Below are 100438 nucleotides of genomic sequence, written 5' to 3' on the forward strand. Positions count from 1 at the left end.
AAAACAACCTCGTTTTTTCTTAATTTAAAAGGCTGTTTTTCTCCTAAAATGAAAAATTTTTAATGAGTTACATCAGGTTGCTCTTTTGTAACTAATTCTAGTAATTCATTCAGATCAATACCCGTTTGTACTTCAATTGCTGTCTGATATAAAGCAGATATTGCTGTATTAAAATCATTGTCATTTACATCTAAAACAGCCATGATTAATACAATCAATTTTGCTAAATCCTCTGAATCATATTGAGTACCAACGAATTGTTTTAAAGCTTCTATAAATTTTGTTCCTGCTTTCGTTAATTCACCATTATTCGTAATTGCTTCAAAATCTTTATTAAATTTATTAGACATTTGTTATTCCCCTTTCAATCGCTCTTTAGCTCTATTGACTACCCACTCTAACTCCTGTTCATTCAGGTCCTTACAAAAGCTGTTTTCTCTGTAGTTATCAGTTATCTTTCCATTCTCTATATCAAGACTCAACCAAATAGAAGCTGTTTCTAATCCCATTTCATAATGGTTCATTTTTTCATTCTCCCTTTCTATACAAAATTCAAATTGTATTAATACCCTGAGCCGAAGCCTAGGACAGATATTTATTCAGCAATCGTTTCTTCATCAACAATTTTCAATTGACCAGGAGCAACTTCCGTTGTCCCATCAGGTTTAACGTTGTATTCTACACCTTCATGTGGTTCTTCATAAAACTCATCAATAGACATTTGCGAAGGCTCAAGAATGATAGAAACATTTTCACCAGCGAATGGATAAAGCTTATTAATTTTATCTTTCGTATCACCTTTTACATTGAATTTAAGAACTGTTTTCTTGCTATCACGTTGAATAGAAACAAATTCAGCACCAATTGGTTCCACATCACTTTTCTCCACAGTTAGATGAACGATTGTACCTGGCATTTTTAATAATTCATCAGCATGTGGAAGTTCATCACTTAATACATGGAACATTAAAACTTCCTTTTTATCGTCCTTTTGCATTTTCTTGAATAATACGTTCAAATTTACCTTTGTCATGGTTCAGGCTCCTTTTGTATTAGATTGATATTGGAACTAAAGTTTTCCTGTTATTTCTGTACGTTTCTGAGCTTAGAAAGTCTTTCAGCCGCTTTCTGTCTTTGTTCTTCTGTCATCACTCGTAAATTCTTCATTGTTACTTGTTTTTCTTGAAGAACACCTTTAACAGCCGTTGGCCTTCCATCCTCTTCTTCTAAGGTTTGTAATTCACATAAATTAGATAGTTTTCGAATGTGTTTCGGTACAGTAGAGTAAACGTTCCACTCTCCTGTGCTATAGTCAAAAACCAATGTAGTTTCTTGTTCTTCACGAGAATAAATCATTATTCATTCGACACCTTTCGACAAAACAACCTTATGACTTTACCTCTTTATAAATCTCTTTAAGTTGTGCTAAAGATAATTCATAAAGCTGTAATCCTTCAGGCGTTTTAAAATATCCCATTTTTATTACTTCTGATTTATAAAAGTCCTTTTGGACTTCAATTTCCATAGACAATATTAGATAAATCCTTTCTTCAACAATTCACGAGCCGTATATAAAAATCGATGATAAATATAATTTCCAGTTGCAACAGCTGGTATATACACTACAGAAAATCCATATCGTACTTCAAATGTTTGCAAACTACCAAGCAATGACTCTGGTTTGTATTGACTTCGATATTCACCTTTTAATATTTTTTGATATCCTTGTGAATCTTCCACAATGAGAACAAATGCATTTTGCGAAGCACGAATTAATTCATTTTCAAATCTTGAGCGATCTTTAATTGATTGAACCAATTCATCAACACCATTTTTCCGTTCTACCACAGATGTTAAATAAGTATCTTTCATAATTCCCATTTCTGGATTTTTAGGAATCATTGCTGAATAATCACCTGTTTTCATACCACGAATTTTGAATGGAACATTCTTTTTCCGAAAATAATCAAGTACATGAGTATTTTGTTGTTCCCTAGTATCTACGATGATTTCTAATGTATCTAGGATTTGTTTTAATTCCTTATCTGAATATCGATAATGAATTGCGGGCATTTATTTCACCTTCCTAAAGTGCGACATTGCACGATTGAATATTTCTTGTGAAAGCTCATCTGTTAATTTATTTTCATAGTTGGCCACAGATTCTTTTACATACAACCAGCCATTAAGTGAGAAATTTAATGTTAATTCCATGACCAACCTTGCAGCAGCTTCATCATGATTAAACCAATCATTAATTTTCGGATTTATATCTTGTTCAACACCGATAAAAAAATTAATAATTTTATCTATCGTTTGTTTTACTGCATGATCTTGGTCCGAATAATTCCCTTGTAAATATTTAACGATTCGTAGCTTGTATTCTTTAATCACCGCTTCAACTTCAGGAGCAATCTTTTTATGATTTTCAATGTATAAGTCATTTCCATCAAGAACGAGCTTCGCTCCCATCGATTGAACACCAGCACATATTTGTTTTGGATGCATATTACACCTCTTTTTCAAAAAGGGTTATCGAGGGTTACTAAGTTTTTTATTCAGTAACCCACTATAAAATCAGTCATATCAAGGTTTCAAGGCTCATTTTGGTAATCAGAGTTACTAAGATTACCTGTGTTTCTATTAAAGCCCTATCTATATATTATTTTTTTATTTATTTTCTTATAGGCTGTTATAGAAAATTCAGTAACCCTCAGTAACCCATAAGCTATAAACATTGATATAACAACATTTATAAGGGTTATTTAAAAAATAGTTCAGTAACCCTTAGTAACCCAAAATTAAACTTTTTTCCTATTTATAGGAGTTATGTTGCTCTTCTCTTCTTTTTCGTCACCGGAAAATAAATTAGCTCCTGCAAATTCATTTAATGTCATTCCATGAATGTACGTTTTATTTTTCGAACCCTTTTCTTTTTTAAACCCACGTATTTCTAACTGGCGATAAAAAGCACGGTTTTTCAAATCCATTTCGTTGTTCTGATAACACCATTTTGTATAATTCTCATAAAGTAACTTTGCTTCAATTCTTGCTGTAGAATAAACAGCACAGTTTTCATCGATAAATGGTCCCAATATATCCATATCTTCACGATATTCAGCCGTCGCTGCCTTCACGGCTTCAGGTGCACGTAATCCTTCAGCCTGCCACTTCATGCAGCCTTCCACCGCCCAACGCAGAACACCTGGCATTTCTTTTGCTAATTTATCCGGTAGATCATAATCAATCTTGTCTTTCGGTATCGTTACGGTAAATGGAATAAGCATAATCCTTCTCCAAATACCTTCATCTGAACCTTTAACAATTGGCTTATGATTGGTAGTAAAGAATACTTTAAACTCTGGTGTAAACTCGAAATATTCCTGACGTAAGAAACGTGCTGACATCTTCTCTCCACCAGTTATTTGCTTAACCAGTGCTTCAGATAATTGTTGCCCTTCTTCACTCTCAACAGCTGATACAAAACGCGCTCCATCAAGTCGGGCCACATCATTATTAATTCCTGAATCATTTCTCTTCTTTAGGAAAGTATCACTGTTTGTTTGTCGTCCATAATCACCAAGTAGGTCCTGAATGATATTGATAAAAGTAGACTTACCATTACGGCCATTACCAAATAAGAAAAACATTACTTGCTCTTTCGTTACACCAGTTAACGAATAACCGATTGCTTTTTGTAAATAATTGATGAGCTCACGATCCGCTTCACCAGTATGTATTTTAAAAATACTTTCCAAGAAAGCTTTCCAGTGTGGACATTGAGCATTTTTGTCATATTTTATTGGTGACATTTTTGTTAATAATAAGTCACGATCATGTGGTAATAATTCACCATTCTTTAAATCAATAACTCCGTTATCACAATTAAATAGAAAACTATGAGAATCTAATTCTTTCTTTTTAACTGATACCATCGGTCTCACATCCAATATGCTATTTATTCGTATTGTCCGTCTTTCACATTTCTTAGCCCAATCATGCAACATCTTTGATTGGTATTTATCCTCTTCGGCTTTCGCTTCTGCATATAATGCTCTAAGCGTTTTAGCTGTTATAGCTTCAATTTGTCTCTTACTATCCTCACACCAATGCTTTCCGTTCCATATGAGCCATTCCAGCTCATTGCAATAGCGAACATTCTCACCATGATAATAAGCAATTCGTTCCGCATTTCCTAACTCAGTTAAATGAAACTTTGGTACTTCATCGATTATTTCCTCAGTATCTTCAATTGAGTTATCTGAAATATACACCTCATACTTTTTCTCTTCAGGCGGTTCATAATCAGCTATTGTGGAAGGCGTTGAAAGGATTGCTGTATCAATTGTTATTTGCCCATATGTACGACCATCGCTAGAATGTGGTTTATCCCACTTCTCTCGAAGTAAGGAAGACTCTCTAAACATTGAATCCATCTTTGCAGCATCTTTATCCGTCCAAAATGCTAGATGATTACATAAGGCCATATCCGTTGAAGAATGGTCACTATTTATCAAAATCCCCTGGAATAAATCTTTAATGGATGCACCGCTTTTACTATCAAACATTCGCTCCCATAGTTCCGCATTCGATAAGCTAGTAATGTCTTCTCGTTCAAATGAAGTGGCACTTTGTTTTTTCTCAGGCTTTGGCTTTTCTTTTAAATACTTATCAAATAAAACTTTTAATTCGTCCGTTCTATCTTCCACAGGAACTTGATCCAGGCAATCACCGGTGAAGGTGAAGTACCGTCCATGTCTATATACTTCCAATCCAAGGTCAACATTTTTACGTCCTGTTCCTGGCCCTTTAAGTGGTAAAGTACCTCTAGCAATGATGTGGATTCCATCACCGCTTGGACTATATTCTGTATAGCTTTGCAAAGTTTCAATTACATCCTCAGCTAAACTTGTAAGAGCTCCTTCTTGAATGCAATGGTCAATATCGATTCCTACGAATGGATCATCCTTGGAAAACATAAATCCGATGCCGTCATATCCACCTTTTTCATAGAAATTTATGATTGTCGGAAACGTTGACCAGCTTCGTTTATTATTTGATTGAGCCATCTCCCCATTGATTTGATAAGGCACTTTCGTTTTCTTACCATTTCTTACTTCTGACCGCCATAAGATCCAATGAGGAGTGTTTTTAAGCTCTGCCGGTATTTGATTAAAGTTACATCTCATTTGATTACTCCCTTTTGAAAAGGGAGCCCTTAGCAGCTCCCCTCTATTTGAATTTTGTTAATTTATTTTTAGAATGGTACATCATCATCTGAAACTTCAACGCTATTATTTGGAGCTGCCACTTCAGATACTTTAAAACCATTTACTTGCGGATATTTTTTACCATTGTACTCACGTTCACCTACTACTAATCGCAATGACTTATTAAGGAATGCATCAGCCCATTCTTTGTAGCTACCAAATCGCATACCATCAGGGAACTGTGCCGCTTTTGATGCCGCTTGGAATCTCCAGATAGCTTTATCAGTAACAGTGAAGTTATCGAATAGAATTTTTTGCCCTTGGAATGGCTGCTCTACATCGCTACGAATCTCATAATCAACTACCACTTGATTATTTCCTGAAGCCGCTTGTTTTAATTCAAAATTAACAACCGTTACTTCATACTCCCCTGGCTTAATTACCTCAAATTCAGTTGCTTGGCTATGATCTACTTTAAACATTATTTTTCCTCCTTAGTTTTCAAATCTTGTAATCTATCTAAAGCAACGGTTAAATACTTCATATTGAAATCTTCTAGTTTTTGATTAGTTTTAAATTCAATTTCAGAAAGCATTTTCGCTGCATCATCACTGGTATTAACAATTTCTTTAATTTGTGTAATAAGATTATTTCTTTCATTTTCTTCCTCAGCTTTTACATCAATACCCAACTCAAGCCATTGATACAATTTGCGACCTACTTCAGCAGTAATTTTCTGTGGATGTCCTTCGAACATTTGCGTATTATCCTTTGAAGTATCAGCTACATGGTCAATATCGATTACAAAATTAAGCATGAATTCGTATTCCATTTCTTCTTTCTGTACAGGCTTGGTTCCAACTTTTCGTGGTGCCATTTTACCTTTCGTATCTGGTTCTACTACATACTCAGTTTTAGTTCGCAAAGTTGCTAATATATGAACATTGTTCTGAGTTAACGTTTTTATTAATTTAGTAGTTTCAGATGAAAGCTTGCCCCAGTTTTGAAATGAGTTACCAGACATCTCACCATGAGTTTCTATAATGCCGCCTTCACCTTGCCAGTTATGTGATAATGAATCGATGATAAGTACTTCAGTACCAGCCTTCTTCATAACTTGAACCGCTTCATTATATCTTTCAGCTGTGTACGGTGGAGTGAAGTTAATATGTAGGAAATTCCCTATTTTTGTTTCCCCATACACAAGACCTACATGAAGTTTTGAGCGTTCATGTTCTGTATCGATTACACCAATCTTCTTCCACAATTCTTCTTCTGATAAATTAGGATATGCTTCTTGCATCATTCCAAAGGCTGTAAGTAATGAACTACCTGTTTTACCTGACCCACTACAACCGATAAAACCAATAACAGCTTTCATTTTTTCACGTTTGGCTTCTGTTACTTGAAACATCCTTACACCTCCACACTATAAGAAATCATCTCCGGCTTAACCTTCACCCCTGGAACAATTTGACCATCCTCATCCACAATTACTTTTTCACCGCTGATTTCTACAATCTTAATTTTCTTCTTGAAATCAGCCCATTTGATTTCTGTTTTTAAGCAATCATCCATTTCATTTTCGATGACATATTGAAGTACCTGGACTTTATCTTGTTGCTCCGGCGCTTCACTACTCTTACGAGTTTTTGATTTACCGTAAGGAGTACTAATTGTTTTCTGTTTTGGATCCGCTGCAAGTTGTTCTGCATGGTAACGTTGGATATGACTTTCAAAGAATGAAATACTATTGTGGATGGGCTTCAATTCGCTTTGCTCCCATTCTGTAATACGGTCACGTTCAACGTTTGCTAATGTTGTAACTTCTTTTTCTTGCGCTTTAAGTGCATTCCATTTCCGAAATGCCCAGTTAAGGCTTTCTAAATCATGAATTTCAAATCGCTTTTCCGCATCTTGTAATTCATCCACTTCCGCTAGTTCAATTGCTTGTAATGAGTTCATCGATATTACCTCCAAATATATTTTTAATTTCTTCTTCAGTGTGAAGGGAAAAATAAGTTAAACCGTTTTTTGTAAAAGTAGCTTCAAAAGGATATTCCGAACAATCACGTTTCACTACTTCTAGATTTCCTTGCTCATTTAGGAGTTCTTCAAATAATTGATACCTTACATGTATTTGGTTGTTATAGACACCTAAAATGCCTCTTTCCTGTGCTAAATGTATAGCTTGTACACTTTCCTCTATTGCAGTAATATCCATCAAAATTCCACCACCCTGGCATATTCCACAGTTCTGCGGATTACTTCTCCACCAACATCATTGGCTACTTGTTTTGATTTTTCATATTCGAATTCCATTGCCCCTTTAGATAACCTCGTTATTACCAATGGATCTGGGTTGCTAATAAATAAATTACCTACACTTACTAGATATGTAGTTTTAGGTGGTAACTGTTCATCCATCCTTTTGCCCTCCTTTACACGAATAAATTTCATGCTATAATGACTGTGAATTTTCTTTTCTAAATCACCTGTTGGCGCAGGTGGTTTTTTATTGCGCTTTAAAGCATGGTACTTCATATTTTTCAATTAAGTACATTTTCAAGTTATGCTGCAACACTGCATCTTGACCGAACATATAGTAAGTATCATCTTTCCTAATCTCAACACCGTAAAAATCTTCAATTGGATGATCCGCTACCTTAATCAATCAACTCACCTCCCTCCTATGATAAAGTTAGGTTTTTTAGGAAAGGGATTTACCTATAAACCCATGAGTATCTAGTAACTATGGGATACTTATATTTGTAGATAGAGTGGTACCGGTCACCCCCTTGAATCTTGTATTCGGTTGAAAGATTGGTACCTCTGTCTAATAAGTAATTTACGAATGAGTTGGATGTTGATGGCTTTCTTAGTCATTCTTCGTATCTCTTCCGAGGTAGTAGCACTTATTAGTTCAGAGGAACACAAACACTATCTAACACTTATTAAAATAGGAGTGTACACGATGTTGTATTTAGGTATTGATATTGCCAAACATAAGCATTATGCATCTATTATGGATTCCAACGGGAATCCTGTGGAAAAACCATTCCCAGTCTATAATCATCGAAAAGGAGGCCAAGCATTATTAAAGAAAATCTATCAACACATTGACGCCCCAACAGAAATTAAAATCGGAATGGAAGCGACTGGACATTACTGGTTAGCGTTATATTCCTTTTTGTTAGACCATGGGTTCTCAGTGATTGTACTGAACCCAATTCAAACGAACGCGTGGCGGAAAGGAACAGAGATTAGAAAAAGAAAAACAGATGCCATTGATGCGACAATGATTGCTGATGTGTCATTAGGTTTGGTAACTTTTTAGAAACGCCTCTTGTAGATGAAAAGATGTTTGCCCTCAAACAACTCAGTCGCTTTCGTAATTCTCTCGTAAGTAGTATGGGTGATTTAAAACGTAAATTACTTGTCGTATTAGATCAAACATTTCCTGAATATCAAAAAATGTTCTCAGATGTTTTCGGTAAAACTTCCACACAAATTTTACTGGCGTACGCTTCTCCCAGTGACTATGAGCAAGTATCTATAGACGATTTAACCCAAATAATCGAACAAGCAAGTCGTAACCGACTAGGAAAAGAAAAAGCACATCAAATCATTGAATCTGCCTCTCATTCGTTTGGTATTACTTTCGGTAAAGAAGCATTCTCATTTCAGCTAAAAATGTTAATGGAGCAAATCCACTTTATTAAGATTCAACTCAAACAATGTGAAGAACAAATGGATGAACTCCTTATTGAATTGGATACCCCCATCACTACAGTACCTGGCATTGGACCTATTTTAGGTGCCACTATACTAGGTGAAATTGGAGATATCAAACGATTTGATAAACCTTCAAAACTTGTCGCTTATGCGGGCATTGATGCCTCTGTATCCCAATCGGGCCAATATAACTCGACTAGCATGTCCATATCAAAACGTGGCTCTTCCCATCTACGTAGAGCATTATTTCAAGCTGCCGTTACTTGTTATAGATACGATCCAATTTTGAAAGCCTTTTATGAAAAGAAAAAACAGCAAGGAAAGCATTATTACGTTTGTATCTGTGCAGTAGCCAGGAAATTATGTCATATTATTTACGCTATCTTAAAAAACAATAAACCTTATAAAGTCCCTATACCTATCGCCTAGAAATCAAGTTAATACCTTGATTTTTTTAACCTTTTCTCAAGGATTATTTGGTGTGCACTTTTTTTCAGTGAGCACTTCCATTATTTATTCTGCATTTCACCCTTGACTTTTCATAGTTGGTCTTCGAGTCGAAACCTTACGGTTCATTTCATACATCTTGCGCTTTGCTTCTAATTCAGTAATTAGTAACATTGCTGGGTTATTTCTCGTTTCTGCGCATTTTTTTACAACCTCTGATGCCTTCATTAATTTACTTGCCGATAATACTCCATTCATGATTGGTCACCTTCCTTTCTTTTTTCCTTTATAGGTTAATATCGTTCGTAATTTCCCATCTTTCATGACCACTTCCCTGTCATAATTCGACAAAATTTCCTCGCGATTTATTCTTTCTACTTCTTCACCGTATCCCCAATATCCAGCACGAAGTAGAAATTCAGAATATCCTTCTGGAATCGGTAATTCATAACCATCTAAGGTGATTCTAGTTACCTCAATACCTTCTCTAATTATCATTTCGTTCACCTTCTACATTTCAGGAATGACTCCGCCTTTAATTCTACTTAAAGTAGAGTGCACATTAAAAAAAATATGATCATAACTAATTTCTAAAAAGTTACAAATTTTTTTCGCATCACCAATAGTAATATCATCTGGATGTCTCTCCATTTTTCTATATGTATCAACATGAACATTTAATTGTTCAGCCACTTCCTTTTGAGTAATTCCTTTCACTAGCCTAACTTGCTTTATAGTGAGAATCATCAGTTTCACCTCGTTTCGTTTCGCTTACAAACACATATTAGTCTACCTAAAGTAGAATGTCAACATCTAAAACTCTATTAAACTCTACTTTACTTTTAAATTATCGCCTTTGAAGTAGAATTTTTTCGGCTTTATATTGAATAAAATCTACTTTCAGTGTAATATTATAGTTATAAAGTTGACGGAGGTCACCAAAATGAGTATCGGAAAAAATATAAAAAAATTAAGGGACAAGCATAATCTTAATCAAAAAGAAATGGGAGAAATCGCTGGTGTTTCAGATAAAGCTGTATCAACTTGGGAAAAAGGACTAAAAGAACCAAGAATGGGCGCTATTCAAAAAATCGCTGATCATTTCGGAATATTAAAAAGCGATATTATTGAGGATCAAGATGCTAAAGTCACTCACATTAGACCTAATCAGCATAAAATTGAAAATAATTGTAAGGCTGTTCCTCTACTTGGAGCAATATCCGCTGGTACTCCTCTTGAAATGGTCGCTGTGGAAGAATGGATTAACGTTCCAGTTGAAATAACAGATAGCCATCCGCATGCATTTTTACTAAGAGTAGTTGGTGATAGCATGAATAAAGTAATACCACCAAATATGTTAGCCTTAATAGATCCAGATATTGAAATTAAAAATGGAGATATCGCCGCAATTGCTGTTAATGGATTTGACGCTACTTTAAAAAGATTTTATAAATTCCAAGATGGAATTACTTTAGAACCAGAAAGCTATAATCCGGAATATAAAACACAATTTTATGATTCTAAAACTCAAGAATTCACTCCAGTTGTAGTAAAAGGGAAATTAGTTTGGTACATGGCACCACTTAACGTTAAATTCTAAATGTAAGGGGTGATTATTTTGATTAAAGCAGCTATCTATATTCGTGTTAGTACACAAGACCAAATAGAAAATTATAGTATAGAGGTTCAACGGGAAAGAATAAGAGCTTTTTGCAAGGCAAAGAATTGGGACATCTATGATGAATATATAGACGGTGGTTATTCAGGTTCAAATTTAGAGCGTCCTGGTATAAAAAAACTTATAACTGATTTAAAAAACATAGATGCAGTTGTTGTATTAAAATTGGATAGGTTATCTCGCTCTCAAAGAGATACATTAGAACTAATTGAAGAATATTTTTTAAAAAACAATGTAGACTTTGTATCTATAACAGAAACGTTAGATACTTCCACACCATTCGGTAAAGCGATGATTGGTATATTATCTGTATTTGCTCAATTAGAACGTGAGACAATTGCAGAGCGAATGAGAATGGGACATATTAAACGAGCTGAAAATGGTTTAAGAGGAAACGGTGGAGATTATGATCCATCTGGTTACACAAGAGAAAAGGGCCATTTAATAATAAAAACTGATGAAGCTAAACACATTAAGAGAGTTTTTGATTTATATGAGCAATATCATTCAATCACTAGGGTACAGGAGACTTTAAAGGAAGAAGGATATCCTATTTGGAGATTCAGACGATACAGGGACATTCTTTCTAATATATTATATATAGGGCGTGTAACGTTTGCAGGAAAAGAATACGAAGGTCAACATGAGCCTATCATTTCATCAGAACAGTTTAAACGTGTACAAGTGCTTTTAGAACGTCACAAGGGGCATAATGCCCATAAAGCTAAACAAAGCCTGTTATCAGGGCTTATAACCTGTTCTTGTTGTGGAGAGAATTATGTAGCTTATAGTACGGGTAAATCTAAAGATGTTGAATCCAAAAGATATTATTACTACATTTGTAGAGCAAAGAGATTCCCAGCTGAATATGAAGAAAGATGTATGAATAAAACCTGGTCCAGAAAAAAACTTGAAGAAGTTGTTATTTCTGAATTAAAAAGTTTAACTGAAGAAAAAAAACAAACCCACAAAAAAGAGAAAAAGATTAATTATGAAAAACTAATTAAAGATATAGATAAAAAAATGGAGCGTTTGCTTGATTTATTTATGAACACTACAAACATAAGTAAAAACCTTTTAGAACAACAAATGGAAAAACTTAATTTAGAAAAAGAAAAACTCCTTCTTAAACAACAACGATCAGAAGAATCTCTTTCTCGTGAAGTAACTTTAACTGTGATAGATGATTTATTTGAAACATTAGAGTTTAAAGAAAAACAAATTATAATCAACAACTTTATAGAACAGATTTATATCAATAATGAAAACGTCGAAATCATTTGGCGTTTTTAAGTAATTATTTTATGTATTCATTTCGGGCTATTCATACAGCCCAAATAAAAAATGATTCTTTTCGCTTAATAGCCTCTATAACTCCTTGCGCCGCCAAATTCTGACCAGTAGACAACGTTCCGCTCCACCGTAACAAGTTTAAATTCTTTTCTCTCTTTCTTTCAGCAATCCCGCGAACAAGTAAAGCACATTCACTTACCCTCCCCATCGTTATACACTTCCGGCAATATGTGCACACTTTACTGCATCTTTTACATAAAAACGACGCAAATAGCCGCTGTTCTATATTTCCACAGCGCTGACATACATATTTAGAAGCCTTCTTTTTTACACCTTGTACACAGACGACCTCTCCCTTCTTTTTCAAATCATTTAATTCCCTCTGTAAATCTGAAGAAAGTTCGTCTAATAGCAACTGTTTCCCCGCTAGCATCGACAATCACCTCCAGCACTACTATAAACCCTTCTTCAAATCCCGTAAAAACTCAAAAAAGTCGATAACCTACTTATAAAATAGTAAGCTATCGACTTTATACACGTTTTTTATTCTTTTATAAATCCTAGAATCGACCGTATCCTAAGAAATGTTTTTTGTTATACGAACTGTTAATATCACCGTACGCAATTCCTTTATCACTAGCATGGATCATTTGGCCATTACCAACGTAAATACCGATGTGAGATGGACCTGCTTTATAAGTACCTTGGAAGAATACTAAGTCTCCCGGTTGCGGGCTACTTACTTTTGAAACAGAATTCCAGTAACCATTAACGTCTTGACGACCTACACCAAAAATGTAAGAAATGAATCCACTACAGTCAAAACCACCGTTTGATGGAGATGCACTTCCCCAAACATATGGCTTACCTAAATATTGCTTAGCTTTACCAATTACGCCAGTATCCGGTGGAGTTGGTGCTGAGTTTTGCTCTGGTGTTTTCTTTTCTGCTTTAGGTGCCTCTTTTTTAGGCTCTTCTTTTTGAGCTTGTCCACCATTGTTTGCTGGTGCAGCTTGCTCTGCAGGTGCTTGTGCTGGCTGAGCTTGTGCAGCTTTAGCAGCTTGCTCTGCTTGTTTTTGAGCAGCAGCTTCTTGTGCAGCTTTTGCTTGTGCTTCTTCTTCTGCAATGCGTTGTAATTGCAGTGCTTGTTTCTCAAGCTCTTTCAATTGACCTTCCGTACTTGTCATTGAAGTTACAACTGTATCCATTTTACCGCTTAAATCGTTTACCGCTGCTGCTTTTTTCTCTTTTTCAGCGTCAAGTTCTTTCTTAGCAGTTTCAATTTGAGCTTGTGCTTCTTTTAATTCTTTTTGTTTCTCTTTTACCGTTGCAACATCTTTTTTCACACTAGCTTGATCTTCTTGTTGTGTTTTCATGATATCTTCATCAGACTCAAGAATTTTAGAAACAGAAGTTAAACGATCAACTAAATCTGCAACGTTTTTAGAGTTTACAAGAACTTCTGTTACAACGTTCGTATTTGGTTGTTCTTGAAGTGCAACTAAACGCTTTCTTAATAGCTCTTCACGTTTTGCAATCTTTGTTTGTAATTCTGCAATATCTTTATTTTTCTTTTCAATTAATTGCTCAGTATCAGAAACTTTTTTCGTTGTTTCATCAAGCTTTGCAGCATTCTCTTGAACAGATTTATCTAAACCTTGAATTGTTTTGTTTAAGTCATTCATTTGTTTTTGTAATTCATCACGTTCTTGTTGTTGTTTATGTAAAGTGTCATTTTGTGTATTAATTTGTGATTTCACGTCAGAAATTTTATCTTCTGCAAATACATTTGGTGTTAGCCCAGAAAACATTAACCCTGCAACTAATGCGCAAGATGTCATTTTTAGCTTTTTCATTTTATTTTTTACACCGCTTTCTTTTTCTTTTTCCGTATATAACCTATAAAATTTATACCATAATTCGGGATTTTTTTTGCTAATGTTACGTTTTTGTAAAACAAATGTAATATTATATGTATCTCTAGCGCAAAATTCGTATATTTTTGTATATATGTGTAGAAATTTATATACTTTTCTCACTTCTGTAAAAAAAGAAAAAACGTAAGGAATCCCTTACGTTTTATTAAATATACGAATACAAATGAAATGCTACTTCATCCATTTCTCAGCCCAGTTTTGGACCTCATCCATAACACTTTCTAACGCTTTTCCCTTGTCAGTTAAGCCATACTCGATTCGAACTGGTACTTCTGGATAGACATTACGAACTACAATGCCCTCGCTTTCCAATTCCTTCAAACGCTCTGACAACATACGATCGCTCATATTTGGGATAATATCTGCGATTTCTCTAAAACGTTTCGACTCTTCAAGCAAAGATTTAATAATTAAGCCAGTCCACTTCTTACTAAGCAGAGTAAAAGCTGACTCAAACTTTGGACATAAACAAGAATTATGCTCCATATGTTTCACCTCTCTTCTATTATAATATAGTTTCTTGTAAAAAGTAAGTTATAAAACTTTCCTCATTATTTTATTTTACGTACATTTTACCATTTCCAAATATTAACTTGTCAAATAAACGTAACATACCCGTAAAAAAACCCTCTTAAAAAGAGAGCTTTTTATATCTTTATTACTTCGTATACCATCCAAGACCTAATGCACCTTCACCTAAGTGCGTACCAATTACAGCTCCAAAATAACCTGTACGAATTGTGACGTGAGGATATTTTGCTTCTAATTCTTTCTTCCATTCATTCGCTTCTTCTTCACGTTGTGCATGAATGATAACTGCTTCCATAGGTACACCTTTACTTGCTTGCTCATCAAAAATTTCAATGATACGTTTTAATGCTTTTTTACGTGTACGAATCTTTTCAAACGGAATAATGATTTTATCTCTAAAATATAAAACTGGCTTCACTTGTAACAGACTGCCGATGAAAGCTTGCGCGCTATTCAATCGACCACCACGTTGTAAATGATGTAAATCATCAACTACAAAATAGGCGTCCATCGTTTTCTTCATTTCATCAAAACGAGCGATAATCTCTTTTGGGTTCTTTCCTTCACTTGCTAACTTTGCACCTTCACGCACATAAAATCCTTGTACTTCACAACTAATTTCAGAGTCATACGTGTATACATCAATACCCTCTACCATCTGTCCAGCTGTCGTTGATGTTTGATATGTACCACTAATTCCACTTGATAGGTGAATGCTAATAACTGCATCATAATCTTTAGCTAGTTCTTCATATAGCTCAACAAACTTTCCGATTGCTGGTTGAGAAGTTTTTGGAAGTTCCTCTTGTTCACGTACTTTCACATAAAAATCATCTGCTGAAATTTCAGCTTCTTCTTGATAAGATTCTGTTCCAAACACAACGTTTAATGGAATCATATATATATTGAGTTCATCACGAATTTGCTTCGGTATATATGCCGTACTATCAGTAACAATAGCTATTTTCATTTTCGTACCTGCCTTATAAAAAGTTTTATTTCCTAATTTTACACGAAAACTACAAATGGTGCATCCATACATGAAAATGCCGGTTGAAATTATACCTACCATCTCGACAAATTACAACAAAAAGATAAAATACTCACCAAAAACTTCAGCATATTTAGAAAAAATGTTTGAATATAAAAAGGGTCGCTTTTAAAATGGAAAGTACTAGTCATTTTGATAGATAGGGGCGTACACAAGTGCTATTACAATATTTAACAATCAAAGACTACGGCGAACACGAAATCGTCATTCAAAAATCAAGATTTATTTGTTATATTAGCCGAGCAACGACTGAGGAAGAGGCTCAAGAATTTATACAAAAAATAAAAAAACAACATTGGAATGCAACACATAATTGTTCCGCTTATTTAATTGGCGAACAAGATCATATTCAAAAAGCAAATGATGACGGTGAGCCTAGCGGTACAGCTGGCGTACCAATGCTGGAAGTACTTAAAAAACGTGGACTAAAAGATACCGTCGTTGTCGTAACACGCTATTTTGGTGGCATTAAACTTGGTGCAGGTGGATTAATTCGTGCATATGGAAAGTGTACAAGCGAAGGCGTTAATCATGTCGGTGTTGTCCAGCGAAAACTAATGCGTGTGATGCAAACCGAGATTGATTACACATTACTTGGCAAAGTGGAAAATGAATTACGCAATTCAAAATATGCCATTAAAGATATACATTATCTAGAAAATGTCACATTTGATACGTATGTAGAAGAAGACGGCAAACAAGCATTTACAGATTGGATGATTGAATTAACAAACGGGAAATGTACAATTACAGAAGGAGATATGTTGTACTTGGAACAAGATGTTATCTAAGCATAACCAATTTATCACCTTCAAAGATTAATGTAGTGAATTACTTCCCTACAAATGAACTAACGAACTAAGGAGATTATATATGGAAGAACGTTATTATCATCTCCAAAATAGCAGAATAAAAAAGAAGCGAAGAAGGAAACTTTTCTTCTTCCTTATTTTCGCATTTTTATTTGGCAGCATAGGAGTTTATGTGTTAAATTCTTACTCTTCTCTTATGGGGATGTATAGTGGTTTTACTCGTGAAAAATCAGATTTAAGAAACAAAGATGTAGAAATTACAAAAGAACCTTTTACAATTCTCATTATGGGTATAGAAGATTATGCGACAGATGGTCAAAATGGTCGTACAGACTCATTAATGTTTGCAACAGTCAATCCAAAAACGCAAAAGATTTCACTTATGAGTATTCCTCGTGATTCTCGAGTTAAAATTGTTGGCAAAAATAAGGAAGACAAAATTAACGCTGCCCATGCTTACGGCGGAGAAGAAATGGCAATCAAAACTGTCGAATGCTTTCTAAAAGTTCCTGTAGACCATTATCTGAAAATTGATTTCCAAGGCTTTAAAGGTATCGTTGATGCTGTTGGCGGCGTTACCGTTGACGTACCCTTCGATTTCTGGGAGCGCTCTGACGTGGATTACTACAAAAAAATTCAGTTTAAGCAAGGACAGCAAAACTTAAACGGTGAAGAAGCACTTGCTTACGTCCGTATGCGAAAGCAAGATCCAAATGGCGATTATGGTCGAGCTGCTAGACAAAGACAATTACTGGCCGCTGTTGCTCATAAACTAAACTCCACCTCTACTGTATTTAAAATTAAAGATTTAACAGCTGTCGTTGGAAAATATATAAAAACCGACATTCCTATTTCAGACGGACTTGCTCTTTACAATAAACTTTCTGGATTTGATCCTTCTACAATGCAAACGTTAAAGCTTGAAGGCGAAGACAAAAAGATAGGCGGTATTTATTACTTCCTTCCAGATCCAATCAGTGTAGAAACGGTGCGTAACGAAATTGAAAAAGAATTAGGAGAAAAAGCAAAAAATCCAACTACAAAAAACAACTCAAATCCTGATTCAAGTTCTAACTCTAACGAACAAACAAAAAAAGAGACAAACCAAAATAAAACACCAACTGATCCGCCACCTTCTACAAATGCTCATGCAGAGTGGATTATGCGCAATCAGCCGTAAAAAAAAGGCCCAATCTATCCGATTGGGCCTTTTTTTATTTACTTATTAAAGTGTTGTAAAATCGCTTCTACAATACGCTCTGATGCACGACCATCACCGTAAGGGTTAGATGCTTTCGCCATCTTATCATGAGCTTCTTTATCTGATAACAACTCATCAGCAAGACCAAAGATTGTCTCTTCGTCTGTTCCTGCTAATTTCAGCGTACCTGCTTCAATACCTTCAGGGCGCTCTGTTGTATCACGAAGAACAAGAACTGGTACCCCAAGTGATGGAGCTTCTTCTTGTACACCACCAGAATCCGTTAACATTAAGTATGAACGAGCTGCAACATTGTGGAAATCAATTACATCTAGCGGCTCAATTAAATGAATACGGTTATGTTCACCTAAAATTTCATTTGCTATTTCACGAACAACAGGGTTCATATGAACAGGGTACACAACTTGTACATCTTCATGCTTATCAACAAGACGCTTAATTGCACGGAACATATTACGCATCGGTTCACCTAAGTTTTCACGGCGGTGAGCTGTCATAAGTACAAGACGATCATTTCCAAGTTTCTCTAGTACAGGATGACTATATGTTTCTTTTACAGTCGTTTGTAACGCGTCAATCGCTGTATTTCCTGTAATGAAAATACGTGACTCATCTTTATTTTCCTTCTGTAAGTTCGTTGCTGATTTTGCTGTTGGTGAGAAATGCAGATCCGCCATTACACCTGTTAATTGACGATTCATCTCTTCTGGGTATGGAGAATACTTATCCCACGTACGAAGGCCCGCCTCAACATGACCTACTGGAATTTGATTATAAAAAGCAGCTAAGCTTGCAATAAATGTTGTTGTTGTATCACCATGTACAAGTACAATATCCGGCTTCGCTTCTTTCATTACTTTATCCAAACCTTCTAAACCACGCGTTGTAACATCAATTAAAGTTTGGCGGTCTTTCATGATATTTAAATCGAAATCTGGCGTAATTCCAAAGATACTTAATACTTGATCTAACATTTGGCGATGCTGTGCTGTTACAGTCACAATCGATTCAATTTTTTCTGGGTGTTTTTGCAACTCTAATACAAGAGGTGCCATTTTAATTGCTTCTGGACGTGTCCCGAAAATTGTCATTACTTTTAAACGTTCAGTCATGTGATTGCCTCTTTTCTTTCACTAATTACAGCTTCTATTATGACATATAAAAATATGCATGAGTACATCCCTTTTTAACGCATAACAGAAACTTTTCTATTACAAATACTTTTTCTTCCTACCGAGTAATAATCTATCTTTTGTTTCTTAACATCTTCATCAGTATAACAATTTCTCCCATCAAATAAAATAGGCTCCCTCATAAGTTGTACGTACTTTTCTAACGGATAAGTTTGAATATCTTCCCATTCTGTTACGATAAAAACCGCACTCGCATCTCTAATCGATTCATCTATACATCTACTATATTGTATAGCATCTCCAAATATATTTTTCACATATTGAATTGCTTTTGGGTCGTAAAGAACAATTTCTGCACCTATATTAAGTAATGCTTCTATTATAATAAGAGATGATGCCTCTCTAATATCATCCGTATTCGGTTTAAAGGATGCGCCAAGAACTGCAATCCGCTTTTTACTCATGTTCATAACTTTTTTCGCTTTTTCAATCAATAGCAGCTGTTGCTTATTATTTACTTCAATAACCGCTTTTAACAAACGAAAATCATGAGCAACATTTCCCGCAATTTGCACCAGCGCTTTCGTATCTTTCGGAAAACACGACCCTCCGTAGCCAATGCCCGCATTTAAAAAAGATGCGCCAATTCTCTTATCCATTCCCATCCCTTTGGCAACATCTAATACATTCGCGCCTACCTTCTCACATATATTTGAAATTTCATTAATGAAACTAATCTTTGTAGCTAAAAAGGCATTCGACGCGTATTTAATCATCTCTGCACTTTTAATATCTGTAACATACGTTTCTAAACATAATTCACTATACAAACTCTCTACTCTTCTTGCTACTTCCTCACTGTCCGCTCCAATTACAATACGATCTCCATGAAAGAAATCATAAATACCTGAACCTTCACGCAAAAACTCTGGATTCGATACGATATGTACTGTATGCCTCCCTTTTAACTTCTCCTCAATCCATCCCTTCATTACATCATTTGTACCTACTGGAACTGTACTTTTCGTAACAACAATAATATCGTTCGTCGCATATAATCCAATATCGTTACAAGCACTCTGAATATACGTTAAATCTGCCGTCCCATCTAATAAAGGTGGTGTTCCAACTGCAATAAATATAAACTCTACATCATCAAATGCCTCTTCTTTATTTGATGTAAAAATTAAAGCATTATTCTCATATGCATAATTTATTAATTCATGTAATCTAACCTCATAAATAGGTAAATCCCCTTGTTTTATCCGTTCAATTTTTTCATCATCTATATCAAAACATGTAACTGAATACCCTAATTTTGCCAATCCCACTCCTGTAATCAATCCAACATATCCAGTACCTACTATCGTAATTTTCATTTCCTTTTCGCACAGGAATTTACAATAGAAAAGATATGAAATATAGAACTCTCCCTGCGCTTCCCCCTCTCATATTAAAAATGTGAAAACCCTTTTCCTTCTTCATTATATGAATTACTTCCCTTACTTTTTTTAAAGTTTTTGTAAAATTAAATGTACTATAAAGTAAAACTTAATTAGTAAAAATGAGGCTGCCAGTTCACGCGTGATAAATTCCCACATTTTAACACGAGACTTACTTATTTCTACGTGCAACACTTATAATACTGAAATAAAAGTATTCACTATCGAAGAAAAAGAGGAAATGTCACATTCCAAGGTTCAGTACGATTAACCTTCTCATATGATTCAACATTCTATATACAATTGTCATATATTCTATTCGCTTCCATTAACCGTAAAAAGAAAAAAAGATTGAATTCTAATCTTTTTGTGATACCATATGTTATGAGCCTGTAAATAAACATCATAATTTTCAGATAAATATATTTTCAAAAAAAAAATTACGTTAGACTATAAAGGGTGGGGTATTAATGGACTCACAAGTGATTTATGCCATTTTGGCATCTTTCATCACTGTACTTGTCGTTACTCCTTTAGTTATTAAATTAGCTTTTAAAATAGGAGCGACAGATAAGCCAAACGCACGTAAAGTGCACCAAAAGATTATGCCACGTCTTGGCGGGTTAGCAATATTTATTGGTGTAGCTGTAGGATTTGTTGTCGGCGGCTTATATGAGCAAAGAATGTTATCGATAACGCTAGGTGCAATTATCATTGTAATCATCGGAATTTTAGATGATATGTACGAGTTATCTGCGAGAGTAAAATTCGGTGGACAACTGTTAGTTGCCATTATGATTGTAAAAAGTGGATTATTAGTGCAAGTATTATATATCCCATTCTTTGGGGATACTGAACTTGGATGGCTTGCTTATCCAATTACAGTATTTTGGCTTGTAGGTATTACGAATGCAATCAACTTAATTGACGGCTTAGATGGATTATCTGCTGGGATTTCATCTATCGTACTTGCAACGCTAGCATATATGGCCTTTACTAGCCCATGGGGTACTGGAACAGCTATTATCTTGCCACTCGCATTAATTATATTAGCAAGTACAATTGGATTTTTATTCTACAACTTCCATCCAGCAAAAATTTTCATGGGAGATACAGGAGCACTATTTTTAGGATACTGTATTTCTGTTATATCGTTACTTGGATTATACAAAAGTGTAACGTTATTCAGTTTTATCGTTCCAATTATCATTTTAGGTGTACCTATATTTGATACGATATTTGCAATCATCCGTCGTATCGTAAATAAAAAACCTATTTCAGCACCAGATAAATCGCATTTACATCACCGCTTACTTGCAATGGGATTCTCTCATCGCAAAACGGTACTAATTATATACGCATTCGGTATTTTCTTTAGTGTAAATGCCATTATTTTTACTACTGCAACGTTATGGTTATCCATTATTCTTCTTTTCGCTTTGATTTTCTTCACAGAAATCATCGCTGAAATAATCGGGCTTGTACATGAACGCTACAAACCAATCATTTCCTTTTATAAAAAAGTGAAAAAACGCGAAGACTAATTGTAGTATAGCCTTTTCAATTATGAAATATTCAAATAGCATCCTCTTTCTTATAAGAGGATGCTATTTTTTATTCTCATTTTATATTTCCAAAATATAGATTGTTTGAGAGTTCCTCTATTGGAGAAAGATATACATAATAAGAAAAGTATCAAGTTTTCTTTTTTACATCTTGATTGTCAAACTGAGGGTGAATGTTATGATCAAGCGAGTATTTCAATGTATTATTTTATTTTTAACGATTACTATGTACGTATCATCTAATACTGAAGCAACAACTGTTATTCCTGCTGAATATCATCCAAATACTGAAACAACTTCTCCTACACAAAAAATTGCGTACTTAACATTTGATGACGGACCAAACAAATATACTACACAAATTTTAAACATCTTAAAAGAAAAGAACGGAAAAGCAACTTTCTTTGTTATTGGTGGAAAAGTACCACATTATAAAAAGACAATGCAACGATTAATTAAAGACGGACATTATATCGGACTTCACAGTATGTCACATGATGTAAAACGCCTTTACACTGGTGACCCTTCCACTTTAATTGCAGAAATGGAGCAAACACAAAGCATTGTCCAGCAAGTTACGAAATTAAATACACATCTCGTTCGCGTTCCATATGGTAGTATGCCTTACTTAAAAAAGAATTACCGTGACGCACTTGTATCGGCCCAGTATAAAATGTGGGATTGGACGATCGATACATACGACTGGAAAAGCTATGACAATCCTTCTGCCATACTCGAAAGAGTACGTAATCAAAGTGATGAACAAGTCGAAGTCATTTTAATGCATGATTCGAGTGTAACCGTACAAATACTGCCAAAAGTAATTGATTATTTACAGTCACAAGGATACAAACTTCTTCCCTATAATCCTTCTTCTCATCTCAAGGTAAATTTTTGGAAAGACACAAGATTGTAACAGCTTTAGTGCCTATGTGCTAAAGCTGTTTTATTTTTCTCTTCCCACCCTTCCCATTTTTGTGTAAAATTTTAAATAGTGATGAAGTTTCGAGGTGAATAGAAATGAAACGAATAGATCTCATTTTTAACGCAATACAAAAAGGCAATTATACAGAAGGTGTAACCGCATCAGAACTCGCTACATTTCTGCAACTAGATCGCGCCAATGTAAGTAGCGATTTAAACAAACTTGTAAAAGATAAACGTTTATTAAAAACAAATACGCGACCTGTTCGTTTTTACATAGAAACGAACACTTCGTTGGAAACGCATTCAAAAGACATAACTTCATTGGATACATTTGCAATTGAAAATACGAGCCTTAAAATTGCAATTGAAAAAGCGAAAGCTTCTATTCTCTATCCTCCAAACGGTATGCATACTTTACTACTGGGAGAAACAGGGGTCGGAAAGTCTATGTTTGCTTCTTTAATGCACGAATATGCAATTGAAGTTGAACAGCTTCCCAAAGATGCACCATTTATCGTCTTTAACTGTGCTGATTATGCAAATAATCCACAGTTACTACTCGGGCAATTATTTGGGATTAAAAAAGGAGCTTATACAGGAGCAAGTGATCAAAAAGGGTTAATTGAAAAAGCACATGAAGGAATTCTTTTCTTAGATGAAGTACATCGCCTGCCTCCAGAGGGACAAGAAATGCTTTTCACCTTTATTGACCGCGGAGTATACCGCCGCCTTGGAGAAACAGAGAACGAACGTAAAGCACAAGTATTAATCATTACTGCAACAACAGAAGAACCAAATTCATTTTTATTAAAAACATTTACAAGACGTATACCGATGACTGTTACGCTGCCACCACTTCGTGAGCGTACACATAAAGAGCGCTTTGCTTTACTACAGCTATTTTTCACAAATGAAGCAATTCGTCTGCGAAAAGACATTCACGTTAGCCCAAATGCAATGCGTGCTTTCGTCTTTTACAATTGTCCCAATAACATCGGTCAATTAAAAACAGATGTTCAAATTGCCTGTGCGAAAGCCTATTCTGATTTGGTCACAAAGAAACGTGATTCTGTCTATGTTTCAAGTACAGATTTACCTTGGTATATGAAAGAAGGGTTGTTCATTGAAAGGAAGAGCCGTCACTTATACCAAATACCAAATGAAACATTTGTATTTACAGGTGAGGAAGGTTGGAGTAATCATAAAACAGAAGATGAAAAACGCTCTTCTATTTACGATTATATTGACTATAAATACGAAGAACTTCAAGCACGTGGTATTGAAGAGGAAGAATTAGAATTACTAATAGAAAATGATGTTCAAAGCTTTTTCGTACAATATTTTAACCAAATATCCAAAAAAACAAGCCATGAAAATGTTTTTAAAATTGTGGATCGTAATATCGTTTCCGTATGTGAAAAAATAGCGGAACTTGCTGAAAAGCATTTATCTAAGACGTTTGATGAAAAAGTATTTCTCGCTTTAAGTTTACATGTACAGACAACTCTACAACGTTTACAAAGCGGAAAACAAATACATCACCCACAATTAAATCAAATTCGTACGAAATATAAAGAAGCTTTTTCCGTAGCTATGCAATGCATTCAACTACTGGAGGAAGAATTAAAAATAACAATGCCTATTGATGAAGCTGGCTTTTTAACAATGTTCTTCGTTGTTGATCCAATTCCTGCCTCACAAACAGAAGTAAAAGTATTAATATTAGCACACGGTAATGGCATCGCAACTGAAATGGCAAACGTTGCAAACGAACTTCTCGGCATTGAGGAAGTAACCGGTATTGATATGCCGTTACACGAATCACCGAAAGATTTCTTGGAACGTGTGAAAGTGTATATGAAAACACTACAAAATGTAAATGGGCTTCTCTTACTTGTCGATATGGGGTCACTTGCTTATATCGGTGACATATTAGAAACGGAGTTCAAAATCCCTGTACGTGTTCTCTCGATGACGAGCACACCACATGCACTAGAAGCAGCTCGAAAAGCTCAGCTCGGTTATTCATTAGATGCGCTGTATGAAACAGTAAAAAATTTAACACCGTTTTACTTAAACGTACAAGAAGAAAAGAAAAAACCTCTCTCTCCAATGAAATCTGTTATTTTAACAGCTTGTTTAACTGGTGAAGGAAGTGCTTTAGCTATTCAAAAAATGTTAGAGAACTATTTACGATTTGATAAAGACTTAATTGAAATTATTCCGATTAGTATCGTCCATGAAAAAGATTTAACGAAAATGATCGAGAACATAAAAAAAGAGCGTAATATCATTTGTATCGTCACGAATTTCGATGTGCAAGTGCCGTGCTTAACATATCATTTCCAAGACATCGTAAACTACACAGCGATTCAGCCCATTCAAGAATTAATTACGTATGAAGAAACATATGCAAAAATGGCGGATATTCTTGAACAACAAATGCAGCGTAACGATGGGGCATTACTTATTAAAACAATTCGTTACGCATTAAATACAATTCAAGAATTAATTTCCTTACAGCTAACTCCTGATAGCTTAATGGGGGTTATTCTGCATATGAGCTGTATGGTTGACCGTCTTCAAAAAGGAGAAAGCCTTCTTCCTCACCCTGATAAAGAGAAAAGAAGACAAGATGAATACTGGATGTATATGAAAGTAAAAAAAGCATTGCAACCGATTGAAAATACATTTGAAATACAAATACCTGATGACGAAGTATTTTACGTTATGGACTTCTTTATTAAAAATCAGCCTGTTAAAAATTAATTGAGGCCGTTTTTAAAAATATCGACCGTAACGTGAGTTATATCGGCGATTTTCAAAACATATCGATTTACCGACAATAATCGCTAAAACTAGCACCTTATATAATGAGAAAAGGCTGTTCCAACATATGGACAGCCTTTTCCTCTACTTCTTTACTTTTCTAACTCGCCCTCTTATTTCTCCTCTTTTTTGTGATTTCGTATGAACATTAACATATACATTTGCTTGAATAATTTCTTGAAGTAAATGTACAAATGATTTCCCTTGTAAAGGTCCCTCAAAATCCTCTACATTCACTACACCAGTAATACTTCCCTCGTTCAAACTAATCCCTTGCTCCAGTGGACCATACAAATATAAAACAACAGGACCAATTTGAGTAGACTTCCCTAAATGAATTTGACACGATGTAACCTTTTCTATATTTTTTAGTATTACTCTGTAATGCAATTTCGTTAAATCATCACTAAAAATAAACTCTGCTACCCCAAAAGCTTCTGTATTTACAGGAGGCACTTCCCTCTTACCTGTTAACCTGGCAAAGAAATGTGTTGTCATAAGGCATTCTCCTTATATAAATTTCCCAGCACTACTTCTACTACTTTATGGTTTAGACATAATCATTTATGACTTTTTCAATTTTAATTACAAAGAAAAGATTCACAAAATCTTTACATTAAAATCGTTCCTGTAGATTGAAAGTCTCTTGTATAATGCACATAGAAAAACATTATAGGAGGTTATTTTGAAAAAAAACAAACACATCTTTCACACATTATTAGAGATTTTTCTCGTCTCATTTAAATTAGGACTTACTTCATTCGGCGGTCCTGTCGCTCATCTCGGCTATTTTCACCACGAATACGTGCAAAAAAGAAAATGGATGGATGAACGAAGCTATGGAGATTTAGTAGCGCTATGTCAATTCCTTCCTGGTCCTGCCAGCAGTCAAGTCGGTATGGGGGTTGGATTATTAAGAGGCGGACTATTAGGAGCTATTATTTCATGGATTGGATTCACTTTACCGTCTGTACTTGTTTTGGTTTTCTTCGCCTCATTCCTTAATCAGTTCGATCTTGGAAGTGCTGGCTGGATTCATGGACTAAAACTTGTAGCAGTAGCTATTGTCGCTCATGCCATATGGGGAATGGCGCGAAAGTTAACTCCAGATCGCAACCGTGCGACGATTGCGATTGTAACTGCCGCAATTGCCTTATTATGGCCAAGTAGTTGGACACAAGTCATCCTTATTATAATATGTGGCTTTATCGGCTGGTTTTTATATCGCAACCAACCAATTAGCCAATCACAAAATATAAAAGTACCTATTTCAAAAAAGATAGCAGTTTCTTGTCTCGTCTTATTCTTTGGACTATTACTGCTGCTACCGATATTAAGACCGTTTTCTTATTACATCGCTTTATTTGATAGTTTCTATCGCTCTGGCGCACTTGTATTTGGAGGAGGACACGTCGTGCTGCCCCTTCTTGAAGGTGAGTTCGTACAAAACGGAATGATGACGAAAGAACAGTTCCTAGCTGGATACGGATTAACACAAGCAGTACCAGGACCACTATTTACATTCGCCTCTTATATAGGAGCAGTATTAAACGGGACGCTTGGGGCAACACTCGCAACAATTGCGATTTTCCTCCCTGCTTTCTTACTCGTTATTGGTGTTTTACCATTTTGGAACAGTGTGAGAAAAATATCATTCATACAAGGCGCACTACTTGGTGTTAACGCCGCAGTTGTTGGTATTTTAATTGCCGCTTTTTACGATCCTATTTGGACGAGTACAGTTATACATGCTTCAGATTTCGTTTTCGCTTCGCTTCTTTTTTGCTTACTAGCTTTTTGGAAAACACCACCTTGGGTTATCGTTATACTGGGAGCCTTTGGCGGATATATTCTGTCCATTTTATAAATAGAAAAAACGACGGCATGATGTAGCCGTCGTTTTTTCTATTAAAACTTCACAAGCTCTATGCCTTCTGGCAACTCACTCTCTGTTAAAATACGCAATTCCTTCACACGATCCATTACGTAAGAAGAACGCTTCACAAGCTCTGGATCAATATAAGCTGGATGAACCATAATTTCTACCGTTTGTTCACCTTGTACTCTTTCTTTTAACTTCACAAAGTAATCTTCCGTCACACCATCCGCATAAAAGTCACTGTAAAACACATCAGAAAATGGATGCACCGCTCTATCTTCCTCACAACGACGAATCGGAACATTATATTTAGCCGCTAATCTCTCAAGAACATCATGTAAAATCGGTAAACCATGCACATGATGATGACTATCTAAATGAGTTGGTGTTAATCCGTAAGATAAAAACTTCTCAATTTGAGCAGTCCATTCTCTCTCAACTTCTTCTGGATTTATATTCCCTTCCCTTACAACACTTTGTTTATGAAACGACCCGTTTGCCCCTATGAGTGACGGTACATCCTTTAACAGTGGTTCTCCTGCCGTTAATACGAGATGTACGCCTACTCCGAGTAGGTTATACTCTTTCGCTAAGTGTACCGCATGCTCTGTTCCTGGCATATTCATCATCATCGTCGTTGAATTTACAAGTCCATTTATATGCCCATCAATAATGCCGTAATTTGTACCTTCTGTAAGACCGAAATCATCTGCATTTACAATTAACTTAATCATCATAATACCTCCTAATAGAATAAAAAAAGCGGGCTAAATAGCGCCGCTTTTACTTCTCTACCTTTTTAAAGAACTGTGGAAGATACTCTTTATGTGCTTCCAACATTTCATCTAAAATTTGTTTTGCAACTTTATCTGATGGTACAAGTGGATTGATTGTCATAGCAAGCAGCGCCTTATGATAATCCCCTGTAACAGCAGCTTCAATTGTTGTGCGCTCGAATGATTTAATTTGTTGTACTAAACCGCGAACTGGTACTGGAAGGTCTCCAACTGCAATTGGTTTTGGGCCTTCTTTCGTAATAATACAGTTCACTTCAACAGCTGAATCATGTGGTAAGCTTGCAATTGTTCCGTTGTTTCGTGTATTAACAGGCTGGATATCACCTTTATTATTGTAAATAGACGTAATTAAGCTACATGCTGCATCACTATAATAAGCTCCGCCACGTTTTTCTAATTGTGGTGGTTTAATATCTAAGTTCGGGTCTTTATATAACTCAAATAAATCATTTTCTAATTGTTTTACTACTTCTGCACGTGTACCTTTTTCAACAGAAGCTTCTTTCTCTTCTTCTAACATTTCACGTGTTTTGTAGTAATAACGATGGTATGGACATGGAATCGCACGAAGTCCTCGAATAAAGTCTGGCTCCCAGTTAAGCGCTGCGATATTTTCCATCGTAATTTGTTTTTCTGGATCTGTCACAAGCTCTAACACACGGTCCATTACACTTACACCATCTAAGTATACATCTAGTCCGTATACCATATGATTTAAACCTGCGAAATCAACGTGAACACGACTCGCATCTACTTCAAGTAATCTTGCAAGACCCATACGAATTCCGATTGGAACGTTACATAGACCAACTACTCTTTGAATATTTGTATAACGAAGGACAGCCTCTGTTACCATACCAGCTGGATTTGCAAAGTTAATTAACCATGCATTCGGACAGAGCTCCTCCATATCCTTACAAATATCTAAAATAACAGGAATCGTTCTCAACGCTTTGAATAAACCACCAGGACCATTCGTTTCCTGACCGATTACATCATACTTTAACGGAATTGCTTCATCTTTTGCACGTGCTTCTAATAAACCAACGCGAAGTTGTGTTGTTACGAAGTCAGCATCTTTTAATGCTTCACGGCGATCAAGTGTTAAATGTACCTCGATTGGTAAGCCTGATTTTTTCACCATACGTTTCGCTAAGTTACCAACGATTTCTAACTTTTCTTTTCCTGCCTCAATATCTACTAACCAAATTTCACGAACAGGAAGCTCATCATAACGCTTAATAAATCCTTCAATTAACTCTGGTGTATAACTAGATCCACCGCCGATTGTAGCAATTTTAATTCCAGTCATGCTTTATTCCCCTTTCGCTTCAAGCTTTTTATAAAGATCGATAAACTCTGCTGCTAATTCTTTCACTGTAATCGCATTCATTAAATGATCTTGTGCGTGAATTAAAAGAACACTAACCTCTGTTTTTTCTCCTCTTGCTTCTGATTGTATGAGCTCTGTTTGGAAATGATGCGCTTCATTAATCGCTTCTTTTGCCTTTACCATCGCTTCATCTGCTTCTGCCATTTTCCCCTGTTTGGCAAATTGAAGTGCCTCCATCGCAAAGCTTCGTGCGTTACCACTATTTAAAATCAATTGGAATGGAATTTGTTCTGTTGTAGTCATCATAATTACCGCCCTCTCTATAAGGTTCAACCGATTTAAATACCCCTTCAGTTTGAACATGTCTATTAAAGTATGAATTTATTAATGATAGTTTAGTGTTCATATAGATGTTTTTCATCTTTTTGAACATGATATAAAGGTAATTATTCTGACGAGCTATAAGAACTCGCCAGAATAATATTTTTTAAAGTGATACTGAATTGTCGCTTCCTTTTGTTTCAGCTTTTGCAGCCTGTACATAAGTACGGTCACACATTAATACGAATGGATAGTAAATTACTACCGCGATTGCAAAGTTTACCACTTGTAGTGCTGCACCAGCGATGCTTCCGCCCGCTACAAGATAACCACTAAAGATTGGTGGCATTGTCCAAGGAACTAAAGCAACTGTTTTTGGTACCCACCCTAAAGAAATCGCTGTATAAGAAGTAATAACTAATACAACCGGTGTAAGTACGAATGGAATGATTAACGCTGGATTTAATACGATTGGTGTACCGAAAATAACTGGTTCGTTAATATTGAAGAAACCAGGACCGATAGATACGCGACCTACACCACGAAGTTGCGCACTTTTTGCAACAAGCATTACCGCTACTAAGAATGCTAATGTTGCACCTGATCCGCCGATGTATACGTATACATCAAAGAATGGCTTTGTGAAAATGTGCGGTACATCATATGCAGACATACCATCGTTAAATAATTTAATGTTCTTTTCTAGTGCTGGTAAATAAATTGGGTCGATAATACCACCGATAATATTAGGACCATGTAATCCGAAGAACCATAATACGTGAATAAGTAATGCGATAATAATTGCACTTGGTAACGTACCTGCTAAACCTTGTAATGGTAATTGAATTGTTTCAAATACGATTTTATGAATACTTGTTCCCGCTAATTTCACAGCTAACTGAATACTTGCTGTTACGATTAAAATAACGAATGCTGGAACTAATGCTGCGAATGATTTCATTACTGCTGGTGGAACACCATCTGGCATCTTAATTGTAATATCCCTTTGAACAAAGAACCTGAATACCTCGGTTACAAGAAGAGCTACAATGATAGAAACGAATAAACCTTGTGATCCTGTCCAAGCTAAATCAATACCGCCTTCTTTTGGCGTTGTCGGAGATATAATAATTAATGCACCGAATGTAATAATTGCTGCTGACAACGCGTCTACACCGTAAGATTTCGCTAAATTATAACTTATCCCAACTGCGGCTATGAGGGCTAATATTGCAAAGGACCCTGTCCACATACCACCGCCGATATCTTTCCAAACATCCCCAAATGCACCCTTCATAAGTTTTTGGAATGCATCAACTGGTAGATTATTTATAAGTACTGCAAATGATCCAACTAAGATAAGAGGCATAACTGCGATAAATCCATCACGGATCGCAACTAAGTGACGCTGCGATCCGATTCTTCCTGCGACTGGAACTAAATATTTCTCCATAAATGCAATAAACTTTTGCATTTCGCTTCCCCCCTAATTATTTTTTAAGTGTTAATGCGTGATCTAAAACTGCTTCTCCATTCATCATGCCGTAGTGCATTGGATTGATAACGTCGATTCCAACGTTTCTCTCATCAGCAAGCGTTTTCATTGAAGAAAGCATGTAACGAACTTGTGGTCCTAGTAATAATACATCTGCTTGATCGATATTCGTTTTTACTGCATCCCCAGATACAGCCCAAATCTTGCCTTCTAAACCGCGAGCTTTTGCAGCCGCTTCCATTTTTGTAACTAGTAAACTTGTAGACATCCCTGCTGAGCAACATAATAAAATATTCATTTGAAAATCCCCCTTGTGTAGTATAAAAAATTTATGTTTTATTTATTTTTCTTTACGCTATTTATTAATGCAATTAGCGTGCCAACTTTTTAAAACCACTAAAATCAGCACTTTTTCGACTATTTTCTTTGTGTGTTAACGCTTTCAATTAGTGTGTCGTCCAAAAAACACACAGTGTGTTATAAAACAACACGCTTTTAACACATAACTGTATGAAAATAGATTAGTGTTTAGTTGTCTAGTTATGTTTAATATGAAAAAACACTAAAAAAACTTTTTTATCGTAGGAATCTAGTAAAAAACAACATTTTCTTGGGCTCAGTCTTCTATCTATTCTATTGTCCAAGCAAACTCTACTAGATTACATAAAATAAAATAGAATAAAATAACACAATTCGAAAGGGGATTCCTATGCCAAAACATAGAAAACAAAGCAAAATAAAGATTTATAGAATAACAAGCTATAAAAAAGACAAGCGTTCTGAATTAGACTCTGACAAATTTGAACTAGAACAGCAGGACAAGCATGATATACAAGACAAACAGGACAAACAGGATGAGCAGAATAAGCAAGATAAGCAAGTACAATCGGAAAATGTAACTATAGTACCTACAGATTCACACAGCTTAGATGTGTGGGATGAAATTTCTCTAAAGGAAATACACGCTGGTGAACATACGAGCCTATTTGAAGAAAAGAGTAATTATCAAAATATTAATTTAGTCCAAGTAAACGATGTTCGCTTATACTTGGACAAGCAACTACAATTCAGTTCCGTTGATGAGCAAATTTATCATGAAGCACTTGTACATCCGATTATGGCAAAAGTAATTGATCCAAAACGTGTTCTCATATTAGGTGGTGGCGATGGCCTTGCCTTACGAGAAGTTTTGAAATATGAAACTGTGCTACATGTAGACCTTGTTGATTTAGACGAGGCAATGATTAATATGGCACGTAATGTTCCAGAAATAGTATCTTTAAACAAAAATGCTTTTTTTGATAATCGTGTGAACGTGCACGTATGCGATGCAAAAGAATTTCTAAATTCACCTTCATCTTTATACGATGTAATCATTATTGATTTTCCAGACCCAGCGACAGAATTATTAAGTACTTTATATACAAGCGAACTATTTGCTCGTATAGCTACATTCTTAACAGAAGATGGTGCTTTCGTCTGTCAATCTAATTCACCTGCTGATGCACCTCTAGTATATTGGAGTATCGGTAATACAATTGAACACGCTGGATTAACTGTGAAGAGTTATCATACAATCGTTCCTTCTTTCGGATCTGACTGGGGATTTCATCTTGCTACTAATTCTGCACATGTACTCGATCAAATTGAACAATTATATGTAGTACCAACTCCTCGAACATTGCCTGCTCTTCTTTTTCCTTTATTTCAATTTAAAGAAGAACATTTAGAACAACGTAACCTCGCTCTTTTAAATTCAGAATCAAATCTTATCTTACATCAATGCTACAAACAGGAAATGAAGTTTTGACAATATTATAATAAGGAGTGCTACCCTATGGAATATTCTACTTTTGGCAAGCATATAATAGTAGATTTGTGGGGAGTGGACTTTTCCCTATTAGATGATATGCAATTTTTAGAATATCATCTAGTTACAGCTGCAGATTACTCTGGTGCCCATGTTTTAAACGTAAGTAAAAAAGAGTTCCAGCCATATGGTGTTACTGTATTAGTGTTATTATCAGAAAGCCATCTTTCCATTCACACTTACCCGGAACAAAATTTTGCAGCTATTGACTGTTATACTTGCGGTACAACCGTTGAACCACAAATATCGATTGATTATATCGTAAATATATTAAAACCGGAGCGGATGCATATAAAAAGATTAATTCGTGGTATAGGAGAAATTGTTACTGCCGATTAATTATAACTCTTACTCATCCGAAAAAAGGAGGATTGTAAAATACCATCAGTGGGATGAACATTTCGCTGATGGTACAGGCACATACATAAAATGAAATTTTAATTAGTGGGTGTTTTACTGCCCGTTAATTCAAGATAAAAAAACCTTGCATAAGCAAGGTTCATTCATCCACCGACATCTTCCTATATAACTCTACAAACTCACTCGCTAATTCTTTCACCGTAATTGCATTCATTAAATGATCTTGCGCGTGTACCATTAAAAGAGTAACTTCGGTCTTTTCGCCACCAGCTTCTTTCTGGATAAGCTCCGTTTGTACACGGTGCGCCTCTTTTAATTCCTCTAGTGCTTCTTGTAATTTAGCTTCAGCTTCTGTAAACTCCCCACGCTTCGCACAATCAATTGCTTCCATTGAACAACTTCTCGCGTTTCCCCCATGCAAGATTAAATGAAAAGCTTTCGTCTCTATCGTATCCATTGTAGTTCTTTACTCCCCCTTTTCTTCCGCCAGTTTTTGTTTATCCCATATTTTTAAGAACGGTAAATAAATGAAGAATGCTAGCGCAAAGTTAACAAGTTGTAAAATAACACCTGAAATTTTCCCGCCCGATCCTAAATATCCACTAAAAAGAATAGGTGTCGTCCAAGGTACAGCGGCCCCACTCGGACGTGCCACCCATCCCCATTCCATTGCAAAGTACGAAACAATTGTTAACACAACTGGAACTAATATAAATGGAATTAGTAAAAGTGGGTTCATCACAATCGGCATACCAAAAGTTACCATCTCATTAATATTAAATATACCAGGTGCAATTGACAATCTCCCTAAACTTTTTAATTGTTGACTTCGTGCAAATAGTAACATTCCAACAACTAGAGCAAGCGTTGCACCAGAACCGCCCATATAAATCCATAAGTCAAAAAACTGTGCCGTAATCGTATTTGGTACATCTTGCCCAGCTTGAAAAGCAACTCGGTTTTGATCCATTAACGACAACCAAACAGGGCTCATTACACCACCAACAATAGTAGCACCATGAATTCCACACGACCAAAGAACATGAACGAGAATAACTGCTATTATTGCGCCCCAAAGACTAGCACCAAGTACACTAAGTGGTTCCTGTAAAATTTGTCCTACAATATTATGGATACTGCCAAAAGAAGTATTTTCTATAATTAAGCGTAAAATCCAAATAACTGTTACAACAATAAATCCTGGAACAAGTGCCGCAAATGAACGCGTGACAGCTGGTGGAACTGTCTCTGGCATCTTTATAATTATCTTTTTTTGTACAATAAATCGATACAGTTCAGTAGATATAAGTGCAATAATCATTGCTACAAATAACCCTTGGCTTCCCATTAATGCAGCTGGGATAGCGCCTTCTACAAGTACACTTTCTTTTGTACTTGGTATAATATATGCAACTTGAAATGGCGTCGCAAGTAAAAACGTCACAAGCGACAATGCCCCGGATGCTAAAGCATCCACTTTATAATACTCTCCAAGCCTGTAAGCGATTCCAAAAACAGCTATTAAAGCCATTATATTAAAAGTTGCACTAACTGGATACCCTAAAGCTCTCTGCCAATTCTCACCAAACAAACCTGCCATAAACTCGTTATATCCGGGTATCGGCAGTGCACTAATAATGAGGAAAAACGATCCAATAATTAAGAAAGGCATCGTTAAAATAATTCCATCTCGAATTGCTTGTAAATGCCTCTGCTCTGCAACCTTCCCTGCTACCGGCATCACATACTTCTCTAAAAACCGTATCATCTATCCCACTCTCCTCATGGTTTCATTGACAAAGCTGCTTGCAAGATAGCTTCTCCATTACAAAGTCCGTAATGAACAGATTGAATGACATCAACAGGTATCCCTTTATCCTTACATAATTCTTTCATTTTCGGTAATAAATAACGTACTTGCGGTCCAAGTAAAAGGACATCAGCTTTATCAATATGACTATTCACTTCAGAACCTGATACTGCCCAGATTGTTACTTCTATCCCTCTTGTCCCTGCTGCTTTCTCCATCTTTGTAACAATCAAACTGGAAGACATTCCCGCTGCACAGCAAAGTAAAATATTCATCCCGCTTCCCTCCCCTTTTTTCTCTACCTAAATTATGGTGCACTCCTTGCCACCACTAGGTTACAAATATATATGTCTAGATTTCCTGCTGTATGCCGAGCTTAAAAACAAAAATTTCTTGGTTTTCGCGCTATTCCATTTATCCGTATTCTCCTAGTAAAGAGAACTCTAACTCGCTATAATGATTCAGTATGACTTTTTTTAATTGATAGGAGGATATATTTATGAAGGCATATCGCTTTCCACTTATTTTATTATCTTCTATCCTAATTGGTGGTTTCATTGGTTATTTCATGGGTGCCGATGCAGTTGCTTTAAAGCCGCTTGGTGACATTTTCTTAAACTTAATGTTTACGATTGTTGTACCTCTAGTGTTCTTTAGCATCGCATCGTCTATTGCTAATATGGATGGATTAAAACGTTTCGGTAAAATTATGTCTAGTATGGCTGGGACTTTCTTATTTACAAGTATTTTAGCTGCTATTTTTATGATTATTGTTGTGAAAATATTCCCGCCAGCACAAGGTGTTGTACTAGAACTAACACAACCTGACAAAGCCGGCAAAGCTGTTAGTGTTGCAGATCAAATCGTCGGTATTTTAACAGTATCTGACTTCTCGAAGTTACTATCTCGTGAAAATATGTTAGCTCTTATTTTCTTCTCTATCTTAATGGGGATTGCAACTTCAGCAGTTGGCGAAAAAGGAAAGCCATTCGCTACATTCCTACAGGCTGGTGCAGAGATTTCAATGAAGGTTGTATCTTTCATTATGTACTACGCCCCAATCGGACTTGCTGCTTACTTTGCAGCATTAGTTGGCGAATTCGGACCACAACTTCTTGGAACTTACTTCCGAGCAGCAATGGTATACTATCCTGCTTCTCTAATTTATTTCTTTGTATTCTTCACATTCTATGCATACCTTGCAGGTCGCAAACAAGGTGTACAAGTATTTTGGAAGAACATGGTCTCTCCTACAGTCACATCACTTGCAACTTGTAGTAGTGCCGCAAGTATTCCAGCGAACTTAGAAGCAACGAAGAAAATGGGTATTTCTTCAGACGTTCGCGAAACAGTTGTCCTTCTTGGTTCTACACTTCATAAAGACGGCTCTGTTTTAGGTGGCGTATTAAAAATTGCTTTCTTATTCGGTATTTTCAACATGGAATTCGAAGGACCGAAAACATTAGCAATCGCACTTGTTGTTTCTCTATTAGTAGGAACAGTAATGGGTGCTATTCCCGGCGGCGGTATGATCGGTGAAATGTTAATTGTATCTCTATACGGTTTCCCGCCAGAAGCACTGCCAATTATCGCAGCAATTAGTACAATCATTGATCCACCTGCAACGATGTTAAACGTAACAGCAGATAACGCTTGTGCGGTAATGACAGCTCGCCTTGTAGAAGGTAAGAATTGGATCAAAAATAAATTTGCTTAATAGAAAGAGGATGCTCGTTTAGAGCATCCTCTTTCTTTCGTTATTTGTTGATAAGTTGATAGCTCCTCTCGCCACAAATTTGTTACAATCTTCACAAATATTCCACATCCATTATCCATTCTCCGTACTATAATCATGTATGGAAAAGGAGATGAACACGATGACACAAAGCGCACCTGAATTTAAAGTTTTGCAAAGCATTGCATTTCTCGCTGTCGTTTTGCAAAGTTCCTTATTATATACAATGAATCAAGGAAATGTCTTACTTGAGCAATCCCTCATTATGGGCATGCTATTTAATCTTGCAAAATTCTCAGCACCAGCATTCATATTTATCGTTGGATTTCACTTAATTCGTCACTATACGAAGCAATTAGTATATAAAGAATATATTTCTGAAAAAGCGACACACTTACTCATTCCTTATTTCTTTTGGTCTATTCTTTACTTATTAACAACAAATGATCTTATTACATTACAAGGCGGAATAAAAAGTTTATTACTCGGAACAGCCGCGCCCCATCTTTGGTACGTTATTATGATGTTCCAAATTCACTTATTGTTCCCTTTACTATGCACACTTTTTTATTGGTTTCAAAAACGAACAGAAAATAAAAAAGACATATATAAATATATGACCTTTTTCGCTTGCCTATATTTTCTATTAATGTGGTTCTCTTCTCACTATATTTTTAATGGAGAAAAATTAACAAGTTCAACAATTTTACATTATACAGATCGATCATTTCTATTCTACTCATTCTATTTCGTTATGGGCGGCATTGCCGCTGTAGCACTAAAAACTTGGCGGCTATTCGTCATGAAACATATCCCGCTTATAACAATATTATTTTTCATCTTATTTTTATTCATCAATTATGAGTTGTTTAGTTTTTACGGAGCAAACTCTATCCATTTAACTGTTTCTACCTATTTAAAACCATCTATGTTTTTATATATAGTATGCGAAATTATCATACTGTATGTGTTATCTATTATGATAGTACAGCGTCGTGGTTTCTTATATAAAACGTTACGTTTCATTGGAAATTACACGTATGGTGCTTATTTAGCTCACTTATTCTTCTTGCAACTATGCACAAAACTTCTTTCCTTATTCACGCTGCAAGAAAATACTATATTATATACCCTATTACTATTTGTGTTAACGGCCATTATCTCTATTTCAACAATGGTCATTTGTAGCACAATACCATTTCATACTTGGATTACAGGACCTTCTCCTACAACAAAGATGAAATGGACGAAGGTTGTATTCCGAAAAAATCATAAAAAACTATTCAAGCCATATATTTGATATAATAATACGCATATAAAAAGAAAGCGAGAGACACCTATGATTAATCAAGTTGGACAAATTATGCTATATGTAAATAACCAAGACAAAACAGTACAATTTTGGACAGAAAAAGTAGGGTTCCAAATCATTGCGGAAGAAAATAACGGAAATGGCTTCCGCTGGATTGAAATTGCACCGGCGAAAGAAGCAGGAACAAGCATCGTCCTTCACGATAAAGCGTTAATCGCGAAGATGCAACCTGAACTAAACCTAAATACACCTTCACTTATGTTCTTCTCAAATGACTTAGACCGTCTATATAAAGATCTTTCTGAGAAAAATGTCACAGTTGGACAGGTTGTAGATTTACCTACTGGTAGAGCATTCAACTTTGCTGATAATGAAAATAATTACTTTGCAGTAATGGAACGTAAATAAAAAATAAGCTATCCGAAAAAATCGGATAGCTTATTTCATCTTAAGAAACTTGTTCTACATTCGTTTCTCTATGCTGTATATGACTCGTGATCCAAGCAATTCCACCGGCAACAACGAGATAACATAACAATATTAAAATTTGCATTTGTAATTGCGACCAATCTCCTAAAGAAATAACATCTTGTAATCCTCTAAGAGAATGAGACATTGGGAGAAATTGTCCAATTTTACTAAGAACAGCTATATTTAATTCTCCTGGGAAAGTACCTCCGCTCGTCGCTAATTGCAGGACAAGAAGGGTTACCGCTAAGAACTTTCCAACAAGACCAAATACTGTTACTAGCATAAGAATAAATGTCATGAACGTAAAGGAAATAACAATACTTGATAAAACAAAAAGTGGCACACTTGCGACTTCTAATTTCATAACACCTAGCACAACTACATCTACGAGTAGCGCTTGAATAAGTCCAATTAAATATACCAATCCTAGTTTATTAATAAAATGTACCGTTCCGCTTACCTTCATATTTTGTCTGCGGCCAAGCGGTAAAATATTCGATGCCATAATTCCGCCAACATAAAATGCAAGCGATAAGAAATATGGTGCAATACCTGAACCGTAATTAGGCACGTCAGAAACTGTTGACTTCACTAACTGAACTGGCTCTGAGAACATCGTATTGCGTGCATCATCATTACGAATATCCGCTATCTTCTCTGCGCCCTCTCCTAATTTCCTAGAAAGTTCTTTCGCACCATCATCAAGTTTAACAAGTCCGTTCGTTAACTGATCAGCACCATGATTCAGCTCTGTTCCGCCACTCGCAAGTTGATTTACACCTTCTTGTAATGATGTAAATCCAGCTCCCCATTTCGTAAATCCACTAGCTAAATTTGTAGCACCATCTGCTATTTTTTTCGTTCCAGCAGTAGCTTCATTTAACTTAACTCCGAATGTATTCATACCTTCTTCAACCTTATGCTGACCATTTGCAAGCTTCTGCGCACCTTGTGTTAATTGTTGTTGGCTATTATTTAAAATACTTGTTGCTTTAGCTAGTCCATCAGACGTAGCAACAATTTTTTGAAAAGCGGGATCTTGCTGCACTTCTGGATGATTTTTCACGTACTCTTCTAATTGTTGTTTTATACTATTAGCTGCACCATCCGCTTTTACTTGGCCTTCAGCAAGCTTCTCACTTCCGCTCACCCATTCATTTGTACCAGCACTTAATTCACTAACCCCTGATTGTAACGTTTTTTCACCTTGTGCTAATAACTCCATACCGCTATGAAGTGAAGTTGCTCCTTGACTTAGCTCATTCGCTCCGTCAGTTAAGGCTGATTTGCTAGAAGCAAGTTTTTCACTTCCCTCTTTCACTTTTGATGTCCCGTCACTTAAACGATGAATACCATCTGCAAGCTGATCTGCCCCATTTCTTGCATCTGTCGTTCCTTCATGTAACTTCCCAGCACCATTACTTGCATCACTCAACCCTTGTGCTAAGTCTTGAAACTTTGAAAACACACCTTCTGTATAAGATTTCGTAATACTATTTGAAATTTTTGTTTTCATATTTTCAACAGCTGTCGTTCCAATTTGCGCTGCTACAAAGTTTTTACCCGGATTTACTTTGTACTGCAATTGTGCTGGTTCTGGTTTCTCATCCATAAGTGTACTTACCTTTTTAGAGAAATCAGCTGGAATCGTAACAACCATATAGTACTTATCTTCTTTTAGCCCTTCATCAGCATTTTTTTCTGATACGAAATGAAAAGCCAGTTCTTTATTCTCCTTTAAATTTTTTACAAAATCGTCTCCTGCATGAATTGTTTTCTCATCCATCGCAGCACCTTTATCTAAATTCACAACCGCAACAGGTAATTTATCTAATTTTCCGTACGGATCCCAATATCCAGCTAAAAAGAATCCTGAATAAATTAACGGAACGATTAATAAAAAAATTAAAGCGATACGTCCATGTTTATGGTGCCACATCGCTTTCCAATCTTTAAATACAAGTTGAATTCCCTTCATGAAACATACTCCTTCTCCGAATTTAACACCATTAGAATGGTTTAACAGATTTACTATACACGTCACTTTTCATACTGTATAATACATCTTTAATTATTAATTCATTCCTTTTGGTCTATAGAAAGGAGACTCGAAATGGAACTGCTCCAGTTAAAATACTTTCAGACAGTCGCACGACTAGAACATATGACAAAGGCAGCTGAAGAATTGCATATCGCACAACCTTCACTCAGCAAAACAATAGCTAGACTCGAAAAGGATTTAGGCGTTCCTTTATTTGATCGCCAAGGTCGACAGATTACTTTAAATTCTTTCGGAAAAGTATTTTTAAAACGAGTAGAGCGTATTTTTCATGAATTAAGCGAAGGGGAACGAGAAATTAAAGATTTAGCCGAATTACAACAAAGCTCTATTACACTAGCCGTTTCTATTCCGAGAATATTACCAGAACTACTTGGCTCTTTTTTACTAGAACATCCTAACGTTCGGTTCCAACAATTTCTTGCATCCACTCCTTCTATGAAACGACAACTAGATAATATAGAAATTGACTTTTGTATCTCCTCTGTGCCAATTGAAGGGGAAGAAGTTGTTTGGGAACCACTTATTACAGAAGAAATTTTCTTAGTCGTCCCTTCAGGCCATCGTTTATCAGGCCGAGAAAATATCCACCTGCATGAAGTAAAGGACGAACCGTTTATTAGTATGAACACTGGCTATGGATTTCGGCACTTAACGGATGAATTTTGTAAAGAAGCTGGTTTCACTCCACATATTGCTTTTGAAGTCGATGAACCGACCGTGATTAGCGACCTCATTAAGCAAGGTCTCGGCATCGCTTTTGTTCCAAGTTTAACTTTATTAAAAAACTCTACTTTAGCATCGAGCAAGTTGCGTATTATTGAACCCACTTGTCAGCGAACCATCGGATTAAGTTGGTCAAAAAAACGCTACTTATCAAAAACAGCTCAGCAATTCCGTGAATTCGTGATTGACTACTTCTCTAATATTAGGACGTAAAATTATATGAACAAATAAAAGGTGCCACCCTCATATGGTGGCACCTTTTATTGTTCACTCTTCTTTAATTCCATTTCAGCTAAAAGTGGTAGTACGTTATCAAAAATATGCGTATTATTATTTTCACCTGTTACATATCCACCGTAATATCTACTAAATACGTTGTCATTTCGGAATGTGGCCATATGATCATACAATTCCTTCGCAAACTTTGTATCACCTGTTTGTAGTACGTACAAAATCGTTAGTCCATACGCGGCCGGCGATTCATAATTCACAGTTTGTTTTCCCGTTTCTAAATTGTAACGACCGTATAGCTTTCCATCCTCCTGGAACTTCTTTTTTATAAATTCCAAATAAGCAGCTGATGAAAGACCACCTAAACTTCGATGATATGCAACGTATGATTGGTCAATAAGATTCACTTCTTTATCGTACGTAAATGTACCATCTTCTTTATACTCTTTTGGGAATGCCCAGCCATGCCTTGGATAATCTGCTAAAAATTGAACGACTTCTTGATATTGCTGAGCAGAAACTTTGCCGTACTTCTTCATATAGGAGAATGCACGCGGATTTATGTATGATGTTGTTACAAAATTATTTTGTTTCCCTGCATCTGCATCATAATAATCAACATAATAATTATCTTTTTTATTATAACGAAGTACAGCATCACTTAATTGATCGGCAAGGTTTTTATAACGCTCTTCCTTATACATTTCATAAGCACGATATAATTGTTCTATAATACGAAGATCATCTATAAGTGCATTTGTAGCTGACTGCCTCTCTCCCTTTTCAGAGAGTTTCCATAAAACAATATGATTCTTATATATGAAATTATCTTGAATAACCTTTACTTGCTCATCAAATAACGCCTGATCATCTTTATCAAGTGTATACTGTAACCATAATCCCGCCGATTCTGATAAAGCTTCACGTCCCTTAGCTTCACCCGTACCTGCCTTAGTATCTACTAAACGATACGTGGCAAGTGTTCCATTGTCATTCACCATATGTCTTAAAATAAAATTTTCTGTACGGTTTCCTTGTAAAGCTGACCAAAATACAATTCCACCTAAAGCGATTAAGAAGATAACTCCAATCCCTATATATAAACGTTTACGCAATCTTTTCACCTCCCTAGTAAGGCTAACCTTAATTTTATCAGAACATACATAAATTTAAAAAAGACAATCTATTAGATTGTCTCCCCCCATTTCTATCCCTCGCAAACCTCTTTAGAAGGTTTATATAACGATTGTACAAGTCGATCATATTCACGACGTGTAATTTCTTTATTATATAGCTTCAATAATAAATCTCTATGCTCTTTTGAAAATGCCATCTTTTTAATGACTTCAGGATACATAAAACACCCTCTCCATCTCACATAAACTTCTTCATTCCAAAAATAGAACTTATGTTCGCATAAAAGATTATAAAAGATTCCTGAGCAAAAAACAAACAAAACATGACCAACTATTCATTTCTTTCTATTCAAAATATTACAACATTATATTATCATATTCACTTTTAAATACATATATATTTTTGGTAGTTTTTTTGAATAAATCTTCCAATTCAATCAGAAAATAATGGCAAAAAAGAAGAGGAGTTTACATATGGATACGGTAACATTAGCAAGAGCATTTTTCGGTTCTTCATTAGCATTCCACATTATCTTTGCAACACTTGGGGTCGGACTTTCATTGATGATTTTTATAAGCGAAATACTCTATCACTGGAAGAAAGACTCCGACTATGCCATTATGGCGAAAAGATGGACAAAGGCGTTTGCTATTCTTCTCGGTGTAGCAATTCCAACTGGAACAATCGTTGGTGTGCAAATCTCACTTCTTTGGCCTGGTTTCGCCAAAATTGTTGGGCAAGTTATTTCTGTTCCCTTCCAAATTGAGATTTTCGCCTTCTTTTTGGAGGCTTTATTCATGTCGATTTACGTATATGCAGCCGATAAACTTCCTCCATTTATGAGATTAATCTCGCTATTTTTCGTCATGCTTGGTGCCACGGCATCCGCCGTGCTTATTACATCAGCAAATACATGGATGAATACACCAGCAGGCTTTTCAATGAATCCAGATGGATCTGTTTTTAACGTTGATCCTTGGAAAGCTTTCTTTAATCCGAGTTTTGGTACAAGTGCATTCCACGTCGTTATTACGGCTTATGCAACTGGTGCGGCTGTCATTGCTTCTATCGCTGGATTTAAATTATTGAAGAAAAATTTAAGTACACGTGAAATTGCTTATCATAAAAAAGGGCTGCTATTAGGGCTTGTCGTTACATTTATTACAGGCGCTACGATGTGGCTTTCAGGACATGAATCAGCGATCGCCTTACATAAACACTCACCTGAAAAACTTGCATCTGCTGAAGCTTTATTTGAAACGACATCACACGCACCGCTATCCATTGGCGGAGTTGTGGATCCCAATACACTTGAACTAAACTATGCACTTGAAATTCCCAACATGCTTAGCTTATTAGTGGGACTAGACCCTAGCACTGTCGTAAAAGGTCTAAAGGAATTTCCCCAAGAAACATGGCCACCATTTTATACACATACACTATTCAACTTAATGGTCGGCACCGCTGCGTTTACCTTTGCAGTTGCAGCAATTGCGCTCTTATATTGGTACTTCGTTTACCGAAAAAAGGGAACAGAACTACCGAAGTGGCTACTTTGGGGGACTGCCGCATGCGGACCAATTATGATGCTCGGTATTGAATTCGGATGGATTTTCAGTTGTAGCGGTCGTCAACCATGGACAATTTATGGTATGCAACGTACCGTCGATGCATCTACACGCGCCGATTTCGTCGGTCCTTTATTTGTTTTGTTCATCATTTTATATATTGGACTCGCTATTTTAACAGTCATTGTTCTACGGACATTCTTTAGAAGACATCCATTAAAGAATGATTTACAACACCAAGGAGGCGATTCTCATGCATGAGGAAAGTATTGCAATCATCATCTTATGGGCCCTTATTTTCGTATACAGTATACTAGGGTCCATCGATTTTGGAGCTGGTTTTTGGGGCATGGTATACGCAAAACATCCGACGCTCGCTGCTAAACTTGCGAATCGGTACTTATCACCAACTTGGGAGGTAACAAATACGTTTCTCGTCTTCGTCGTTGTCGCATTTCTCGGCTTCTTTCCGAAAGCGGCCTTTACTCTTGCGACAGTAATGTTCGTACCAGTTATGTTAATTTTAGTGCTCGTTGCAGTACGTAGTACGTTTATGGTATTTGCTTACTCCTTGCCAAAATATCAGTACCTTCTTCGGGTTATTTCAGGTATTACTGGTCTCTTAATTCCAGCACTATTAATTACCGTTTTACCCGTTACAGAGGGAGCCTATATTACAATGTCTGAAGGAAAAGAAGTACTCCTGTATGGAAAACTTCTTTCTAGCCCGGTTATCTACTGTTATATGCTTTTCGGACTAACGTCTGAACTATTTCTCTCCTCTCTCTTTCTTGCTGATTTTGCGAGAGAACAAAGTTCAGAAGATACGTATAGAATTTATAGAAGAAATGCTATCATTCTTGGTCCTGCAACGCTCGTTACAGCAATCATCGCCCTCGTTGTAATGGACCCAGAAACACATTGGCTTATGCAAGGATTAATAAAGCAATTCCCGTGGTTTACAGTTTCTATTGTTTTATTCGTTATCGGATACTCGTCCCTTTGGTGGACAAACAAAAAATACAATACACTAGGATACCCTCGCATTGCCGTTTTAGCTGTCGTCGCTCAATATGCATTTGCAAGCTACGCTTACGGCGTCGCGCATTTACCGTATATTATTTATCCTGACGTAACTGTATTTACAAGCTTCACAACGACAGAAACGTTCTATGCACTGCTCATTCTATACGCAATTGGGATTGCAATTTTATTACCAGGATTTATTTTCTTCTGGAATTTATTCTTGAAGGATCGTACTTTTTTGAAGGAAAAATAATATAGTCTTGGAGTCTGTCCCAAAAGGCATTTTGGAATAGACTCCTTTTGTCATGTTTTGTCGATAAGTCGATATATTTTAAAAATCGCTGATATATTTTGAGTTGCGCCGATATATCTCCATAATCGCTGATATATTTTAAGTTGCGCCGATATATCTCCATAATCGCTGATATATTTTAAGTTGCGCCGATATATTTCAATAATCGCTGATATATTTTAAGTTGCGCCGATATATTTCAATAATCGCTGATATATTTTAAGTTGCGTCAATATATCTCCATAATTGCCCATATAAATTTCATTTACTATTTTACTGCCCCAATAATTTATAGACTCCTCTCATAATAGTTATTTCACTATTCGTGACACTTGTCCTTTAGCTTGAAAAACACATATTCGCTTCATCTCGTTATACGTCTAGTTCTTCTTATTTTTTGCTGAATATACTACCAATATAAACTTGAGACAAGCTACATCTGTTCAAGGGAAAATAGAAAGGTAGGCAAAATATGAGCATTGAAATATGGATTACTATTATTGTATTCTTCTTAACGATGATCGTTATCTTTTGGCGGCCTCGAGGTTTGAATGAGGCGTGGCCAGCAGCAATCGGAGCTGGTATCATCATAATTACTGGACTTGTATCAAAACCAGACGTCATGGATATTATAAGTAAAATTGGCGGTGCTTCCATAACAATATTAGCGACCATCGTCATGGCAGTTATATTAGAAAGCTTCGGCTTCTTCCATTGGTCCGCAGCGAAACTGGCAAATCTAGCGAAAGGTTCTGGACGCCGTCTATACTGGTATATTCAATTATTATGTTTTCTTATGACTCTTTTATTTAATAACGACGGTAGTATTTTAATTACAACTCCCATTTTAATTCTTCTTCTAAAAAACCTTCAATTAAAACCACATCAACAAATTCCTTATTTATTAAGCGGAGCTTTAATCGCTACCGCATCTAGTGCACCAATTGGTGTAAGTAATATCGTAAACTTAATTGCATTAAATATCGTTAATATGACTCTTTATATGCATACTGCTATGATGTTTGTACCTGCAACATTAGGCTTATTATTTATGTCATGGCTCATGTATACAGTTTTGAAGAAAAAACTTCCGAAAAAATTACCTGTTTCTTCATATGATATTGAAGAAATTTTCTTCACGAAAAACTTCCATCCACTAAAAGGAAATAATTCTGTTGATACGAAACAAAAACGGACAAGATTCATGTTAAAAGTATTAGGTTTCGTCTTCCTGATGCGCTGTCTTCTATTCGTTGCATCCTTCTTATCCATCCCAATTGAAATCGTTGCAGTACTTGGTTCACTCGTTCTTCTCATTTGGAGATGGTACTACTTACGAACAAACCCTGTCGACATTTTGAAAAAGACACCGTGGCACATTTTAATTTTCGCCTTCTCTATGTACGTCATTATTTACGGACTCCACAACGCAGGATTAACAGCTGCACTTGTACAATGGCTCGAGCCAATTGTGAATCAGCATCTACTCTATGCTAGCTTTGCAATGGGCGGACTTGTATCCATCCTCTCTAACGTCTTCAATAACCATCCTGCCCTTATGATTGGTACAATCACATTAACAGAAATGGGACTAGATCCAGTCACATTAAAAACAATCTATCTTGCAAACATCATTGGTAGTGACATCGGTTCACTATTACTACCAATTGGTACACTAGCTTCACTCATTTGGATGTATATTCTGAAACAAAACAAAATTAAAGTAAAATGGAAAGACTATTTAAGTGTATCCCTCATCGTTATCCCGCTCACAACAGTCGTCACACTATTCCTCTTATTCTACTGGGTACATCTCTTCTTTGCCTTATAAACAACAGAATCCCCATTTGCTACCGTCTTAGCAAATGGGGATTCTTCTATAATAAAGTTAGGTACTACAGTGTGATCAATCAAGTAAAGAGGTGTAACGTGTTATTGATATAAATGACTACCAGCTTCTTTAAATTCTTCTGCTTTCTCTTTCATTCCTTTTTCAATTGCTTCTGTCGTTTCTAAATCATTTTCTTTTGCATATTCACGAATATCATGTGAAATTCTCATACTACAAAACTTCGGTCCACACATTGAACAGAAGTGAGCTGTCTTTGCCCCTTCTGCAGGCAACGTTTCATCGTGATATTCCATCGCACGTTCAGGATCTAAAGATAAATTAAATTGATCGCGCCAACGGAATTCGAAACGTGCTTTTGAAAGTGCATCATCACGCTGATGAGCCGTTTTATGTCCTTTCGCAAGATCAGCCGCATGCGCTGCAATTTTGTACGTAATAACACCCGTGCGTACATCATCTTTGTTTGGCAAACCTAAATGTTCTTTCGGCGTTACATAACAAAGCATCGCCGTTCCAAACCAACCGATCATCGCAGCTCCAATTGCCGATGTAATATGGTCATAACCTGGTGCAATATCTGTCGTTAGTGGCCCAAGTGTATAAAACGGCGCGCCCTGACAAATATCAAGCTCTTTCTCCATATTCTCTTTAATTAAGTGCATCGGTACGTGTCCAGGTCCTTCAATCATAACTTGCACATCATGTTTCCAAGCAATTTTCGTTAATTCACCAAGTGTTTCAAGCTCAGAAAACTGTGCTTCGTCATTTGCATCTGCAATCGATCCTGGACGTAATCCATCTCCAAGAGAGAACGAAACATCGTACTGCTTCATAATTTCACAAATCTCTTCAAAATGAGTATATAGGAAGTTTTCTTTATGATGGAATAAACACCACTGCGCCATAATCGAACCACCACGCGAAACGATACCTGTCGTACGCTTTGCAGTAATTGGAATGTAACGAAGCAATACACCAGCGTGAATCGTAAAGTAATCAACCCCTTGCTCCGCTTGCTCAATTAACGTATCACGGTACACTTCCCATGTTAAATCTTCTGCAATTCCGTTTACTTTTTCCAGCGCTTGATAGATCGGTACAGTTCCAACTGGTACAGGCGCATTACGAATAATCCACTCACGCGTCGTATGAATGTTTTTACCTGTAGATAAATCCATAATCGTATCTGCACCCCAGCGCGTTGCCCACGTCATCTTCTCTACTTCTTCTGCAATAGAAGAAGATACAGCAGAGTTTCCGATATTTGCATTTACCTTCACGTGGAAATTACGCCCGATAATCATCGGTTCTGCTTCTGGATGATTAATATTCGCTGGTAAAATAGCGCGGCCTTCTGCGATTTCCTTACGAACAAACTCCGGCTCTACTCCTTCACGAATTGCAACGTATTCCATCTCAGACGTAATAATGCCATTACGCGCATAATGCATTTGCGTAACATTTGCACCTTGCTTCGCTCTAAGCGGCTGGCGATCCATTTGCGGGAAAACAGGTGTATGTTTCGAAGCCACTTTCACACCATCATCCTCTGGTTTCATCTCGCGCCCTTCATATGCCTCTACATCCCCGCGCTCCATGATCCAAGAATGACGTGGCGTTGGAATTCCCTTTTCCAGCTCCACTTTATACGCCGGATCCGTATAAGGACCGCTCGTATCATACACACGGACTGGAGGATTTGGGATGCCGTTCGTTTCGCTTTGTTCAATCTCACGCATCGGCACTTTCATGCCTGCGCGTGGTCCATCCACATATACTTTCTTACTCCCTGGTAAACTCGATTTCAATTCAATTTGCTCAGCTGAAACAGACTGTTTCATAACCTTTGTTGCCTCCCCTGTTCGTGACAAGGACGAGATATGGCCAGCGCATGCCAAAATAAAAAGAGCCAGGTCCATAAAAAAATAAGGACCTGGCTCATAAAAGACATCATTATGTAAAGCCGTTAACTTCCCTACGCTGGTACGAGCCAGATCAGGTCCAAAGGGTTAAGAAGATCACGCGCTTCTCTCTCAGCCTACGCATACGTTAGGCACCCCTAGTTTATCACTGATTTAATTTTCAATACTTTCCCATCATACACCATAATCTGAAAAATTCAAAGTTTATTTCTTTTGCTCTTTACGGAATCATCCACGTTAAATAATAAGCCTGAACATAAGTCATAATCCCTATAATTATTACGAAGAACACCCTATTGTAAAAATAGTTTATGATTTAACATGGGAGTTTAAAAACATCTTCACCACAAAGAGTGTTGAGAATCTCAACCATTGTATTAAGAAAATTAAGAATACTAATATACAAGAGTTTAAGAGCTTTACGAATGGATTAGCCCGGGATATTGAAGCTGTCAGAAATGCGGTAACTTATGAGAATAATAATGATCTTGCCAAAGGGAGCATAAACAAGTTAAAGCTTATTAAAAGAATCATGTATGGTCGATGCAAATTCTCCACATTGCGGACAAAGATTCTACTTTTGGAGAGAATGAAACTTTTCAACTAACTCCGGGAAGAACCATTTTTTACTTGCCAAATACATTCATCAGTCCCGTTTGCCAAAGAGCCTTTGTCTCTGCTGTATTTCGCTACAACTGCTACTGTTACCTGCCATACAACCTGCAATAGAGATAGGTAAAAATTTACTATACAAGGAACAAAATTGACCTGCTCCTCCATTTAGTGATTTAACTATCTTTATTATTCAGAGCTAAAACTCAAAGAAAAATCTCTTACATTTATTGTAACGTAATTTCCTTAATATGTTAATCATTTTTGTTGTCTTGTTAGTTAAAGGGGTACTTAGTACAAAAAATAACCGTAGATAGTAGCACGAACACTGTTCTTGTTATAATTATTTTTTTCAGAACGTCTATAATCCTCTTTTAAAAAATATATGTAAATATAATAAAAAACGAATGATTAATAGAAATATTCTACACCACTCGTTTTTTATCGGACTTCTTTTTACTGTACTTTTATTTTCTTTATGAGTTATTAGAAAAATAATTGTCTATATAAGTCTTTATTTTTTCAAAATTCTTTTCCATAAATAAGATTGCTGGTACTTCAATTATTGGAAGATTATTTTCATTATCAAAAGCTGGACACGGTTTGGGAACTACCAAATAGTCAACTGAGTTTTTATCCCTAATATAATTAATTGAAACATCATAATACTTAGAAAAATATTCCTTCAAATCATCCTGATTCCTTAAAAATGGTAGAGAAAATATTGAACCATAATTTATACCAGCGTCGACAATTAATACAAAGCATATTTTTTTCATGATACACCCTCCTCGTATAATAAGTTTTAAGTTAATAACTGTTCCTTGAAAATTAAATAGTTTTTATCTTCAAGAGCTACATCAAAAAAATGATGTATGGGTAAAATTTAGTCTTGGATACTGGGGGATTTCCCCAGATAATGGAAGTGCGGAAATGGATCCATCGGGAATATGCTTACTCCTCCTGTAGTTCGACCACGTTAAAAGACTGTGACCCAGACCAAAATGCACTGCATACGCACAAGCTGTATCGGTTTCCTTCACTTACCTCTCATAATGGTGGGAGGGGCAGCTTAGATGAAGGCAATCATTGAATACTCATACGCGAGGTTGTGGCTATGTTTTTGACTCTAGGGAGATCCCACAGTATCCAAGCTCATTCCAAATACTATTCAAAGAAAGGAGGTCCTTTCTTTGAGATTATTCGTAGCTATTGATGTAAGCTCTGAAAAACTTGATGTATGTTTTCTTGACAGTCATGACACTGTTTTGAAAGAAATTTGTCTTTCAAACGATGTGAATGGTGCCAACGCCATTAAGGAGGATGTTCTCCATTTTCATCAGTTGTACAACTATAAAAAAATTGTCATTGGTATGGAATCTACTTCCGTCTATAGTTTCCGTCCTTCCATGTTCCTAACGGAAGATAAGGATTTGAGGGCTTTAGACGTGGAAGTGGTCGTACAAAATCCAAAAGCCATCCATCGGTATAAAAAACTCTTTGAAGAAGATAAGAGCGATAAAATAGATGCTTTCCGTATTGCCGATTTTTTACGAATCGGACGGTATAATAAGTTTCTTATCAAGGAGGAAAAATACGTTGCCCTTCAACGTTTAACACGATCTAGATATCAACTCGTTCACCAGCAAACATAATGTAAGCAACACTTTCTGAAGAACCTTTACTACAAATGTAATACGTTATCGAAAGAGTTAAATACCTCTGTTTTTGGTGCGACGATGATGGAAATACTCTCAGATTCCCTTTCGTTGGATGAAATCGCAGAAATGGATCTAGAAGCACTCGCTACTCTTCTTCAGAAAAAGGGGAAAGGACGCTTTAGCGACCCGGAAGATTTAGCGAAAACCATCAAGAAAGCCATACGTGACTCCTACCGACTAGGTAAGGTCGTTCAAGACTCTGTGGACGTTGTATTAGCCACTTATGCACGATTGATTCAAACATTGAAAAAACAAATCAAAGAGATAGAAAAAAGCATTACTGCTTTATTCTAAGCCATTCCAGAAGCGAGATATTTAACAAGTGTTCCAGGCATTGGAGTCGTATACGCCGCGGGAATCATTGCGGAAGTTGGACAAATTGAACGCTTTGAGAACGAAGCACAATTGGCCAAATACACCGGTCTTTACTAGAAAAAATCGTAATCTGGAAACTTTGAATCGGAACGAACACCCATGACACGAACGGGAAACCAGTATCTTCGTTATTACATGGTTGAAGCTGCCAACTCTGTACAATTTCGTGAAGCTACTTACCGTGCTTATTATTTAAAGAAATATGATGAAGTTCCGAAATACAAACATAAAAGAGCCCTTGTCTAAAGCCGTAACTAGATTCGCTAAATTGTTTTTCAAATATTGAACCAAGCACTTGACTGATTGCTTGTTGAACAACCCTATCCACTACTGTCGGTATTCCCAATTTGCGCATCTTCCATAAAAAGAGCCAGGTCCATAAAAAAATAAGGACCTGGCTCATAAAGACATCATTATGTAAAGCCGTTAACTTCCCTACGCTGGTACGAGCCAGATTAGGTCCAAAGGGTTAAGAAGTTCACGCGCTTCTCTCTCAGCCTACGCATACGTTAGGCACCCCTAGTTTATCACTGATTTAATTTTCAATACCTTTCTATCATACACCATAATTTGGAAAATTAAAAGTTTATTTCTTTTGTTGTTTATGGAATCATCCACGTTAAATAATAAGCCTGAACATAAGTCATAATACCAACAATAATTACGAAGAACAAACTATGCTTCACTGTAAAACGGAACAAATCCGATTCTTTTCCAGCAAGACCAACTGCTGCACAAGCAATCGCAATCGACTGCGGAGAAATCATTTTACCTGTTACACCGCCTGTTGTATTTGCTGCAACAAGAAGCACTTCAGATACGCCGACTTGCTGCGCTGTAATGGCTTGTAAATTTGAGAACAGTGCATTCGCAGACGTATCAGACCCTGTTAGGAATACGCCAATCCAGCCTAAGAATGGTGAGAAGAACGGGAATAGTCCGCCAGTTCCAGCTAATGCTAACGCTAACGTGGAAGATAGACCAGAATAGTTTGCGATAAATGCAAATCCTAGTACGAATCCGATAGATAGAATTGGCATTTTTAATTCGCTTAACGTTTCTTTAAATGTCACTACTGCATCTTTTACATTCATTTTCAAAATAAACATGGAAATGATACAAGCAATTAAAATCGCTGTTCCAGTTGCCGATAATACATCAAACTTCAGAATTGCCTCGTAAGGCGTTGGTTTATTTACAATTGGCTCTGCTTTCATTACTAGATTATGCAGACCTGGAATTTCAAACTTAAATACAAGACTTTCTAAAGCCCCTCCTGGAGTGAATAATGCCTTAAAGAAACTTTGGCTCCAAATGACTACCATAACCGTTAATACGATAAATGGGGACCATGCCTTCACTACTTTTCCAAACGTTAATTTCGGCATCGATGCCGCTGTCGTTGTTGCTGCTACTTCACTATTTGCTTGCCCAGATTGATAAATTTCTTTCGGCTGCCAAACTTTTAAGAACAGCGCTAAACTAATTAAACTTACAAGTGCCGATGTAATATCCGGAAGTTCTGGTCCTAAAAATGTCGCTGTAATGAACTGCGTAATCGCAAATGAACTACCCGCTACAAATAACGCAGGCCACGTTTGTCGTATCCCCTTAAATCCATCCATTAAAAATACGATAAAGAATGGCACAAATAATGATAGGAACGGTAATTGATGCCCAGCCATTTGTCCAATTTTATGTGGATCAATACCTGTTACTTGTCCAGCAACTGTAATCGGAATTCCCATCGCTCCGAACGCCACTGGTGCAGTATTTGCAATCAAACAAAGACCTGCTGCGTATAAAGGATTTAACCCAAGACCCGCAAGAAGCGCTGCTGTAATCGCTACTGGTGCCCCAAATCCTGCCGCTCCTTCTAAAAATGCTCCAAATGAAAATCCAATTAAAATAACGAGTAGACGATGATCGTTCGTAATCGATAATACCGATGCACGAATCACATCGAATTGACCTGTTTTTACAGAAATTTTATATAAAAATACCGACATAATGATAATCCAAGCAATTGGCCATAATCCGTATAAGAAACCATATCCGGTTGCTGCCATTGCCATCGTGAACGGCATTTTATAAGCGAATAACGCTACTAAAACTGTAAGTACAACTGTAATAAATCCTGCCACATACCCTTTCATGCGGAAAACTGCTAAAGCTAAGAAAAAAAAGATAATCGGAATAAGTGCGACCGCTGCCGAAATCCAAATGTTTCCGAATGGATCATAAACTTGTGTCCATGTGTTCATTGTTCTCTCCCCCTAAAGAATCCCCTTTTGAATAGAATAACCTCATCAATAGACTATCAGGTCATCATACCTTTAAGTCTAAAATAAAAAAACGTTTAAGAAAACGTTTTCAATAACTTTCATTTATACTGTACCATAACAATTTCTATTAAAAAAGATTTTTTTGAAAATTTTATTATTTAACAGAAAATCTTACAAAATCGTCACGTTCTTGTAATGTTCATCGATAGGAAGTTTGCCAAAATTATTGCATAATAATAGTATAACAACAGAAATTATTTATGAGGTGATATATATGAACGGAAATAAAATATTAGCTGCGTTATCATACTTTAGTGTACTATTTGCCCCTATCTTATTCCCTATTATCGTTTGGATTGTAGGAGACGCTGAAACAAAACCACATGCAAAACGTGCTCTATGGACACACATCATTCCAAGTATCGCTACATTCATTGGCGTAACTATTTTAGGAATTATGGGTCTTGGATCTGATCAACCAGATGTAACACTTGGAATTGGATCAATGATTGTCTTAGCTATTTGCGGAATCATCAGCTTATACTACTTCATCTGGAACATTGTAAAAGGAATTAAAGTACTGAAAGCTTAATTTTAAACAAACGTTTGTTTAAAAAAGGACCCTTGCAAATTGCAAGGGTCCTTTTCCTAATTCGTTCACTTTATCTTCTGCGTTTCTTCTTTTTTCTCATCATTTTCTTTCGGCGCGTATTCACTTTATCCGCTATAATGTGAAGCGTACTTGCCACAACAATTCCCATTAAGAACGTTACAATTTCAACCTCATGTTTCTTCGCAATTTCTATTAAATTACCATCCAGTGCGATTACATTTAATAGAAATAAAAATGGAGAAAAGACGATTAACATGTACGCAATACGAATCACATCACCAAGTATAATCGTATGCGTAAAGAAAGATCGATGCGGCATTACTTTTTTATAAGGATACCAAAATATACGTAAGAAACCCCATTTGTTATAAGCATTACTGTACGTATCTAAATCTGGTGTTAAAAATGAAGTACCTACTAAAAAACCAATTGCAAAAGTTAATAAAAAATCAAAATTTGTTAATCCATACGAAAAGAGCAAAAACAAAACAACCGGAAGGGATATTAAGTTTATTTTCGTATGCGTTCTTCCTGATGGCATAATGCACTTCCTCGCTTACGTTCGTCCTGTCACCTCATGACAGATTTCACCTATTGACCTAATTTCTGATCGATAAATGTTGTGTCTATATCCGAACCAAACCATTCTGCCAACTTCACTCGTGCCTTATCTTTCACATCTTCATTGACGTATAACGACACCTGTATTAGTGCGGCCGTTAACGCCCCCAAATCATCCGTATAGCCAATTCCAGCAATGAAATCTGGAATCGCATCAATCGGTGCAATAAAATAAGCAAGTGCTCCAATTACAATAATTTTCACTCGTTTTGGAACATCGGGTCTTTGCAAAACGTAAAACAGTAATAAACTTGCATAAATGACCGACTGCCCTGCTTGCTTTGCAACATGTTTTACTTTCTTCCAAAACGCTTCAACTGAAAATTTTTGTTTCATGTAAAAAGCCTCCCTATTTTTAAAAAGAAATAAGCTACAATATGTTATCAGTAAAAGTTCATGGAAATTACACAAAACCTATCAATGAACTTTCATTGTAACAAACAAACTAAAAAAGAACAAGTGTTCGTTAATTTTCACACGATTTCCTTCATATAATAGATTTCTAGATAACCCTTACCCATCTTCGTTTCTTATTTCTCAACAAAGAAAATTTTCACTTCCACTTAACATTCTGCTCTACCTTTGTTATATTTTCTAGTTGACGGACATATAAACGAATGTTAAAGTTTTCTCTGGTAGTGACAAATCTTATACAAAAAATGTAAAATGTTATAGTGTTTCTCAGAAATGAATTTTGTTGTATAATACAGAAATGACGTTATGCTTATGAGCAACAAAAGAAACCAAAAGGGTATGCATAGTTATAGTCGTATATGGGTGAATATAGAACCTTTAATTATGGCCAAGAAAACTATGTATTTTTTATTTTAACATTTTTCGCTCCAAAATCGACCAAGCCTGATAGAGAAAGGGTGGAAATGAATGAAAGAAACCTTGAAATCACAATTTCAAAATGTGCGTTTCACTTTATTCGTAGCTTTAGCCTTATGGCTGAAAACTTACCTTATTACACGCACAAGCTTTGATTTAAAACTTGAATCTTTCATGCAAGAATTCATTTTATTCCTTAGCCCATTAGCAGCATCATTACTGCTTGTTGGTCTTGCATTATTTGCAAAAGGGAAAAAACGTAACTATATAGCACTTGGAATTAATTTTGTCTTAACAATCGTTCTTGTTGGTAACGTAATGTTCTACGGATTCTACAATGACTTCGTTACATTACCGGTGCTAGGACAAACATCTAACTTCGGAAGTTTAGGTTCTAGTGTGAAAGAATTATTTAACTACAAAATTATCCTTGCATTTGCAGACATTATCATATTCTTCGTTCTATTGAAGAAAATGAAGAACTTTGCACCTACAGAGCGTGTAGCACGCCCGATGCGTTCTCTATACTTCGTATCAACAGTTGCTATTTTCTTCGCAAACTTAGGACTTGCAGAAGCTGAACGCCCAGAACTATTAACACGTTCATTCGACCGCGTTATGCTTGTTAAAAACTTAGGATTATATGTACACCAAGTATACGATCTTGGCTTACAAGCAAAATCAAGTTCACAAAAAGCATTCGCTGACGGTAGTAAATTACAAGAAACAGAGAACTACGTAAAAACAACACAAAGTAAACCAGATCCAAATATGTTCGGTACTGCAAAAGGGAAAAACGTAATTGTTGTCTCTCTTGAGTCATTACAAACATTCTTAATTGGTGCAACAGTTAACGGACAAGAAGTTACACCATTCTTAAACCAATTTACGAAAGAAAGTTATTACTTTGATAACTTCTTCCATCAAACAGGTCAAGGTAAAACATCTGATGCTGAATTCCTAGTAGATACTTCGTTATATCCACTAGACCGTGGTGCTGTATTCTTCACACACGGTAACAATGAATATACAGCAACTCCAGAAATTTTACGTCAGCAAGGGTATCACACGTCGGTATTCCACGCAAACAACGCAACATTCTGGAACCGTAACATTATGTATCCAGCACTTGGTTATGATCGTTACTACAACGAGCTTGATTACAAGATTACGCCAGAAACAAAATTAAATTGGGGATTAAAAGATATCGAATACTTCGATCAATCTATTGATATGTTAAAACAAGTGAAGCAACCATTCTATACTCGCTTCCTTACTTTAACGAATCATTACCCATTCACTTACGATGACAGTACAAAATTAATCGATGAATACAATTCTGGTGATGGAGTATTTGACCGTTACATGGTAACTGCTCGTTACTTAGACGAAGCAATGAAACACTTTATTGAGCGTCTAAAAGCAGAAGGTATTTACGACAACTCAGTAATCGTATTCTACGGTGACCACTACGGTATTTCTGAAAACCATAACCGTGCAATGGCACAGTTCTTAGGAAAAGAAGAAATCACTGCATTTGACCATATGAACTTACAAAAAACACCGATGTTTATTCACGTTCCAGGTCAAAAAGAAGGTAAAACAATTTCGAAACCAACTGGTGAAATTGACATTAAACCAACTATTCTAAACTTACTTGGTGTAGATTCTACAAATGACGTTCGATTCGGTCATGATGTATTCTCACCTGATAATAAAGGATTCGTTGTTCTTCGTGACGGTAGCTTCGTTACAGATAAATACATGTACACAAACAGTACATTCTATGACCGTGCTACTGGCGAAGTTGTACAATTACCGAAAGAAGAATCCCAACCACTAATTGATCGCGCCCAAAATGAATTGAACATGTCTGATAAAATCATTGAAGGTGACTTACTTCGCTTCTCTGAAAGTAATAAGATCAAAACTGGTGAAGTAAAAACAGTTATTAAAGAAGAAAAGAAGAGTGCTGAGTAATCTCAGCCTCTTTTTTTATTTTCTTCCATACAACTACTTATATTCATTAACTTTAAAATTACATAACCTTTACCAAATATTCACATAGTGTTAATGGAAAATCTCTATAATAAAATATGTAAACGAGGTTCTACATATTTCTTATCTCTCATCTTTCGTAAGATCCCTTAAAGAAGTGTGTAAATCTTTTGTTTCTACTTTCTTATAATTGTCTTTCAACATGTTTTGTTTCCATACACAAAACATTCAACGAGACAATGTCCCTATGAAAGATAGCTACCCTCCTTGTGCAGCATTCCATAAGAATGTTGCTTTTTTTTATTTAAAAGCAGGATTCTCATTCTTATTTTCGAATTTGTATATACAAAATGCTGTAAAGTGAAACTTTAATCAGCCCTCACCAATCGGGTAGCTACGGGCAGTTATTCGCCCAATTCACTTCTTTGCTCCACCCGAATTTTTAAGTAGGAGTTTTACTGCCCGTTAATGCGGGGTAAACCATCCTTACTTCTCTATGATTTACAAATACATATACGGTCATATGTAGAGAATTGCTTACATAAAAATTACTATAGTGATTTTTATCTCGCATGAATGAAAGTTTCACGTTACTTACGTACTTACGAAAGGATGGGACGGAAATTGGCATACGAAAAATTTGTACTTTGGAATGATGAAGTTATTGATACAACAAAACAACAAACGTACATAGAACTTGAAGAGAGAGGTTCGCAGTTCGGAGATGGTGTCTACGAGGTTATTCGCCTATATAAAGGGAACTTTCATTTATTAGATCCGCACATAACGAGATTATATCGATCCATGGAAGAAATAGAATTATCGCTCCCTTTCTCAAAAGCTGAGCTCATCACTTTACTTTACAAATTAATTGAACGAAATCATTTCCATGAAGATGGCACAATTTATTTGCAAGTATCTCGTGGTGTACAAGCTCGCACACATATATTTTCATATGACAACCCTCCAACAATTTATGCCTATATTACAAAAAAAGAAAGACCAGCGTTATGGATTGAATATGGTATACGCGCTATATCAGAACCCGATACTCGATGGCTACGCTGTGACATTAAATCATTAAATTTATTACCAAACGTACTAGCTGCTACGAAAGCTGAACGAAAAGGCTGTAAAGAGGCACTTCTCGTAAGGAATGGTATTATAACGGAAGGAAGCCATTCCAACTTCTTTTTAATTAAAAACGGAACTCTTTACACACATCCAGCCAATCACCTTATTTTAAATGGCATTATTCGTCAATATGTCCTTTCTTTAGCGAATACTCTTCACATACCTGTACAGGAAGAACTTTTCAGCGTTCGTGACGTTTATCAAGCAGATGAATGCTTTTTTACAGGCACAACGATTGAAATTTTACCAATGACCCACCTTGATGGAACCGCGATTCAAGATGGGCAAGTTGGGCCTATCACCAAAAAACTGCAAAAATCATTTAATCAAATCTTGTTACAATCCAATATGGCATCTTCTTAAACCCGAATAATTTCTGCCCTTTCACATTCAATATATGCATTTAAATGGAAATCAAGGTGTAAATTTATGCCTTGATTTTTTCTTGTAATCTTTTTGTCATATTCAGATTCCCACATAAGCCTTGACAGTAATCGACATGCTCTTTAGAATTTTTAACAGTTGGTAAATATTTCTTCACTACATTACAGACAGAAAGGAATCGACAAATTATGAAAAAGTATCTTGCCGGTCTTGCGGCAGTGTCTGTAGCAGGAGGAGCAGCACCTACACTTGATAGTGTTCAAGCTGCACCTGAACAAAATACACAAAAGGCTGCTACAACTGTCCAAGCTTCTGCGTCAAACAACTCATCTTATACGGTAAACGCGAGCGTATTACATGTTCGTGCGGGATCAAGCACTTCTCACGACATCATCTCACGCGTTTATAACGGTCAATCACTAAACGTGATTGGCGAAGAAAATGGTTGGTTCAAAATTAACATTAACGGAAAAACAGGCTTTGTTAGTGGCGAATTTGTATCAAAAAGTGGAGCAGCAAACAACAATGTAAGCACAGGTGGAAACAATAAAGTTACCGCTGATGTATTACGTGTACGTACAGCTCCTAACACTTCTAGTTCTGTTTCTGGACGTGTATATGAAGGACAAACATTAAACGTAATTGGACAAGAAAATGGTTGGGTGAAAATTAACCATAATGGACAAGTAGGTTATGTAAGTGGCGAATTCGTATCTGGCGTTTCTTCTAATGCAGGTTCTTCAAACAACAATACGAATAATAACAACCAAGAAGTAAAACCAGCAAGCGGAAACTATACAGTAAATGTATCTTCCCTTCGTGTTCGTACAGGTCCTAGCACTTCTCACACAACTGTAGGTTCTGTCAAAAAAGGACAAGTAGTACAAGTTGTTGGCGAAGTTCAAGATTGGTTCAAAATCAATTACGCAGGACAAACTGCTTATATAAGCAAAGACTACGTAACAAAAGGCGGTTCTAACGAAAACGTTACAGAAGGCAACAAACAAGAGCAAAACAATAATGGAACTATTCAAACTGGTGGTTCTTACGTAGTTAACGCTACATCTTTACGTGTTCGTACAGGCCCTGCCGCTTACCATAGTGTAATTGGTGGCGTTTTAAACGGTACAACATTAAACGTAGTTGGATCTGAAAACGGTTGGTTTAAGGTAAATTACCAAGGAAAAACAGGCTTTGTTAGTAGCGAATTTGTAAAATTCGTTAAAGGTGGCACTACTACTCCTGAGCAACCAAAACAACCTGAACAGCCTAACCAAGGTGCAATTGGTGACTACTACATTAATGCTTCTGCACTAAATGTACGTAGCGGCGAAGGTACAAATTATAGAATCATAGGCGCACTTCCACAAGGTCAGAAGGTTCAAGTAATCTCTGAAAACTCTGGATGGAGCAAAATTAACTACAACGGTCAAACTGGTTATATCGGAACACGTTACCTATCTAAAACACAAGTTGGAGGCGCAGTAGATAATAAGCCTAACAATAACCAAAATAACAATCAAAACAATAACAACAATAATAATACAGGCAACAATAGCGGCGACAGTTCTTCCGTACTTGCATATGCAAAATCAATGCAAGGTGTACCATACGTTTGGGGCGGAAGTTCTGCTAACGGTGTTGACTGCAGTGGTTACATCTACCACGTATTTAAGAAATTTGGTCATAACATTAACCGCCAAAGTGTTGCAGGATATTGGAGTAGCCTACCAAAAACTTCAAGTCCACAACCTGGTGACTTAATTTATTTCCAAAACACTTATAAATCTGGTCCTTCTCACATGGGTATCTACCTTGGGGGCGGATCATTTATCCAAGCTGGAGCTAACGGTGTAGCAATCGATTCATTAAGTAAATCTTATTGGAAGAGCCACTTCTTAGGATACACGAAAGCACCTTAATTAATAGTTTCAAAGCCTTCTAGTTTACTAGAAGGCTTTTTTGCTATGAGTTCAACATATTACTCCCTTTCTCCTACCTTCTTTCTACAAAAATAATGTATCCATTCTTCCATTTCATACACTTTATTCTGCAAAAACAATGCATAACGTTATCATAATGTATATATTCCCATAAAAAACATAACCTATTTCATGTCTATTTATTTCATATGTGTTTTTTTGAAGAATTTTCTTTTTATTTAAACTTTTCATTAGACGTTTGACCTCCGATGTCCATTATGATAAGTTACTTAAGATGTTATATTCGTAAACGTATAGACAACTGGTTTATACACTGTTTTTACTATGAGGAAGGAGCATACACTGCATGAATCTTTTATGGGGAATTGGCGGCGTGATTGGAGTATTAGCAATTGCATTCTTACTATCTTCCAACCGCAAAGCTATTAATTGGCGCACAATTTTAATTGCGCTAGCATTACAAATGTCATTTTCATTTATCGTATTACGATGGGATGCTGGTAAAGCAGGTTTAAAACACGCTGCTGACGGTGTTCAAGGATTAATTAATTTTTCTTACGAGGGAATTAAGTTCGTTGCTGGGGATTTAGTCAACGCAAAAGGACCTTGGGGATTTGTATTCTTTATTCAAGCACTACTTCCAATCGTATTTATTAGTTCATTAGTAGCAATCTTATATCATTTTGGTATTATGCAGAAATTTGTTAGCGTCGTTGGTGGTGCATTAAGTAAACTTCTTGGAACTTCTAAAGCAGAAAGCTTAAACTCAGTAACGACTGTATTTTTAGGACAAACTGAAGCTCCAATCTTAATTAAACCTTACTTAGCACGCTTAACAAATAGTGAATTCTTCACTATTATGGTAAGCGGTATGACAGCTGTTGCTGGATCAGTTCTTGTCGGCTATGCAGCAATGGGTATTCCGTTAGAGCACTTATTAGCAGCTGCAATAATGGCAGCTCCATCAAGCTTATTAATTGCGAAACTCATTATGCCAGAGACAGAAAAAGTAGATAATAACGTTGAACTTTCTACAGAACGTGAAGACGCAAACGTTATCGATGCAGCTGCACGCGGTGCATCTGAAGGTATGCAACTTGTTATTAACGTAGCAGCAATGTTAATGGCTTTCATCGCATTAATCGCTTTATTAAATGGATTATTAGGATGGGTTGGTTCTTGGTTCGATATTAAACTTAGCCTTGATTTAATCTTGGGTTACTTATTATCACCATTTGCAATCTTAATCGGGGTTTCTCCTGGTGAAGCTGTACAAGCAGCAAGCTTTATCGGTCAAAAACTTGCAATCAACGAATTCGTTGCATACGCAAACTTAGGACCACACATGGCAGAGTTCTCTGACAAAACAAATCTAATTTTAACATTTGCAATCTGTGGATTCGCAAACTTCTCTTCTATCGCAATTCAATTAGGTGTAACAGGAACGTTAGCTCCTACTCGCCGTAAACAAATTGCACAATTAGGGATTAAAGCAGTTATCGCTGGTACATTAGCGAACTTCTTAAATGCAGCAGTTGCAGGTATGATGTTCCTATAAACTTATATAGAGTCTTCTCTTTCTACAAGAGGAGACTTTTTTCATGCAATCCAAATGTCTTTTATGCATCTATTAATCACTTTATGCCAAATATAAGAACATTATGATACAATAATGTTTAAGTCTTTTTATTTTTCTAATGAAAATAGAAATACTACTTGTTGTTGCCCTTCAAAAGAATGTAACGACATGGTCAATTTCTTAATAATTGCGCATACTACAAGTATCTATTGATGAAATAGCTTTAAGGAGGAAAGTTTTGTGAAAGATAAGTTCTATAAAATCCTCTCTATGTGGATTTTACAAATTGTATTTTATTTTACTACTGTACATGTGACGAAATATGAGCATGCTCTTATTTTTACAATAATATACGTAATCGTAAATGTGCTATTCTTATTTTTAGCTGACAAAACAGCATTTGTTTTCTTCATACTAGGAACCATTATTTCCGTATTTTATTTGTTCTATCAAGCATGGCTTCATTTATGGAGTACATCAGATCAATGGCAATATATGATTATCCACTTCCTGATGGCAGCTAACTTCTTCATTGTATACATAACAACTCACCTATTGAAAAAAGTGATTCATGAAAATAAAACTTTAACTGAGCGTGTGAGAACGTTAGAACAATATATTGGAGAATCAAAATTACTAACAAGACAAGAATTCGAGAGACGCCAAGCATTATTAACAACTGCAATGAATCGTCGTAATGAAACAGGCGTTATCATTTACTTTGATTTCACTCCCTTTAGTAAATATACGAAGGAAAGTGTTATGGACCGTGTAGCTTCCTTATTAGTTGAAACGGTAAGGAATGATTTTGACCTTGCTGCTGAATATGATAATAATACGCTAGTTATTTTATTACAAAACACAAATGAAGCTGGTGCTGACATTGTAATGAACCGCCTAAAGCCAAAAATGGAGCAATGGCTTGCTGCTGAAGCAATCCGAGATATAAAAATTTCACGCGAGCACATTGGAAACAAAGGACAGACACTGTTATGATGACTCTCGTTATACTTCTTTTATTCCTTCTGTTTTGCGTACTCGTTTTTTGGATTAGTATCACATTTTCAATTAAATATGTACTTATTTTTACGGCCTTTCTATTCTCTGGTTTACTCGTTTACTACTCTTTCTTAACAATTGCGGGCTTAATTCATCGAAATAGCAAACGAAAAGATCGTACGCTAGAACATTATCCGAGCGTCGATATTTTCATACCTGCCCATAATGAAGGCGTCGTTATTAAAGATACTTTAGAGGCGATGGCGAAGATTGAATATCCTGGAAAGCTAACTATTTATTTATTAAATGATAACTCTCAAGATGAAACACCTGAAATCGGCGATGATTTCGACAAAGCTTATGCTCATATTCGTCATATTCGTGTTCCCCCCGGTGAACCGAAGGGTAAATCACGTGTACTAAACTATGGGCTTAGTATTTCAGATGGTGAATACTTCTGTGTGTACGATGCAGATAACCAACCTGAACCACACGCACTGCGAATGCTTGTAGAGCACGCTGAAACAACTGAAGATGCTGTTGGAGCTGTTGGACATGTTCGTACAGTAAACGAAAAGCGAAACTGGCTGACGCGAATGATTTCACTGGAATTTCAAATCTTCCAGCTCCTTATGCAATCTGGACGCTGGTTACTATTCCAAACAGGCTCACTGACAGGAACAAATATGCTTCTTCGTCGCTCCGCACTAGAAGAGCTTGGTGGCTATGACCCTTATGCAATTGCAGAAGATGCTGAATTAACATTAAGAATTACACAAAAAGGTTATCTCTTACCAATCGTCCCAGAATCAGTTACTTGGGAACAAGAACCAGAGCATTTAAAAATTCTTATTAAACAACGTACACGTTGGCTCCAAGGGAATTTATACATTTTAGAAAAAATGTTCTCGTCATTAAGTTTCTTTAAAGGAAAGCTGCTTGTTCATTCCTTACAACAAGTTCTAGTGTATGTTGTATTTTGGCTATTCCTAATCATTTCAAACGTTTGGTTTGTAATTGGGCTACTCGGGATATTCCAAATTCAATATAGCATCCCGCTACTATTTATGTGGTATGTCGCATATATTACATATGTTTCTCAATTATTTAGTGCCCAGAGTGTCGAACGAACCTTTACACCGACTAATATTTTTATTAGCGTTATTATGTACTTTACGTACGCACAGCTCTTTACGTACTTATTTATTCGTAGCTTAATCCTATACTTACGTGCAAAGAGTAAGAAACAAGTCATTGGCTGGGATAAAACAGTTCGATTCAAAAAAGATAAATAATAACAATAAGCACAGAGCGCCGTATGCTCTGTGCTTATTTATTGCCGTATAAATTATATATCAGACAATACCCCTTAGCTGAAAGTAATTTCACGTCCATCCCCCAACGAACGATCGACCTTCATTTATATACGAAAAAGTGATTGCTATTTTTGTAGAACCAATTGCTTCTCTTGCTGTTCTTTGCGCGTTTCAGTCTTAGGTTCCGTGCTTTCTTGGACACTACGATGTGCCACACGTTTCAAACAAATATGCTTCCACTTTCTTTCGTAACGTTTCATTATTCTAGATGTCCCCCTTGAATGCGCTTTAAAACTATTTGAAATCGCTTACAGGAAATAATATAGCACATATATATAAACGTGACAACACATTTCCGACATATTTTTGACAAAAATACGAATAGAATTCGTAAGGTATCGAATATTGTCGAAACCTATCGTTTTTTCTTCGTATAAAAGGCATACTACTTATATGGTAAAGTATTTTATTTCCCCTACCCGCATTTCAAATTCCTTCTATATAAAGTGAAACTTTCATTAGCCATCACCAATCGTACTTTTACAGGCAAATAGAGAAATAAAAAAGAGCTGATATGAAATCAGCTCTTTTCCTTCTATTATTAATGACGCTTCATACGTCCTTCTTTTTGTAACTCTTTAAATAATGCTGCCATCATAAAGAAAATAACAAAGACGAACGGGAATGCTGCAATGATAGCTGCCGTTTGTAAGGCTTCTAATCCGCCAATATATAATAGCGTAGAAGCTATCGCGGCTAGAACGATACCCCAAATCATTTTAATACGATTTGGTGGGTTTAAACTACCATGTGTCGTTAACATCCCTAAAACGAATGTTGCAGAGTCTGCAGATGTAATAAAGAATGTTGCAATAAGTAAAATACCTAAAACTGATAAAGCTGATCCAAAGCTGCCCATCTGATCGAACATAGCGAATAATCCTACTTCTGTTCCCATTTCTTTCACTTTGTCGAAGATATGTGCATCACCAAACAGCTCCATATGAATACCAGTACCGCCGAACACAGAGAACCAAAGTGCACCAATTACGGTCGGCACAAGTAACACACCGATAACAAACTCACGAATTGTACGACCTCGTGAAACACGAGCAATAAACGTACCTACGAACGGTGACCACGCAATCCACCATGCCCAATAGAAAATTGTCCATGACTGAATCCATTGATTCCCACCTTCGTCTAATGGACTTAAACGGAAACTCATACTTGGCAATTCCTGAATATAAGAACCGATTGTTGAAGTGAAGTAATTCATAATAAAGTTTGTTGGACCTGCAAATAATACAATGATCATAAGTGCAAATGCAAAAATAATATTCGTATTACTTAAATATTTAATTCCTTTATCAAGACCTGTTTGCGCAGATAACATAAATAATACTGTTACGATTGCAATAATAACTAACTGAGTCGTTAATGAGTTCGGGATAGATGTTAAATAACTAACACCACCTGCAATTTGTTTCGCACCAAGACCTAATGACGTTGCAACACCAAATACAGTTGCGAAAACAGCTAACACATCAAATGAATGAGCAATACGCCCGTGTTCCCCGCCCTTAAATAACGGACCTACTGTCGCACTAATCGTACTTGCTTTTCCTTTTCTAAAAGTAAAGTAAGCAATACATAACGCTACAAACGCATATAGTCCCCAAGGATGTAATCCCCAATGGAAAAACGAAAAACGCAGTGCAAGGCGCGCACTTTCCTCAGTTGCACTATCTCCAAACGGAGGTGCGTATAAATGGTTTAATGGTTCGGCAACGCCCCAGAAAACTAAGCCAATACCCATACCAGCACTAAATAACATAGCAAACCATGTCATATAACTATAATCAGGTTCATCATCATCTTTACCTAAACGAATAGAACCGTATTTCGAAACAATTAAAAAGATAGACACACCTAAAATAATAGACACGGAAATAATATAAAACCACCCGAACTTACTAACTAATGCAGTTTGAATTGCGGTTGTTACATTTCCTAAGCTACCTTTTCCAATAATAGATTCGGGAATAATCCCCCAAATTGTAAATGCAATACATAATGTTAATGAAACGATGAATGTTTTTGTCAGTTTCCTCATCAAATCCCCCTTCGTAGGTTTCGCTTTTGTAAATAACATAAATTCCGATATGTAAAATCGGATAGAAAACTATAATTTTGCGGTGATTTTCTTACTTTCACCTTCACCAATTCGAATTCTTATGGACAGCCTTACCTTTCGTATAACCTTTTCACTCTGCAAGAGCTACAAGTTAGAAATACTGCTGTCAAATTGTGTGAGAAAAACGCGGATAGGAATGTATTTTCCTAAAAAAGGATGTGTTACATATGTAAAAAAGGGCAAAGTTCTTCCTTACAACCCTTTCGTTTTGTAACAATTATGCGGTTTTTTTGCTAGTATATAGCACGTGTTTATAGCTTCACAAACAAAATGTTTATGTTTATATAACTATATTACCCATAAAACGGTAAAATACTCAAGGAATGTAATCGTTTAGTAAACATCATGTAACATTCCTGTAATATTTTTATTTACGTCGAAAAAAACATGTTGTATTAAATATTTTGAATATAACTAGAAACCTATGAGTCATATAGAATGAAAAACGCTTTCCTATATTTTTTGTTATATTACAGGATGTTAACGACTTATTACGAATGGTTTGTAATTGTGTGTTTTCCCCAAATCCGAAAAAATCTGTTGCTATAATGAGGACACGAAAACAAACGCAATGGAGGCTATCATGAAAAAATTAATTGGTATAGCAACAGCAGCAGTTTTTGGTCTTGGGATTTTCACATCATCTGCTAATGCAGAAACTGTTGTAACAACAGACGTACTAAACGTACGCGAAAACCCTACTACTGAATCAAAAGTTGTCGGTAAATTACTAAACGGTAATAAAATAGATGTTCAAAATACAGAGAACGGATGGTCAAAAATTACTTTAGACGGTAAAGACGCATTCGTAAGTGCAGAGTTCACAAAAAGCATCTACTACGTAACAGCTAACGTATTAAACGTACGTGCTGAAGCGAACACAAACTCAGAGGTTCTTGGAAAGTTGAAGAAAGACGATGTAATCGAAACAACGAACCAAGTACAAAATGAGTGGTTACAATTTGAATATAACGGGAAAACAGCTTATGTTCATGTTCCTTTCTTAACAGGTACAGCACCTGTAATTGAGAAACAAGAAACAACAGCTCCTGCTAAAGCTGAAGCACCAGCTAAGGCTCAAGCACCTGCAGCACAAGCAAAACCAGCTGCTAAGCCTGCTGTAAAAGCTGCTGAAACTAACACACCTTCTGGTGGTCGTGAGTTAACAGTTGTAGCTACAGCATATACAGCTCACCCGAGCGAAAACGGTGGCACATATGGCGGCCGTGTATTAACTGCAATGGGTCATGATTTAACTGCGAATCCAAATATGAAAATGATCGCTGTTGACCCGAAAGTAATCCCATTAGGATCTAAAGTATGGGTAGAAGGTTACGGAGAAGCTATCGCTGGAGATACTGGTGGTGCAATTAAAGGTAACCGTATTGATATCTTACTTGGATCAGATAGCGCTGCTCAAAAATGGGGACGCAAAACTGTTAAAGTGAAAATTTTAAAATAACCAATGACTGCTAAATTACAAGCCGGTTCTCTTTATTGAGAGCTGGCTTTTATTTATTTATTTATTTATTTATAATACATATAAGGAGGCTACGCCCATGAATGTACAAGCAAAAGTAGACTGGATTGGTACGCCAAAACCGTACATATATAAAGATGAAGTGACATATAACGCTACTTCTATTGATTTTTCACTCGCTGGCGATGATAACCGCTATAAGTTAATTGTGCTCAAGTCTGAAAACAATACACATTACAAAATTGTGCAATATGGAATAAAACCAGGCTCTCAAAAGCCATTTCCTATCGACATTCCATTTGAACAAAACATGTTACCAATTATAGAGCAAATATTACATGATCCATATGTACAAGCGATACTAAAGGAAACACACTCATAATTGTAAAAAAATATATCAACGATTTTTCAATTATATCTATCATAAATCGCAATATATCAACGATTTTTCGATTATATCTATCATAACTTACGATATATCAACGGTTCGACACGAAATATCGATTTAGCTACAAAAAAGAAGCTGTTCAAATATTGAACAGCTTCTCTCATATTAACGAGTTGGACCAGATACATCTTCTGATTTCAACGTATTATTTGCACCAAGAGAATGATACAACATCTTTCCATTTCCATTCACAGTTATAATATGTTCGTTATTAAAACTTTTGAACTTCACAGATCCATCACCGTAACGAATATGGTACTCTTCATATGTCGTTACTTTATATTTCGTAGCACTTTGACGCTCTACATTACGAACTTCCATCGTTAATAAGTCTTCTGTAATTCCTTTTTTGTGTAAATACTGTATATAATCACGGTCTTCCTTATACGATTTCCCGCTCTTATCATAATTATTTTCAATTAAACTAAAATCATTTAATGAAATTGCACGTACGTTATCATAAATATGATTTCTTACAAATTCGCCCACTGCTGAACTTGATGTTTCTTTCGGGAATTTTAAGTAATATGTGCTTTGGTCTCCAATTTTAACACTTTCAGATTTCATCACACCAAGATCAGTAGTTTTCTCTAAATGCACTTCTACTGTTTCATCTGTTGGTACAGGACCAAGTTTATAACTTCCATAATTTAATTTTCCACGTTTTTTCCCATTCACAAATACAGTTGCATCACTTTCATCAGAAGAAATGCTTACATACTTGCCTTCAAGCGATAAATCCACTTTCACCTTCTCGCTCTGTTCATCCGCTAAATCTACTTCTTTCTCTGTTTCTAATTCAGTAAGTTCTGTCTTCGCCGTTGCCTTTACAACATATGTACCTGGGAAGTATGGCCCCAACTCTTTCGAAGTTTTATCACTAGAAAGCTCTGCTTCTTTTTTGTCATTCACATATATTTCTGCATTTTTTGCAGTTGTACTAACGCTCATATAATAAGATTTCATGCTGAACTTATACTTTGGATATAAGAACCACTCTTTTCCCTCTTCTACTATTTCCCCGTCCTTAATGAAGATTTATCTTTTGTTAACTTTTGATCTACTGTCTCTTTCTGTAAATAAGACAGTAATTGTTTGTTGTAAGAAGGATTCTCTTTTAAATAACGCATGTACGCTTTAAGATCCTCTGTCTTAATCTTTAAGCTTGAATCAATTGCATCAATATCTTTCTTTTGGAATGCTTCAATCATTACATTTACTTGCTTTTCTTTTGAAAACTTATATGCTCCAAATTTATATGCCCCAAATAATAATGCAGCAATAATGGCAAAACCAATGATTAAAAATAAATTTTTCTTACTTTTCACTGGTTTTGTCTCGCTTTGTAATTCTGTATATGAAGCAGCAGTGTTATCAACGATTACTTCTACTTTACTCCCACACTCAGGACAAAAGTTCAAATGGTCTGCAACATTCTTTTTACATGTTCCACAAAACTTCAACGTGCTCTCCTCCTATTTTTTAACTAATTTCATTCCAGCAAATGCCGCTACATATGTCACAATAAAACTAAACAAAATTAAATATGTAAATGAATTTTGCATAGATAGTACTGTTCCGCTTGTTCCAAATAAACTTGTTACAGTTCCTGAAACATTAATTTGGAACTTAGAAATCATATTCATTACAATCATCATAATTGTGTAAGAACCACTGCATACCGCTAATGTAATATATATATTGGCAGTCGGTAATTTAGCTAACTTTCTTCCCGCTCTAAACATAAAGAACAATGGAATAATAAGCAGTAATAAACCGTAATGGAATACGTTATTCACTTTATCAAATTCTGCAAGGCTTCCCTCATTTGCTCCTTTTGAAATCAATATCTCTCTAAGCTCTACGCCATTTACAGAGACGCCTGATATAAATGAAAACGATAGTGTGCTCTCATATGCATTTGATTTCTTACCAATTCTAGTAAATTCCTTACTAAGTGCTGGACTTGATACTTCTAACGGCGCAAAATGAGCCATACTCCATAATTGAGGTGTTAACTCTAATGCTAATAATGTACTTTCAGATTTTAAAGTTGTTATTTCTTTTAATGGTTCAATACCGTCCTCCTTACTTACTAACGCCATAATACAAACCGCTACTGCTGTTACTAAAAATCCTTTTATCATAGCCGAAGCACCGTAATAAACAGACGCTCCATATGGCATTAACTCTTGAAATGCTGCTGCCATATTGTTTTTGCTTGTATAAGCAATAAATCCTAATAAGGTAAATAATGTCCCACATACAAAACCACTCAATAAACTCTTCATCGCTGAATAGCCAACCGTAATCTTACCTGCTTCTGAGAATGGGATTGCAAAAGATTGTGATGCTATAAAACTTATAATGAATAAAAAGACTCCATAAATAATACCAACTGTTGCTGCCATAAAGATTTGATCTTTAATCGTTTTCGCAACATGCTGTTTCCCTAACCAAATTCCTGTACCAGCGAAAATAATAAATGGAATGATTAGTAATAATGTAAATGGAGTATGCCAAGATAAAGAAAATATCAATCCACTATCATCGTTAGCTGTAAAACCAAGTAAATGGTAACTTAACATCGTAGAAGTTGCACTCGAATAAAAACTTGGCAACATTTCTAATTCTTTCGCAAATTTGCTAAACATCTCACTTAACATAGAGGCAAATAATAAACTACCAATCCAACCAGCAATTAACATGAGAATACTTGCAACAGCCCCACCAATAAAACCTTTTTGTAAAACGGCTTTATCTGCTTTAAATTCAACTTTAGGAGCACCATCCATTGTAGGCAATTTTACAGTTTGTTCTTTTTTCTTCACAACAGATAAAGAATACCCACACTTTTGACAATATAAATTTTTTTGAGCATTTTCACTGCCACAACCTCTGCAGTATTTTGCAGTATCTTTTTCTAATGTTACTGCATCTATAGCTCCTGCAATCTCCATACTACCTTCATTTGGGCAATAATTTACTTCTTCACCATGTTGTTTTCCACATGTGCGACAATACATTTAATTCACTCCCCACTTTGCTTAATTCCACAAACTGGACAGTAAGTAGAGTTTTTATCGATATGCTCATTACATGAAATACAATTTACCGTTTCACCTTCATTTTCTACTGCTAACATCGGGTTAGGCTTTCCACACGAACCACAAAACTTATCATTTATTGATAAAGGTCCACCACATTCACATGTAGCTTTTTCACCTTGTTGTTTTTGCAATTCAACAATGCGCTTTCTTGCTTGATAAATAGCTACATCAAATTCTTGAACTGGAGCAATCATTTCTTTTAAGCTCGCTTCATTTACTCCACTTCCTCTTAATTGAACATACACTTGCTGTCCAACCTCTAATAGAACCTCTGCTTTTTTCTGCATTTGCACTTGCATTCCCTTTTTCAATTGAGCAATTTCTTGTGCAACTTGCAACTTCATTTTCCCTTGTTCTATTCCTTCTTGTAACTTATTCATTCCACTACCTAACTTCGTCTGTAAATCTGACAAATCATTTCTCCTCCTATACATATATATTCATATATGAAATTAACATTTTATATATTACCATGATTTTCAAGTTATGTAATCCAAATTTCATTTTTTCTGTTTTGAGCATTTTTTGTTTATAATGGTAAAGGAAAGAAATATGTGTACGGAGGAATATTATGCTGCAACACTCAATTACGAAAGATGAAATTATGATGATTGCGAATGAGTTCGTTCAAGGACTAGATCCACAGCAAACAGCTGATCAGGAACATGTCGCTACAGCTCGGCACCTATATCGTAGTGGTGTTGTCTACAACGTTGACTTTGATGGTTATACACTATCAGGAACTGTAGATGCGGAAGGCAACGTATATAGCGTTCATATTCCGATTCGTAATGTCGCTGAAAGTTATTGTGATTGCTTCGCACCAACACAATGTGAGCATATGCTCGCTGTATTACTATCTGCAGCGTCTAGTTTCGGGCAAGTAGGAGATGTATTAACTTTATTTAAAAATAATACGAAACCTTCCCTTCCTCCTATTCGAACTGCAAGACAAGTATTGCAATCATCAGCTTTTGAAGAAACGGATTATAAAAGTTGGGAATCATATTTTGAAAAAGAATATGAATCATTTAAAAAAGAACAAGCTCGCCTTACTTATAAACAAATGTATTTTCTTATGAGTATCTTTACAGATTTCTATACGAAGCTTGAGCGGAAAGCTCCGCGCGTCATCGCCATACATGAATTATTCAGGTTACATGCAGCACTTTACTGCTTTCAAAAATTATTAGAAGAAATCCAGGCATTCGAAGCAAACAAAACGTATTCTTATCACCAACCTGTTAATGTCGTTCGCCTATTTGTAGACAAAGTGGAATCCATCGTTCGGGACTTACAATCAGAAGCGATTCCTTCAGAGTCTGAAATAATTTTGCAAGAAACAGCTCGTCTTGTTCATGAAGTATTCTTCTCTACCGACGCTTATACACAAGAGCGATTTTTCATTTATCGCCACATATGGAGTGAACTTTTAAACAATAAAGAGAAAATACAAGAGGAAGAAAAACGAATCGATACGAAAATCAATCCACTATCTAAAGCATTAGCGTCTTCTCACCTTCTCTTTTTAAATGAAGAAGATCTACTAGCGATGGACTTACTAAAAAAACATCCTGCTTCTGTTGTGAGTCTATACTTCTATTGGTTAGAAGAACTATTAAGTGCCATGCAGTGGGATCGTGCAAAAAACTGGCTTTCCTTTACGTATAAACAAGTAAAGAAAACGCTCCAAGATCACGAAAATACGATTTTTATAAAAGATATCGTTCGGCTATTTGTAATCATGTATGAAACATACGCAACACATACAAATGAACAAGCTGGTTTTGAAATGATTTTACAAGAACTATTACCGTATAGTTTCACAAACTATGAACAGTACGTACTCGCGAAAAAACAGTATCACACATGGGCAGAGCTTCATCTCTTATATGGGTTTGAAGCAATTGAACTGTTAAAAGAACCACTGAAAGATATTGAGAAAGAAGCACCAGAAGCAGCACTTCCTCTTTATCATCTTGCTGCTGTAGAAGCAATTGAAGAACGAAATCGTAAATCATATAGACGCGCAGTTCGTTACTTAAAGAAATTACGTACATTATATAAACGATTAAAACGCACCGATGAATGGGATGCTTTCATTATTCACATCGCCAATCTCCATTCACGTCTGCGTGCACTACAAGAGGAATTACGGAAAGGAAAATTAATCGATGATCAATCAAACTGAAGTAACAATTAGGCTCCAGCATGTTAGTCAAGGTTGGTTCCTTTGGGGAGAAGATGACAGCGGTACTCCATTATCCGTAACAAGTTGGAAACGAAATGCATTCACATGGCACTCCACTTCTTTCTACGGTACGTTTCTAAAAGAAGCAACCTTCGAAGGAAAACAAGGTGTGCTACTAACAAATGCACAAGCCTTTGAATACATTGCAAACAAACCAATGAATTCCTTTGCACATATTCAACTGAACGGCCCTATTACAGCACTTACAAAAGATGCAAATGAATTATGGGATGCCTTTACGAGTGGTAGCTTCGTACCAGATATGGAGCACTGGCCCAAACAACCATCTTGGAAAGTTCAAAATACGCCAATTGAAGATGACACATTAGCATCTCTTTTCTCAGCAGCAGTTAATGAAAGCATATTACAAGACAATCGCTCAAATGACGGCTGGGAAGATGCTAAAAGACTATATGAACATTACGACTTTACGAAAAGACAATTGGAAACAGCACTACATGAAGAAGATTGGCTTCGAAAAATTGGTTATATTGAAGATGATCTTCCGTTTACAATCGGACTAAGACTGCAAGAACCACAAGAAGAATTTGAAATGTGGAAACTTGAAACAATCGTGACACCAAAGCGCGGGGCGCATCGCATATATGTATATGAAAACATCGATTCCTTACCGAAAAGATGGCACGATTACGAAGAACGGATTACAGAAACACAAGAAGGTTTTAGTAAGCTCATACCGTGGTTAAAAGAAGGAGATACGTTCCGAAATGAGCTCTTTGAAACAGAAGCTTGGAACTTCTTAACAGAAGCAAGCAATGAATTACTTGCAGCCGGCATTACAATTTTACTACCATCATGGTGGCAAAATTTAAAAGCAACAAAACCGAAATTACGTGTCCAGCTGAAGCAAAATACAGTACAAACACAATCGTTCTTCGGTATGAATACGCTCGTTAATTTTGACTGGCGAATTTCGACGAACGGCATTGATTTATCAGAAAGCGAGTTTTTTGAACTCGTTGAACAAAACAAACGTCTATTTAATATAAACGGTCAATGGATGCGACTAGATCCAGCCTTTATCGAAGAAGTAAGGAAACTCATGAACCGTGCCGATAAATACGGACTAGAGATGAAAGATGTTTTGCAACAACACTTATCAAATACGGCTGAAACAGAAATTGTAGAAGATGATAGTCCGTTTACTGATATTGAAATCGAACTAGATGGATATTATGAGGAACTATTCCAAAAGCTACTTCATATTGGAGATATTCCAAAAGTAGATGTCCCTACTTCACTAAACGCAACACTTCGTCCGTATCAACAACACGGCATTGAATGGCTATTATATTTACGAAAGCTTGGATTTGGAGCATTGCTAGCTGACGATATGGGACTCGGGAAAAGTATTCAAACAATCTCTTACTTACTATATATAAAAGAAAACAATCTCAAAACAGGCCCTGCATTAATCGTAGCGCCGACATCTGTTCTTGGAAATTGGCAAAAAGAATTTGAGCGTTTCGCACCGAATTTACGTGTTCAATTACATTACGGAAGTAATAGAGATAAAGGCAATTCATTTGAAGATTTCCTTCAATCGGCAGATGTTGTATTAACATCTTATGCATTGGCTCAGCTCGATGAGGAAGAACTAACTTCATTATGCTGGGATGCTGTTATTTTGGATGAAGCACAAAATATTAAGAACCCACATACGAAACAGTCAAAAGCAGTACGAAACTTACAAGCAAATCACAAAATCGCTTTAACTGGTACGCCGATGGAAAATCGCCTCGCTGAACTTTGGTCCATTTTCGACTTTATTAATCATGGATATCTCGGAAGCTTAGGGCAATTCCAACGTCGCTTCGTCACACCGATTGAAAAAGATCGTGATGAAGGAAAAATTCAGCAAGTTCAACGGTTTATCTCACCATTTTTACTGCGCCGAACGAAGAAAGATCAAACAGTCGCATTAAATTTACCAGATAAACAAGAACAAAAAGCTTACTGTCCTCTTACTGGTGAACAAGCTTCCTTATATGAACAACTTGTTCAAGATACACTGCAAAATGTCGAAGGATTAAGTGGAATTGAAAGACGCGGCTTTATATTACTTATGCTGAACAAGCTAAAACAAATTTGTAATCATCCAGCTCTTTATTTAAAAGAAGAAGAGCCACAAAATGTCGTTGAACGCTCTATGAAAACAAAAACGTTAATGGAGCTCATCGAAAATATAAAAGATCAAAATGAAAGTTGCCTCATCTTCACTCAATATATCGGCATGGGGAACATGCTAAAACGTGTGCTAGAAGAAAAATTCGGCCAGCGTGTCCTCTTCTTAAACGGTAGTGTGCCGAAAAAAGATCGCGACAAGATGATTGAGGAGTTCCAAAACGGAACGTATGACATTTTCATCTTATCTTTAAAAGCTGGCGGAACAGGATTAAACTTAACCGCTGCCAACCATGTCATTCACTACGATCGTTGGTGGAACCCAGCTGTGGAAAATCAAGCAACAGACCGTGCATATCGCATTGGTCAAAAACGATTTGTTCATGTTCACAAACTCATTACAACAGGAACATTAGAAGAAAAAATTGATGAAATGCTAGAAAGAAAACAATCTCTAAACAATGCGGTCATCACAAGCGATAGCTGGATGACTGAACTATCAACAGACGAACTAAAAGAATTACTTGGTGTATAAAGTGAAACTTTAATCAGTGGGGGTTTTACTCCCCGCAAAAAAAAAGCGCTAATCTCGAAATGAGATTAGCGCTTTTTTCTATTCCAAAACCAATTACTTATTATAATCCCCGTTAACCCGCCGCACGTATCAAGCAATGAATCTTGCCACATTGGTGTACGATCCCCCGTATACCATTGGTGAATCTCATCAAATGTTGCATAACCCGCAACGAAAAGAAGGGCATATATAAAACATCTTTTCCTCGAATAACCTGATCGATGAAAAGCGTAATAAATCAATGAACCTAGCATAAAGAACACCATAAAATGAGCACCTTTACGAAGGAAAAACTCAATAAATCCGCCTACACCTTTATTCGCAATACTAACAGGGGTTCCTCCACCATAATCGATAGATACCCATGAAAAATGCTCTTTCACAAATTCAACATTTACATATTGTTCAATATCTGAACGCATATCCTGCTTTTTATATGGTTGTGCCGAAGAATAGAAAATCAGCCCCATCCATAGTAATACAGGAATCCAAAATAACCATTTACGATTCATTATCCATAATTCTCCTCTCTTAATCTTTTAAGGGTACCAAAAAAAAGAAAAAATTTCACGCCAAAACATGACATTCATGCCCTATTTATAAAGTGAAAGGAGGTGATACACATGGCAATTGAAACAATCGTAATGGATTTAACTTTACGTCTTGTCTTAAACAACGGATTAGATAAGAACGGCAAAACAGTTTTCAAGAGCAAACAATTTAAACGTGTTAAAACAAATGCGAGCTTAGATCAAGTACACAACGTAGCTCATGCTCTAGCTTCCTTACAAGCATCACCACTTCACGCTGTACAACTTGTAAGCACATCAGATCTTTCTAAACTATAAAGTAAAACTTGGATCAGTGGGGATTTTATTCATCCCCGCTGATTATTAGCCCGCAATTTAACCGGCAGACCCAAATCCCGTAAATAGCGGGATAAACACAAAGGAGGGAATAACACATGCAAGTACTAGAGTTGATTTTCGCGAAAGAAGATGGAAAAACAGTCGTTTTTTCTATCGATACGCCCATCACACCAATCGATGCACAAGTCGTAAATCAAGTAATGGATACAATCCTTGCCTCATCTGTATTTTCATCCATTGATGAAAATACAAGAAAAAAGGGAGCTCGCCTTATAGAAAAAAATGTATCTGAAGTTCAAATTACTTTATAAAATAAAAAAGACGAATCTGCATCATTTTGCAGATTCGTCTTTTTTCTTCGGCATTTCAATCGGAATAAAAATCTTTGAGAAACCGACGCATACGTACTTATAATGTTCTTCACCTATATCAAACTCAGTCGTATATGTTGAGAAGAATATATAATCATTTCGCTTCGTATAATGATCAATTAATAACCCAACTTGTGGCTCAACATACTTTTTCGCTAACTTTTTACCGGCCGATGCCAAGTCGCCAAGGAGACCCTCTTCATTCTCTTTTTGAACTTCATCTAGCTTCTTACTCACATCATTACGCTTCATAAACTGCTTCGCTGCCCATTCTGTATATTCGCCCTTACTCGGATTACTGTTTGCTAAATATACTAGGAGAACGACAACTAAAGCCATAATAATATACTTTTTCTTCATACTATATCACCGCCTACTCTTTTCTATTTTCATATATATGTACAAGCGATGCAAATTAGAAAGACTATCACCTATTGATTGTAAACGAATAGACAAAATTTACAATACAAAACAAAATATTAACACCGAGTTTACTTATTCCATATATAATTATATTCGAAATATAAATTTCATAAGGGAGGACTTAAAATCATGAATGATGAAAATAACATTATTATTTCTAGTTCTACTATGATGCTTGTTCCATACAATCACCCTTATTATCGTACAAAACTTATCGACAGTAGCGGAAATGATCTTCGTTCCTGCCAAACCGCATTACAACTCATCAAAAAATCTTGCTTAACCCATATTCACTCTACTTATCAAGGCAGGCGTAATGCAGTCCAAACAAATTTTAGATTCAAACAAAACGTTCCAATTCCAATTAATCATCGGGAATACATTTGTACTTTTCCAACAGAATCTCCTTCATCTCCAAACTGTATATGGCTATTTTATAACCACATACACGATATAGACTTTTGCCAAAAGATTAAAAAGGCTAAAATACATTTTTCAAATGGCACTACAACAACAATATCTATCAGTCCTCATAAATTGCAGCAACAATTATTAAAAGCTGGATACATACTATCTCGTATGAACATGCAAGATTCACTACAATTTAAAAACCCCTTGTTACATTTACTACATTAAACTAACAAATAGAATGGAAAGCAACATCTCTTGCCTTCCATTCTTATATTAATATTTATCCTCTTACACTATCTCGCATTTTCTCAAGTGCTTGCCGATACATCCATCTTACTTGATAATATGTCATTTCCGTCTCTAAAGCGATTTCTCCCATCGTCTTCCCTACAAAAAAACGTTCAAAAATAATATACTTCTCCTTCTCATCTAACACGCTCATAAAATCCTTCACTCTTATTTCAACATCCTCAAAATGAAAGATATCCTCATACTCACCTACACATACACATCTCTCCTGCACTGCGAACTCTTTCTTCAATCTCTCTAATATATAACCACGCACCGTTACAACTGCATATGCAGGGAAATACCCCTTCTTTGCATCAAATCTTTCATACGCATGCCAAAGACCAATTAAACCACATTGATAATACTCTTCATAATCTTTACGAATACCTAATTTCTTTATTTGATTTACAATCATCCCTTCATACAAAACAACTGCCTCTTTAAAAGTCGCTGGCTTCACACAGTACCCGTTTCTAAAAGGTATACCTTTCTAGTATTCCGCGGTACCTTCACAATATAAAAATAAAGAAAAGATTTCACTGTGAGTAATTTCAAATACTACCGACAGAATTTGAAATTACACTAGATAGTATTTGAAATTTTGTTGGTGGTATTTGAAATAGGGGTAAAAATAAAAAAGGTGACTCCCTTGAAGAGTCACCTTTTTCTAAAAGAATAAATTATGCACCAAATTTTGGAGCTAGACCACTTAAACTAGTAAATCCAACTGAAAGAATAAAGAAAATAACAATTAAAATCGTTGCTTGTTTTTTACTTAATCCAGCCGTAATATGTAATCCTAATCCCATTACAACTAATGTCCAAATATTGAAAACTTCGAATGATGAAGCAGCACCATGAGCAACTGTACCTGGCTCAAATAAAGTTGCTAAACTTGTATAAGAAGTTTCAATATCTCCACCAAGAATCATTCTAATAATAAAGTTCACAATTGCACCTAAAATTGAAATCGTATATGTGTAGACATAAATAGATAATAATTTCATGTATGAAGTATCATTACTCATAAACATCATAATCACTTTATAAATAGCTGCCGCAATGAAGAACCAAATCGCAGTACCAAATAGCCCTCCAACAATACCTGCTCCTATTCCGAAGTAGCCAACAACTTTAGCCGTTTCAGCATCAGGCACCTCACTCATTACATCAGGATGATTCATTACTTGATACATGCTAATCCCTGCAATTACAGCTGTTAATATAATGAAAAGGAAAAATGCCCCCCATACTGGACTTTTCGTCTTCATTCTCTCAAATTGCTCACCTGGAGAAGTAATCATTCCTAATAATGATGGCTTCTTCGCACCTACATCTTGCGTATTAATATTAGCTTCCATTATAACGCCTCCTTCTATTTATATAACCCGTTCTAACGGGCGGTTCACTTCCTCATATAGAGGCTACGAACCGCCCACTAGAACGGTAATGTGTAGTTCTACTACACTATTAATTACTCATAACGTAATGCTTCAATTGGATCTAATTTCGCAGCTTTATTTGCTGGAATTAATCCGAAAATAATACCGAGTGTCATCGAGAACAGTACGCCTCCAACGACAACTTCCCATGAAACGAGTGGTGGCCATTTTGCGAATGTAGAAACGATATATGCTCCGCCATACCCAAGGCCAATTCCGATCAAACCACCTAGAAGTGTTAACATAACGGCTTCAATTAAAAACTGTAATAAAATTTTACTACGCGTTGCTCCAAGCGCTTTACGTACCCCAATTTCGCGCGTACGCTCCGTTACAGATACGAGCATAATGTTCATAACACCAATTCCACCAACGACTAATGAAATACCAGCGATACCACCGATGATCATCGTCATAATGTTAGTAACTTTAGAAACACCTTCTTGGAATTCTTTTAAATTCACCAATTCATATTTACCTGGAATATCGCTTGGTTTACGACTATTTAATACATCAACAGCTTTTTTCCCTGCCGTTTCTAAATTATCTACGTTTTTAGATTGAATGGCGATACTTTGAATTTCATCCGTTCCGTATAAAACAGGCCATAAAGTAAGAGGAATTAACATTTCCTCAGCCTCGAACCCCATAAATTCATTATCTGATTTATAGACACCAATAATTTGCATCGGTTGTCCTTTCATTTCAATAATTTTCCCTACTGGATTTTCATCTTTAAATAACGTCTCTTCTGATTTCGTACTAATCATAACAACGTTATTTCCTTGTGAAATATCAGATTCATTTAATGAACGACCTTTAACCACTTTCACTTTATTTACTTCAAAATATTCACTATCAAGTCCAATAACATTAATCATTGATTTTTTATCATTAATATCCATTGTTTCCATCGTATTATTCGTCGTAATAACATGAGAAACATCTTTAACTTGCTTTACTTCCATAATATCTTCTTCTGTTAATTTCGGTACTTGATGCCCACCCATACTGAACTCATCATTAATATCCGGTTTAAATTGAATTGGCATAAGATTATTACCAGAACCAGCGATTTTCGACTTCAGCATCGCTTCTCCGCCTTGCCCAATTGCAACGACAGTAATAATCGAACCTACCCCGATAATAATACCGAGCATCGTAAGAGCTGAACGCAGTTTATGAGCTAAAATAGAAGAAAGGGCAATTTTTATACTATCTAGTAAACTCATACCGCACACCTTCTATCTTCTGTAACTTTCCCGTCTCGCAGTACAATGCGGCGGGAAGAATAAGCTGCTACTTCCTCTTCATGCGTAACCATAACAATCGTCGTACCTTCTGCATTAAGCTTCGTGAAAATATCCATAACTTGCTCACCAGACTTCGTATCAAGTGCACCAGTCGGTTCATCGGCCATAATGAACGTTGGATTATTCGCAATCGCTCTTGCAATCGCTACACGCTGCTTCTGTCCACCGGATAACTCATTTGGTAAATGATGCACGCGATCTGCCAATCCAACTTTACCTAGTGCCTCCAAAGCACGCTTGCGACGCTCCGCTTTCTTCACGCCACCATATACGAGCGGAAGCTCAACATTTTCCACTGCCGAAAGACGCGGAAGCAAATTAAAGTGCTGGAATACAAAGCCAATATATTCATTACGAATTAAAGCAAGCTTTGACTCGTCTGCTGTTAAGATATTCACATCGTTCAGCATATATTCGCCTTCTGTTGGACGATCTAAACAACCGATAATATTCATAAGCGTTGATTTACCAGAACCAGACGGTCCCATAATCGAAACGAACTCACCGCTCTGAATTGTTAAACTAATACCATGCAAAATCGGCACTGCCAACTTTCCTTGATAATACGTTTTAGCAATATGGTTTAACGTAATCATTTCTCTTTCACTTCCATTCCGTCATACACATCGTCGGAAGGATTTTTAACCACCTTTTGCCCCACTGTTACGCCTTCAGTAATCTCTGTCCAGTCTCCATCAGTAGAACCTTTTTTCACATTTTGTTTACGAAGCTTTCCTTTTTCCTCAACATAAACAAATGCATCATCGCCTTTTTCTACAATGCTTTTACTTGGAACAGCAATCATCGTCTTATTCTCTAAGTTTACTTGCAGAGAAACGTGATAACCTGGAGATAAACCATCTTGACTATCAAGGCTAGCTTTATATGTATACTGAGACATATTTTGAGTTGCTTCACCCATGCCGCCAGCTTGCGCCATCTCTGCACTTGTTGGGAATTCGCTTACCTCTGTAATCTTACCTGTCCACTTCTTCTTATTATTTGCTTTTGCAGTTACAGTGAATGTTTGATCCTTTTGGATTTGTGACTTTTGAAGCTCAGTTAACGTACCTTGAACTTGGAATGGATCTTTAGAAGCTACTTGTAAAAACGCTTTTCCTTGACCACCTAACGCTTGAGATGAACTTTGTGCCGCATCTTTATCTAACTTTTGAACAACACCAGCAAAATTGCTATAAATCGTAAGTTCTTTCTGCTTCTTACTTAACTCTTCTTTCTGCAACTTTCCTTTTTCTTTCTCAAGGTCAATTGTTTTTTGTCCTATCTCTAACTCGTTTACTTGCTCGTCCATCGGATCTGTTACTTCTTTCCCAGCTCCGCTATCTTTCGCCTTCTTAATTTCTTTCTTCAACGAATCAATCTTCTTTTTCCCTTGATCATAACGCATATCCGCCATCTTCTGATCAAGCTCAGCTTGCTTCATTTGAAGGTTAATCTCTTCATTATCATAAGAGAATAACTTCGTGCCTTTCTCTACCTCTTGCCCTTCTTTTACCTCAATATCTTTCACTTTCCCTTTGGCCGGATCTGCATAGAAGCTTTCAATATTACCAGGCTTCACCTGACCAGAAATTAACTTCGTATTATTCAGCTTACGCTCTGTCACTTTCTCAAAACTTACAGCATCAGCATTTGTTGATGCACCCTTCTTCTTACCTTGCATAACAAAAATATTAATTGCCGCTACAATAACAATTAGTGCAATAACCCCAATAATAATCCATTTCTTCTTCTTGTTTGGAGTACGAACCGTATTTGGTAACATAGTCTCTCTCCTTTTTACAACTTAATAGTTTAATATAAAATTGTATAAAACTTTCTGAAAATATATTACATATTATTACATTATTTTTACAAAGTTTTACACATCCATTTATATTGTAACAAAAATTCCAATGATTAGAAATATGACATTATATCTTTTAAGATAGATTTAAGGAAAGGAAAAAGGATAATTTAAATTGAATTTTCAAGTAGTTTTTATATGAATGTAAGCCATCTTTTATTAATAAACTTCTTACCAAGATAAATTATTAAAATCATTTTCCTAATTGTACTACTATCATTTTTGTCATATATATTTGACATTTCATTTATTCAATTATAAAATGTCACATATAAATGACATTTTGGTACACGAGGTCTACAACCATAAATGGGAGGGTTATATTTGAATAACGTTAAACAATATCGAAAATCTGAAGGGCTATCGCAGCTAGAGTTAGCTAAAAAAGTTAACGTGGCGAGACAGACAATAAATTTAATTGAAAATAATAAATATAACCCTTCTTTAGCCTTATGTATCGAATTAGCAAAAGCACTAAAAACAGATTTAAACAGTCTATTTTGGGAGGGAGATTAAATGATGAAAATTGAATGGAAAGAAAGAGTTTATAATAGTTTTGTTGGAACACTGAGTGAGAGAGATGAATATCAAAAACAAGAAATCAATAAAGAATTATCTGTAGCTGGAATTGGTTTATGGTGGCTAAATATGTTGGCAATGCTTATTATGTTACTTGTTGATACTATGAACCACACAATATCTATAGGAACAATATTCATTTTTCTATCTAATATGATTTACGCTAATTATTTAGTCTTTAAATTCAAGAAAAAAGGTTTAAGTGATACTGAATGTGCAACAAAAGAAGAATATTTACAACACAAGAAAAAATTAAGAAAAGCTGGCTTAAATGCAGGTCTGCTTTGGGGCTTTCAAATGTTTGTTTTTATGAATTATATCCTTCCCTATGTAGGCTCAGAAGAAATCTCTATTTCTTTATTTAAGGTTGTAATTTTCATCTGTGGCGGTGGATTTTTCGGTCTAACTATGTACGTGATTGGTTTATTAAATCTAAAAAAATTATATTAAGTAACAAAAATCTTTTACACATTAAACTCCAATTTTACATACTGTTTGTTTTTTCTAAATAAAAATATAAAAGCTATCCAATATAACAATTGGATAGCTTTTCAAACAAAATATTACGCTACTTTAGGATCTTTTCTCTCATGTCCACGTTGAACAATAAATAAGAAGATTGTTGATAAAACCGCTCCTGTTAATAGTAAGATGAAACAACCATCCCAGCCAGAACTATCAACAATAACACCAATTGCTGCGTTAGCTACAAGACTTCCGCCTACATAACCGAATAGACCACACATACCAACTGTCGTACCTACTGCAAATTTCGGTACTAATTCCATCGCACTTAAACCGATTAAGAACTGTGGTACATAAATTAAACAACCGATAATAGAAACTGCAATACTTACAACAAGTACGCTAGTTGCTTGCCAATATATAAACGTACCAATAACAACTCCAACCATACTAATAATACATAATGGCATACGTTTTCCTTTAAATAATTTATCACTTAAAAAACCAACGATTAATGAACTTGGAATTGCCATACCTTCAAAGATTGCATATGCCGCATGCGCTTCTGCTTTTGAAAATCCTTTAACTGTCGTTAAATAAAGTGGAACCCAGTTAATAACACCGAAACGAATTAAATAAACAAAAGCATTCGCAATACATAAGAACCATACAAATTTATTTTTCACTACATACTTCATTAAAATTTCTTTTGGTGACATCTTGTTAGCATTATCTGCTTTTTCAAGATTTTCATAGTCATTACGATACTCATCAATTGGAGGAAGACCTTCAGATTCTGGTGTATCCTTCGCATTGATCCAAACAAGTACTGCAATTACCATTGCGATAATCGCAGGGAAAATAAACACGCCGCCTTGCCAATGATTTTCACCGAAAATACCTACACCAATTCCGACAAGTGGTGGCACAAGCATTCCACCAACGTTATGTGAAATATTCCAAAGACCTGTTTTCGTACCACGTTCTTTCTTCGAGAACCATTTCGTCATAACAATACTACAAGGTGGTGCTCCCATACCTTGTACAATACCGTTAACAACAAGTAATGTAACAATCATCCCAAATGATGATGCAAAGCCGAAACAAATATTTACAAGCCCTGATAAGAATAAACCGACTGCGATAAAGCGCTGGGCGAAAGCTTTATCTGATAAATTCCCCATAAAGAACTTACTAAATCCATAAACAATTGCCATTACTGAACCTAGTAGACCAATTTCAGCTGTGCTAAAACCATATTCTTGTACTAAATACGTACTTGATAACGTAAAGTTACTACGAACTAAATAATAAGCAGCATATCCAACTGAAATCCCGATTAACACACGAATACGTAGTAATCGATATACACGGTCGATCATATCCGCTGGCAACCTTTCAATTGCAGGTGCTGGCTTGAGCCATTTAAACATATATTTCCGTCTCCTTTTCTCACTTCAGAGAGAGACGCTGTCTATTCCATATCTCGATTATTCCGCTATTTGATATATTTTGGTTCGTCCTTCTAACCGGCTGTCCTTCTATTTCTTTCTCATTCTTCGCAAACATCGTTGGTACGCCAAACGACACTTTTTCTAAAATATGCCCCGCTTCTTCTGATAAACAATAATCAATAAATAAATCCGCAATAATACCACTCGGTGCACGTTTTAGTTTAGAAATCGCATTAACAGATAACCCTGTTTGCTCAGGTTCGTTACTTAAAATCGGAAAGCCTTGTTTTTGAAGCATTCTCTGATCTCCCATAAAGTTGATGCCTATCATATATTCACCGCTCGCAACAAGTTCTGCTGGAATGTAACCATTCACTGTTACTTCTCCAACTTGTTCTGCCAGATTCTTCACATATTCCTTCGCTTCCTCTTCACCTAACGTATCAATCAGTGATTGAAAAAACGTATATGCTGTACCTGAAACATTTGGATCGGGCATGACAATCTTTCCCTTATATACTGGATTCAATAAATCTTTCCATCTTAACGGATACGAGAGACCGAGCGGCGCTATTTCCTCGTTCCACCGCTCTTTATTAATCGCAATTGCCAGCTTCTCCACTTCATAACCGTACCAATAACCATCTTTATCTTTAACAGTTTTTGAAATACGATTTGCATGTTGGCTTATCACAGGAATAGAAAGATTTTTTTGCTTCATCATTTGATGCGCATCTACTGTACCGCCAATAATAATATCCGCCTTCGGATTTCCAGCTTCTTCTTCCACTCTACGAAGAAGTTCTTCTGTTGAAAGACGAATAAATTCATACGTACATCCGCGCGGCTTACAAAATGATGAAAGTAACGCTTCACCAACTTCCTCACGAGCCGCCACATACGCAACAATATGACGATCATCCAAAATAGGGAGACCATTTTTACTATATTTAATAGAGGTTGTATCTCGAGAGCAACTAGACATCGCTCCTCCAATTACTAGCAAAAAGAAGAAAAAGGCTATCTTTCTCATGACGCATTCTCCTTTACGAATAACTCTGCTAGAGAGCTTTTCATATACATGACATTTCCGTTATTATCACCGAGATATTGCACAACAAAGTACGATGGATACACAGAAATCGTAAGAATATCTTCACGATCATTCTTTACACGCTTACCTGTTTTATAAGCTGTAATATAAGCAATCGGTTCATTCTGCGATTGTAATAACTTCTGAATTTCTCCGTAATCTGTAATTTGCTTTGCGTATCGAATAGAATCAAGTATGTGCGTAAGATTGATAGTACGTACCACATCACCTTGACGTACTACGACATCCTTTGCTGAAGCAAAAAAATCACTAATACGCTCTGGTGTGTAATACAGGCTTAATAAATACGTTTGAAGTGCTGAAATCATCGGATCCATGCCATTCTTTCCGTATACATTTTCCCCATACTGGAACAAGTCACCTACTGCAAAAGTACGCTTATGTCCATTCAAGTACGTTACTTCTCCAGTAAATACTTGTTCTTGGCTCTTAACGCCCTCAGGCTCTATTCGAATTCGGTCAAAGAATGAAACAATTGTATGCAAACGAACTTCATCCGTTACAACGATTTCTCCCCACTTTTCATGTCTTACTTTCACTTCAATTGGAAGAGATTCATTCACCCTTTGTAAAACGGCTTGTTTATCATTTACAATGTTGATTCGATTATAGATTTGTTTCTCCATAACATAAAACAAAACAAGAGAAACAATCATACAAATGACAAACATAAGAATTTGAAATGATAGCCTTTTCATTTCTGCCTACCTCCAAGATAAAAAAACGTTGTTTCGAAAATACCGCATAATTGTTTCATAAATGTATCATTTAACCGCTTTCAAGTTTTTTATGTCTTCCATCCTTCTCGGAAGCAAAAATGTAATGAATATTGTAGTACCTACTTCTTCACTACTCTCAATCCGCATGCTTCCGCCCTGCTTATTCATAATCTCCTGACAAATATACAAACCATAACCATTCCCATAACTAGAAGGAAGTGCCTTTCCTTTCGGAGACTCATTCCACTCTGCAAGCACCTCTTCGTCTATACCGATCCCATCATCATGAACAAAAACCTTCGCCTCATGCTCATTTACAATTACATTCATACGAATATGCGAAGCGTCACTATACTTAATTGCATTATCAAGCACATTTAAGAAAATTTGCTTCGTCTTATCAAAATCCGCAACAACATGTACATCTGTTAACTCATTTATCACTTCAATTTCAAACTGATTTAGGCGAGGTTTCACAATTGAAACTGCTTCCTCTGCCAATTCCTTTATGTTCACAACTGTAGGTGACACTTCAAACGTACTCGTTCCATATTTCGAGGACTTAAGCAGCTCCTCTACAAGTGATAATAAACGCTCACTTTCCACAGCCACATAACGGAGACTTTCCTGTACATCTTCTTTCGATTGTAACTTCGGAATTAAATCAACATAACCGATAATTGCCGTTAGCGGTGTTTTTAACTCATGCGTAATGCGGTCTAGGAAATCTTTCTGCTTCTCTTTCTCCTCCTGCAATTGCTTAATATGCAGCTCAATTCCATCGGCCATCGCGTTAAAAGATGCTGAAAGCTGAGCGATTTCCACGTACTCATTTAACTCAATCTTACTCTTATAATCACCATTCGCGAGCCTCTGTGCCATTTGTCTCAACTGATCAATTGGTTTATGAAGAGACTTCGCCAAACGAATTGCAAAGAAAATACCGGTAGCAACTAGGCAAAGAGATGTCATTAAGAACGTCCAACTCACATTTGTTAAAACTTCCTTCTCACCCGTTAACTCATTTATAAAACGAATACTTCCAATGACATCGTTTCCATAATATACTGGGCTTGAAAACAAAAGAATGGGAGCGGGATCCGCCTCCTCAAAAACATAAGACTTCTTCCCCTTCAAGGAACTCTCAATGTCGATGTTACGGTGAAGCAATGCTCCTTTTTGTGTATCTGCAACAACATCGCCATTCTTCCCGATCATCTGCACACGGACATCCATACGCTTCGCTAAATACGACGCAATTAAAAGTGAATTCGGACCAAGCGTATCCACTTCTGCTTCCTTCTCTAAGTAATTCATCGTATAAATTTGCGCTTCTACACTTAACTTTTCTAAAGAATCTGCTGCGTTATGATACATATTCTTTTCTAACGTAATATAAACAACTGCATATAAAAGAACAAAAATCGGAATTAACAGCCCAACTATTCCGAACACCATATTTCGCTTTAAAGACATACCATCACCACTTAACAATCCAGTTTATAGCCAACGCCATAAATTGTCTTAATATATTCTCCGCTCGTCCCAAGCTTCTTGCGAAGTCTCTGCACCATAATATCAACTGCTCTCGTATTTCCGATATACTCAAATCCCCATACTTTCTCAAGCAACTCATCCCTCATAAACACACGCTGCGGATTTGAAACAAACAACTGACATAAATTAAACTCCCGGTACGTTAACTGAATCTCTTGTCCACTCACATGTACCTTTCTTTCCTTAGGACAAATCACTATCTCTCCAGCCTCAATTACTTCATGACTTACAGTAGTCTCCGTCTTCTTTACACGCCGCGCCATATTCTTAACCCGAAGAATAAGCTCCGCATAATTAAACGGCTTCGTCACATAATCATCAGCACCGAGCTGCAAGCCAAGCAACTTATCATTCATCTGACTCTTTGCCGTTAACATAAGCACCGGAATATCCCTATCCCTCTCACGGAACAAACGAAGCAACTCATACCCATCTGTATCCGGAAGCATAACATCCAAAATCAATACATCCGGCCCTTCATTCCATTTCTCTAAAGCTTCTCTCCCATCAGCCGCTGCCAATACTTCATAACCTTCCATCTCCAACTGCATCCGAATCAAATTACGAATACTCGATTCATCATCAACCACAAGTATTTTCATCATTCTCCTCCTTCCATCATGTATTATAGTACAGTTTAGTATAGCAAAAATCCTATAAAAAAAGAGAGGGTATTGTCGAACATATTTTGTCGACGATACTCTCTCCCCTTTTATTATTTAGCTACAAAATAATCCGTTACATATTGTGCCCAAACTTCATGACCTTTAGCAGTTGGGAAACCAAACTCTTCTTTTAAATATGGTAGGATAGCCTTTGTCGATGCATCCGGCCATGCTCCCCAATGATCAATATATGTATAATTATTTTGCGTCGCAAATTGTTTTAACGCTTCAATCGCTTTCGGGTAATTTTTCGCACCATACACTGGATTTGATGGTTGAATCATAATTGTAGCACCCTTTGCACTAGTAGAAAGTGCTTGAACAAACTTCTGTGTATTTGCGACAGAGTTCCCATTTCCAGTTTTACCGTTATCAGTAATAAACGGTGGCTCAAATAAAATCACATCTGGATTCTCTTTCGCAATCTCTTTATCACGCTTATTCGCGATTAACTCTTCTGTGCTTTCACCCTTATATTCCTTTACAGTCACATTCCATAAACCTTTACCGTAAGCAGTTTCTAAATTAGACGTTAACTTAGCTGCCCAAGCACCTTTTTCAGATGAAGAAGCTTCATCACCAACAATAATAAGGTTTACTGCCTTTTTATCCTCAGCAGCTTTCTTTAACTTCTCTTTCACTGCATCTGGCAAGTTCTTCGCATATGCTTCGTTAAAAGATGACTTCGCATCTTGTTTTTTCTCTTCCTTTTTCTCTTCTTTCTTCGCTCCGCTATCTTTCACTTCAGCCTTTGTTTTCGTTACTTCACTCGTTTGTCCTGTTGCATTCGCAATCTTCTTATTCCAGTACAGTTTACCGCTCACAATCGAAGCGACAAACAATACAAAAATAACAAGGACAAGTACCGCTTTCTTATTCATCGATTCACCTCATCTATTAATCTCACAATATATAATACTAATATAAATTCACGCAAAAATAAACCCAACTCCTTCCAAAGGAGTTGGGTTATTACATATTATTTAGTCACTTCAAGATGCGCTCTTAACTTATTCGTTAAATCTTGTTTTGCCGCATCTGGAACATAGTAGTACCAAATACCATCAGCAGCTTTGTGGCCGTCACCTGGGATTTGAATATCTTCACTATTCTGCAGACAATCTTTATAATTCTTTTGCATATCAAACATTTGATCTTGCGTTAAGTTTGTCTTCACATTCTTTTGAATTGCTGTAAGTACATCTCCATAGCTTGATAAAGAAGAGAAGCTTGCACCTTTCTTAATAACAGCCTGCATTACTTGACGTTGACGCATTTGGCGACCAAAGTCACCTCGTGGGTCTTCTTTACGCATACGTGTGAATGCTAGAGCTTGGTCACCTGTTAAATGTACATTACCTTTAGCAAAGTGATGACCATTTGCATTAAATTCTAAATCATTATTTACCTCTACGCCACCTACTGCATCAACGATATCTTTAAAACCTTCCATATTTACCTCAATATAATAGTTAATAGGAACATTTAAAAATTTTTCTACAGTTGCAACAGACATATCTACGCCACCGAATGCGTAAGCGTGATTAATCTTATCACTTTTCCCTTTTCCAACAATTTCTGTATACGTATCACGGGGAATACTTACAGTTTTCATTGAATTATTTTTAGGATTTAAAGTAATAAGCATTAAAGAATCTGAGCGGCCTTTATCTTCACCACGTTCATCGGCCCCTAGTAATAGGATAGATACAGGTTCAGATTTGCTGATTTTTGCTGTTTCTGAACCATTAGAATCTTTATCACGTTTTAATGGTTTATGAACTTCATCTAATGTTTTTGAGACTTTGGAGTATACATTATAGGCATATACTCCACCACCTATAATCATTACCCCTATAATCCCTAGTATCCATAGTAGGATTTTCTTTTTCATTCCTTTAGCCCTCTTTTCAATTTACATACTGATTGTTCATATACTTTTATAATATCGTAAGAGTTTTAATATAAGTTAGAATAAAAATCTATTTATATACAGAAACATCTTTATTCTAGTTCATACTAAAACTCCCCACTATTATACTATTATAAATAAAATCAGCAAGCAGACTTATTAAAAAACCTCTATATGGGATAAGAACGTTATTGTATTGTCGTGAAGCTCTAGCTAATTATTATAATGAATATTGCTTTTTGAAATAATTTTGATATTCACCACTAATAATTTGTTCCCACCACTCTGTATTATCTAAATACCACTGAATTGTTTGAGCAATCCCTGTTTCAAATGTATATGTTGGTTTCCAGCCTAACTTTTCTAGCTTCGTCGGATCAATCGCATAACGTTTATCATGGCCTAATCGATCTTGAACGAATTCGATCAATTCCTCAGACTTACCAAGCGTACTAATAATTGTTTGAACTACTTCTAAATTTGTACGCTCATTATGTCCCCCAACATTATATACTTCACCATTTACACCTTCATGCATAACTAAATCAATTGCGGCACAATGATCAATAACATGTAACCAGTCACGAATGTTTTTACCGTCTCCATATACAGGAACCTTCTCATTATTTAGTACACGTGAAATTGTTAATGGAATTAATTTTTCTGGGAAATGGAACGGTCCATAATTGTTTGAGCAACGTGTAATGTTAATTGGTAACCCAAATGTCTCATGATATGCTCGAACTAATAGATCAGAAGAAGCTTTACTTGCACTATATGGGCTATTTGGTTGTAAAGGTGTATCTTCTGTAAAGAATGTAGTTGGATCAAAATCTAACTCACCGTATACTTCGTCTGTAGATACATGAACAAATTTAGTAATACCAAACGCTTTTGCTGCATCTAATAATACTTGTGTCCCTAATACATTTGTACTAATAAATACTTCAGGTTCAGCAATAGAACGATCCACATGACTTTCTGCAGCAAAATGCACAACATAATCGAATTTTTCTTGTTCAAATAGTTGATTTATCGCTTGACGGTCTACGATGTCAACCTTAGCGAATGAATAGTTATCTTTGTCCTCAATATCTTTATGTTTTGTTAAATCTCCAGCATATGTTAGTACGTCTAAATTAACGATATGGTATTGAGGATATTTATTTACCATATACTGAACAAAATTCCCCCCAATAAATCCTGCGCCACCTGTTACTAATACTTTCTTTTTTTCCATCTTATTTCACCTCTTGCTGTAATTGAGTAATATAATGTTTTGTTGCTTTCTTCCAATCTTGTAATGGCTCAAATCCATTATCAATTAATTTCTGCTTAGACATACGTGAATTTTTAGGACGTACTGCACGAGTAGGATATTCTTCTGTTGTAATACTATTTACTTTTACATCTTGTCCTGCAATCTCAAAAATTTCTTTTGCAAATTCAGCCCAACTACAGAAACCTTCATTTGTAGCATGATATGTACCATATTTCTCTGTTATAACCATATCAACTAACAAACGAGCTAAATCATACGTGTAAGTTGGTGATCCTATTTGATCTCCTACAACGTTCAGTTCATTACGTGTTTCACCTAAACGAAGCATCGTTTTAATGAAGTTATTTCCATTAATACCGAATACCCACGAAATACGCACAATAAAGTTGTTATCTATTAAACTCCTAACTACTTTTTCTCCCTCATGCTTTGTTAAACCATAGTATCCAACCGGATTAGGCGCATCAGTTTCTACAAATGCACGAGTTCCTTCTCCATCAAATACATAATCTGTACTAATATAAACAAATTTAGCATTTAATTTTTTTGCTGCTGTAGCAAGATATTTTGTACCTTCTACATTTACATTCCAACAAAGTTCTTTATCATCTTCAGATTTATCAACAGCCGTATATGCTGCACAATGAATAATTGCATCTGGTTTTACTTTATCTACAAATTCATAAACCGCGGCTTCGTTTGTAATATCTAAATCTTCTATTCCAATACCTTGCATTTCTAGTCCTTGCTTCTCTCCACGTTTTACTACGTCATATCCAAGCTGACCATTATAACCGGTTACTAAAATTTTCATTTTTTTACTCCCCGTATACAAAGTTATTTTCCGCTTCTTTTAATGAAGGTGCTTTTTCATCTTTTTCAGATAACACTGGCTGAATTTCCATTGGCCAATCAATAACAACTTCAGCATCGTTCCAAATAATTCCTCGATCACACTCTGGAGCATAAAGTTCATCAACTTTATATTGAACCTCAACGTCATCAGTTAATGTCATAAATCCATGTGCAAACCCTTTTGGAACTAATAACTGTTTTTTATTTTCTGCACTTAGCTCAATACCAAACCATTGACCGTATGTAGGGCTTCCCTTACGAATATCTACTGCAACATCAAATATTGACCCACGTGTACAACGCACAAGCTTAGTTTGCGCCTTAGGATTTAATTGATAGTGTAAGCCACGAAGCGTACCCTTTGTTGCTGAAAACGATTGATTGTCTTGTACAAATTCCAATTCGATTCCTGCTTCTTTCATTGCCTTATCGCTATAAGTTTCCATAAACCAACCACGATGATCTCCAAACACTTTTGGTTCAATTACTTTAACGCCTAATAAGTTTGTATCTAAAACTTTCATTATGTTCACTCCAAATTAGTATTTAATGCTACCATTTGCTACTTTTAATAAATATTGACCATAACCATTTTTAGAGCACTGATCACCTGATTTAATTAGAGTTTCTTTGTTAATCCAGCCATTAATATATCCAATCTCTTCAAGAGCTGCAATTTTAATTCCTTGATGATCCTCAACTGTTTTTACAAAGTTTGTTGCATCTACTAGACTCTTATGAGTTCCTGTATCTAGCCATGTGTATCCACGACCTAATAATTCAACTTCTAATTCACCACTATTTAAATATACTTCATTTATAGAGGTAATTTCTAATTCACCACGTGCTGATGGCTTAACATTTTTAGCAATTTCAACTACACGATTATCATAGAAATATAAACCAGTTATTGCATAATTCGATTTTGGCTCTTCCGGTTTTTCTTCTACGCTCAATACTTTCCCATTCTCATCAAATTCCACTACACCAAAACGTTCTGGATCATTTACATGGTACCCAAATACTGTAGCACCTTCTTCTTTATTCGCTGCACGTTGTAACATTTTGCGAAGTCCGCTACCATAATAAATATTATCCCCTAATACCATAGCAACAGAATCATTACCAATAAATTCTTCGCCAATAATAAATGCCTGTGCTAAACCATCAGGGCTTGGTTGAACTTTATATTGAAGTGAAATTCCAAATTGAGAGCCATCACCTAATAATGCCTCAAAACGTGGAGTATCTTCTGGTGTCGAAATAATTAAAATTTCACGAATTCCTGCTAACATTAATGTTGATAATGGATAGTAAATCATTGGTTTATCATAAATAGGTAGTAATTGTTTACTTGTAACCATTGTTAGTGGGTAGAGACGCGTCCCACTACCTCCCGCTAGAATAATTCCTTTCATAAATCTTAATCCTCCTACAAATTTTTTAATTCACTATACTTTTTATAATTTTTTTATTGAATTGAAGGCGTATCTTATATTATTCCTGCCATAAAACACTAATATTAGATAAGCAGTTGAGTAAACTAAAAAGCTCTTAACCCCTTGTAAATACCAACTTGATATCATAAAAATAGATGTTAAAATAAAATCATAGATAAAACCTTTGATTAGATTAATATTTAAGATTTTAGATAAATATAACTCTGCTATTAAACATCTAATTAATACACCTAAAACCATTGAAATTATTACAAAAAGGACACTGTTAAATACTATTGCTGCAATAACACTAAGTAACACACTAATACTCACTGAAACGATATTAATTATTAATAGTACACTTTCTCTTCTAAATACTTTTAAATATGTTGAAATTAACATCTGCATCTTACCTTCAAAAATGCAAAGTGGAAACAAGATTGCAAGATATTTCAAGCTTTCAGTATACTTAGGCAACCACAAATTTAGTACATATTGTATAGGGATATATAATACTAATAACCCTGCCAATAGATACATAAGTAGCGTCCTTAATACAATATAAGTTTCTACTAATCTTTCTTTGGATACCTGTCTAAGTGCCGGAAATAAAACTATACTTATAGCATTAATGAACAATAGAACCATACTAGTTATAGATAATGCTAGCGAAATTTTCCCAAATGTTTCTATGCCCCAAAATCTATCAATTATAAATCTCCCTGCTCCAAGTATTAGCATACTTGCAACATTTGCAATCATTAATTTCACACCTACTGATACGTTATCGTAGGTCTCTTTTATTGACTCCTGAAAAGAGGATAACTTACCAACTATCAAATCACGACATGTATATAAAGTATAAATTAAACTAATAATAGTTGTAATCAAATAAACAATGACGTAAACTTCAAAATCTCTTACATTTACTATCATCATTAAAATTATACAGAATAAAAATATAAATTTATCTATAGTGACAGCCCTAGAATATTCTTTGAAGCGATTTGTACTTTGTAAAATACACCAGTAAAATCCACATATATTATTAATAACTAAACTTAGCGCCACTGAGTATCCAATAAATATACGTTCTTCCTCAACAGAATATAAACTTGTAAATATAACAATTAATGCAGCCACTATAATCTGGGATATTAGTAAAATAATAAATTGGGATCGTAATAATTTATTATCTAAATCACTATATTTTCTCCCACCATACTTCAATAATATTCCATCATTAAAACCAAAATGAAAAAAGCCAACATAGCCAATCCAAAAGAGGAACAACTGCCAATAACTATATTCTTCAATCCCAATAATTTTTGGAATTAGTAATACTCTAGTAATACTTAAGATCAAAGCAATCCCCTGGGCAGAAAAAGAATATAAAATATTTTTAAAACTTTTTTTAAATAGCTTAGAATCGCTTTCTAACATAATTTTAACCTCATAGTTATTTTTAATTGTCTAGCTTTTCTTGTCGTATCATATAACTATATAAAATAGGAGATACAATACAGAAAAGCATAAAAGGTAAACCTGTAGACATAGCAGGTTCTACCAAACCGTGAATTACCGGCACAGTAATAGCTTGTGCTAAAACAATTGAATGCCTATCAATGTTTTTATTAAAAAGAACATTAACTATCTTACCCACTATGGATAGAAGGAATAAAAGGAAACATATCAGCCCTAGTAACCCTATCCCAGAAAGATATGCGAGTAACCAATTATGAGGATCCTCTAATTTTCCCATTCCACCAAGAAAGCCAAATTGATACATACCATTCCCAATAATTAGGTTCGTTTTAAATTGTTCCCATGCTAAACTATAGTAATCCCATCTCCCATTAGAGTAATCTCCGGTACTCAAACCAAATACCCTACTATTAAATATTTCCTCAGAGAAAAGATAAATTCCTAATAGAGCGACTACAACAGTGAAGTTTATCATTAACACCTTTTTCTTTGTTAAATTAAAAAGAATCAGTGGGATAAAAGAAACTGCCATTCCAAGATAAGCACCACGCGAGATAGTAAAATAAAGAATAATACACATAGGGAAAAAACAAATTACAGATACCGTTCTTCTAATAATTGTTTTATTGTGTTTCCAACAACCCCAACAGAGAAACATGAAAACTGCAATATAACCAGCCAATGTATTAGATCTTGTTCTACTATCACCAATGAAATAAATTAATGCCCTATGAGTATTCGCCAACTCTTGTATAGTGTGGTTCAAAAAAAACACTAAAATCATACCGGTTATAAATATAGTAGAATACCAATATAAATCTGCTAATTTAATTGAAGACTGCGAAACCAAAGTTATACTATAGAAAATTACAATAGATACACTAAAACCTAGAAATGCTTCTTTTGCAAAATCGGTTTCGACAGAATTAACAATTGGAGGGTGTTGCAAAACTAAAATAAACATGCAATGTTATGAATCAGAAAAACTAGCTGAACATGCAATAGATAGCGATTTTGACCATACCAACGTGGCTGTTCCAACCCTTTATCTTTGAGTTTACTAAACTGTTGTTCAATTTTCCTACGTTCTTTCATCAATTGTTTACCAAAGATAGTTTGTATAAAATGAGATAATACACGACGATGTGTACTCTTATTTTGTTCACCATTCCTAGGATTGATTGGATTCATGGCAAAGATGTTACATGTTCGTGCAATTTCATAAATACGTTGACTATCGTAAGCAGCATCTGCAACGGAAAATAACACATTTTGATCTTTTATATCCTGAAGCAATACAG

Annotated in this window: 97 protein-coding genes, 8 pseudogenes and 2 riboswitches; of the genes and pseudogenes, 38 read left to right on the top strand and 67 right to left on the bottom strand. The window is 35.9% G+C overall.

The genetic code is table 11. The features are described 5' to 3' along the window. Positions 1-59: 59 nt before the first annotated feature. From V6946_RS27680 to V6946_RS27745, 14 genes and pseudogenes are all read right to left on the bottom strand, one after another. On the bottom strand, positions 60-350 hold the full coding sequence (locus V6946_RS27680) for a hypothetical protein (protein WP_088115082.1): 291 nt from the start codon (positions 348-350) through the stop codon (positions 60-62). A gap of 3 nt (positions 351-353) precedes the next feature. After that, a complete protein-coding gene (locus V6946_RS27685; protein ID WP_172452098.1) occupies positions 354-524 on the bottom strand; it encodes a hypothetical protein in 171 nt (56 codons plus the stop codon). A 71-nt stretch (positions 525-595) separates the two neighbouring features. Beyond that, entirely contained in the window at positions 596-1033 is a 438-nt protein-coding gene (locus V6946_RS27690; protein ID WP_088115081.1) for a hypothetical protein, read from the bottom strand. Between the two features lie 50 nt (positions 1034-1083). Further along, entirely contained in the window at positions 1084-1356 is a 273-nt protein-coding gene (locus tag V6946_RS27695; protein WP_406622165.1) for a hypothetical protein, read from the bottom strand. A 31-nt stretch (positions 1357-1387) separates the two neighbouring features. After that, positions 1388-1525: a Fur-regulated basic protein FbpA gene (fbpA, locus tag V6946_RS27700; protein WP_406622356.1), complete on the bottom strand. Its 138-nt coding sequence runs from the start codon at positions 1523-1525 to the stop codon at positions 1388-1390. An 8-nt stretch (positions 1526-1533) separates the two neighbouring features. Beyond that, entirely contained in the window at positions 1534-2073 is a 540-nt protein-coding gene (locus tag V6946_RS27705) for an ERCC4 domain-containing protein (protein ID WP_406622166.1), read from the bottom strand. After that, on the bottom strand, positions 2074-2508 hold the full coding sequence (locus tag V6946_RS27710) for a hypothetical protein (protein ID WP_406622167.1): 435 nt from the start codon (positions 2506-2508) through the stop codon (positions 2074-2076). Positions 2509-2801: 293 nt separating this feature from the next. After that, on the bottom strand, positions 2802-5189 hold the full coding sequence (locus V6946_RS27715) for a phage/plasmid primase, P4 family (protein WP_406622168.1): 2388 nt from the start codon (positions 5187-5189) through the stop codon (positions 2802-2804). A gap of 68 nt (positions 5190-5257) precedes the next feature. Continuing rightward, positions 5258-5692, bottom strand: coding sequence for a DUF669 domain-containing protein (locus tag V6946_RS27720; protein WP_406622169.1), 435 nt, complete (start codon positions 5690-5692; stop codon positions 5258-5260). Beyond that, on the bottom strand, positions 5692-6624 hold the full coding sequence (locus V6946_RS27725; RefSeq protein WP_406622170.1) for an AAA family ATPase: 933 nt from the start codon (positions 6622-6624) through the stop codon (positions 5692-5694). The genes V6946_RS27720 and V6946_RS27725 overlap by 1 nt, the downstream gene beginning before the upstream one ends. A gap of 2 nt (positions 6625-6626) precedes the next feature. Beyond that, entirely contained in the window at positions 6627-7175 is a 549-nt protein-coding gene (locus tag V6946_RS27730; protein ID WP_406622171.1) for a host-nuclease inhibitor Gam family protein, read from the bottom strand. Beyond that, entirely contained in the window at positions 7153-7434 is a 282-nt protein-coding gene (locus tag V6946_RS27735) for a hypothetical protein (RefSeq protein ID WP_406622357.1), read from the bottom strand. Before V6946_RS27735 ends, V6946_RS27730 begins: the two co-directional genes overlap by 23 nt. Then, entirely contained in the window at positions 7434-7637 is a 204-nt protein-coding gene (locus tag V6946_RS27740) for a hypothetical protein (RefSeq protein ID WP_406622172.1), read from the bottom strand. Before V6946_RS27740 ends, V6946_RS27735 begins: the two co-directional genes overlap by 1 nt. An 88-nt stretch (positions 7638-7725) precedes the next feature. Beyond that, positions 7726-7881: pseudogene (locus V6946_RS27745) on the bottom strand (YqaI family protein); the annotation flags it as partial. A gap of 303 nt (positions 7882-8184) precedes the next feature. On the opposite strand from V6946_RS27745, the pseudogene V6946_RS27750 reads away from it, so the two are divergent. After that, positions 8185-9374, top strand: a pseudogene (locus tag V6946_RS27750) (IS110 family transposase). A gap of 96 nt (positions 9375-9470) precedes the next feature. Here V6946_RS27750 and V6946_RS27755 read toward each other — a convergent pair. The 3 genes from V6946_RS27755 to V6946_RS27765 are packed head-to-tail and all read right to left on the bottom strand — an operon-like array spanning position 9471 to position 10139. Further along, positions 9471-9650, bottom strand: coding sequence for a hypothetical protein (locus V6946_RS27755; RefSeq protein WP_406622173.1), 180 nt, complete (start codon positions 9648-9650; stop codon positions 9471-9473). 6 nt (positions 9651-9656) lie between these two features. Then, a complete protein-coding gene (locus V6946_RS27760; protein WP_088115330.1) occupies positions 9657-9890 on the bottom strand; it encodes a hypothetical protein in 234 nt (77 codons plus the stop codon). Between the two features lie 12 nt (positions 9891-9902). After that, the gene (locus tag V6946_RS27765) at positions 9903-10139 is read right to left on the bottom strand and encodes a helix-turn-helix domain-containing protein (protein WP_406622174.1); all 237 of its coding nucleotides are present in this window, start codon (positions 10137-10139) and stop codon (positions 9903-9905) included. 196 nt (positions 10140-10335) lie between these two features. Here V6946_RS27765 and V6946_RS27770 point away from each other — a divergent pair, with 196 nt between their 5' ends. Beyond that, on the top strand, positions 10336-10992 hold the full coding sequence (locus tag V6946_RS27770; protein WP_406622175.1) for a LexA family protein: 657 nt from the start codon (positions 10336-10338) through the stop codon (positions 10990-10992). Between the two features lie 9 nt (positions 10993-11001). After that, positions 11002-12363 carry a recombinase family protein gene (locus tag V6946_RS27775; protein WP_406622176.1) on the top strand — a complete coding sequence of 454 codons (1362 nt, stop codon included), beginning with the start codon at positions 11002-11004 and terminating at the stop codon, positions 12361-12363. A 34-nt stretch (positions 12364-12397) separates the two neighbouring features. Here the strand turns inward: V6946_RS27775 and V6946_RS27780 are convergent. The 4 genes and pseudogenes from V6946_RS27780 to V6946_RS27795 all read right to left on the bottom strand — a co-directional run. Next, a pseudogene (locus tag V6946_RS27780) lies at positions 12398-12796 on the bottom strand (DNA/RNA helicase); the annotation flags it as partial. A 127-nt stretch (positions 12797-12923) separates the two neighbouring features. Further along, positions 12924-14323 (bottom strand): annotated as a pseudogene (locus tag V6946_RS27785) (coiled-coil domain-containing protein). Positions 14324-14471: 148 nt separating this feature from the next. Beyond that, complete coding sequence (locus V6946_RS27790; RefSeq protein ID WP_000400857.1) at positions 14472-14786, bottom strand: helix-turn-helix domain-containing protein; 315 nt, start codon at positions 14784-14786, stop codon at positions 14472-14474. Between the two features lie 172 nt (positions 14787-14958). Beyond that, complete coding sequence (locus V6946_RS27795) at positions 14959-15801, bottom strand: DegV family protein (protein ID WP_000684725.1); 843 nt, start codon at positions 15799-15801, stop codon at positions 14959-14961. A gap of 236 nt (positions 15802-16037) precedes the next feature. Here V6946_RS27795 and V6946_RS27800 point away from each other — a divergent pair, with 236 nt between their 5' ends. Both V6946_RS27800 and V6946_RS27805 read left to right on the top strand, forming a co-directional pair. Continuing rightward, on the top strand, positions 16038-16673 hold the full coding sequence (locus V6946_RS27800) for a YigZ family protein (protein WP_000926672.1): 636 nt from the start codon (positions 16038-16040) through the stop codon (positions 16671-16673). An 82-nt stretch (positions 16674-16755) separates the two neighbouring features. Continuing rightward, positions 16756-17874: an LCP family protein gene (locus V6946_RS27805; protein ID WP_366981934.1), complete on the top strand. Its 1119-nt coding sequence runs from the start codon at positions 16756-16758 to the stop codon at positions 17872-17874. Positions 17875-17912: 38 nt separating this feature from the next. Here V6946_RS27805 and wecB read toward each other — a convergent pair whose 3' ends face one another. Both wecB and V6946_RS27815 read right to left on the bottom strand, forming a co-directional pair. Next, entirely contained in the window at positions 17913-19028 is a 1116-nt protein-coding gene (wecB, locus tag V6946_RS27810) for a non-hydrolyzing UDP-N-acetylglucosamine 2-epimerase (RefSeq protein WP_000140145.1), read from the bottom strand. A 74-nt stretch (positions 19029-19102) separates the two neighbouring features. After that, complete coding sequence (locus V6946_RS27815) at positions 19103-20428, bottom strand: UDP-glucose/GDP-mannose dehydrogenase family protein (RefSeq protein ID WP_006917643.1); 1326 nt, start codon at positions 20426-20428, stop codon at positions 19103-19105. Positions 20429-20961: 533 nt separating this feature from the next. Here V6946_RS27815 and V6946_RS27820 point away from each other — a divergent pair. The 3 genes from V6946_RS27820 to V6946_RS27830 all read left to right on the top strand — a co-directional run bounded on the left by V6946_RS27820 (position 20962) and on the right by V6946_RS27830 (position 25752). Then, on the top strand, positions 20962-22035 hold the full coding sequence (locus V6946_RS27820) for a glycosyltransferase family 4 protein (protein WP_006917642.1): 1074 nt from the start codon (positions 20962-20964) through the stop codon (positions 22033-22035). 199 nt (positions 22036-22234) lie between these two features. Continuing rightward, positions 22235-22972 carry a polysaccharide deacetylase family protein gene (locus tag V6946_RS27825; RefSeq protein WP_000597149.1) on the top strand — a complete coding sequence of 246 codons (738 nt, stop codon included), beginning with the start codon at positions 22235-22237 and terminating at the stop codon, positions 22970-22972. A gap of 104 nt (positions 22973-23076) precedes the next feature. Next, the gene (locus tag V6946_RS27830) at positions 23077-25752 is read left to right on the top strand and encodes a sigma-54-dependent transcriptional regulator (RefSeq protein WP_197323705.1); all 2676 of its coding nucleotides are present in this window, start codon (positions 23077-23079) and stop codon (positions 25750-25752) included. A 144-nt stretch (positions 25753-25896) separates the two neighbouring features. Here the strand turns inward: V6946_RS27830 and exsM are convergent, their stop codons facing one another. Further along, positions 25897-26310: an exosporium regulatory protein ExsM gene (gene exsM / locus V6946_RS27835; RefSeq protein WP_000207046.1), complete on the bottom strand. Its 414-nt coding sequence runs from the start codon at positions 26308-26310 to the stop codon at positions 25897-25899. Between the two features lie 187 nt (positions 26311-26497). Here exsM and V6946_RS27840 point away from each other — a divergent pair, with 187 nt between their 5' ends. Further along, positions 26498-27679: a chromate transporter gene (locus tag V6946_RS27840; protein ID WP_006917638.1), complete on the top strand. Its 1182-nt coding sequence runs from the start codon at positions 26498-26500 to the stop codon at positions 27677-27679. 41 nt (positions 27680-27720) lie between these two features. Here the strand turns inward: V6946_RS27840 and chbG are convergent, their stop codons facing one another. The 5 genes from chbG to V6946_RS27865 form a co-directional block, all read right to left on the bottom strand. Next, a complete protein-coding gene (gene chbG, locus V6946_RS27845) occupies positions 27721-28425 on the bottom strand; it encodes a chitin disaccharide deacetylase (RefSeq protein WP_033691840.1) in 705 nt (234 codons plus the stop codon). 49 nt (positions 28426-28474) lie between these two features. Next, positions 28475-29800 carry a 6-phospho-beta-glucosidase gene (celF, locus tag V6946_RS27850; RefSeq protein WP_000145762.1) on the bottom strand — a complete coding sequence of 442 codons (1326 nt, stop codon included), beginning with the start codon at positions 29798-29800 and terminating at the stop codon, positions 28475-28477. A gap of 3 nt (positions 29801-29803) precedes the next feature. Next, positions 29804-30127: a PTS lactose/cellobiose transporter subunit IIA gene (locus V6946_RS27855; protein WP_366981935.1), complete on the bottom strand. Its 324-nt coding sequence runs from the start codon at positions 30125-30127 to the stop codon at positions 29804-29806. Positions 30128-30308: 181 nt separating this feature from the next. Continuing rightward, on the bottom strand, positions 30309-31616 hold the full coding sequence (gene celB, locus V6946_RS27860) for a PTS cellobiose transporter subunit IIC (protein ID WP_001168854.1): 1308 nt from the start codon (positions 31614-31616) through the stop codon (positions 30309-30311). Positions 31617-31632: 16 nt separating this feature from the next. Then, a complete protein-coding gene (locus V6946_RS27865; RefSeq protein WP_001023569.1) occupies positions 31633-31935 on the bottom strand; it encodes a PTS sugar transporter subunit IIB in 303 nt (100 codons plus the stop codon). A gap of 411 nt (positions 31936-32346) precedes the next feature. On the opposite strand from V6946_RS27865, the gene V6946_RS27870 reads away from it, so the two are divergent. Next, the gene (locus V6946_RS27870; RefSeq protein ID WP_366981936.1) at positions 32347-33447 is read left to right on the top strand and encodes a polyamine aminopropyltransferase; all 1101 of its coding nucleotides are present in this window, start codon (positions 32347-32349) and stop codon (positions 33445-33447) included. Positions 33448-33474: 27 nt separating this feature from the next. Then, positions 33475-33846: an adenosylmethionine decarboxylase gene (speD, locus tag V6946_RS27875; RefSeq protein WP_000456823.1), complete on the top strand. Its 372-nt coding sequence runs from the start codon at positions 33475-33477 to the stop codon at positions 33844-33846. 160 nt (positions 33847-34006) lie between these two features. Here speD and V6946_RS27880 read toward each other — a convergent pair whose 3' ends face one another. Genes V6946_RS27880 through V6946_RS27890 form a run of 3 tightly spaced genes read right to left on the bottom strand, consistent with a single transcriptional unit; the run spans position 34007 to position 35952 of the window. Next, the gene (locus V6946_RS27880) at positions 34007-34324 is read right to left on the bottom strand and encodes a PTS lactose/cellobiose transporter subunit IIA (RefSeq protein ID WP_000379645.1); all 318 of its coding nucleotides are present in this window, start codon (positions 34322-34324) and stop codon (positions 34007-34009) included. 9 nt (positions 34325-34333) lie between these two features. Next, complete coding sequence (gene celB, locus V6946_RS27885) at positions 34334-35635, bottom strand: PTS cellobiose transporter subunit IIC (RefSeq protein ID WP_000617789.1); 1302 nt, start codon at positions 35633-35635, stop codon at positions 34334-34336. A gap of 14 nt (positions 35636-35649) precedes the next feature. Next, complete coding sequence (locus tag V6946_RS27890) at positions 35650-35952, bottom strand: PTS sugar transporter subunit IIB (protein ID WP_366981937.1); 303 nt, start codon at positions 35950-35952, stop codon at positions 35650-35652. A gap of 224 nt (positions 35953-36176) precedes the next feature. On the opposite strand from V6946_RS27890, the gene V6946_RS27895 reads away from it, so the two are divergent. The 3 genes from V6946_RS27895 (at position 36177) to V6946_RS27905 (ending at position 39132) form a co-directional block, all read left to right on the top strand. Further along, positions 36177-37394, top strand: coding sequence for a dicarboxylate/amino acid:cation symporter (locus tag V6946_RS27895; RefSeq protein ID WP_000649362.1), 1218 nt, complete (start codon positions 36177-36179; stop codon positions 37392-37394). Positions 37395-37554: 160 nt separating this feature from the next. Next, complete coding sequence (locus tag V6946_RS27900; protein ID WP_000194334.1) at positions 37555-38712, top strand: acyltransferase; 1158 nt, start codon at positions 37555-37557, stop codon at positions 38710-38712. Between the two features lie 39 nt (positions 38713-38751). Beyond that, a complete protein-coding gene (locus V6946_RS27905) occupies positions 38752-39132 on the top strand; it encodes a VOC family protein (protein WP_366982048.1) in 381 nt (126 codons plus the stop codon). A 40-nt stretch (positions 39133-39172) separates the two neighbouring features. On the opposite strand, the gene V6946_RS27910 is transcribed toward V6946_RS27905, so the two are convergent. After that, on the bottom strand, positions 39173-41173 hold the full coding sequence (locus V6946_RS27910) for a YhgE/Pip domain-containing protein (RefSeq protein WP_000676364.1): 2001 nt from the start codon (positions 41171-41173) through the stop codon (positions 39173-39175). A gap of 135 nt (positions 41174-41308) precedes the next feature. Here V6946_RS27910 and V6946_RS27915 point away from each other — a divergent pair, with 135 nt between their 5' ends. After that, complete coding sequence (locus V6946_RS27915) at positions 41309-42193, top strand: LysR family transcriptional regulator (RefSeq protein ID WP_000421929.1); 885 nt, start codon at positions 41309-41311, stop codon at positions 42191-42193. A 47-nt stretch (positions 42194-42240) separates the two neighbouring features. Here V6946_RS27915 and V6946_RS27920 read toward each other — a convergent pair whose 3' ends face one another. Further along, the gene (locus tag V6946_RS27920) at positions 42241-43326 is read right to left on the bottom strand and encodes a hypothetical protein (RefSeq protein ID WP_001231662.1); all 1086 of its coding nucleotides are present in this window, start codon (positions 43324-43326) and stop codon (positions 42241-42243) included. Positions 43327-43418: 92 nt separating this feature from the next. Continuing rightward, a complete protein-coding gene (locus tag V6946_RS27925; protein ID WP_000283179.1) occupies positions 43419-43568 on the bottom strand; it encodes a hypothetical protein in 150 nt (49 codons plus the stop codon). A gap of 253 nt (positions 43569-43821) precedes the next feature. Between V6946_RS27925 and cydA the strand changes: the two genes are divergently transcribed. From cydA to V6946_RS27940, 3 genes are all read left to right on the top strand, one after another. Then, positions 43822-45177, top strand: coding sequence for a cytochrome ubiquinol oxidase subunit I (cydA, locus tag V6946_RS27930; RefSeq protein ID WP_000381980.1), 1356 nt, complete (start codon positions 43822-43824; stop codon positions 45175-45177). After that, positions 45170-46195: a cytochrome d ubiquinol oxidase subunit II gene (locus V6946_RS27935; RefSeq protein WP_000544187.1), complete on the top strand. Its 1026-nt coding sequence runs from the start codon at positions 45170-45172 to the stop codon at positions 46193-46195. The genes cydA and V6946_RS27935 overlap by 8 nt, the downstream gene beginning before the upstream one ends. 511 nt (positions 46196-46706) lie before the next feature. Further along, positions 46707-48065 carry an arsenic transporter gene (locus tag V6946_RS27940; protein WP_000021123.1) on the top strand — a complete coding sequence of 453 codons (1359 nt, stop codon included), beginning with the start codon at positions 46707-46709 and terminating at the stop codon, positions 48063-48065. 101 nt (positions 48066-48166) lie between these two features. Here V6946_RS27940 and thiC read toward each other — a convergent pair whose 3' ends face one another. Together thiC and V6946_RS27950 are read right to left on the bottom strand one after the other, a co-directional pair. After that, entirely contained in the window at positions 48167-49927 is a 1761-nt protein-coding gene (thiC, locus tag V6946_RS27945; protein ID WP_006917602.1) for a phosphomethylpyrimidine synthase ThiC, read from the bottom strand. Between the two features lie 114 nt (positions 49928-50041). Continuing rightward, a riboswitch (TPP riboswitch) is annotated at positions 50042-50157 on the bottom strand. A gap of 71 nt (positions 50158-50228) precedes the next feature. Next, a pseudogene (locus V6946_RS27950) lies at positions 50229-50300 on the bottom strand (L-lactate permease); the annotation flags it as partial. Between the two features lie 45 nt (positions 50301-50345). Here V6946_RS27950 and V6946_RS27955 point away from each other — a divergent pair. Further along, the gene (locus V6946_RS27955; RefSeq protein ID WP_372584413.1) at positions 50346-50615 is read left to right on the top strand and encodes a transposase; all 270 of its coding nucleotides are present in this window, start codon (positions 50346-50348) and stop codon (positions 50613-50615) included. Positions 50616-51096: 481 nt separating this feature from the next. On the opposite strand, the gene V6946_RS27960 is transcribed toward V6946_RS27955, so the two are convergent. Beyond that, the gene (locus tag V6946_RS27960) at positions 51097-51399 is read right to left on the bottom strand and encodes a hypothetical protein (RefSeq protein ID WP_000717611.1); all 303 of its coding nucleotides are present in this window, start codon (positions 51397-51399) and stop codon (positions 51097-51099) included. Between the two features lie 414 nt (positions 51400-51813). On the opposite strand from V6946_RS27960, the gene V6946_RS27965 reads away from it, so the two are divergent. The 3 genes and pseudogenes from V6946_RS27965 to V6946_RS27975 all read left to right on the top strand — a co-directional run bounded on the left by V6946_RS27965 (position 51814) and on the right by V6946_RS27975 (position 52962). Beyond that, on the top strand, positions 51814-52275 hold the full coding sequence (locus V6946_RS27965; RefSeq protein WP_006925837.1) for an IS110 family transposase: 462 nt from the start codon (positions 51814-51816) through the stop codon (positions 52273-52275). An 84-nt stretch (positions 52276-52359) separates the two neighbouring features. Beyond that, entirely contained in the window at positions 52360-52635 is a 276-nt protein-coding gene (locus V6946_RS27970) for a hypothetical protein (protein WP_377827336.1), read from the top strand. Positions 52636-52701: 66 nt separating this feature from the next. After that, positions 52702-52962, top strand: a pseudogene (locus V6946_RS27975) (transposase). On the opposite strand, the pseudogene V6946_RS27980 reads toward V6946_RS27975, so the two are convergent. Both V6946_RS27980 and lldP read right to left on the bottom strand, forming a co-directional pair. Then, positions 52958-53074 (bottom strand): annotated as a pseudogene (locus tag V6946_RS27980) (Retron-type RNA-directed DNA polymerase); the annotation flags it as partial. The pseudogenes V6946_RS27975 and V6946_RS27980 overlap by 5 nt on opposite strands. Positions 53075-53131: 57 nt before the next feature. Further along, positions 53132-53247, bottom strand: a riboswitch (TPP riboswitch). A gap of 71 nt (positions 53248-53318) precedes the next feature. Further along, positions 53319-54980: an L-lactate permease gene (gene lldP, locus V6946_RS27985; protein WP_001099333.1), complete on the bottom strand. Its 1662-nt coding sequence runs from the start codon at positions 54978-54980 to the stop codon at positions 53319-53321. Between the two features lie 295 nt (positions 54981-55275). Here lldP and V6946_RS27990 point away from each other — a divergent pair, with 295 nt between their 5' ends. Then, positions 55276-55593, top strand: a complete 318-nt coding sequence (locus tag V6946_RS27990; protein ID WP_001014099.1) for a DUF4870 domain-containing protein — start codon at positions 55276-55278, stop codon at positions 55591-55593. Positions 55594-55663: 70 nt separating this feature from the next. Here the strand turns inward: V6946_RS27990 and V6946_RS27995 are convergent, their stop codons facing one another. Further along, entirely contained in the window at positions 55664-56155 is a 492-nt protein-coding gene (locus V6946_RS27995; RefSeq protein WP_001139059.1) for a metal-binding protein, read from the bottom strand. 50 nt (positions 56156-56205) lie between these two features. Beyond that, positions 56206-56571: a YkvA family protein gene (locus V6946_RS28000; RefSeq protein WP_000810369.1), complete on the bottom strand. Its 366-nt coding sequence runs from the start codon at positions 56569-56571 to the stop codon at positions 56206-56208. Positions 56572-57117: 546 nt separating this feature from the next. On the opposite strand from V6946_RS28000, the gene V6946_RS28005 reads away from it, so the two are divergent. From V6946_RS28005 to V6946_RS28030, 6 genes are all read left to right on the top strand, one after another. Beyond that, entirely contained in the window at positions 57118-59046 is a 1929-nt protein-coding gene (locus V6946_RS28005) for an LTA synthase family protein (protein ID WP_000665333.1), read from the top strand. 630 nt (positions 59047-59676) lie between these two features. Continuing rightward, positions 59677-60561 (top strand): D-amino-acid transaminase, encoded by an 885-nt coding sequence (locus tag V6946_RS28010; RefSeq protein WP_080342281.1) that lies wholly within the window; start codon positions 59677-59679, stop codon positions 60559-60561. 209 nt (positions 60562-60770) lie between these two features. Beyond that, positions 60771-62504 (top strand): SH3 domain-containing protein, encoded by a 1734-nt coding sequence (locus V6946_RS28015; RefSeq protein ID WP_366982047.1) that lies wholly within the window; start codon positions 60771-60773, stop codon positions 62502-62504. A gap of 367 nt (positions 62505-62871) precedes the next feature. Further along, positions 62872-64083: a NupC/NupG family nucleoside CNT transporter gene (locus V6946_RS28020; protein ID WP_006925826.1), complete on the top strand. Its 1212-nt coding sequence runs from the start codon at positions 62872-62874 to the stop codon at positions 64081-64083. Positions 64084-64344: 261 nt separating this feature from the next. Beyond that, positions 64345-65100 carry a diguanylate cyclase gene (locus tag V6946_RS28025; RefSeq protein ID WP_000653217.1) on the top strand — a complete coding sequence of 252 codons (756 nt, stop codon included), beginning with the start codon at positions 64345-64347 and terminating at the stop codon, positions 65098-65100. Continuing rightward, the gene (locus V6946_RS28030) at positions 65097-66398 is read left to right on the top strand and encodes a glycosyltransferase (protein ID WP_000988751.1); all 1302 of its coding nucleotides are present in this window, start codon (positions 65097-65099) and stop codon (positions 66396-66398) included. Before V6946_RS28025 ends, V6946_RS28030 begins: the two co-directional genes overlap by 4 nt. 622 nt (positions 66399-67020) lie before the next feature. Here V6946_RS28030 and opuD read toward each other — a convergent pair. Continuing rightward, positions 67021-68535 carry a glycine betaine transporter OpuD gene (opuD, locus tag V6946_RS28035; protein WP_001229103.1) on the bottom strand — a complete coding sequence of 505 codons (1515 nt, stop codon included), beginning with the start codon at positions 68533-68535 and terminating at the stop codon, positions 67021-67023. 664 nt (positions 68536-69199) lie between these two features. On the opposite strand from opuD, the gene V6946_RS28040 reads away from it, so the two are divergent. Beyond that, positions 69200-70078 carry a cell wall-binding protein EntA gene (locus tag V6946_RS28040; protein WP_000733331.1) on the top strand — a complete coding sequence of 293 codons (879 nt, stop codon included), beginning with the start codon at positions 69200-69202 and terminating at the stop codon, positions 70076-70078. A 97-nt stretch (positions 70079-70175) separates the two neighbouring features. Beyond that, positions 70176-70478, top strand: coding sequence for a DUF3910 family protein (locus V6946_RS28045; protein ID WP_001102539.1), 303 nt, complete (start codon positions 70176-70178; stop codon positions 70476-70478). Positions 70479-70649: 171 nt separating this feature from the next. Here V6946_RS28045 and V6946_RS28050 read toward each other — a convergent pair. From V6946_RS28050 to V6946_RS28060, 3 genes and pseudogenes are all read right to left on the bottom strand, one after another. After that, a pseudogene (locus V6946_RS28050) lies at positions 70650-72007 on the bottom strand (zinc ribbon domain-containing protein). Positions 72008-72019: 12 nt separating this feature from the next. Next, positions 72020-73570 (bottom strand): zinc ribbon domain-containing protein, encoded by a 1551-nt coding sequence (locus V6946_RS28055; RefSeq protein WP_366982054.1) that lies wholly within the window; start codon positions 73568-73570, stop codon positions 72020-72022. 5 nt (positions 73571-73575) lie between these two features. Further along, positions 73576-74067, bottom strand: a complete 492-nt coding sequence (locus tag V6946_RS28060; RefSeq protein ID WP_001281753.1) for a zinc ribbon domain-containing protein — start codon at positions 74065-74067, stop codon at positions 73576-73578. A gap of 158 nt (positions 74068-74225) precedes the next feature. On the opposite strand from V6946_RS28060, the gene V6946_RS28065 reads away from it, so the two are divergent. Continuing rightward, positions 74226-75845, top strand: a complete 1620-nt coding sequence (locus V6946_RS28065; RefSeq protein WP_006925820.1) for an SWIM zinc finger domain-containing protein — start codon at positions 74226-74228, stop codon at positions 75843-75845. Further along, positions 75829-78585, top strand: a complete 2757-nt coding sequence (locus V6946_RS28070) for a DEAD/DEAH box helicase (RefSeq protein WP_000610119.1) — start codon at positions 75829-75831, stop codon at positions 78583-78585. The genes V6946_RS28065 and V6946_RS28070 overlap by 17 nt, the downstream gene beginning before the upstream one ends. Before the next feature lie 65 nt (positions 78586-78650). On the opposite strand, the gene V6946_RS28075 is transcribed toward V6946_RS28070, so the two are convergent. Further along, positions 78651-79136: a VanZ family protein gene (locus V6946_RS28075; protein WP_001080709.1), complete on the bottom strand. Its 486-nt coding sequence runs from the start codon at positions 79134-79136 to the stop codon at positions 78651-78653. Between the two features lie 111 nt (positions 79137-79247). Here V6946_RS28075 and V6946_RS28080 point away from each other — a divergent pair, with 111 nt between their 5' ends. Continuing rightward, a complete protein-coding gene (locus tag V6946_RS28080) occupies positions 79248-79472 on the top strand; it encodes a DUF1659 domain-containing protein (protein WP_000963861.1) in 225 nt (74 codons plus the stop codon). 116 nt (positions 79473-79588) lie between these two features. Then, entirely contained in the window at positions 79589-79804 is a 216-nt protein-coding gene (locus tag V6946_RS28085) for a DUF2922 domain-containing protein (RefSeq protein WP_001197591.1), read from the top strand. A gap of 21 nt (positions 79805-79825) precedes the next feature. Here the strand turns inward: V6946_RS28085 and V6946_RS28090 are convergent, their stop codons facing one another. Continuing rightward, positions 79826-80224 (bottom strand): DUF4359 domain-containing protein, encoded by a 399-nt coding sequence (locus V6946_RS28090; protein WP_000731405.1) that lies wholly within the window; start codon positions 80222-80224, stop codon positions 79826-79828. Positions 80225-80416: 192 nt separating this feature from the next. Between V6946_RS28090 and V6946_RS28095 the strand changes: the two genes are divergently transcribed. After that, the gene (locus V6946_RS28095; protein ID WP_000997459.1) at positions 80417-80923 is read left to right on the top strand and encodes a competence protein ComK; all 507 of its coding nucleotides are present in this window, start codon (positions 80417-80419) and stop codon (positions 80921-80923) included. 55 nt (positions 80924-80978) lie between these two features. Here V6946_RS28095 and V6946_RS28100 read toward each other — a convergent pair whose 3' ends face one another. From V6946_RS28100 to V6946_RS28120, 5 genes are all read right to left on the bottom strand, one after another. Beyond that, the gene (locus V6946_RS28100; RefSeq protein WP_002026588.1) at positions 80979-81449 is read right to left on the bottom strand and encodes a sigma-70 family RNA polymerase sigma factor; all 471 of its coding nucleotides are present in this window, start codon (positions 81447-81449) and stop codon (positions 80979-80981) included. 220 nt (positions 81450-81669) lie between these two features. Next, positions 81670-82350, bottom strand: a complete 681-nt coding sequence (locus V6946_RS28105; RefSeq protein WP_000387922.1) for a Yip1 family protein — start codon at positions 82348-82350, stop codon at positions 81670-81672. 113 nt (positions 82351-82463) lie between these two features. Beyond that, complete coding sequence (locus V6946_RS28110) at positions 82464-83663, bottom strand: ABC transporter permease (protein WP_006925817.1); 1200 nt, start codon at positions 83661-83663, stop codon at positions 82464-82466. Continuing rightward, positions 83660-84340, bottom strand: coding sequence for an ABC transporter ATP-binding protein (locus tag V6946_RS28115; protein ID WP_000631603.1), 681 nt, complete (start codon positions 84338-84340; stop codon positions 83660-83662). The genes V6946_RS28110 and V6946_RS28115 overlap by 4 nt, the downstream gene beginning before the upstream one ends. Beyond that, the gene (locus tag V6946_RS28120) at positions 84337-85530 is read right to left on the bottom strand and encodes an efflux RND transporter periplasmic adaptor subunit (RefSeq protein WP_000937319.1); all 1194 of its coding nucleotides are present in this window, start codon (positions 85528-85530) and stop codon (positions 84337-84339) included. The genes V6946_RS28115 and V6946_RS28120 overlap by 4 nt, the downstream gene beginning before the upstream one ends. A 405-nt stretch (positions 85531-85935) precedes the next feature. Between V6946_RS28120 and V6946_RS28125 the strand changes: the two genes are divergently transcribed. Both V6946_RS28125 and V6946_RS28130 read left to right on the top strand, forming a co-directional pair. Continuing rightward, positions 85936-86127: a helix-turn-helix transcriptional regulator gene (locus V6946_RS28125; RefSeq protein WP_001067016.1), complete on the top strand. Its 192-nt coding sequence runs from the start codon at positions 85936-85938 to the stop codon at positions 86125-86127. Beyond that, positions 86128-86640, top strand: coding sequence for a DUF3278 domain-containing protein (locus V6946_RS28130; protein ID WP_006925815.1), 513 nt, complete (start codon positions 86128-86130; stop codon positions 86638-86640). It abuts the gene before it with no gap. 113 nt (positions 86641-86753) lie between these two features. Here V6946_RS28130 and V6946_RS28135 read toward each other — a convergent pair whose 3' ends face one another. The 14 genes from V6946_RS28135 to V6946_RS28200 all read right to left on the bottom strand — a co-directional run. Further along, positions 86754-88088, bottom strand: coding sequence for an MFS transporter (locus V6946_RS28135; RefSeq protein ID WP_000477602.1), 1335 nt, complete (start codon positions 88086-88088; stop codon positions 86754-86756). A 19-nt stretch (positions 88089-88107) separates the two neighbouring features. Then, the gene (locus V6946_RS28140; RefSeq protein ID WP_001225641.1) at positions 88108-89142 is read right to left on the bottom strand and encodes an ABC transporter substrate-binding protein; all 1035 of its coding nucleotides are present in this window, start codon (positions 89140-89142) and stop codon (positions 88108-88110) included. Next, positions 89139-89921, bottom strand: coding sequence for a DUF3919 family protein (locus V6946_RS28145; protein ID WP_006925814.1), 783 nt, complete (start codon positions 89919-89921; stop codon positions 89139-89141). Before V6946_RS28145 ends, V6946_RS28140 begins: the two co-directional genes overlap by 4 nt. A 66-nt stretch (positions 89922-89987) precedes the next feature. Then, on the bottom strand, positions 89988-91418 hold the full coding sequence (locus V6946_RS28150) for a HAMP domain-containing sensor histidine kinase (protein ID WP_048655548.1): 1431 nt from the start codon (positions 91416-91418) through the stop codon (positions 89988-89990). 11 nt (positions 91419-91429) lie between these two features. Continuing rightward, the gene (locus tag V6946_RS28155) at positions 91430-92101 is read right to left on the bottom strand and encodes a response regulator transcription factor (RefSeq protein ID WP_006925812.1); all 672 of its coding nucleotides are present in this window, start codon (positions 92099-92101) and stop codon (positions 91430-91432) included. A 113-nt stretch (positions 92102-92214) separates the two neighbouring features. Further along, positions 92215-93045 (bottom strand): SGNH/GDSL hydrolase family protein, encoded by an 831-nt coding sequence (locus tag V6946_RS28160; protein WP_006925810.1) that lies wholly within the window; start codon positions 93043-93045, stop codon positions 92215-92217. Between the two features lie 98 nt (positions 93046-93143). Continuing rightward, positions 93144-94058: a LytR family transcriptional regulator gene (locus V6946_RS28165; RefSeq protein ID WP_006925808.1), complete on the bottom strand. Its 915-nt coding sequence runs from the start codon at positions 94056-94058 to the stop codon at positions 93144-93146. A gap of 238 nt (positions 94059-94296) precedes the next feature. Beyond that, on the bottom strand, positions 94297-95316 hold the full coding sequence (gene rfbB / locus V6946_RS28170; RefSeq protein ID WP_006925806.1) for a dTDP-glucose 4,6-dehydratase: 1020 nt from the start codon (positions 95314-95316) through the stop codon (positions 94297-94299). Position 95317: 1 nt separating this feature from the next. Next, a complete protein-coding gene (gene rfbD / locus V6946_RS28175; protein ID WP_006925803.1) occupies positions 95318-96172 on the bottom strand; it encodes a dTDP-4-dehydrorhamnose reductase in 855 nt (284 codons plus the stop codon). A 4-nt stretch (positions 96173-96176) separates the two neighbouring features. Next, on the bottom strand, positions 96177-96737 hold the full coding sequence (gene rfbC, locus V6946_RS28180; RefSeq protein WP_006925801.1) for a dTDP-4-dehydrorhamnose 3,5-epimerase: 561 nt from the start codon (positions 96735-96737) through the stop codon (positions 96177-96179). Positions 96738-96752: 15 nt separating this feature from the next. Then, positions 96753-97631 carry a glucose-1-phosphate thymidylyltransferase RfbA gene (gene rfbA, locus V6946_RS28185; protein WP_006925799.1) on the bottom strand — a complete coding sequence of 293 codons (879 nt, stop codon included), beginning with the start codon at positions 97629-97631 and terminating at the stop codon, positions 96753-96755. A 42-nt stretch (positions 97632-97673) separates the two neighbouring features. Next, positions 97674-99095 (bottom strand): oligosaccharide flippase family protein, encoded by a 1422-nt coding sequence (locus V6946_RS28190; RefSeq protein WP_006925797.1) that lies wholly within the window; start codon positions 99093-99095, stop codon positions 97674-97676. A 22-nt stretch (positions 99096-99117) separates the two neighbouring features. Next, positions 99118-100101, bottom strand: a complete 984-nt coding sequence (locus V6946_RS28195; protein WP_366982051.1) for an O-antigen ligase family protein — start codon at positions 100099-100101, stop codon at positions 99118-99120. Next, the coding region (locus tag V6946_RS28200) for a transposase (protein WP_406622056.1) at positions 100089-100438 on the bottom strand (350 nt) is incomplete at its 5' end. The genes V6946_RS28200 and V6946_RS28195, both read right to left, overlap by 13 nt.

Origin of the sequence: Bacillus sp. PPSBB_2, from assembly GCF_045291115.1 — a bacterium.
Classification (GTDB): domain Bacteria; phylum Bacillota; class Bacilli; order Bacillales; family Bacillaceae_G; genus Bacillus_A; species Bacillus_A cereus.

Bases quoted from the DNA above. Each gene is read 5' to 3' on its own strand.
- V6946_RS27690 (WP_088115081.1), bottom strand. From the start codon at position 1,033: ATGACAAAGGTAAATTTGAACGTATTATTCAAGAAAATGCAAAAGGAC.
- V6946_RS28010 (WP_080342281.1), top strand. From the start codon at position 59,677: ATGGGACGGAAATTGGCATACGAAAAATTTGTACTTTGGAATGATGAA.
- V6946_RS27760 (WP_088115330.1), bottom strand. From the start codon at position 9,890: ATGATAATTAGAGAAGGTATTGAGGTAACTAGAATCACCTTAGATGGT.
- V6946_RS28055 (WP_366982054.1), bottom strand. From the start codon at position 73,570: ATGTATTGTCGCACATGTGGAAAACAACATGGTGAAGAAGTAAATTAT.
- chbG (WP_033691840.1), bottom strand. From the start codon at position 28,425: ATGATTAAGTTAATTGTAAATGCAGATGATTTCGGTCTTACAGAAGGT.
- wecB (WP_000140145.1), bottom strand. From the start codon at position 19,028: ATGACTGAACGTTTAAAAGTAATGACAATTTTCGGGACACGTCCAGAA.
- V6946_RS28110 (WP_006925817.1), bottom strand. From the start codon at position 83,663: ATGAGTTTACTAGATAGTATAAAAATTGCCCTTTCTTCTATTTTAGCT.
- opuD (WP_001229103.1), bottom strand. From the start codon at position 68,535: ATGAGGAAACTGACAAAAACATTCATCGTTTCATTAACATTATGTATT.
- V6946_RS28155 (WP_006925812.1), bottom strand. From the start codon at position 92,101: ATGAAAATACTTGTGGTTGATGATGAATCGAGTATTCGTAATTTGATT.
- V6946_RS27695 (WP_406622165.1), bottom strand. From the start codon at position 1,356: ATGATTTATTCTCGTGAAGAACAAGAAACTACATTGGTTTTTGACTAT.
- V6946_RS28030 (WP_000988751.1), top strand. From the start codon at position 65,097: ATGATGACTCTCGTTATACTTCTTTTATTCCTTCTGTTTTGCGTACTC.
- V6946_RS27960 (WP_000717611.1), bottom strand. From the start codon at position 51,399: ATGAAAAAAATATGCTTTGTATTAATTGTCGACGCTGGTATAAATTAT.
- celB (WP_000617789.1), bottom strand. From the start codon at position 35,635: ATGATACGGTTTTTAGAGAAGTATGTGATGCCGGTAGCAGGGAAGGTT.
- V6946_RS27725 (WP_406622170.1), bottom strand. From the start codon at position 6,624: ATGTTTCAAGTAACAGAAGCCAAACGTGAAAAAATGAAAGCTGTTATT.
- rfbD (WP_006925803.1), bottom strand. From the start codon at position 96,172: ATGAAAATTTTAGTAACCGGTTATAATGGTCAGCTTGGATATGACGTA.
- V6946_RS27895 (WP_000649362.1), top strand. From the start codon at position 36,177: ATGAAGGCATATCGCTTTCCACTTATTTTATTATCTTCTATCCTAATT.
- V6946_RS28040 (WP_000733331.1), top strand. From the start codon at position 69,200: ATGAAAAAATTAATTGGTATAGCAACAGCAGCAGTTTTTGGTCTTGGG.
- V6946_RS28065 (WP_006925820.1), top strand. From the start codon at position 74,226: ATGCTGCAACACTCAATTACGAAAGATGAAATTATGATGATTGCGAAT.
- V6946_RS28150 (WP_048655548.1), bottom strand. From the start codon at position 91,418: ATGTCTTTAAAGCGAAATATGGTGTTCGGAATAGTTGGGCTGTTAATT.
- V6946_RS27680 (WP_088115082.1), bottom strand. From the start codon at position 350: ATGTCTAATAAATTTAATAAAGATTTTGAAGCAATTACGAATAATGGT.
- V6946_RS27830 (WP_197323705.1), top strand. From the start codon at position 23,077: ATGAAACGAATAGATCTCATTTTTAACGCAATACAAAAAGGCAATTAT.
- V6946_RS27905 (WP_366982048.1), top strand. From the start codon at position 38,752: ATGATTAATCAAGTTGGACAAATTATGCTATATGTAAATAACCAAGAC.
- V6946_RS28080 (WP_000963861.1), top strand. From the start codon at position 79,248: ATGGCAATTGAAACAATCGTAATGGATTTAACTTTACGTCTTGTCTTA.
- thiC (WP_006917602.1), bottom strand. From the start codon at position 49,927: ATGAAACAGTCTGTTTCAGCTGAGCAAATTGAATTGAAATCGAGTTTA.
- V6946_RS27915 (WP_000421929.1), top strand. From the start codon at position 41,309: ATGGAACTGCTCCAGTTAAAATACTTTCAGACAGTCGCACGACTAGAA.
- lldP (WP_001099333.1), bottom strand. From the start codon at position 54,980: ATGAACACATGGACACAAGTTTATGATCCATTCGGAAACATTTGGATT.
- V6946_RS28195 (WP_366982051.1), bottom strand. From the start codon at position 100,101: ATGTTTATTTTAGTTTTGCAACACCCTCCAATTGTTAATTCTGTCGAA.
- V6946_RS27755 (WP_406622173.1), bottom strand. From the start codon at position 9,650: ATGAATGGAGTATTATCGGCAAGTAAATTAATGAAGGCATCAGAGGTT.
- V6946_RS27740 (WP_406622172.1), bottom strand. From the start codon at position 7,637: ATGGATGAACAGTTACCACCTAAAACTACATATCTAGTAAGTGTAGGT.
- V6946_RS27940 (WP_000021123.1), top strand. From the start codon at position 46,707: ATGAGCATTGAAATATGGATTACTATTATTGTATTCTTCTTAACGATG.
- fbpA (WP_406622356.1), bottom strand. From the start codon at position 1,525: ATGGAAATTGAAGTCCAAAAGGACTTTTATAAATCAGAAGTAATAAAA.
- V6946_RS27970 (WP_377827336.1), top strand. From the start codon at position 52,360: ATGATGGAAATACTCTCAGATTCCCTTTCGTTGGATGAAATCGCAGAA.
- speD (WP_000456823.1), top strand. From the start codon at position 33,475: ATGGAATATTCTACTTTTGGCAAGCATATAATAGTAGATTTGTGGGGA.
- V6946_RS27685 (WP_172452098.1), bottom strand. From the start codon at position 524: ATGAACCATTATGAAATGGGATTAGAAACAGCTTCTATTTGGTTGAGT.
- V6946_RS28020 (WP_006925826.1), top strand. From the start codon at position 62,872: ATGAATCTTTTATGGGGAATTGGCGGCGTGATTGGAGTATTAGCAATT.
- rfbB (WP_006925806.1), bottom strand. From the start codon at position 95,316: ATGGAAAAAAAGAAAGTATTAGTAACAGGTGGCGCAGGATTTATTGGG.
- V6946_RS27795 (WP_000684725.1), bottom strand. From the start codon at position 15,801: ATGAAAATAGCTATTGTTACTGATAGTACGGCATATATACCGAAGCAA.
- V6946_RS27855 (WP_366981935.1), bottom strand. From the start codon at position 30,127: ATGATGACTACAACAGAACAAATTCCATTCCAATTGATTTTAAATAGT.
- V6946_RS28105 (WP_000387922.1), bottom strand. From the start codon at position 82,350: ATGGAAGCTAATATTAATACGCAAGATGTAGGTGCGAAGAAGCCATCA.
- V6946_RS28000 (WP_000810369.1), bottom strand. From the start codon at position 56,571: ATGAAACAAAAATTTTCAGTTGAAGCGTTTTGGAAGAAAGTAAAACAT.
- V6946_RS28095 (WP_000997459.1), top strand. From the start codon at position 80,417: ATGAATGATGAAAATAACATTATTATTTCTAGTTCTACTATGATGCTT.
- V6946_RS28130 (WP_006925815.1), top strand. From the start codon at position 86,128: ATGATGAAAATTGAATGGAAAGAAAGAGTTTATAATAGTTTTGTTGGA.
- V6946_RS28070 (WP_000610119.1), top strand. From the start codon at position 75,829: ATGATCAATCAAACTGAAGTAACAATTAGGCTCCAGCATGTTAGTCAA.
- celF (WP_000145762.1), bottom strand. From the start codon at position 29,800: ATGACTGGAATTAAAATTGCTACAATCGGCGGTGGATCTAGTTATACA.
- exsM (WP_000207046.1), bottom strand. From the start codon at position 26,310: ATGACAACACATTTCTTTGCCAGGTTAACAGGTAAGAGGGAAGTGCCT.
- V6946_RS28140 (WP_001225641.1), bottom strand. From the start codon at position 89,142: ATGAGAAAGATAGCCTTTTTCTTCTTTTTGCTAGTAATTGGAGGAGCG.
- V6946_RS27995 (WP_001139059.1), bottom strand. From the start codon at position 56,155: ATGCCATCAGGAAGAACGCATACGAAAATAAACTTAATATCCCTTCCG.
- V6946_RS27735 (WP_406622357.1), bottom strand. From the start codon at position 7,434: ATGGATATTACTGCAATAGAGGAAAGTGTACAAGCTATACATTTAGCA.
- V6946_RS27825 (WP_000597149.1), top strand. From the start codon at position 22,235: ATGATCAAGCGAGTATTTCAATGTATTATTTTATTTTTAACGATTACT.
- V6946_RS27770 (WP_406622175.1), top strand. From the start codon at position 10,336: ATGAGTATCGGAAAAAATATAAAAAAATTAAGGGACAAGCATAATCTT.
- V6946_RS28145 (WP_006925814.1), bottom strand. From the start codon at position 89,921: ATGAAAAGGCTATCATTTCAAATTCTTATGTTTGTCATTTGTATGATT.
- rfbA (WP_006925799.1), bottom strand. From the start codon at position 97,631: ATGAAAGGAATTATTCTAGCGGGAGGTAGTGGGACGCGTCTCTACCCA.
- V6946_RS27870 (WP_366981936.1), top strand. From the start codon at position 32,347: ATGCCAAAACATAGAAAACAAAGCAAAATAAAGATTTATAGAATAACA.
- V6946_RS28160 (WP_006925810.1), bottom strand. From the start codon at position 93,045: ATGAATAAGAAAGCGGTACTTGTCCTTGTTATTTTTGTATTGTTTGTC.
- V6946_RS28190 (WP_006925797.1), bottom strand. From the start codon at position 99,095: ATGTTAGAAAGCGATTCTAAGCTATTTAAAAAAAGTTTTAAAAATATT.
- V6946_RS27705 (WP_406622166.1), bottom strand. From the start codon at position 2,073: ATGCCCGCAATTCATTATCGATATTCAGATAAGGAATTAAAACAAATC.
- V6946_RS28045 (WP_001102539.1), top strand. From the start codon at position 70,176: ATGAATGTACAAGCAAAAGTAGACTGGATTGGTACGCCAAAACCGTAC.
- celB (WP_001168854.1), bottom strand. From the start codon at position 31,616: ATGCAAAAGTTTATTGCATTTATGGAGAAATATTTAGTTCCAGTCGCA.
- V6946_RS27890 (WP_366981937.1), bottom strand. From the start codon at position 35,952: ATGAATATTTTACTTTGCTGTGCAGCGGGAATGTCTTCCAGTTTGATT.
- V6946_RS27710 (WP_406622167.1), bottom strand. From the start codon at position 2,508: ATGCATCCAAAACAAATATGTGCTGGTGTTCAATCGATGGGAGCGAAG.
- cydA (WP_000381980.1), top strand. From the start codon at position 43,822: ATGGATACGGTAACATTAGCAAGAGCATTTTTCGGTTCTTCATTAGCA.
- V6946_RS27925 (WP_000283179.1), bottom strand. From the start codon at position 43,568: ATGTATCCTGAAGTCATTAAAAAGATGGCATTTTCAAAAGAGCATAGA.
- V6946_RS28075 (WP_001080709.1), bottom strand. From the start codon at position 79,136: ATGAATCGTAAATGGTTATTTTGGATTCCTGTATTACTATGGATGGGG.
- V6946_RS27820 (WP_006917642.1), top strand. From the start codon at position 20,962: ATGGACTCACAAGTGATTTATGCCATTTTGGCATCTTTCATCACTGTA.
- V6946_RS28090 (WP_000731405.1), bottom strand. From the start codon at position 80,224: ATGAAGAAAAAGTATATTATTATGGCTTTAGTTGTCGTTCTCCTAGTA.
- V6946_RS27720 (WP_406622169.1), bottom strand. From the start codon at position 5,692: ATGTTTAAAGTAGATCATAGCCAAGCAACTGAATTTGAGGTAATTAAG.
- V6946_RS27730 (WP_406622171.1), bottom strand. From the start codon at position 7,175: ATGAACTCATTACAAGCAATTGAACTAGCGGAAGTGGATGAATTACAA.
- V6946_RS27790 (WP_000400857.1), bottom strand. From the start codon at position 14,786: ATGGAGCATAATTCTTGTTTATGTCCAAAGTTTGAGTCAGCTTTTACT.
- V6946_RS27715 (WP_406622168.1), bottom strand. From the start codon at position 5,189: ATGAGATGTAACTTTAATCAAATACCGGCAGAGCTTAAAAACACTCCT.
- V6946_RS28085 (WP_001197591.1), top strand. From the start codon at position 79,589: ATGCAAGTACTAGAGTTGATTTTCGCGAAAGAAGATGGAAAAACAGTC.
- V6946_RS27815 (WP_006917643.1), bottom strand. From the start codon at position 20,428: ATGAAAATTACGATAGTAGGTACTGGATATGTTGGATTGATTACAGGA.
- V6946_RS27935 (WP_000544187.1), top strand. From the start codon at position 45,170: ATGCATGAGGAAAGTATTGCAATCATCATCTTATGGGCCCTTATTTTC.
- V6946_RS28015 (WP_366982047.1), top strand. From the start codon at position 60,771: ATGAAAAAGTATCTTGCCGGTCTTGCGGCAGTGTCTGTAGCAGGAGGA.
- V6946_RS28120 (WP_000937319.1), bottom strand. From the start codon at position 85,530: ATGTTACCAAATACGGTTCGTACTCCAAACAAGAAGAAGAAATGGATT.
- V6946_RS28165 (WP_006925808.1), bottom strand. From the start codon at position 94,058: ATGAAAAAGAAAATCCTACTATGGATACTAGGGATTATAGGGGTAATG.
- V6946_RS27865 (WP_001023569.1), bottom strand. From the start codon at position 31,935: ATGAATATTTTATTATGTTGCTCAGCAGGGATGTCTACAAGTTTACTA.
- rfbC (WP_006925801.1), bottom strand. From the start codon at position 96,737: ATGAAAGTTTTAGATACAAACTTATTAGGCGTTAAAGTAATTGAACCA.
- V6946_RS27880 (WP_000379645.1), bottom strand. From the start codon at position 34,324: ATGGATACGATAGAGACGAAAGCTTTTCATTTAATCTTGCATGGGGGA.
- V6946_RS28135 (WP_000477602.1), bottom strand. From the start codon at position 88,088: ATGTTTAAATGGCTCAAGCCAGCACCTGCAATTGAAAGGTTGCCAGCG.
- V6946_RS27910 (WP_000676364.1), bottom strand. From the start codon at position 41,173: ATGAAGGGAATTCAACTTGTATTTAAAGATTGGAAAGCGATGTGGCAC.
- V6946_RS27900 (WP_000194334.1), top strand. From the start codon at position 37,555: ATGACACAAAGCGCACCTGAATTTAAAGTTTTGCAAAGCATTGCATTT.
- V6946_RS27805 (WP_366981934.1), top strand. From the start codon at position 16,756: ATGGAAGAACGTTATTATCATCTCCAAAATAGCAGAATAAAAAAGAAG.
- V6946_RS28005 (WP_000665333.1), top strand. From the start codon at position 57,118: ATGAAAGAAACCTTGAAATCACAATTTCAAAATGTGCGTTTCACTTTA.
- V6946_RS27990 (WP_001014099.1), top strand. From the start codon at position 55,276: ATGAACGGAAATAAAATATTAGCTGCGTTATCATACTTTAGTGTACTA.
- V6946_RS28115 (WP_000631603.1), bottom strand. From the start codon at position 84,340: ATGATTACGTTAAACCATATTGCTAAAACGTATTATCAAGGAAAGTTG.
- V6946_RS27765 (WP_406622174.1), bottom strand. From the start codon at position 10,139: ATGATTCTCACTATAAAGCAAGTTAGGCTAGTGAAAGGAATTACTCAA.